This window comes from Sinorhizobium kostiense, assembly GCF_017874595.1.
GTDB classification, from domain to species: domain Bacteria; phylum Pseudomonadota; class Alphaproteobacteria; order Rhizobiales; family Rhizobiaceae; genus Sinorhizobium; species Sinorhizobium kostiense.
The window spans coordinates 1-114,194 of the sequence record NZ_JAGILA010000011.1 but is presented as its reverse complement, the minus strand read 5'-3'; the positions used below and the strand labels follow the sequence as shown (position 1 = coordinate 114,194).

Below are 114,194 nucleotides of genomic sequence, written 5' to 3'. Positions count from 1 at the left end.
CCGCGAGAACCTCGAATTCCCGCTCAAGTCTCGCATCCGGCGTGTCGAACCGGCCGAAATCGAGGAGCGTGTCGCCCGCGCCGCAAAGACGCTCCGCATCGAGCATCTGCTCGACCGGAAGACGGACCGCCTGTCGGGTGGCGAGATGCAGCGCGTTTCCATCGGTCGGGCGATAGTCCGCAAGCCGCGCGTCTTTCTGATGGACGAGCCCCTCTCCGCCCTCGACGCAAAACTTCGAGAGGCGCTCCGCACTGAGCTCAAGAACCTCCAGATGAATCTCGGGGCGACCTTTCTCTTCGTGACCCACGATCAGATCGAGGCCATGTCGATGGGCGACAAGATCGGCGTGCTCAACAACGGCCAGCTCGTTCAGACCGGTACGCCGCAGGAGATCTATCGCAATCCGGTCAACACTTTCGTTGCACGCGCCGTTGGCTCGCCGCCGATGAACCTGATCTCCGGAAGGCTTGCAGGCAGCGAGGCCATCGCGGACGAGGGCTACCGATTGCCTTTTGACGCGGCGCTCGGCACCGCTGTTGACGCACGGCCCCTGACCTTCGGCATCCGCCCCGAAGATCTCTTCCTTGAAAGCGGAGCACCCGGCGAGGCCCGCGTGCACGACGTCGAGAACCATGGCGTCGAGAAGATCGTCACGCTTCGCACAGGCAACCACTTCTTGCAGGCGACGGTGCCGGCTCACACCGACCTTGAGATCGAGGAAACTGTTCGCTTCTCCTGGGATCCGGGAAAGGTCGTGCTCTTCGACGGCGAAAGTGGGATAAGCCTGCGCCACGCCGGTTGACCCGCCATGGGCGACGATCGAAAATCGGCTCCATCCTGTCGTGACTATCACTGTCATTCACGCGGCAATGGAGCGCGTGTCGCATCTGGAACGGGCGAAGTCCCGTGGCCTTACGCCGGAAACCGGCGCCGATAGTGCTCGACGACCTCGGGGTTGCGGAGGCTGACGGGCAACCCGCCTTCCAAGATGCGGATCACCTCGGCCGCAGTGCCCGTTCCCATGCGCCTCATGCTTTCCTCGGTGATACCGGCGAGGTGAGGCGTCACGATCACATTGTCCAACCGAAGGTAAGGATGCTCGAGCGGCAGGGGCTGTGCAGAGAACACATCGAGCGCAGCTCCGCCGATGCGGCCCGTCTCCAGCGCCTCGACCAAGGCTCTGTCATCCACGACGGGGCCGCGCGACACATTGACAAGGATCGCGCCCGGCTTCATGCGCGCAATACGCTCGCGGCTCAAAAGCCCCGTCGTTTCAGCCGTGAGCGGGCAACAGAGAACGACGATATCCGCCGTGGATACCAGATCGTCGACCGAGAGAAACCGCACACCGCCGGGCAGGCTTTCCGGCGAGCGGCTGTTGGCAACGATCTCCAGCCCGAACCCGGATTTCGCGACCCGGAAGACTGCCTTCCCCACATTGCCCATGCCGATGATGCCCATGGTTCGGCCGCCGAGGTCGAGTGATCGGTCCGAATGGGCTCGCCCGGCACTCCAGCCCCTGCTTCTGAGATCGCGGTCCATGGGACGGAACTGGCGCAGCAATGCGAGCGTCACCATGAAGACGTGCTCCGCGACCGTCGGCGCATTGACGCCCGGTACGTTGGCGATAAGCACACCGGCCGCCGTGGCCGCGTCATAGGGAATCATGTCGAGCCCTGCGCCGTGCCGGACTGCCGCGCGCAATGCCGGTGCTTCTTTGAAGAAGGCGGGCGGAATCGGCGCGCGCACGATGACAATCTCCGCACCCTCGCCTTCCCGAAGCAGCGTCTCGGGATCAGGGGCGGACGCGACGCGAAGATCACCCGCCGTCTTCAGCATGGCCTCGGCGTCGCGGTGCAAGGGATGGGTCGAGAAAATGAAACTCATCGGCCTCCTCTTGCCGACCGGGAACTATTCCGCCGCTGTCGCTGGTCCGCCGATGAGGCCCTTCCAGTAGCTTTCCGCGCCCTGAAGATGCGCATTCATCAAAGCCTGGGCGAGATTGCCGTCGCGTGCAAGCAGCGCCTCGTAGATACGGATATGTTCTTCATGCGAGCGGCGGCTGCGGGCGGTGTCCGCAAAGTAGATGGGCAGTCGCTGTTCGCCCATCGTGTAGTAAACGCTGCAGACGCGGTGAAACACGCTGTTCTTCGTCGCCCGAACGATCTCCAGGTGAAAATCCCTGTCCTCGCGCGCGAGGCCCTCGCCTGCGGCGATCTTCGCCTCGGAGGCGGCGAGAATCTCGCGCAGGCGTTCGTAGTTCTCCTCCGTCGCCCGCGCGCAGGCGAGTTCCGCCGCCTTGATCTCGTGAATCTTGCGAAGCTCCACCGTTTCGTAGATCACGATCGGGTCCAGTGGCACGCCGGCACGCGCAAAGAGAGCGATCGCCTCGACGCTCGCCTCCGTCGTCGTCAGATAGATCCCCGACTTCGCCCGGCGCTCCACGATGCGCATGGCTTCGAGGATCGCCAGGGCCTCCCGAAGCTGCCCGCGGCTGACGGCGAAGTGCTCGGCGAGCTCTCGCTCCGATGGCGTTCGCCCGTTGCTGCTCGAAGTCGTAAATAGATGGGCCGCCAGATCGGAAAGCAGATTGTTTTCTTTCATGGTTACAGTCTTTGCGCGTAGGTCTCCAGGACGCGCTCGTTGATCGTAAATCCCAAACCGGGTTTATCAGGAATCTCTATCATACCGTCCCTCACAGACACAGTCTCCTCGACGAGGTCGTGGATCATCGGGTTCGCGCCAACCGAATATTCGACGATGAAGCTTGCCGGAGAGGCCGCGCAGACGTGCAGGCCCGAGAAGAAGCAAGGGGCACCTGCCCACAGATGCGGGGCAAAACGGAGATTGAAGGCACTGGCGATCACACCAATGCGCATCGCCTCCGTGATGCCGCCGCAGAACGCCGGGTCGGGCTGGAAAATATCAGCCGCGCGCAGCATCGCCAGATCGCGGAAGGCGAAACGGGTGGCCTCGCTCTCGCCCGCCGCGATCGGCACCTTTGAAGTGGTGCGCACCTCCGCCATGCCGGCCTTGTCGTCCGCGATCACCGGCTCCTCGAACCAGGCGAGGTCGCAATCCTGGACGAGCTGGACGAAGCGTTTCGCGTCGGCAACCGTATAGGTGCCATGCGCATCGACCATGATATCCACCGAGGGGCCCAGCGCCTTGCGGGCGGCACGCACGCGAGCGGCCGAGACATGCGGCGCGCGGTCCATTGCGCCGACCCTCATCTTGACCGCCTTGAAACCGCCATTGGCGATATAGGATTGCAACTGGCTGCCGATCTTTTCGGCGCTCTCCCAGCCGCCGGATGCATAGGCGGGCAGCCGGTCCGCCTTGCGCCCGCCGAGAAGCTTCCACACCGGCACGCCCAGCGATTTGCCGAGAATGTCCCACAATGCAATGTCGACCGCACTGATCGCGGCAATGGAGAGGCCGCGGCGCGAGAGTTCCGGCATTGCATGACCCGACATCGCCGCCGTTTGGTGACGCACGCCGTTGTAGAGCATCTCCCAGATCGCGGAGATGTCGGCGGCGTCGCGGCCGATGAGCCTCGGGCCCACCTCATGGTTGAGCATGTGCACCAGCGTGCCGTAAGTACCGGCGCTTCCTGCAGCATTCTTGCCCTCACCCCACCCGACGATCCCGTCATCTGTTTCTATGCGCAGGATCGCCGCGTCGAAGGTTGTCAGGCGTCCGAAATCGCTGCGGTGCTGCCGGCTCGCTTCGATCGGTATGCGAACCCACCAGGCTTGGACGGTCTTGATACGCATTTCGCCTCCCCCACCTCGCGGCGCGCCGGCCGCAAGGCATGCTCTGGACCGCCCCTCACTTGATCAGCGGCAGGATGGTCTCGGCGGTGATCCGCATCTGGTCGTCGTAGAACTTCTCGGTCAGCAGACTCGATCCGTGATCCTGGATGAACTTCAGCTGCTCCGGCGGGATATCGACCGGATTGCGTTCGACCATGTCGGGATATTTCGCCGCCGGCGTGCGGTCGACCGGAGCCACGAACTCATTGGTGAGCGCGCCGTCGTATCCGATCTCTTTCAGAGTGGCGACGATCTTCGGCCAGTCGAGATGACCGAGTCCAGCGGCGAAGCGGTTGTTATCGGCAATATGGAAATCGAAAAGCCGGTTTCCGGCGAGCCTGATCGCGTCATAGATGTTCTCCTCCTCGATGTTGAGGTGAAAGGCATCGAGGCAAACGCCGCATTCGGGATCAACGGCTTCGGCTAGCGCAAGCGCTTGGGCGGCACGGTTGAAGAGATAAGTCTCGAACCGGTTGAGCGGCTCGATTGCCAGGCGGACGCCCTTCTTTTGCGCGTGGGCGAAGCATTCCTTCGTCGCATCCACGACCCACTTCCATTCGTCCTCCTCGGTGCCATCCGGAACGACCTTGCCGACCGTCGCCGGTACGAGGGTAACGATCTCGCCCTCGAGTTCGCTCACCATCGTTATGACACTCTTCACATAGTCCACCGACTTTGCGCGCTGACCCTCGTCCCTCGCTGCGAGGTTGCGCTCGCCGAGCGTCAGCGTCACCGCGCCCCAGCAGCGAATGCCGTGTTCCTTGAGCAGCGCCCGGGTGTCGTTGATGTCGTACTGGGCCGGCTCGCCTGAAATCTCGATGCTCTCGTAGCCGTACTTCTTGATGCGCTTCAGCGTGACGGCGAGAGGCTCCGCCCGCATCCAGTTGTGCGTCGAAAGGTGCATAAACGTCCCTCCCAGGCTAACGCTACCCCAAAGCTCGAGGGGTGCGCGGCACTTCCTTCACTACCCTATTCTGGTTTGGCCAGTTCTTCCTTGTCAAGGCTCCAACCAAATTATCGCCTGCGGAGCGAGGGCGCCTGCGCTTCCTCACATTTTTCGGTATTGTCCGCGAACTACGGGGCGAATCTCGGCCGCCCGTTTCGAAATTCACGACCCTGCAGCCTTGACCACATTGCGCCATTTGGTATTACCAGATTGGGAGATGGGGGGCCACGCCGGGGAGGAGAAACGATGAAGATCGGTATGTGCATGTTTCTATGGACGACGAGCGTCGGGCGGAAACATGAAAAGCTGCTCCGGGACATCAAAGCGACCGGCTTTGACGGGGTAGAGATTCCAATCTTCGAGGGCACTCCGGACGACTATCGCCGCCTCGGCGCGATGCTTGATGACATAGGTCTCGAGCGCACCGCCGTGTCTGCCATGAGCAACCCTTCCATGAACCTGATTTCGCCTGATGCGGCGACACGCAAGCGCGGCATCGGCTACATGCAGTGGGCTATCGACTGCGCCGCCGCCTTGGGCGCAGACACGCTGAGCGGGCCGCTGCATTCCGCGCTGGGCCAGTTCTCCGGCACTGGGCCCACCGCCGCGGAACTGAGGCGGTCCATCTCGTCGCAACGCACGATCGGCGATCATGCCGCTGAGCGCGGCGTCACCATTGCGCTCGAGGCCCTGAATCGCTTCGAATGTTATCTCGTTAACACGATGGATGACCTCGCCGCCCATATTGATGCAATCGGGCATCCGAATATCCGCGCAATGTACGACACCTTCCACAGCAATATCGAAGAAGCCGACCCAATTGGAGCCTTCACCCGAAACAAGGACCGCATCGTGCACGTCCACATTTCGGAGAACGACCGCGGCGTGCCCGGCCGGGGGAACATCCCCTGGACCGAGACCTTCAATGCGATCCGCGCAAGCGGCTATGACCGATGGCTGACGATCGAAGCCTTCGGTCGTGCACTGAAGGAGCTAGCGGCCGCAACGAAGGTCTGGCGCGACTTTTCCGAGTCGCCCGAGGCCGTCTATCGCGATGGATACCGTCACATCCGCGACGGATGGCAGCGCGCTTCGTAGTACGAGCAAAGCAGCGTTTGTGAGTGAGGCGAGGTTTTGACGGCGCTCGTGAACATCAGCCAAGGCGCCGTCTCGCTCGTCGAGCCCGTTGGCCACTCGGCAAGACGGCGGTGATAGGAGCAAAACGCGCAGCACTTTGGTCAGTTTGTGCCGTTCCGGCTGAGCGATCCGCATCTCATCATTGCGGAACACAATGCTTCACCGGAGGATCCAAATGACAATCTACAACATTGCTCTTATCGGCTTTGGTGGCGTCAATCGCGCTTTGGCCGAGCTCATTGCGACGAAGAACCCGCTCTGGGAACGAGACCTCGGCTTCCGCCTGAACATCGTTGCCGTCAGCGACCTTTATCTCGGGTCGGTCATTTCGCCGAACGGCCTCGATGCCAAGACGCTCGTTGAAGCGAACTTCGCGCAAGGCGGATTTGGCCAGCTCTCCGGCGGCAGCGCAGAAGCCGACAATGAGACAATCATCAAGACGGCGCCTGCCGACATCATCGTGGAAGCGACGTTTACAAACCCAAAGGACGGCGAGCCCGCTGTGTCGCACTGCCGCTGGGCGCTCCAGTCCGGCAAGCACGTCGTCACCACGAACAAAGGGCCGGTCGCGATCGCTGCCCAGGAACTGAAGGCTCTTGCAAAGGCGAACGGCGCTCGCTTCGAATACGAGGGCTCCGTCATGAGTGGCACCCCTGTCATCCGCATGGCGGAAAAGACGCTCGCTGGCGCAGAGGTAAAGGGTTTCGAAGGTATCTTGAATGGTACTTCGAACTTTGTCCTCGGCCGTATGGAAGCTGGCCTTGACTTCGCCACTGCGGTCAAGGAAGCCCAGATACTCGGCTATGCGGAAGCCGATCCAACCGCCGATGTCGAGGGTTTTGACGTTCGCCTCAAGGTCGTTATCCTGGCAAACGAACTGCTGGGAGCAAGTCTCAGGCCCGAAGAGGTCACGTGCACGGGCATCTCCAGGCTTTCTCCTTCCGATATCCAGACCGCGGCAGCGGCAAACAGCCGCTGGAAGTTGATCGGATCGGCGGTTCGGAATGCGGACGGGACGGTAACAGGCAGTGTTTCTGCGAAGCAGCTTCGTCTCGACCATCCGCTCGCCGGTGTAAACGGCGCGACCAATGCCGTATCGCTTAACACTGAACTACTTGGCTCTGTCACCATCACCGGCCCGGGGGCCGGCCGGGTTGAGACCGCTTATGCGCTGCTGTCCGATATAGTCGCCATCCACAATGCTCACGCGGCCACCGCTACGAAGGAGGCCGCATGATGCAGAGCCTCGCCGTCAGCCCGAAGCCATCCATAGACGAGATCATTATCAGCAATCCCTTTGACGGCAGCTATGTCGGAACAGTCTCTGAGACCAGTGCCGACAGTGTGAACCTGTTGCTCGAGCGCGCCAATCGTGGTGCGCAGATCGCACGGTCGCTGCCCCGTCATAAGCGTTCCGCAATTCTCGAAAAGGCGGCAGAGACCGTTGAAGCCCGCAAGGAGGAATTTGCACGCCTTATCGTGCGGGAAGCGGGGAAGACAATCACCCAGGCCCGCAAAGAAGCTACACGGTGTGTCAACACCCTGAAACTCTCGGCCGACGAAGCCAAGCGGAATGCTGGCGAGGTGATCCCCTTCGATTCCTACGCCGGCTCGGAATCCCGTCAAGGCTGGTATACACGGGAGCCGCTGGGCATCATCACTGCGATCACGCCTTACAATGACCCGCTCAATCTCGTGGCCCACAAGCTCGGCCCCGCGATCGCCGGCGGCAACGCGGTACTCCTGAAGCCCTCGGAGCTTACGCCTCTCTCGGCCATCAAGCTGGTGGAGGTGTTGATCGAAAGCGGTTCGCCCGAGGAAGTCATCACGATAGCTATCGGCGGAGCCGACCTGGGCAAGGCGCTCGTTTCGGCCAAGGACGTTCGGATGATCTCCTTCACGGGTGGTTTTACGACCGGAGAGGCCATCGCGAAGAGTGCCGGCATCAAGAAGCTCGCGATGGACCTCGGCGGAAATGCACCGGTGATCGTCATGGAAAACAGCGATTTTGACGCGGCCGTTGACGGGTGCGTGTCGGGTGCCTACTGGGCGGCGGGCCAGAACTGCATCGGCACGCAGCGGATTCTCGTCCAGCGACCGATCTATGAGCGGTTCAAGACCGAATTCGTGGCTCAGACTGCCGAGCTCAAGACCGGCAATCCGATGGAACCGGATACTGACGTCGGACCGATGATTTCCGAAAAGGCGGTCACCAGAGCTGCTGCCATGGTCGAGCGCGCAATCGCGGCTGGCGCAACGCTCCTTTGCGGGCACAAACCCTCCGGCACTCTCTACCCCCCAACGGTGCTGGAAAACGTGCCAGCAACGTGCGACCTGTGGAATGAGGAGGTCTTTGCACCGGTCGTCATCCTGCAGCCTTTCGATGAACTGGATGAGGCAATCCAACTGGCAAACAGCCCGGAATACAGCCTCCACGCAGGTATCTTCACCAACGATCTGGACGAGGCTCTCGATGCAGCCAACCAAATCGACGCCGGAGGTATCATGATCAATGACTCGTCCGACTATCGGTTCGACGCGATGCCCTTTGGCGGCTTCAAATACGGCAGCATGGGACGCGAAGGCGTTCGGTTTGCCTATGAAGACATGACCCAGCCGAAGGTCGTCTGCATCAATCGGCTGAAGCGGTAGCGGGCGCCGCTTTCTCCATCTCAGTTCATCAGTGCTTGCGGGAGTTAGAGATGTTCAAAGCATCCAGGGTCGATGCTGCGTTCATCAGCCTGACAAGCGCATCGGCCCGAAAATCTTACCCGATTGTCGGAAAGCGCGATGCGCAAATTCAAGGAGTTGGGTGGGAAAATGGCTGTCTTTACCGAGCTTTCTGACGAAGATCGCCAATCGATCACTGCAGCCTATGGTTTTACGTCGCTCTCGTCAGTGATTGGGATCGCTGACGGCGACAGCGAGACGACCTACCTGTTTCGCGCCAAGGAAGGCGAATTCATCGTTACGCTGTTCGAGAACGGAGCCCAGCCTTTAGATCTCGAAAGAGCATTCGAGACCATGGAGGCGCTCCATCGAAAGGGCGTCCCCTGCCCCAAACCGCTGCGCACCGTCGAGGGCCACGCCACGTGCCGGGCCGCGGGTCGATTGGTTGCCGCCGTCAGCTTCGTACCGGGCTCCTCATCCACCATTGCAGGCGCGGCAAAATGCCGAAGCCTGGGTCGTGTGATGGCTCAAATCCACACTGTCTTGGAACGAAGGGAAAAGCGCACAGCAACGGATCTTCCAACTGGGGCAGTTCATGGCGCGTTGACCCAAGAGAACGTCTTTTTTCTTGGAGAGGAAGTAAGCGGGGTCATTAACTTCAGGCTTCGGCACGATGATCTGCTGGTGTCGGAGGTTGCTGATGTGCTTGTCGGTTGGGCTGGCGAAACCAACGGAGAACTGAACAGGGAGCGGACGCGGGCTCTCCTGCAGGGCTATGAAGAAGTTCGAAGCCTGAGCGGCGCGGAAAAGGAAGCATTGCCAGGCTTCATAATGGCTTCGACAGCGAAGCGATTTGCGAGCCAGAAGGAAAGAACCTTACTACCGGAAATCGCCGTGATAGCTTATCGGTCAGTAATGCGCGACATTCTAGGCTAATCGACCGGCTCCTACTCCATGAAATATCTTCTCGATCGAACCGACGAACAGATCCTCGTCGAACTGAAGGCAAACGCCCGGATCTCGCATGCGGAATTGTCGGCGAAGGTGAATCTCTCGCGTAACGCCGTGCGGGTGCGGATTGAACGGCTTGAGCGCGAAGGCTTCATCAAAGGATATACGATCGTCACCGGCGATGGCGGGAGTAGCCAACACTTTACGACCGCGCTGATCTTCGTCTATCGGCACGATCGCATGAGGGGCGGCGACGTTATTCAGGCGCTGCGGAAAATCCCGGAAGTCGTGGCCTGCGACGTCATGACCGGCGACTTCGATCTCCTCGTTAGGGTCGAGTCTCCCGAGGCCGACCGCATCCGCCAGATTTGGCAGCTGATAGCCGAGATGCCCGGCGTACGCGATACCCTGACTGCCTTTGCTCTCTCGTCTGTAATCCGAAAATAGATCGCCAATCGCTGATGCAGCGACCGGACGCCTACATACCGCCCACTCGCCGTTCGCGCCCGCCACGTCAAGCGTCTGCATGCTTTTGTTAACGCCGCTCTTAAGGCGACATTCAGGCGACGTAAATTGTCGCCTTCAGGTGAAATGAGGCATGCTTCTGACGCAGGCCCGCCCCGGCCGCATGGCACTAGCAAGAGGTTCAATGATGATAACCGAACGAGGAACCCAGTTCTATATTGGCGGGGAGTGGCAAGAACACGCGGACGCAGCAAGTCTGCCCGTCGTTGATCCCGCCTCGGAACGGGTTATCGGGCGTATCGCAGCCGGAGACGCAAACCACGTCGATCTTGCGGTTGCGGCAGCGCGCAAAGCCTTCCCCGCCTTCTCTCAATCATCTGTACCCGAGAGGCTTGAGCTCCTCGGCAGGGTGCATTCGCTCCTGAAGGAGAGAGCGGAGCTGTTCGCCGAAGCGCTCGTGATGGAGATGGGGGCGGCGATCAGCTTTGCGCGGGCCTCGCAGGTTCCTTTCGCCGCCGAGCACATTCGTGTCCAGTTGGAGGTGCTTCAGAACTACCCCTTCCTGACGACCAATGGACACACCGCGACCGCCAAGGAGCCAATCGGCGTTTGTGCCCTGATCACCCCATGGAACTGGCCACTCTATCAGATCACCGCCAAGCTTGCCCCAGCGATCGCGGCGGGTTGCACTGTCGTCCTCAAACCCAGTGAGCTGTCCCCCTACAGCGCCTTGCTCTTCGCCGAACTGATGCACGACGCCGGTACGCCGCCAGGCGTGTTCAATCTGGTCAATGGCACTGGAGAGAGTGTCGGCGCAGCTCTCTCCAGCCATCCAGATGTCGACATGATCTCAATCACCGGCTCGACGCGTGCGGGGGTACTCGTCGCGCAGGCGGCTGCCCCGACAGTCAAGCGGGTGGTCCAGGAACTTGGCGGCAAGTCACCCAACATCCTGCTCGATGACGCCGATTTCGCCGAGGCGGTGCCCAAGGGCGTCCTTTCCGGAATGCGCAATGTCGGCCAGTCATGCAGCGCCCCGACACGCATGCTCGTCCCCACCCATCGGCTCGCCGAAGTCGAGGATCTGGCCAGCAAAACCGCGCATGCCATCCGCGTCGGCGATCCACGCGATTCCGAGACCACCATGGGGCCGATTGCCAATCGCGCTCAGTATGAGCGGGTGCAGGCCATGATCCGGGTGGGAATTGACGAAGGCGCGAAGCTCCTGTGCGGCGGACTGGGACGCCCACCAGGTCTCGATCGGGGCTTCTTCACGCAGCCGACAATCTTTTCCGAGGTTAGGCCAGAGATGCGCGTCGCTCGCGAGGAGATCTTCGGGCCGGTTTTGGCGATCATGCCGTACCGGGACGAAGAAGAGGCAATCGCGATCGCCAACGACACCGTTTATGGACTGGGAGCCCATGTCCAGTCCTCGGATCGGGAGCGGGCACGGCGGGTCGCCTCCCGGATCCGCGCCGGGCAGGTTCATATCAACTATCCGGCATGGGACGGGACGGCCGCGTTCGGTGGCTACAAGTGCTCAGGCAATGGGCGCGAATATGGCGTGCACGGGCTCGAGGAATATCTCGAGACGAAGGCCATCCTCGGTTACTGACAAGCTGACCCCGCGCGAGCGGCTTGCCACGGCGGCGGCTTCAGCGCTTGTCGAAGCATCGTCAGGAAGGCGGTAGTCCGGGCGCTTCGCCCGTGACGCGAGCCGAGCATCGCGACGATGTCGGCCGGTGGGAGCTTCCAGTTGGGCAGCACCTGCCGCAACCGTCCGTCAGCGAGATCTTCTGCCACGTTCCACTCCGAACGGATCATGATCCCCTGCCCGGCAAGCGCCCACTCGCGGATGACGGCACCATCGTTGCTCGACATGACCGGATTGACGCGCACCGTCGCAATCTCCTGCCGCGGCCCCTTGAAGCGCCACAGCGTCACGTCCTCATCGTTCTCCCGAACGGCAAGACAGCGATGTTGAGCAAGGTCGGCGGGCGCTGAAATGGGCGGAGCAGAGTCGAGATACCTCGGGCTTGCGCAGAGTATTCGAGGGTTCGGCGCCAATGTCGTAACGACCTGGTCCAGATGCCCCGGCGCCCCGATGTGAACAACGACATCATAGCTTTCAAGGAGCAGAGCCGTCGGATGATCGGACAGCTGCAGGCTAGCGGTCGCGCCGCCGTGCTCTCGTGCGAACGCTTCCACGACCGGGGCTACATAGAGCCGTCCAAACCCGTGTGGTGCGGCGACCCTGAGGTGTCCGCGAACCACACCCCTGCGATCAGCCAGGGCTTCGGCGAGCGAATCGATGGCCTCACTGACGATGATGCTGTGAGAAGCGACCAATGAACCCTCTTCCGTAAGCCGCAGCCGCCGTCCGGACCGGTCGATCAGCCGCACCCCGACTTTCTCCTCCAGCGCACGCAGGCGCTGTGTCACCGCCGGAGGCGTTACGTTCAGCTTTCTCGCGCTTTCCGCGAGAGATTTCGAGCCTGTCAGCACCGAAAAGAAGGCAAGATCGTCGGACGTCAACATTAATCAGCACCTGAAGCGAACATTCACCAGCCATTAATTGTCATCTTCATGGTTTGACTGCAAGGTGAAATCCCGAATTGGAGATCAGATCATGGTCCTAGCGACGATCGACCCCACACCCCGGCTGGCCGCGTCGACCAGCCTTGAGGAGCTGGAAACACCCTGTTTGGTCCTGGACGCCGACCGAATGGACAGGAATGTTCAGCGGCTCAGGAGACGGCTTGACGCCATGGGAGTGACACTCCGGCCGCATTTGAAGACCGCCAAGTCGGTCGAAGTGGCACGGCGGGTGATGAACTCGCCCGAGGGGCCGGCAACCGTCTCTACCCTGAAGGAGGCTGAACAGTTCGCGGCGGCAGGCGTCCGGGACATGATCTATGCAGTCGGCATCGCTCCAGCGAAGCTCGCGCGTGTCGCGGAGCTGCGGGCGAGCGGCGTCGATCTGGTAGTCACTCTGGATACTGTTGAGCAGGCACGAGCGGTGGCCGAGGCGTCTCGGCGGACCGGGACGCGCATCCCGGCCATGATCGAGATCGATTGCGACGGCCATCGCTCCGGTGTGCGCGCCACTGATCAGGCGCAGCTGGTGGAAATCGGGCAGGCGCTGACGGTATATGCCGAGCTGCGTGGCGTCCTCACCCACGCCGGCGACAGCTATAAGGGCGGAGGCGTTGAGGCGCTGCGGCGCTACGCGGAGACGGAACGATTGGCCGTCGTGGAGGCCGCGCGCATTCTGCGGACCGCGGGGCTGCCGTGCCCGGTCGTCAGCGTTGGTTCGACACCGACGGCCCATCACGCGACGGATCTCGCTGGAGTGACGGAAGTCCGCGCCGGCGTGTTCGTCTTCTTCGACCTGGTAATGGCTGGGCTCGGCGTTTGCCATATAGACGACATCTCGCTCAGCGTGCTTGCGACCGTCATCGGACACCAGCGCGAGAAAGGCTGGATCATAACCGATGGCGGATGGATGTCGCTGTCGCGGGACCGTGGCACTGGCAAGCAGGCGGTCGACCAAGGCTATGGTTTGGTATGTGACGTGGATGGCACGCCCTATCAGGACATCATCGTTGCCGACGCGAACCAGGAACATGGGATTATAGCGGTGCGCCCCGGGTCGAATGCACGCCTGCCGGATCTGGCGGTCGGAGACCGGGTGCGGATCCTGCCAAATCACGCCTGTGCGACCGCTGCGCAGCACGAAACCTATCACGTGGTCCGCGGCCGCTCGCACGCTGTCGAGACCCGCTGGACCCGCTTCGGAGGCTGGTGATGCCCAAATCCATAACTGTGAATACCGATCGAGTACCAAGCCCAGCCGGCCACTACTCACAAGCAAAGCTTGTCGGTCAGCACCTCTACATTTCGGGCCAGCTACCGATCCGACCGGGTGGAGAAGCCCTGGCGGACGACAGCTTCGAGACCCAGGCGGCGCAGGCGCTCGATAACTTGCTGGCGATTCTGGAAGCCGCGGGCGGAACCCCCGCCGATCTCGTCAGGGTGACAGCCTACATCGTCGGCGTGGCCAATTGGCCCCGCTTCAACCAGATCTATGCGGCCCGACTAGGGGATTCCCGCCCGGCTCGCACCGTCGTTCCAGTGCCGGAACTCCACTACGGCTATCTCGTCGAAGTCGATGCGATAGCCGTCATTGCCTCCGATGCTCCTGCCACAGGGGCAGGAAACAGTGCCGTATAGATCGGCCGCCAAAGTTCAGGTCAGCCCCCATGTCTCCAATTGTCAAACGCATCCAGAACGATCAAGAGCTTCCCGCCAAGGCGGATGCCGTCGTCATCGGCGGTGGCATCGTCGGCGCAACGGCGGCATTCCTTCTCGCGGAGCGGGGACTGTCCGTCGCCCTGATCGAAAAAGGCCATGTCGGAGCCGAGCAGTCGAGCCGCAACTGGGGTTGGTGCCGGCGGCAGAACCGGGATGAGCGCGAGCTGCCGCTCTCGGGCATCGCTTTGCAAGTTTGGGATGAGTTTGCGGCGAAGATCGGAGAGGACGTCGGTTTCCGCCGATGCGGCCTTCTCTACGCTACCGATGATCCGCGGCAGCTGGCGGAATGGGAAGCATGGCGTGACATGGCTCGCCCGTTCAACGTCAATACCAAGATGCTGAGCGCCAAGGAAGCGGCTGCCGCAATTCCGGCGAAAGGCCGCCGATGGCTGGGCGGAGTGCATTCGATCGACGACGGCAAGGCCGAACCCGCCATCGCCGCGCCGACGATCGCGGATGGCGCTCGCAAATTCGGGGCGACGATCCACCAGGAGTGCGCTGCGCGAGGCCTCGATCTGGTCAATGGCGCGGTGGCTGGGGTGATCACCGAAAAGGGAACCATCCGGACACAAGCCGTCCTCTGCGCCGGCGGTGCCTGGACGTCGATGTTTTGTCGCCAGTACGGCGTTCTGTTTCCGCAGGCGAGCGTGCGCCAGACGGCGCTTCGTACGCGACCCACAAAGGATCTGGGTGAGGCGATCTATACGCCGCAGTGTGCGTTAACCCGCCGGTTGGATGGCAGCTACACGCTTGCGATCAGCGGCAGGGCTACACTGGATATCACCCCACAAGGCCTACGCTACGCCCGCTGGTTCATGCCCATGTTCCTGGCGCGTCTGAAAGCGGTGCAAATCGGCATCGGCGGCTCCTTCTTTCATGGTCCGGAGGCATTCGGTAGCTGGAATGGTGACACAACGTCACCCTTCGAACGGATGCGCGTTCTCGACCCCGCACCGAGCCGCCGCACGATCGCGGCCATTCTTAACCGGGTCACGGAACAATTCCCTGCGATGGCCGGCATCGAGATCGCCGACAGCTGGGGAGCCTATGTGGATTGCACGCCGGACGCGGTACCGGTCATCTCGCCGGCCGACGGTGTGAAGGGCCTTTACCTGGCCGCGGGCGGTTCCGGCCACGGCTTCGGGCTCGGGCCGGGCATCGGCCACCTCGCGGCCGACCTGGTGGCCAATGATACGCCCTGTGTCGACCCCACCCCCTTCCGCCTGTCGCGTTTCGTTGACGGTTCGAAGGTCAAAGTCGGCGCGATTTGATTGTGGAGGTCAGATCAGGAGCAGGCCGTTGGGGAGACGCGCAGAGGGAAGCTGGCGGAATGGATTCCGCCGTTTTCTAAGGACGACGCCGAAATCGCTTTCACCCAAAAATGGAGACCTAGATGTCACTACTGAAAACCATTGACCCGAACCCATCGTTTGAACCGAAGCATAGAACTGCCGAGCCGGATCGCCTGATCGCCGGCAGCCCCGCTTTCAAGACCTGGTTGCAGGACACCGCCAAGGACGGCAGAGTCAATACCGGTGTTTTCGAGGCGACCCCGGGCGAGACGCACTCCATCAAGGGCGAAACGTTTGAGTTCTGCCATCTCGTCCATGGTGTGATCGAATTGACCGAAAAGGGTAAGGAGCCGGTCATTTATCGCGCGGGCGACAGCTTCGTCATGAAGCCCGGTTATGTCGGAGTTTGGAAAACGATCGAGACGGTGCGGAAAATCTTCGTCACGGTCACCTGATCATTCAAACGAGCGATGCCGTTTCGAGGTGCATTTTCCTCCTAATTTCAGGGCGGGAACGGAGCGATACCGTAGGTACGGCGCTTCGATCGGCTCCATCCCGAAATTTGGATGGGCGGTACATCCGCCCATGCTGTTTACCAAACCGGCTCGCGCTTGCATCGGAAGCCTTTCCGATGAAGGGCTCGCGCATCGTTGTCGTCGCGGTACAGCCTGAAACTTGATCAACGAAATGGATCGACCCATGCAAACGGAAACCGTTACTCTCGCGCCTTTCGAGGCTCACCATCTGGATGATGCTCTGGCGCTGTCGCGTGCAGCGGGCTGGCCGCACAGGAGAGAAGACTGGGAGATGATTTGGTCGCTGAGCGAGGGACGCGTTGCCCTCGCTGGTGATCGTGTGGTGGGCACGGCCCTCATGACCCCCCTCGGCGACACCTGCTCAGCCGTCAACATGATTATTGTCGATGAAAGCCAGCGTGGCCGCGGACTGGGAAGACAATTGACCACCGCCGTGATTGAACTCGCCGGGGATCGGGAATGCCGTTTGACGGCAACGAGTGACGGCTTGCCTCTTTACGAGAAGCTGGGCTTCGTTGCGACGCATCAAATCGTCCGCCATCAGGGTTTTGCTGGAGGAGTTGGTGCTCCCGAAAAGGTCAAGTGGATCGGGCCTGACGCCCTTCCGGCGCTCAAAGCGCTTGATCGGGCGGCTTTCGGTGCCGACCGCGGCGCACTCTACGATGCGCTGGCGAAGGAGGGGCCGTTTGCCGTTATCCGGAACGGTGACAATATCGTCGCCTTCGCGGCCACGCGGTTTTTCGGGATCGGCGAAGTCGTCGGGCCGGTCGTGGCAGAAAACGCCGAGCAAGCGAGGGATTTGATTGCCTTTATCCTCTCTGGGAAGGAAGGTCGTTTCGTGCGCATCGACATCCCTGAACAGAGCGGCCTTTCGTCGTTGCTCGAAGGTTGGGGATTGCCTCACCAGGGTGGAGTTGTTGCAATGGCTCGAGGCGCTACCGGCGGACCGCGAACGCCGGGGGTTCGAACTTTCGTCCTGGCCAGCCAGGCCCTTGGCTGACCTGAATATCTCCAGGGCATGCTGCTGGATGCACGAGCTGGGCGAGTAATCCGCCCAGCCATTATCCGAGCATTGCCGACCGTCAGACCTCCTCTGCCAGGTCGCTCCGTCCGCACGTGAAAAAAAAGAGGTAAGCTGCGCCGGACGGTCTTTTTGCAGTGGTTAGGTGACGGTGACGTAGATTTTCCGTACCGTCTCGATCGTTTTCCAGACCCCCACATACCCGGGTTTCATCACGAAGCTGTCGCCTGCGCGATAGATGACCGGTTCCTTACCCTTCTCTGTCAGTTCGACCACTCCCTGCAGGATATGACAGAACTCAAAGGTTTCGCCCTTGATGGAGTGGGTCTCGCCGGGAGTGGCCTCCCAGACGCCGGTATTCACCTTGCCCTCTTTGTCGCTGTCCTGCGCCCAGGTTTTGAAGGCAGGTGAACCCGCGATGAGGCGATCCGGCGCGGGGGTCGCGTGCTTCGGTTCGGACGAAGGGTTCGGGTCGATCGTTTTGAGTAGTGACATCTGGTTCTCTAGTTGTGCCTGTGTGAAAGCAAGATCCGACGAGGTCGTTGAGAATCGCCTTCGACCTCGTAGGAGATTGTCATTACGGTAGCCTACCAGCTGGCGGCGATGTATTTCGTTTCGAGATACTCGAGCATGCCGTGGTGGCTTCCCTCGCGTCCGAGACCGCTCTGCTTCATGCCGCCAAACGGTGCGGCAGCGTCGGAGACGACGCCTCGGTTGATTCCAACCATGCCGCTTTCCAGCCGTCCGGTGACCGCGAGCGCGCGTTTGAGGTCGCTGCTGAACACATAGGAAACAAGCCCGTATTCGGTGTCGTTGGCCATCTGTACGACCTCGTCCTCGGTTTCGAATGCAATGATTGGCGCCACCGGCCCGAAGATTTCTTCGCGAAGGATCTCGGCATCGGGAGAAACGTCTGCCAGTACGGTAGGCGGATAATAGAAACCGTCGCCGTTCAACCGGCTGCCACCCGTCACGATGCGGGCTCCCTTGGCAACGGCGTCATCCACCAGGCGTTCCACCTTGGCGACGGCGGCCTCGGTTATCAGTGGCCCTAGCTGCGTGCTCGGGACCAGCCCTGGCCCGACCTTGAGCGCGGCCATCTCTTCCGCGAACCGCCGCGTGAAGTCCGCGAGAATTCCCTTCTGCACATAAAAGCGGTTCGCGGCGGTGCATGCCTCGCCGCCATTGCGCATCTTGGCTACCATTGCTCCAGCGACAGCCGTCTCCAGGTCGGCATCGTCGAATACAATGAAAGGTGCATTGCCGCCGAGTTCCATCGAGCAGCTGACAACCTGGTCCGCAGCCTCGCGAAGCAACGTCCGGCCGACGCCTGTCGAACCGGTAAATGACAGCTTCCGCACCCGTTTGTCGTGCAGCATGGCGCTAACCACAGGGCCGGCCTTCTTCGTTGTCACGATGTTGACCACTCCGGCCGGAACGCCAGCCTGCCGCATGATTTCGCCGATCGCCAACGCCGTCAGCGGGGTCTCCGCTGCGGGCTTCAGGATGCACGTACAGCCTGCGGCCAATGCGGGAGCGATCTTGCGGGTCGCCATTGCTGCCGGGAAGTTCCAGGGCGTCACCAATACGGCGATACCAATCGGCTCGTGGTTGACGATGATATGATTGGCGCCGGAAGGTGCAGGTCCGAATTCACCCGGCGCCCGTACAGCTTCTTCCGCATACCAGCGGAAAAACTCAGCCGCGTAGGCGACCTCCGACCTGGCGTCCGCAAGTGCCTTGCCGTTCTCGACGGTGATCAGTTGCGCCAGCCATTCCGCCTGTTCGAGCACAAGGTGAAAACACTTCATCAAAACGTCCGAGCGACGCCGCGGCGAGGTTGCTTTCCAAGCCGCGGACGCATTTTCCGCCGCGTCGACCGCGGATATTCCATCGGCGATGTCGCCATCGGAGACGGTGGCGATCACATCTCCGATCGAGGGGTCGACCACTGGAAAGGTACGATCTTCTGTTGCAGAAACCCATTCGCCGCCGATGAACAGTTGCGTAGGAGCATCGCGGACTACGGCAGCCGAGGCGGGGGAGACAAGTGGAGTCGATTTTTGCGCGGGAGTTGGTTTCACGTTCAGCACCTTCGCTACCAATCAGGTTTGACACGCGATCAATATAAGATTGGTTTTGCGATTGGTGTCAACATAGATCAAATTGGTTGCGGCAATAAATTGCGAAGCTCATGAACGTGGCCGCGAATTCTGAGCCTTTGAGGCGGCATGCGGTCGGCGTGCGAACATGGACGTTCACAAAGACACGACCGCCTCAGCACTCGAACATCTTGCCGGTCTTGAGTTCCTCGGCGCGCTGAAAGGCTAACGCGGCAATTGCGGTATCCTGAACACCTGTACCCGTAAGATCAGCTATCGTAATGTCTGCATCGCGACTGCGTCCGACCTTCTCGCCCGCAACGATCCGGCCGAGTTCCGGAAAATCCGCATCGCTCGCAACCAGCCCAGCCTCTATGGCATGATGTAGCTCGCCCAGCCTGCGTGTCTGTTTCAGGCTGTCCGCCACGTAGATGTCTGCGCGCGCAATCGCGATCGGATCGATCTCGTTCTTATGTTCGGCGTCGGAGCCCATGGCTGTCACATGCTGCCCGGGTTCAAGCCAGGAGGCATGAAGAATGGGCCGGTCTGCGGGTGTCGTTGTAACAATGATATGGGAACCCGAGACTGCTCCCTTTGGATCGGCGAATGCAATAACCGGCAAGCTGTGCTCGAGCTTCAACTGTTCGGCGAGCGCCTCCGCCTTGGAGTGATCCCGCGCCCAAATACGGACTTCTTGGATTGGTCTCACCAGAGTGAGCGCCTGGAGCTGCAGTCTCGCCTGAACACCGGCGCCGAAGATGGTTGCGATCGAAGCACCGTCTCGCGACAGATGTTTTGCCGCAACTGCACCAGCGGCCGCTGTCCTGACGTCGGTCAGATAACCATTGTCCAGAAGCAGCGCCTGGATCAGTCCGGTTTTACTTGAGAGCAAAACCATCATCCCGTTTGTACTCGGAAGGCCGAGCTTCGGATTGTCAAAGAAACCGGGGCTGATTTTGATCGCGAAGCCGCTCAGGCCTGGAATATAGGCCGTTTTCACATCGACTTCACCTCTGCTCTCAGGCACATCCAGACGCAAAATGGGCGGCATCTCCACCTGATCGTCGAGGGCCAGCGCGCGAAACGCGCCTTCCGTACATTCAACCGCATCGACGTCGAGCGGAATGATCTGTCTGAGCTCAGGCTCGGTAAGTATTCTAATAATAGGCATCAGTCCACCTCAGTCGCTATAATGAGTCCGTTGATGATTTTTCGATGCAACGTCATGTCGATATTTTGACCCGACAGTATAACTGCCACCGGACTTTTAAGATGCGCCAGCTTGCCGGAAAGCAGCGCCGCGATACCAACTGCGCCAGAGCCTTCGACGATCTCACGCTCATGCTCGTAAGCGTGCCGCACACCGGCAGCTATCTCGCGTTCGTTGACGAGGACGATGTCGTCGAGAAGGGTTTTGCACATCGGGAAAGTCCAAGCGTTATTCAACCCGATTCCACCGCCTAGCGAGTCGGCCAAACTGTGATACTCCTTCACCTGCACCGGGTGGCCAGCGTCGATGCTAGCCTTCATGGCTGCCCCCCGGTCCATGGTGACGCCGATTACCTTAGCCTGGGGTCGCATGGCCTTTACGGCTGCCGCGACACCTGCGGCCAACCCACCTCCAGAAAGAGGAACGAGAACAGTCGCGACCTCGGGCATCTCCTCGGCGATTTCAAGCCCGAGCGTTCCCTGGCCGGCGATGACGTGTGGATGATCAAAAGGCGGAATCATGCTGAGCCCATCCTCTGCAACCAGCCGCTCGACTTCCTCTTGTGCGTCGTCCTGCGAAGAATCCACTATGCGCACCGTTGCGCCCAGCCGTCGGATTTCCGCGACCTTGTTTTCCGGCACCAGACGCGACATGCAGATGGTCGCGCAGGATCCAACTGTCCGGGCAGCATAGGAGAGTGCTCTTCCGTGATTGCCGGTCGAGGCTGCGATGACGCCACGATCGCGTTCCAGTTGGCTGAGTTGAAGAACAGCATTTGTTGCACCCCGGAGCTTAAAGCTACCGGTCATTTGGCGATGCTCGAGCTTCAATCTGACCTGCGCTCCGATGCGCTCGGATAGGGACGTCGATATCGTCAGAGGAGTACGGAGGACGTGACCGGCGATGCGTTCACGTGCCTGCTCGATCAGGTCTTGGCTAATCATTTTATTTATTTCACCTGCTTCAAAAACCGTCACGGTCGCGGGAGTGCTCGCGTGCCGGCTCCCGTCATCGACAGCAACTCGGGCGCCTCGGCGGTCATTGCGCGCCGCCTTCTCACAAAGATGGCGGTCGCGCGTTTCACGAATTTGCGGATGAGTTGCTGGCGAGACAACCGGATGTCGGCGCGCTCAGTCGCGCGCGACCCAAAGTTTGCGTGTGGTCTCGATGACCCGCCAGGTGCCGACGAAGCCGGGATGCATCACAAACGTGTCACCAGCGCTGATCCTGCGGGGCTCGCCTCCATCCTCAGTGAGTTCGGACACGCCGGAAAGAATGACGCAGAATTCAAAGGTCTCGCCCTTGATCGATCGGTAGGCGCCTGGAGTTGCCTCCCATACGCCCGTCCGCATCTTTCCGTCTGCGGTCGCGGCGATGTCCCAGGTAAGAAACTGCGGGAGTCCCTCGACCAGCCGCTCGGGAGGCGGCGCGCCCTTGCGCGGCGTCGGGAGATTGTTCTGGTCGACGAAGGTTAGTCTTGACATAGATCACCTTTCTACTGTGAAGTTTATTTTCCGAAAGACAGTTTTCTTTCGATCAGTTTTAGCGAAGTTAAGCTGATTACGTTCATCATCAGGTAAAACGCCGATGTGATGATGAAGATGTCCATGATGGCGAAGGTTTCGCTCATCAACCGTTTGGCATAGCCGGTGATCTCGAGGACCGTGATCGTCGATGCGAGGCTCGATTCCTTCACGATGATGGCAACTTCGCTGCTATAGGCAGGCAAGGCTTGCCTAACCGCCAGCGGAAACTTGACGTGGCGAAAAGTGGCCCAAACCGACAGGCCGCAAGCCTGCGAAGCCTCGATCAGCCCCCGGGGTAGGGAAAGGAGTGCCGTCCGGAAGATTTCCGCCGTATAGGCACCGGTATTGAGTATGACGGCCAGGATCGCCGCATGCAGGCTGTCGCCGACGATCCACCAGATAACTGGGTTGTTTCGAATGATGCTGAGCTGGCCTAACCCGTAGTAGAGGACGAAGATCTGCACCAGCATGGGCGTGCCGCGAAAGACCGCGCAGTAGATATCCGCGCTCCTGCTCAATATTCGGTTCTTGGACGTGCGGATGACAGCCAATGCAATCCCGAACGGCAGTCCCAGAGCTATGCCGAAGACGCTGATCAGCAAGGTCGTCTTGGCGCCTACCAGAAGGAACGGAACCGCATATGTGACAAGGTCTAGTTCCATCTTATCCCCGACTGAAGCCACGATTGCAGAGGCGCTCTGTGCGACTGAAAAGCGTCTGACTGACTGCCGTCAGCACAAAGAACATCCCGGCAGCGGCGCAGTAGAACAATAGCGGAGAGCGAGTAATGCCAGCGGCAATTGCCGCGGAGCGCATCAGTTCCTGCATACCCACGACCGACACCAGCGAGGTGTCCTTGATGGTCATCTGCCAAACATTGTTGAGACCACCGAGCGCTAATCGTAGAGCAATAGGCAGAGTGACGCGGAAGAAGGTGACGTAGGAAGGCAAGGCGAGGGATTTTGCTGCTTCCAGCAAGCCCACCGGCACGGCCTCTAGCGCGCCGCGGAACACTTCGATGGAATAGGCACATGATATTGCCGCGATAGCAACAACGCCGATGAGGAAGGGATAAGCGTCGTCGGCGCTGTTTTGATATCCGAAAGCGGTTGCCAGCCGCTGAACCCACTCGATCGAGCCGAAGAACAACAGGTAGATGACGAGCAGTCCAGGAACACCGCGCACAAGAATGCTGTAGCTGTCCACCGCCTGCGAGAGTATGGGAAGGCGTCGCCACCTTAAAAGGGCCAGCGGAACAGCCACGATGATCCCGGCGAGCATTCCTAGCAGGCCGACCGCCAGTGTCACTGTGGCGCCGCGGAGAAGGGCCAATCCCCATCCCTGCTCAACGAGAAGAACCCATAAGTCAAAAGACATCGGACATAGCTCCCGTCCTGTCGTCGCGGCTTCGGCCGCGACGACGTGTCGATCCCGGCCTCACTTGCAGGGAATGGTGTAATCATCCTTGAACCAATGAAGGCTGGCATCCTTCACCTTGCCTTCCGAGATCATTTTGCAGAGCGCCGCATCCAGTTTTGCCTTGAGCTCGGCATTGCCCTTGCGCATGCCGACGCCCATGCCGTGACCGAGCGACGCTGGATCGTCCATAGCCATGATCTTGACGTCGACTCGGGTGAACCCCGCTCCTTCCGGAGTAGCCAGGAAGTCCGCCCAGGTCGGGGAGTCGCCGAAGGCGGCGTCGAGGCGGCCTGCAGCGAGGTCAGCCGTCTGCTGCGTCGTTGCGTCGTAGGTTTTCAGATCTGCGCTGGGGACGTGCTTTTGGATGAACCTGGCGTATGTGGTTCCGGTCACCACGCCCAGGCTCTTCCCATCGAGTGCCTTTACGATCTCATCCAGGCTTTTGAGACCCGCAACCGGAGAGCCCTTCGCCACAACGAAATAGAGGGGCGTCGTGGCATACGGGATGGAGTAGTCAATTTTCTTCTGGCGTTCCGCCGTGATGCCCAAACCGGAGATGATGACGTCAAACCGGTCGCTGTCCATAGAAGGCACGAGCGTGCTGAAGGACTGGACAACGAACTTGCACTTCAACTTGAGCTCAGCGCAAATGCCGTTCGCTATGTCGGCATCGAAGCCGGTAACATTACCGTTAGCGTCGGCCATGCTGAACAGCGGCGCGTCTCCTTCAGTGCCGATCCGCAGGACCCCTTCCTCGGCTTGCGATGCCGCAGCTGAGACCAGGAAGAGCCCGGACGCGAGAACTGAGCGAAGCTTAGTGATTGTCGACATTGGAGTTACCCCTCTTTTCGTTTGATAGCGGCCGTCAGGCGGCCAGTGGCATCACGCTGGAAAGGAATCGCGCCACAGCGTCGGACGCTGGATTGCGAAGCAATTCTTCCGGCGTACCGTCCTGCTCAATTTCACCGTTGTGCAGGAAGATCATTCGGTTCGAGACGTCTCGCGCGAACCGCATCTCGTGGGTGACGAGAAGGATGGTGGCTCCCTCACCTGCAAGCCCTCTGATGACCCTCAGAACCTCCCCGACCAGCTCCGGATCAAGTGCGGAGGTGGGTTCGTCGAAAAGCATGATCTTCGGGCTCATCGCGAGCACGCGGGCGATCGCGACACGCTGTTGCTGGCCACCGGAGAGAGTTGATGGGGATAGCGGTCGCGAAAATCGGCCATGCCGACCTTCGATAGTGCCGAGAGCGCGATCTCCTTCGCGTCCCGCCTGTTCTTTCCGAGCACGTGGAGCAACGCCAGGGTCACATTGCCAAGCACAGTCTGGTGCGGCCACAAATTGAAGTTCTGGAACACCATGCCGATACGACGGCGGAAGCTCCTGATGTGGTGAGCATTTTGGATCTCGGTCTTGCCATGATGGTTCACGGCCGCCGAAACCGCGTCACCCATAATCTCGATTTCACCGGAGGTGGGCGTCTCAAGGAAATTCACGCAGCGTAGCGCCGTGCTCTTGCCCGAACCCGACGATCCAACCAGCGAAATGACCTCGCTCTCTGTCATTCGAAAGCTGAAGCCGTTCAAAACCTTGGTCGTTCCAAAGGATTTGCAGAGTTCACGGACCTTCAATACATTCGCGGTCATAACCAATGCCGTGTCCTCAGCCTTTCACCGCACCCTGCGCATAAAGTTCGCGCAGGACTTCATCCACCGCAGCCTTTGCGATGAAGACCATCTCGTCGATCTCCGCTTCGCTCATGGTGAGCGGTGGTGCGAAGCCGAGGATGTCGCCATGCGGCATGGCGCGAGCGATGAGGTTTCGGTTGCGGGCGGCCTGAGAAATGCGTGCACCGACCTTCAGCGCGGGACTGAATGGCACTTTCGAGCCGCGGTCCGGGACAAATTCGACCGCCGCCATCATGCCCACGCCGCGCACTTCGCCAACGATTGGGTTCTGTTCAAATTCCGCATTGAGCCGGCCCAGAAGATACGCGCCCTTCTTCGCCGCCTGTCCCGGAAGGTCGTCACGCTCTACGATATCCAGCACCGCATTTGCCGCTGCTACGCCGATCGGGTGGCCGGAGTAGGTGTAGCCGTGCGAGAAGGCGCCCACTTGAGGCGTCGCCTCCTGCATGACCTCGTAAACCTGTTCGGACACGATCGAGGCCGAAAGCGGCACATATGCCGATGTAAGCCCCTTCGCGACCGTGACGAGGTCAGGCACCATGCCGTACAAATCGGAGCCGAACATTGCGCCCGTGCGACCAAAACCGCAGATCACCTCGTCAGCAATCAACAGGACGTCGTATTTCTTCAGCACCGCCTGGATTCTTGGCCAGTAACCTGAGGGCGGCGGGATAATACCTCCCGTGCCGAGCACCGGTTCAGCGATAAGTGCTGCCACAGTCTCAGGCCCCTCGGCCAGGATAAGTGCTTCAAGCTCATTGGCGCGACGTTCGGAAAACGCCTCTTCCGTCTCGCCCGGTAAGGCGCCGCGATAATGATGGGGCACGCCGGTGCGCAGTATGCCGGCCACCGGCAGATCCATGTGGTCGTGGTAGAAACTGAGCCCCGTCATCGAGCCCGACACTACGGAGCAGCCGTGATAGCCACGTTCTCGCGCAATGATCTTCTTCTTCGCGGGCTTGCCGCGAAGATTGTTGTAATACCAGACGATTTTCGCTTGCGTCTCATTGGCGTCTGACCCGGAAAGGCCAAAGAAGACCTTGGACATGCGCCCGGGCGCCATTTTCACAAGCCGATCAGAAAGCCGGGCGAGTTCTTCCGTGGTATGGGCGGCGTAGGAGTGATAGTAGGCCAGCTTGTACGCCTGACGGGCGATGGCTTCAGCCACCTCCGTTCGGCCATAGCCGACGTTTACGCAATAGAGACCTGCAAAACCATCGATATATTCGCGCCCACTCGCATCCTTGATGCGAACACCCTTGCCGGTTTCCACAATGGTTGGCGCGCTCGCACCTTCTGCGTAGTCCTTCAGATATGTGAACGGATGCAGGACAGATCGCCTATCCATTTCGCCTATTTCAACAACACGTTTCATTGCAACTTCCTCAGGCGGCGCAACCCGCCGAAACACACATATTCAAGTTCGATGAATGTCTTCCGGGACCCGATTGGTTCAATAGCCAAAAGGGATCGGTGCACGCCGTCGCCGCGTTGACTCTGACGTCGGCAGAAAGAGGCGCTTTGCGGGCCTATGGGCTGTACGCGCCCGAGCCATGCCATCTACCCGCGACAAAAGCCCAGGCGTGGAAAAGCGTCGGATTGCTCCTTATTTTCAGCGCATCCCGCGCCGACAGCCCGTTATTCAGCATATTTTCTCTCGGATTGGCGTCTCCAATGAGCGAGAGCTTATGTGCATCCGAGCGATCGATTTTAACGGACTAAGGTGCCCGCTCGCAGGAATCCTGCTTTTGTCGTGCTCAAGCGAAGATAAACTGCATAGGAGTGTGAGGTGGAACTCGACAGGCTAGACGCTCGCCTCCTGAGTGTTTTGCAGACAAACAACCGGCACAACTATGAGGTGCTTGGTGAACTAGTGGGGCTGTCGCCGACGGCCGTGCAGAGACGTGTAAGACGCCTGAGAGAGCAAGGGGTCATCGAGGCGGATGTCTCGATTGTGAAGCCGAAGATGATCGGCCGGCCGATCGCGATGCTGGTGCTTGTGTCTTTGGAGCGGGAACGCGCCGACATAGTGGATCGCTTCAAGCAATCTATTCGCCAAACACCGGAGGTGATGAACGGCTATTACATCACCGGCGAGTCGGACTTTGTCTTGATCGTGACAGCCCAAAGCATGGAGGACTACGAGGTGTTTACGCGAAAGTTCTTCTATGAGAACCCGGATATCAAAGGGTTCAAGACAATGGTGATAATGGACAGAGTGAAGGTCGGGTTTGCATTGCCAATCGACCTTTCTGCCTTCTGAGTTCTGTTTCGTTTAGCGTAAGCAGCTCTGCTAGCTTGGTACTGCGGCTCGCCTTGCGAGGCGCTATCTACGAATGCTTGATAAACCACTCTCCATCAAGGGAGATGCAAGGCCGACCCACGTCTCACTAAATGTCGAACAAATTCGTCAGCGGCATGTGGTACTTCGTGATCGGTGATTTGAGCACGACGAAGCTGAAGTATTTCTCGATTCCGATGTCCATCTCTACCAGCCGCTCCATGAGCGACTGGTATTCTCCTATGCTGCTCGCCACAAACTTGACGAGATAGTCGTAGTCGCCCGAGACGATGTGGCATTCGATGACTTGATCTATATTCTGGATGGCCGACATGAAGCGAGCGATGTCGGCCTGGCGATGGTTCCTCAGGGTTATCTCTGTAAAGACAGTCAGAACCTGGCCAAGCTTTCCCATGTTGATCTGCGCAGAATAGCCACCGATATAGCCTTCTGCCTGCAGCTTCTTCACTCGCACGAGACAAGGGGTGGCGGATAGGTTTACCAGCTCAGCGAGCTCGACATAAGTCATGCGTCCGTTCTTCTGGAGCTCGGAGAGGATCTTGATGTCAATTCTGTCCAGTTTCATATGCGCCCACCCGGGTTGTTGCCACGCCCTTACATGAGCGGCTTTGAGGTCTCGTCATGGACGAGGCCCGGTGACAACAATCCCCTGAGTTAAAAGCGGCAGCCCATCCAAGCCTACATCATTTCCGGTCTTCGGATCGCGGAGCCATCGCTGAACCGGCTCAGCCTGTAGGGCGAGATGTCTGTCATCGGCGTTTCCTTGAGCACTATCTGGCTCACCAGCCGGCCAGCCCCAGGTCCGATCGCGAAACCGTGTCCGCTGAAGCCCGCGGCGATCACGTAGCCGGGGAGTTCCTCTACTCTCGAGATAACCGGCACGAGGTCCGGAGAGGTATCGATGAGCCCGCCCCAGGCGCGCTCGACCCCGATCCCTTTCAGCGCCGGGTACTCTCTTTCAAGGTTCTTGATTGCCAGTTTGACGAGCTCCGCGTCGGGCGCGGGATCCAGGATGCGGCTCTTTTCAAACGGCGAGATCTCGTCGTTCTCCCAGCTGCCGAAGGCATCGGGACCATTCCAGAAGCTGCTGTTGAGGCGGTACTTGAGCTTCTTGCCGATCTTGCTGCGATACATCTCGTAGAATTTGAATGCGTATCGCATTCCTCGCGGCGTGATGTCGAGCGTACCGTGTCCGGGTACGGCAATCGTGTAGGAGCCGTCGATCCGCCGCCGCAACACGAAGTTCGAACCCGATAGGCATCCTGCTTGAACGATTTCGGGCGCCGGCGTCGTCTTGATCGCGGTCCCGGCGATGTTGGCGACCGGAAGTTCGATGCCATAGCGATGGGAAAAGCGGGAAGCCCATGCTCCGCCGGCGCAAACAACCGTGCTTGCCTTGACAATCCCCCGCTCCGTCCAAACCCCAGTTACCCGGCCATTGGTAATGTCGAGGCCGCGAACGGCGCAGTTCTGATGGAGCGACACGCCCTTTTCCTTCGCAGCCTCGGCGATGGCAGGCACGGCGAGGCTGGGCTCAGCCCTCCCGTCGGTCGGAGACCAAACCCCGCCGACCCAGGAGGACGTGCCCCCCGAAGCCCGCTCGTTCACCTCGGAAGAGGTGAGTATCTGGCTGTGAAATCCCTGAAGGCGTGCGGCCCTCCCCCACTTTTCCCACTTGACGACATCCGCCTCGCTCTTGGTGCAGTAGAGTATGCCGGTCCGGCGAAAGCCGAGATCGCGGCCGATCTCGGTGCCCAGTTCTTCCCACCGCCGCAGGCTGTACATTGCAAGGGCAAGTTCATGGAGATCGCGGTTCTGCTGGCGGACCCATCCCCAGTTGCGGCTTGACTGTTCCCCGCCGACGATGCCCTTTTCGAGCAGCGCAACGGAGACGCCCTTCAAGGCGAGCTCGTAGGCAGTGCAAGTGCCGACGATCCCTGCTCCTATCACGACGACATCGACGTGACTCGGAAAAGAGGCGCTGTCACGGACTTTCTGGACCTCGACCGGCATGATCTTTGTATTCCTCTGGAATCGTGCATGAGTTTCTCGAACGGCCCGGCACGAGCGCTGGAGCCCTCAACGGTTAAGTTCTATCGGCGGGCGCGGAAGAGGGCGATGCGGTCCTGCATCCGATAGCCTTGAATAATGGCCGGCATGAACCAGGGATTGCCACGGTATAGGGGGATGAACGCAGGCGAACGGAATTCGAAGGCTGTGCGCGCCTGCTCGCCATGTCCCAGCAGCTTGTGAGCCGCGCGCATTCCGATCCATGGGGCCCAGACTACGCCCGAACCGCAGAAGCCGGTGGCGTAGACTACGCCGTCCTTTTCGAAGATGCGCGGCAGCATGTCGCGGTGCATCGCCACATTGCCAAACCAGGTGTGCGACAGCCGGACGTTCTCCAGTTCCGGGAAAAGGTTCACCAGCCCCCGGCGCAGAAACAGCTTCGGCGCGTCGGGATCGCCGACGCGAGAGCTGTCGCGACCGCCGAGCAGAATGCGTTTGCCGTCGGGTGTCGGGCGATAATAGAAGCCCAGCTGCCTTCCCTCGATCATCATCATCCGCTTCGGCATCAGCCGCGCCACCACTTCCGGCGCGAGCTCCTCGGTGACAATGATCCGGCTGCGAACCGGGACCAGCCGGCGGCGCAAGAAGGGCACCGCGCCATCGGTATAGCCGTTTGTGCAGACGAGCACCTGGCGGGCCTGCATCGTGCCGGTCTCGGTCACGATACGGAACGCAGAACCATCCCTCTCTACCGAGCTCACGCGCGTCCCTGTGTGGACGGTCAGTCCCGCAGCAAGAGCCACCCGCAGGAGTTCAGCGTGGAACTTGGCCGGGTGCAGCCCACCAATATCCATCCGCGCCATGCCGCCGCGATAGAAATCCGTGCCGATGTAGTTGCGCTGTTCGGCGTACGGCACCGCATAGGCCTCGATCCCCAGTCGCTTCGCCAGCACCTCGGCGCCACGGGCCGTCTTCTCGTAATCGTCATATCCGATTACGCCCTTGAACTGGCCAACCAGCTGAAAGTCGCACTCGAGACCTTCGGTCCTGATGAAATCATAAAGGAATTCACGGGCGAGCTTGCCTTCGGCCTCGATCGCGATTGCCTTCTCCTCGCCGAAGCGCCGGGCAATCGTGGCGTAATCCGGCCGAATGCTTCCGCTGGTGATTCCGCCATTGCGCGTCGAGGCCCCCTCGCCCGCATTCATCGCATCGAAGGCTGCGACCGAACGGCCCTCGCGCGCCAGAACAAGGCCGGCCGATAGCCCGGCGTATCCAGCGCCTATGATCGCCACATCGACCTTTTTGGCCAGCGGCTGTCGAGGCAGCGGTTTGACGGGTGCCTCTTCCCACCAATAGGGCGTGTTCTTTTCTGCAATTCTGGACTTTTCCATCGGAATAACTTTACTTTGCGATCGGCCAAGGCCTTCAGAGATTGCTGACAAAGACCGGAGGCGGCGTTCGCCCATAACGTGGTTCAGGGTACGGCAGCTGCGGTTCGCCCATCCACGAGCGGGCATTTTCCTGAACTGTCGCGACCGGACGGACGCCATTTCCTCAGCTGTGATCACCGCGAACATCGAGCGCATCTCTGAGCCCATCGCCGATGAAGTTGAAGCTGGTGACGGCGATGGTGATGGCGGCACCGGGAATGATCGCCAGCCAGGGCGCGGTACCCAGGTATTGCTGCGCGCCGTTCAGCATGTTGCCCCAACTGGGCAGCGGCGGCTGAATCCCATAGCCGAGGAAGCTGATATAGGCCTCCATGAGAATGGCGCGGGCGACGGTGAGCGTGGCCGCGACGATGATCGGGCCGACGGCATTGGGGAGGATCTCGCGGAACATGATATGCGTTCCGCTCAATCCCAGCATGCGACCGGCCTGGACGAATTCGCGCTCGCGGAGGGAGCGGACCTCGGCCTCGACGATCCGGGCAACCTCCATCCAGCTGGTGGCCGCGATGACCACGGTGATCATCATCGGGCTGGGCTTCAGTGCGGCGGCAAGCGCCAGCACCAGGAAGATCGACGGAAAGGACAGGAACCCGTCCACCGTGCGCATCAGCGTCGTGCCGAGCCAGCCGCCGCGATATCCCGCGACCACGCCGACAAGGGTTCCGATCAGCGTCGACAACAGCATGGCGGAAAAACCGACCAGCAGGGAAACCCGCCCCGCCATGAAGAGCCGTGCCGCCAGATCCCGGCCCAGCGGATCGGTGCCGAGATAATGGTGGCCGGTGAACGGCGGAGCAAAGCGGGCACGCAGGTCGATATAGAGCGAGTCATAGGGCAGCAAATACGGGCCCAGGACGCACGCCAGCGTCAGGATGGCGATCATCACCATCCCGATCAGGGCCAGATGGTGGTTCATGAAGCGGTGTGCAGTCCGGCTGTTCCACCAACGCTCCTGGCGTGAATTTGCGACAATGGCGGTCATAATGGTGGCCTCCTGTTGAGCGTCCATGAGGCGTTCAGCTCAGACGGATACGGGGATCGATGATGGCGACGACGATGTCGGCGATCAGGTTGCACAGCACGACGAGTATCGCCGAGAACATGAGCAGCCCCATCACCACCGGATAGTCGCTGTAGCCGAGGCTGTCGAGGAACAGCCGACCCATTCCCGGCCAGGTAAACACCGTTTCGGTGACCAGTGCACCGGTCAGGACGCTGGGAAGCTGCATTCCCGCCAGCGTGATCATCGGCAGGAGCGCGTTGCCGACGACGTGCTTCATCAGGATCCGGCGCTCGCTCAGCCCCTTGGCGCGGGCCGTCTTGACGAATTCCTGGCTGATGACGTCAAGCGTCGCCGTTCGCATGTAGCGGCTCCAGATGGCGACATGCACCAGCGCCAGCACGATGCTCGGCATGATCAGGTGGTGGAGGTAATTCAGGGCCGAACCGTCACCGATCGTGTACATGTTGCCGGCCGGCAGCCAGCCCAGGCGCAGCGAGAACACGTAGATGCCCAGGAGTCCGAACCAGAAGGTCGGGATCGACAATGCCACCATGGCACCGACCGTCGCCAGATAGTCGAACACCGAATAGCGGTGCGTGGCGCCGCGGATGCCGATCCAGGTGCCGATGGCGATCGCAATCACGGTGGAGGACCCCATCAACAACAGCGTCGCAACAAGGTGGCGGCCAATCACGTCCAACACGGGAGCGCCGTCGCGGAAGGAGTGACCCCAGTCCCCCTGTACGAGGCGCCAGGCCCAGTCGAGATATTGCATCCACAGCGGACGGTTGAGCCCCAGCTGCTCCTTCAGGCGATTGAGATCATCCTGGGTCATGCTGGGATCGAGACCGAACTGCGCCAGCGGGCCGCCCGGAATGAGGTTGAGGACGACGAACCCGATGACCGAAACGATCAGGAGCAGGACGAGGCTCTGTGAAAGGCGATTGAGCAGGAAGCCGCGCATTGGCTCTCCTCCTTCATGACAGCGTCAATGAAATGGCCGCCGCCGCAAGCGGCGGCGGCGTATGTCACGCGTAGGTCAGCTCTGCCAACGCCATCCTGCGGCATGCCAGGAGGCCGTGCGGGTGTTGGCATTGGGCTCGAAGCCCTCAAGACCTTCCTTGCGCCCCAACACGTTTGTAGAGGCAAACAGCGGCAGGAACGGCAGGTCCTGACGGACGATCTCCTGCACGCGGTTGTAGATCTCCCGCCGCTCCTCCGGACCGAAGGTGCGGGCACCTTTCTCGAGCAGCGCATCGACTTCCGGGTTGGAGTATTGGGCGGTGTTCGAACCCTTCCCGCCCTTCGCGCCGATGGCGCTGCTGTGGAGGCGGTTGGTGGCGTCCGGGTCCGCCGCAATGAGATAGGTGACACCCGCGATCGCCGAGTCGAACTGCGACTTAAGCCAGAATTCGCCCCACATGACGGCAGCCGGCATATTCGATATCTTCATCTCGACGCCGATCTCCGCAAAGGTTTGCTGCAGGAACTGCTGCACCTGTTCACGCAGATTATTGCCCGACGTCGTCGAATTGTTGAACGACAGCCGCACCCCGTCCTTTGCCCGAATTCCGTCCTCCCCCGGGACCCAGCCCGCCTCGTCGAGGATCTGTCGCGCCCGGTCGAGGTTGAACTGCTGCGCCGGAAGGTTCGGGTTGAAGTAGTAGGACTCCTTCGGCATGAAGCTCTCCGTGAGGGTGCCTACGCCGAAGTAGATAGCATCGATGATCGCTTTCCGATCCATTGCGGCATAAAGTGCCTGGCGCACCGCCGGGTCCTTGAACTGCGGCTTCTCGAGATTGAGAAAGATCGACTCGAGCGATGCCCCCGGCTCCAGCGTCACCACACGCCCCGGCAAGGTCTTGGCTTCCTCGTAGTGGTCCGCGGTTATGTATGCCTGGTCCACAAGGTCGATGTCGCCGCTCTTGAACTGGGTGTAGAGCACCGTCATGTCGGGAATGTATTTGAAGACGAGCCGCTCGACATAGGGGCCGTCGCCGAAATATTCGGAGTTTGCGACGAGCTCGATATGGTCGCCGGCAACGCGCTGCGCCCACTTGAAGGCACCGGTGCCGACGGGGGCCTGGTTGAATGCGGCGGTGTTGGGGTCGGCCTCCTTCGCGAGAATATGCTTGGGCACCATGAAGGTTTCGGCGAGGAACGAGAGATAAGGAGCGAAAGCCTCCTCCATGCGCCAGGTCAGCTCAGTCGGCGAGACCACCGTGATGTCACGCACGAGGGAATGCCCACCCGTGCGCCACGCGCGGAAGTTCGGACTAGTGATCAGCTCGAGAGTGAACTTCACATCCTCGGCGGTGAAGGGCTCGCCGTCGTGCCAGCGGACGTCGTCACGCAGGCGGATGCGCCAGTTCAGGCCATCCTCTGAAATGCCGCCATTTTTCTGCGTCGGCACTTCGGCGGCAAGATTGGGTTGGAGAACACCCTTCGGATCCATGCGGAAAAGGGCGTCGAAGACGGAGAAATGGACAGCGTCGTCGACTTCGATGTGGGCCATCAGCGGATTGAAGACGGTGGGTTCTTGCGAAAGCCCGACGACGACGCGGCCGGTCGGCTTAGCGGTCTCGGCAAAAGCAGGCTTGCCGAGCAGGTTGGGGGCGGCAAAGCAGGCGATGCCGCCCGCTGCCATAAGGCGTAGCGCGTCGCGTCGAGAATAGGTCGATGCGGTTACAGGATCTTTAGCCATGATGTCTCCTCCTCTGGCGATCTTCGCCGTGGCTATCAAATGTTAACGGCAGCCGGCCGTGTGCTCCTCGGCCGCTCCCCCGGGATTGCCGCCACCAGCTCGCGCGTGTAGGCCGATTGCGGGTCCAAAAAGATTTGTGATGGCGGGCCGTGTTCGACGATCCGCCCTTTCTGCATCACCGCGATTTCGTCGCAGATCTGACTGGCGACGCGCAGATCATGGGTGATGAAGATCATCGACACGCCGGTTTCCCGCTGGATCTGGTCGAGCAGCTTGAGGATCTGGGCCTGGATGGACACGTCCAGCGCAGAGACCGCCTCGTCTGCAATCAGCAGCTTGGGCTTGAACATCAAAGCCCGGGCGATGCCGATACGCTGGCGCTGGCCACCGGAAAACTCGTGCGGATAGCGGCCGAAGGCACCGGCGTCGAGGCCGACATGGGACAGCAAGGCTCTCGCCTCCTCACGCGCCTGAGCATAGGGCATGCCGTGCGCGACGGGACCGACGGTCAGGATCTGCCCAATGGTCGAACGCGGGTTCAGCGACGCGAAGGGATCCTGGAAGATCATCTGTATCTTCGGCCGCAGCGGCCGAAACTCGGTCTCGGAAAGCTTCGCTATATCGCGGCCTTCGAACAGAATCCGACCGCCATCGCTGTCCTGCAGCTTGATCAACAGCCGTCCCAGTGATGACTTGCCGGAACCGCTTTCGCCGACGACGCCCAGCGTGCGCCCCGCAGCCAATTCGAACGAAACTTCCTTGACCGCCGGCACGATACGCTGGCTGCCGAACAGGGCACTGCCGCTGCGATAGGTCTTGGATAGCCCTTCGACCTTCAGGATCGTCCCGTCACCCACCTTCTCCTGAGGTACGCGATCCTTGCCCGTCAGGTGCGGGACGGCGGCGATCAGGCGCTGGGTGTAGGGATGGGTGGGGGACTTGAGAACCTGCTCGGCGCTGCCTTGCTCGACAATGCGGCCTTTCTCCATCACCACGACACTGTCGGCGATCTCGGCCACGACACCGAAGTCATGGGTGATGAACATCACACTCATGCCCTTGCGGCGCTGAATGTCCCGGATGAGCTTCAGTATCTGCGCCTGCGTGGTGACATCGAGGGCCGTGGTCGGCTCGTCCGCGATCAAGACCGTGGGTTCGAGTGCCAGGGCCATGGCGATCATCACGCGCTGGCGTTGCCCGCCCGACAGCCGGAACGGATACTGGTAGTACATGAGCTCCGGATCGGGCAGCCCGACTTCGGTCAGCAGTTCAATGGCGCGATTGCGCCGCGACGCCTTGGTGCCCACACCATGCGCCATCAGGACTTCGGTAATCTGTTCGCCGACCGTCATCAGCGGGTTGAGCGCCGAGAGCGGATCCTGGAAAATCATGGACACGATGCGGCCGCGCAGGCCGCGCAGCTCCTTGGGAGACGCGCCGACTATGGTCCTGCCGTCAAGATGAATGGCACCGGACGAGACGGGGATCAGCTTCGGCAAAAGCCCCATGATCGTGTTTGCCGTCACCGACTTGCCTGAGCCGGACTCGCCGATAATGCACAGGATCTGACCCCGCTTGAGATCAAACGAGATGTTCTCGACGGCATGGGTCCGTTCCATGCCTTTCGGCAGGTCGACTGTCAGGCCGCGCACTGAAAGCGCTGCCTCGTCTATGGTAACAGCCTCTATTGCGGCCATCGAGATTCCTCCCTCTTCAACGGCGCCTTTGGTCGCTGCTCTATGGGACTGCCATTTGGCAATCGATCTGCAGGCAGACCCAGCATGCATTCCCTGCACTTCAGCCCCATTCGCTACCAATCGGGGCTTTATCCTCGATCAATATAAGATTGGTTCTTGCAATTGGTGTCAATATAGATCAATTTGGTTGCGGCAAATAATTAGTGAGGACTCATGAGCGTGGTCTTGAAGGACTTCATCGAGGCGGAAGGTCTGGAGCCGGGAGATCGATTGCCGCCTGAGCGCGATCTGGCGCTCAAACTGGGACTGCCGCGCACAGCGCTTCGACGGATGCTTGCTTCTCTGGAGAAGGAGGGCCGGCTCATCAGGCACGTGGGCAGGGGGACATTCATTGCCGGCGCCGGGGTGACCTCGACGGCGCTGCGTCGCCCGCCAGGCAGTACCGGAGACGCGTTGCGCACCTATCCGGCCGAAGTCTTCGAGGCTCGGCTGATCATGGAGCCCAAGATCGCCGCCTTGGCGGCGCTACGGGCGACCAGGCAGGAGATCGATGAAATGCAGAAATCGATCGATCGGGGGAGCACAGCGGAAACCCTGGTGGAATTCGAGAAATGGGACGCCGTCTTTCATCGAATCATCGTCGAAGCCGCTCGCAATGGTCTTGTCGCTTCGCTCTATGAAGGTATTCACACAGTGCGGGCTGGAAACCTCTGGGGGAAAATGAAGGAGCAGTCCCTGACCCCTGAGCGCATGAAGGCCTATATCGCCAAGCATCAAGCCATTCTGGACGCCATCAACGACCGGGACGGCAGAGAGGCCGAGCGTAACATGTACGACCACATTCTCGAGGCCAGAACAAATATACTTGGCCCCGTCCCCTGAGCAGCCGTCGATAAGGGTCGAATGCCGCCTTCCAGAAGGCATTCCGCGACATTACAACGCATGAAAACGGACGCGATCGGCGGCACTGGCAAGGCGGTCGGGTGATAGCTTTCCGCCCTTCACTGCCTCGACGACGCCGTCGCTGAGCTCTTCGAGGTGGGGTCCTCCTGCAACCAGTAGCAAGTCCGCGCCAGCGTTCAGCGATGCAACCGCAGTGTCCAGCAAGGTCCGCTGACGCATCGTAGCTGGTGCGTCAAGGTCGTCGGTAACGATCAGACCATCAAACCCAAAATCGCGACGCAGCATGCTGATGACTGGTTCGGATGTGCACGCCGCACTTTCAGGATCGAACGCGATCACCGGTGCCGGTCCGACCATGATCGCTCTCGTGCCGGCCTTGATCGCCGCACGGAAAGGCTCCGCGCTCTCAAGAATTCTTTCGCGCGAGCTGCCAAGTGACACATCGACCAGTGCTGGATCAGCCTCCAAGTGGTTGTATCCGGGAAAGTGTTTCGTGGTTGCGATGACCCCCGCCCGCTGCACGCCGATGATGTAAGCGGAAATCAAGCGACTGACCTCTTCCCTGTCGCCACCGAGTGTGCGGCCCGCAAGCCACGGATTTTGACCGTCAACAACATCGGCAATCGGAGCAAGATACATCGTCACGCCCAATGCCCTGGCGGCATTGGCATTCTCAAAACACCTGCGCTCCACTTCGCCAAGGGAAAGCGATCTCGTTTCCTCAAGGCTAGGCAGCGGAGGCGCAAGTCCCTCGAGCCGCCGAATACCTGACATCTCCTCATCGACCGCAACAATGAGGCGCGGGTTCGCAAGCTTCAACCTCAAAATCTGCTCGCGAAACAACGACGCGGTTTCCTTCAGCAGGCGTTCCTTGGACATCCTTCTGGCGACATACTCGCTTCGCGATTCTCCAATCAGGATTGAGCAGCCGCCATTGCGTAAAAAGGGTTCCATGATGTCGTGGAAATCCAGCGTGTCGAATGCCGGAAGGAAAACAGCCCGGGCATCGCGCTCAATCGTCATTTCCTGCTCCTTTGGAAGGTGAGCTACATCAAGGCACCAATGACTTCGTGCTGCCGGTGGTGCCGGTGCCGGCATACTTACTTCTCTAAACCGACTGCTTGAGGTGATCCGCAGCCTTCTCGCCGATCATGATGCACACCGCGTTGGGATTTCCGGAGATAAGCGTCGGCATGATCGAAGCATCCGCCACACGAAGCCCGGAGACCCCGCGTACGCGAAGGTGCGGGTCGACGACAGCCATGTCATCCTGGCCCGCCCGGCAGGTCCCGGCTGGGTGCAACGCGGCATGAGCCTCGCGTTGGCAGAAGTCTCGGATCTCCTGGCGGGAAGACAGGGAGGCGGGAACATGCCGACGAGCAAGATAGCGACGGATCGCCGGCTGCTCCATGATCTCCATGGCAAACATTGTGCCGTCCGTCAAAGCGTCCAGGTCTTGCGGCTCGGCGAAATAGTTTGGGGCGATCCGTGGCGGCTCGATCGGATTGGCGGTGTTGAGGCTTATCTGACCTCGCGATCGGGGGCGTATCTGTCCGAGATTGATCGTGCAGCCGTTGCCTCCCGGCACAGCGTCCACCCCTTCCTCGATTCCGGCTCCAACGACCATGAAGTACTGGATATCGGGAACCGGCTCGTCCTTGTTACCCCACCAGAACGCGCCGCCTTCGATCAGATTTGACGATGCCGGCCCTCCCTTGAACAGAAGATAGTTCAAGCCGGCGAGCGCCTTCCAGTGCAGCTTCTTGTATTTGTCGTAGCTGTGGGGCCCTGTCAGCTGGTAGATGAGCGATATCTCGATGTGATCCTGGAGGTTCTGCCCGACGCCGGGCAGATCGGCATTCACCTTGATGCCTTGCTTCTCGAGGTGCCCAGCCGGGCCGATGCCCGACAACATCAAAAGCTTCGGCGAGTTGATCGCTCCGGCAGACAGGACGACCTCCCGCTCGGCGCGCAGGATTCCGGTTCGTCCGCCCTTTACGAATTCGACGCCGGCCGCTCTTCCTTTTTCGATGATTACTCGCGTCACGCGCGCCCCGGTCTCGACCCGCAAGTTGCGTCGCTTTCGTGCCGGCCGGATATAGGCGGCAGCGGCGCTGCTGCGCCGGCCGTTTCTCGCGGTAATCTGATAGAGACCGCACCCCGCCTGGTTGCCGCCGTTGAAGTCCGCATTGTAGGGCAGACCCGCCTGCTGGCAGGCCAGCAGCCATGCCCGCGTCAGCGGATGGATGTAGTCGATATCCGACACCCCCAGCGGGCCGCCAACCGCATGGCTCTCGTTGCAGAAGCGGTTGTTGTCCTCCGCCTTCAGGAAATAGGGCAGAACATCGCTATAGCCCCAACCCGCCGCACCGAGCTCCACCCAATGGTCGTAGTCGGAGGGGACGCCCCGGATGTAAATCATGGCGTTGACGGAGCTCCCTCCCCCGAGAACGCTTGCCTGTACCATGGTTGGGGCTTCGGATCGGTCCTGCTCCGGTCTCGGGATCCAGGGCATGCGCTTCAACAAGGAACCCTGTGCCGTCTTGTAATAGGCGCCAGGGATGTGGATGTAGGGATTGATGTCTCTCGGCCCCTCTTCCAGAAGGACGACCGACCTGTCCGGATCCTCGGACAAGCGAGAGGCGACCACGCAGCCGGTGGAGCCGCCGCCAATGACGATGTAGTCAACCATTCAGCTCCTCCCGCCGCTCGATTTACAACCGTGCCTTGATCGCATGCCCTGCCTTCATCGCCAGCGCCGCGACCGTCAGCGCGGGGTTGACTGCAGCCGATGTCGGCAGCACCGAAGCATCGGTGATGTAGAGGTTGTCCAGGTCATGTGAGCGACAGTCGAGCGACACGACCGAGCTCTTCGGGTCTATGCCCAGCCTTGCCGTTCCGCACTGGTGGGAGGTCGTCTTGCGCCCGAAGGTACGCGTCAGCACGATCGGAAAGCCCGCCTTGCGCATGACGTTGCGGGTTCTCCTGATCAATGTTTCATGGGCGCGCATGTTGGAGCGCACCCAATGCATGACGATCCTGCCGTCCCGCACCATGACGCGGCTCTCGGGATTTGGCAGGTCCTCGCTCGTCAGGAACCATCCGTAGGCATACCGCGCCATCAGCCTTGCCATCCATCCGGGCACCGTTGGCGTCTGCGCCTTGAGGATATTGCCGGTGATATGGCCGAGCAGTTGGACATTGCCGAGCGGGAAACCAGTCTCCGGATCCTTGTTGTAGAAATCGTTGAAGGCCAATGTCTTCTGATAGACGGCGGTGTTCGGCGACCTTGGATCGATCGTCAGCATCGCGGTCGTATTGTGGTTCATGAAGTTGCGTCCGAGTTGATCGGAGCTGTTGCCAAGACCGCGAGGATGCGCACCATTGGCGGATCGCAACAGCAGCGCCGCGGACTGGACCGCGCCGGCAGCGACCGCGAAAATATCGGCGCCGATCCGCTGCTCCACACCGTTCTGCACAAACACGGCGGCCGTCACTTTCGTGCCGAGCGGATCAGTTTCGAGCCGTACCACATTTGCGCCGGTGATGACGCTGACGTTCGGGTGTGTCAGGGCACTGGCTAGCGGCCCCACCTCCGCGTCGATCTTGCCGCGTCCCGTATTCGGGAAGGCATCCCAGCCTGTCTTCGCCCGTCGCAGCCACTCCTCGATGTCGATCGCTAACGGCAGACTTGCCGGGTGGACGCCGGCCTTGCGCAACCTTTGGCGCACCGCGGCAATGGCTGGCTCATCGGGAACAGCCGGGAAGCGGTACGGATGCGATCGGGGCGGTTCGGTCGGATCCTCGCCGGCCGCACCACGGACGCCATAGATTTCCTCCGCCCGCTCATACCAGGGCTCCATGTCGGAATAGCCGAGCGGCCAGCCGGGCGACCTGCCTTCCATGTGCGGCCGGGGCTCGAAGTCCTCGGCCCGGTAACGGTACATCACCGCCCCGAAAAACTTCGAATTGCCCCCGACATAGTAATAGTTGCCGGGCAGGAAGGACTCGCCATCGGTCCCCACCCATTCTTCGGTCGACCTGTAGAAGCCCTTCTGGAATATCGCGACGTCGTCGCGAGCCTCGGGCGTGTCCTTGAGATACTCTCCCCGCTCGAGAATGACGATGCGCTTGCCGGAGTCGGCGAGGCTATAGGCGAGCGAGCTGCCGCCGACCCCTGAGCCAATGATGACGATGTCCGCTACCTGCAGCATGGAATATCCTGTCAATTGATCAGTTCCTCGCTGTCGGGATCGAAGAGCACGACCTTCGATCTGTCGACGGCGAGTGTTGCCGAGGCGCGCGCGTTCACCTGCTTCGGGGGCAGCCGCGCCGTGACCTCCACGCCACCGAGCTGGAACACGGCCAGCGTATCGGCGCCTGTCGGCTCCACCACGTCGACCTCGATGGAGATTGCGCCCTGCGCCTGCCCGTTTCCGACGCTGAACATTTCGGGCCGGATGCCTATGAGGACCTTGCGGCCGGCATATTTGGAGGCAGCCTGGCTGGACAGGTGGATTCCTGGAATGCGCACTGCCTGCCTGTTCGCCATGTCGATCACAGCAGTCGCGCTACCGCCCTCGACTTCGATTTTCCCCGGAATGATGTTCATCGAAGGCGAGCCCACGAACTTTGCAACATAGACGTTCGCCGGCCGGTCGTAGACCGTCTGCGGATCGTCGAGCTGCTGGACGACACCGCCCTTCATCACGGCCACGCGGGTCGCCAGGGTCATCGCTTCGATCTGGTCGTGTGTGACATAGACGATCGTCGTGCCGAGCCGCGCGTGCAGGCGCTTTATCTCCGTGCGCATGTCGACACGGAGCTTCGCGTCGAGGTTCGACAGTGGCTCATCGAACAGGAACAGCTTCGGTTCGCGCACGATGGCGCGTCCCATCGCAACGCGCTGGCGCTGGCCGCCCGACAGTTGCGAGGGCTTGCGATCCAGAAGATGGATGATCTGCAACAGGTCCGCGGCAGCCCGAACGGCCTTGTCGCGCTGAGCTGGCGGTACCCCGCGGATCTTCATGCCGAACTCGATGTTCTGGCGAACCGTCATCGTCGGATAGAGCGCATAGGACTGGAACACCATGGCGATGTCCCGATCCTTCGGCGACAACTCGTTCACGATCTTTCCGGCAATCCGGACCTCGCCCCCCGAGATGTTCTCCAGACCGGCAATCATGTTCAGAAGCGTCGACTTTCCGCATCCGGACGGGCCGAGAAGGACGAGGAAGTCGCCCGTGCCGATCGAGATGCTCACCTCCTTGAGGACCTCGAGATTGCCGTAGGTTTTGCGAACGCGATCGATTTCAAGAGTGGACATGGGATCAGCCTTTCACAGCGCCGGCCGTCAGTCCGCGGACGAAGTAACGCCCTGCGACGATGTAGACCAAAAGAGTGGGGATGGCGGCGATCATGGCCGCGGCCATATCGACGTTGTATTGTTTGCGCCCGGTGGTGACGTTGACGATGTTGTTGAGTGCAACCGTCATCGGGCTGTTGCCACCGGATGTGAACGAAACACCGAACAGGAAGTCGTTCCAGATCTGCGTGAACTGCCAGATACAGGAGACCACGATGATCGGGATCGATGTGGGCAGGATGACACTCCAGAAGATCCTGAAGAAGCCCGCTCCGTCCACCATGGCCGCTTTCGTGAGCTCGTCTGGCAGCGAGACGAAAAAGTTCCGGAAAAACAGCGTCGTAAAGCAGATGCCGTAGGCGACATGGACAAACACGAGGCCCGGAATGCTGCCCGCAAGCCCGAGGAGCCCCAGCGTCCGCGCCATCGGGATCAGGATCGCCTGATAGGGCAGGAAGCATCCGAAGAGCAGCAAGCCGAAGACGAGGTTTGCGCCAGGAAATCGCCACTTCGTCAGAATGTAGCCGTTGATGGCGCCGATGCCGGTCGAAAGGACGACGGCCGGAATGACCATGAGCAGCGAGTTGGCGAAATAGGGCTTCAGACCCGTGCACTCCGTGCCGATGCAGGCTTCGGACCAGGCGGCACGCCAGGCGTCGAGCGTGATCGTTTGCGGCAGTCCGATGAAGGAGCCGCTATAGATTTCATCGAGCGGCTTGAGCGAGGTCACCACCATCACCCAAAGGGGCATCAGGTAGAGAGCCGCCATGGCACAGAGTGGACCATAGATGAGCAGGCGACCGAAACGTATGCGAGTTTTCCGCGGGAGTGCCTCGTCGATCGGTTTGTGCTGCGCGAGGGCGTTAGCCATTGTTGCGCTCCCGAAGTTCGGAATAGAGATAGGGGACGATGATGGCCGCGACGGTCATGAGCATCATGACGGCGCTCGCCGCCCCGACGCCCATCTGGTTCCTGCGGAAAGTCGCGCTGAACATGAAGGTCGACGGAAGTTCCGTGGCCGATCCCGGACCGGCATTCGTCAGCGCCAGCACGAGGTCGAAGCTCTTGATGGCGATATAGCTCAAGAGAACGATGACGCTGAGCATCGCCGGGCGCAGCATCGGGATGATGATCTGCCGGTAAATGAGCGGCAGACCGGCGCCCTCGATCTGCGCAGCCTTGATGACCGAGTTGTCGATGCCTCTGAGGCCGGCCAGGAAGATCGCCATGGCGAACCCCGAGGATTGCCAGACGCCAGCAATAACGACGGTGTAGATCGCCATGTTTGGATCGGTGATCCAGTCGAAGGTGAAGCTCGTCCAGCCGAGTTCGTTAATGACCTTCTGGATGCCCAGACCCGGGTTCATGATCCATTTCCATGCCGTCCCGGTAACGATGAACGACAGTGCCATCGGATACAGATAGACCGCCCTCAGGAATCCCTCCGCCCGTATATTCTGGTCGAGCAGAATCGCCATCAACAGGCCGATCCCGGTCGAAAGGAACAGAAAGAGCGCGGAGAAGATGAACAGGTTCGCGACGGCAGTGTGCCAGCGCGGCGTCGCCCACAGCCGGACATATTGCTCCAGACCCGCGAAATCGTACACCGGCACGAACCTCGAGGAGGTGAAAGAGATCACGCCTGTCCAAAGAATGAACAGGTAGACCGTAACGATGACGACGAGCAAGCTGGGAGCGACGACAATGCGTGGAAGCCAGCCTGCCAATCGTGATGAAAAACTCTTGGCGGCGTTCATGAGCTAGCTCCGATGACCGGGTCCAATGAGGGGGCCGGATGCCGAGGGCACCCGGCCGGTGTGTCAGCGGGCGTTGTCGATGCCTTCGACGAGCATCTTGACCGCGTCATCCGAAGACATGTTGCCGACGAAGAATTGGGCGGCGACATCGCCGAAGACGGAAGCGAATTCCGGCTTGGCGGCGAAGCCGTGCGTCATCGCGCCCAACATGCTGCCCGCCTTGATGGCTTCGGCACGCTCATTGAAGCCGAGTTTCGCGCAGTCATCGAAATCGTCCACGGAGACATCCGTCCGCGCCGGGATGGAACCCTTGATCAGGTTGAAGCCCTTCTGCACCGCGGGATCCATGATCGTTTCAGCGAGAGCCACCTGGGCGTTCTGGACAGTCTCGTCCTTCACGGTGAACATGCCGAAGCTGTCGATGACGTACTGGAATGTCGGGACCTTGGCCGGCGTCGCGAAGCAGTAGAAATCGGCGTTCGGCTTCAGCCCCTTGGCTAGGAATTCGCCCTTCGCCCAGTCCCCCATGAACTGCATCGCGGCCTCGCCGTTGATGACCAAGCCGGTGGCGACGGCCCAATCCCGGCCGACGAAATTGTCATCGACGAGGCCACGGACCTCGCGCAGCGTGTCGAATACCTTGACCATCTCCGCACTGTTCAGCGCCGCCGGATCGAGGTCGATTGCTACCTTCCTGTAGAATTCCGGCCCGTACAGGTCCGACAGCAGCGCATCGAAGATGATGCCGATCTGCCATGGCTCGTCGCCCATGGCGACCGGCGTGATCCCTTTCTCCTTGAGCTTCTTCCCGGCTGCGATCAGGTCCGCCCATGTCTTCGGAACGGCGATGCCGGCCTCGTCGAAGATCTTCTTGTTGGCCCACACCCAGTTCTGCCGGTGCATGTTGATCGGTGCCGCGATGAAGGCGTCTCCCGAGGTTACGAATGTGAGCAACTGCGGGGGAAGCGCCTCACGCCAGCCGCCGTCCTCGGCAAGGTCGTTCAGATCGCGAACGACGCCCTGTTCGGCCCATTGGGGACCTTCCCAGCCGAGAAACTGCATTGCGCCGGGCGGGTCGCCGGAAGTCAGGCGCGACCTCAGCGCCTGCTGCGCGTTTGCGCCGCTCATGCCTCCGACGGCGGAATCCTTCCACTGGAAACCCTTGCTCTCCAGGTCCTTGCGAATGACGTTCAAAGCGTCCACTTCGCTTTGCGAAACCCAGTGGTGGAGAACCTCGATCGTGCCTTCCGCACGCGCGGCCGCCGGCACCAGCATCGTGGCAGCGACGAGACTTGCAAGAAACTTCGACATCAATGTATTCCTCTCTGGTTACGGTTGATCGCAGGCCCTTGGCGGGCTCTTTTGCGAGAATTGCTAGTTGGGATCTGCCGGCATGGCGTATCCGACGTTCTTGCGGCCGTAGCGGCGAACGCGAATATTTGATTGCTCTGCGTGGCCGGCAAATCCTTCCATGAGGCAAAGTCGCGAGCTGTATTGCCCGATCAGAGCGGATGCCTCGTCCGTCTCGATACGTTGATAGGTGCAGGTCTTGAGGAACTTGCCGACCCAGAGACCGCCGGTGTAGCGGGCAGCCTTGTTCGTCGGCAGCGTGTGGTTCGTACCGATGACCTTGTCTCCGAAGGAGACGTTGGTGCGGGCGCCGAGGAAGAGCGCGCCGTAATTCCTCATGTGATCGAGGAAGTAACCGGGATCCCGGGTGAGGATTTGAACGTGCTCGGAGGCAACCCGGTCACCTTCGGCGACCATCTCCTCGACCGTGTCACAAAGAATTATCTCGCCGAAGTCTTCCCATGCCTTTGCCGCTATCGCCGCCGTCGGCAAGATCTTCAGCAGGCGGTCGATCTCGCTCAGGGTATCGCGGGCGAGCTTTTCCGAGTTCGTGATAAGAACCGCGGGCGAATTCACGCCGTGTTCGGCCTGTCCCAGAAGGTCGGTCGCGACCAGTTCACCGTCGACGCTGTCGTCGGCGATCACGAGGGTTTCGGTCGGCCCGGCGAAAAGATCGATGCCCACCTTCCCGAAGAGCAGGCGCTTCGCCTCGGCCACATAGGCGTTGCCGGGACCGGCAAGCATGTCGACGGGTGCGATCGTCTCCGTCCCGTAGGCCATGGCCGCGATCGCCTGGACACCGCCCAGGCAATAGATCTCGTCGGCGCCGGCGAGTGCCTGGGCTGCGACGATCTTCTCGGAGATTTTTCCCTGAAACGGTGGTGCGCAGGTGATGACGCGCTCGCAGCCGGCAACCCGCGCCGTCAGCACCGTCATATGCGCCGAAGCCAGCAGCGGATACCTGCCACCGGGGACATAGCAGCCGACATTCTGGATCGGCACGTTGCGATGACCCAGGATCACGCCGGGAAGTGTCTCGACCTCGAGATCGGTCAGTGTTGCCTTCTGCGCTTCCGCGAACTTTCTGACCTGGTCCTGGGCGAAATCCAGGTCTTCGCGCTCACGCTTGGTCAGCGAGTTGATGGACCGTTCGATCTCTTGCTCCGAAAGGCGATAGGATTGGCGATCGAGCCTGTCGAACTCAATCGACAGTTCGCGTACTGCCCCGTCCCCACCCTTTTTGACCTTTGCGAGAAGCGCTTCGACTGCTTTCGTCACCGCGCTGTCGGTACCGCCTTCTTCTACGGAGGCCTGCGCTGATTTGATGTGCCGTATCATGACAAAGACTCTTCGTTTACGGTCGCCGCAAGCGCCGCACTCTCAAGATTAGGGATGATGAGGTGCGAGGGCGGCGCTTTCGCCCCCTCGCGTCGCTCTGCTTAGAGATGCTGCTCGCGTGCGCGCATCTCGGCGTAAGCAGCCCGTTCCTTCTCGTAGTAGGCCGGCGACGGGAAGTCCCACCAGCCGGTGGCGAACGGACCTGCCGCATCGCGGGATACGATGACTTCGACCAGGGCCGGACCGCCGCATTCAAGCGCCGCCTTCAGGCTGCTTTCGAGATCCTCGCCCTTCTCGACCTTCCAGGCCTCCAGGCCAAAAGCCCGTGCCGAGGCGGCAATGTCGGCCGAATAGGGCTCGCCATTGCCGGCGTGACGATTGAACTCCGATGCAATGTGACGCCCCATGAACTTGCGCTGCCCGCCGCGGATCGACATGTAACCCTGGTTGTTCAGCACCAGGAAGACCACGTTGATGCCGTTCATTGCTGCCGTGCCCATTTCCGGGAGCGACATCATGAAGTCGCCATCACCGACGATCGCAACGACCTGTCGGTCGGGGCAAGCGAGCTTCGCGCCAAGTGCGGCCGGCACCGCCCAGCCCATCGGGGAATAGGAACCGGAGGTCAAATGGGTGCGCGGCTCATAGACCGGGAAACTTTGCTTGACCGACCCCTGCGTGTTGCCCGAGCCGACCACGACGATGCCATTGCGGTCGAGCACCTTGCGAAGCGCCATCAGCGGTCGTTGGGAGGTAAACGGCGTTTCGCGGCTGTTTTCGCGGGGCTCAACCTGAGCGCGCCAGTCGGCCTTTGCCTTTTGGATGTCGGCAAGAAACGTTTCGCGACGTGACAGCATCTTCTTGGAATCGGCATCGGAGATCATGGCCAGCAGCGCTTCGAGAGCGACCTTCGCATCCGAAACGATGCCGACTTCGGTTTCGTAGTTCTTGCCGATCTCACGCGGATCGAGATCGATATGGATGAGCTTTGCCGATGGGATCGAGAACGACACACCCTTGGCGTAGGACGATGCCGACCAGTCGGTGAAGCGGCAGCCGACCGAGACGACGACGTCGGCGGACGCTGTGATCTTGTTGCCGCAGGTCGTGCCGGTCTGGCCGACCGCGCCGATGAACAGCGCGTGATCTTCCGAAATCGCACCCTTGCCGTTCCAGGTGGTCGACACCGCGGCGCCGAGCTTTTCGGCAAGGCGGGTCAGCTCGGCCGAGGCGTCTGCGGTGATCGCGCCGCCACCTGCGACAATGACCGGACGCTCGGCGTTCAGCAGGACCTTGATGGCCGCCTCGATCGCCTTCGGGTCCGGATAGGCCACTCCGATCGGCAGGCGCTTATCGAGCGGGTGAATGGTGACGTCTGCCGCTTCAACCTGCACATCCATCGGCACTTCGACGTGGACGGGACCCGGACGGCCCGTCATCATCGCGCTGAAAGCGCGGTGCATGATGCTCGGCAGGACCTCGACCGAATTCGCTTGCCAAGCGCGCTTCGTCACCTGCTCTGTGATGCGCGGGAAGGCGTTATCCTGCTGGCGCTCCAGTTCCTGCATCGTGCCATGACCATGCATGTAGGTCTGCGGCGAACCGGAAACGTAGAAAAGCGAGGTGGAGTCGCAATAGGCGGTTGCGAGACCGATGATCGTGTTTGCGGCACCCGGACCAACCGAGGTCGAGCAGGCCATCGGGCGTCCCGACGCTCGAAAGTAGCCATCCGCCATGTGCACGGCGCTCTGCTCGTGCATGACCTGGATGAACGGGATCTGCGAACCTTCTTCAAGAAAGGCGTCAAAAAGGGACCAGATGCCGTGGCCCGGAACGCCGGCCACATATTCCACTCCATATTCCCTCAACGCTTTCGCGACGACTTGACCGCCCGTGAGCTTCATCTGATCAACCCTCCTCGGTGTGTTCCTTGTGTCGAGCCTTCGCGCTTGGCTCTCTCGACCATGGAAGAAACAGTCCGCGTTTCGGGTGAAGCTTACAAGTTCGCAGCACACGAATAGCTGACGCAAACCGAAGCAAGATCTGCGGAGGTCTGCATCGCTCTCCCTGCGAGACTCGGTGCCAGCTCCGTGCCGGACGACTATCGGGCCGCTTGAAAACACCGCCTCAAAAAGAGTTCGCGACTAGACGCACTGTGCGCGTATACTTGCGCGGTTAATCAGAGTCCCGCGCAATAGGCATTTCTTTCCTGTCGTGGCTTCCTATGGCGAAAGTAGCTTTTGCAGGAGGAGTTCGCCGTGGAGAACAAAATCAGAGATCTCGCATTCGCCGACGAGTTCATTTACGCGAAACTCATCGAAAACCTCGTTGACTATGAAGTCGAGGACGCAATCGTCGTCAACCTGAGCCCGCGGCCGCTTGTCACCGGCGACGAACATCCGGCGATCGTACCCGCCTGGAAATCCACCTGGCTGCGCGGCGGGCGCATCAAGAGCGCCGACCGTGTCGCGCTGGTAAAGGTAAAGCGTGCGACCAATCTTGGCGGAGCCATGTTCCGGGGCTGGGACTGGTTCGGCAACCGGATCCGCAGTTTCCCGCGAGACACTCCCCTTTTCATCTCGAAGCAGGACGAGGTTGGCTCGGTCACGACAGATCCCCGCGTGTTCACGAATGAGCGCTCGGCCCATGAGGCGCCGCAGCCCTTCACGCTCAAGCTTAATCTCTGGTGGTCGCCCGGCGATACGGACTGCTTCATTCACAATGAACACCCGTTTCTGGAGACACATACCCAGATCCATGGCTCCGGCAGAATGCAGAAATTCAGAGAACGTGACCCGTCGACCTTGTATGAGGACGTGGTGATGCCCGTCGGCTACTCGCATGATCCATTCTGCAGGGTAACCGGAAAGAACGAGTGGACCTATCCCTGGCATCGTTATTACGCCGATACCGATTCCGTCTGGCTGGCGGTGGAATTGCATCCTTGACGAACAGGAGCCCGGCTCTTTCGGTCGTGCCTCACCCCATCTGGATCATGTCGGATCCGTCACCCAGATACTGCAGGGCTTCACGGGGTATGGACGGGTCGTTCCGGTCCATGACGGTCAGCTTGTTCAGGTGTTCACGCTTCAAAAGGCCTGGTCCGCGGTAGTGGAGCGCTACTTTGGTGGAATATGGAGACCTGAACATGTTCGCGGCGATTCCGCTCGCGATGCCGAACATGAAGTTCTTGGAGTTTCGTTTTACTTGAGCGTAAACGCCGAAGGTCATCTCGTTGCGTTGGATTCCCTCGAAATCGGCCGTGAAGACGCGATCCGCGACGGGAAAACAAAAGCCATAGTATTTAAACACGTATTCTGTTTTCTTGGGATCATCGAAGCTCGGGAACCGCTCGACATAATAGTGCTGAAGGAACTCCTTGTTGCGATAGATGCAGAAGGCGGACCTTAGGACGAAACCCCTGTAGATAGAGGAAAACTGATATCTGTCATAAACGCCCAAAATATCGCTATCGAGAGAATTGTTCTCGACGATCATGTTCGACACGAAACGCGAGAACTCCGGTAGCTGGCGAGCGGTGGACATGGCATGGAAGAAGTTCCCGTCGACCAATGTGCGAAACTCGTCCGGATCCGAAAACAAGATTGGAACGCTGAGGCCGAAGTAGTTCGCGATCATCCTCAGATTTGAGGCCGAGGGAACGTGCGCACCAGACAGGTATTTGTTGAACTGCTGCCGGTTGAGGTTGATCTTTCGGCAAACGGCCGCAATCGAACCCTGCCCTTCGCATAGGGTTCTGAGATTCGCCGCCAGGGCCGCGGCATTTCCCCCGAACTGATCCATTCTTCTAAGCATCCGCACTGAAGCAACGAGAAGCACATTCTACTTCCTTTCGCGAAGGACTTCAATAGGATGCGAAATTGCTCCGCGAGCGAGTTGGCCGCACTGTGCCCGAAAGCCGACACGCGAGGCGAACCATGAGATTGCGACAGAACGCCGTAGAAGGGTGGTCCGTCATGGGCACCGGGACGATCGCAACCGAGCACATGGTTGCGGCCATCCGCGCGATGGGGCATTCGCCGCTTTGGGTGGTGAGCAGAGACCAAGCCGATGCCCTCCATTTCGCCAATGACTTGAGCATTCCCCAGGCCACGACGGACATGGAGCGGGTCTGGTCGGACCCGGCAGTCAAGTTCGTCTACATCAGCGCCTCGCTCAAGCGTCGGCAACACTACATTGTTGCAGCCGCTGATGCCGGGAAACACATCCTCTGCGATGGGCCGCTCTCGGAAGACAGTAAAACCGCAAGACTGCTCGTCAGCCACTGCTCGGAGCGCGAAGTCGTGCTCGCAGTCAATCAGACTCCTCGTGCCTCGGCTGTCCATCAGACGATGCGGCGGCTCATTCTCGAAGGGGAGATCGGTGCGATGCAGTCCCTGTCGATTCTGCGCGGCGGCCCGTTCCAGCCTCCTCCAAATCGCAGGGGCGAGATACTTGGGAACGGCAACGTATTCCTTGACATCTCGACCGAGGACATCGATCTCGCGCGCTTCCTGACCGGTCGCGAGCCCATCGAGGCGGTAGCCTTAGCCAGGGAATCGAATGGCGCGCCCTACCATCTCGCCTATACGATCCGCATGGAGGACGGCAGCCTCCTGCAGGCGCATGAAAGCTTTGGCACGGCCGACATGGAGAGCATGGTGGTGGCAGCCGGTACCGATGGCGTGCTGATCGCCAGCGGTACCCTGAGCTCGCGCGGTTCCGGCGTTCTGATGCGCAGGCTCGCGGGCCGCAATGAACTCGTTCCCGTGCGTGATCGCGACCTGCACACGACGACGCTGGAGGATTTCGTGGCGGCGGCGAAGCAACGAGCCTCCCCACTCGCGACAGGCCTGGACAGTCTCGCGGCGCTGGTGGCGACCGAAGCGGTGGCTTCTGCGGCAAGAAGAGGCAGGGCGGTGGCGATCCGGACAGGATCAGAGCAGAAAAGGTGACAATCAATGACCAAACCGAACCAGCTCCTGCTGCACTCGCTTGTGGCAAAACACGCGACTCTCGCGATGGATCTCGACATCGCGGAAGGCGTCGGCTTCGACGGGATTGAAGCTTCGGCGACCAAGCTCAGGGCTTTTCTGGATGTAGGCTTTTCCGAGGCGGAGTTGGCTGGGCTGCTCCAGGGCGTCAACATTCCGGGCATGGGCTTCCTGATCGACATAGAGCGGCAGGGCGAGGCGAGGAAGGAACTCATGCGAGAAGCGGAAGAGCTCTTCCGTCTCGCTTCCGTGGCCGGGGCGAAAGGGGTTCAGGTGCTGACAGGCCCCGTCAATGTGGAAGCCGTGCTGCGTCACCGGCAAGGCAGCCCTGTGGATCTTTACAGCGGATTGCTGGGCCGAACGCTCGAGGAGCAAATTTCCCTGACCGCAAGAAACCTCGCCGAAATCGCCGACCTCGCCCGCAGCCATGGGCTTCTCCTGTACCTCGAGGCGCTTTCCTGGACGCCGCTCAACACGATTGAAAGGCAACTTGAGACCATCGATCGCGCCGAGCGCGACAACGTTCGGATGGTGATCGATTTTTGGCACTGCTACACGTCCGGAGACACTCCCGACGACGTCGCGCGACTCGACAAGGGCATCATCTATGGCATCCACGTGTGCGACTCATTACCTTTTTCCGGTGGCATTCCAAACGAAGTGGTCTTGAGAGATGTCCCGACGGGCGCAGGCGCAATCGACCTGAAGCTCTGGGCTGACGCGGTCAAGGCGACCGGTTACGACGGCTGGTGGAGTTGCGAGCTCTTCTGCCGAAAACAACAGCAGCAAAACAGCTACGACGTGGCGCGTGAACTGCACGCACTGATGTCGATGCTCGTTGCAGGCTGATTCCCGGTCGCAGCGACGGGGATCACTCGGGTCACCATTCGCAACAGACCGTTGGCAGTGCGTCTCATTGCGTCATGTATCTTCAGGATGAGAAAGCGATCCGCGCCCCCGAATGCCCTATCTTGAGTTCGACAAGAGCGGGGGAGGAAAACTTGAAACCTCACAGGATCAATTCGCAGGCCGTCCCGGTTGCGCTATGTCTTCTCTCCTCCCTTGGCCTTTGGTTACTCCCGCTTCTGGGAGGCTTCTCCGCCCAGCTCGCTTCCCTTTACGAGCTTCAGGCCGCCCTCAAGAGAGAGGCAATGGTGTCTCTTTTCGAGGGGAAATAGGAAACTCGATTGCCACCTGCTGTACGTTGCCAAATCGCAAAAGGTGGCAGGCGGCGGCGGGTTCCTCCCCACCGCCGCCAACCTCTTCTGACTGCAGTCTATTACGTAGGATAGGATCACTTCGATGACCGAGCTTCCCCCAGTTTCGTTTCTCCATCGGCTTGCCGACGCGGCTTCCAGGGAAACTCTGCCTCGCTTTCGCACCGAGCTCGACGTCGAGGGGAAGTTCAGGCCCGGCTATCGCTTTGATCCGGTGACTTTGGCCGACCGGGAAGCCGAAAGGGTCCTGCGCGAGTTGATTTCGTCGGAGTACCCGGATCACGCGATCCTCGGCGAAGAGTACGGGGAGACTGGCACCGGACCGTGGAAGTGGGTCATTGATCCGGTCGATGGCACGAGACCCTTCATCTGCGGCATCCCGGTCTGGGGAACGCTGATCGGTCTGACGCTGGAGGGCCGCAGCGTCATGGGCATGATGAGCCAGCCCTTCACCAAAGAACGCTTCTGGGGCGACCAGCAAGGAGCGTGGGCGCAGGACTCGTCAGGTACCCGGCGCATGAGGACCGGGTCCACGACAGATTTGTCGCGAGCAATCCTGCACACGAACTCTCCCGAGCGGTACGGGGATTTCCCGGACGTCCACTTCGAACGCCTTCGCGACCGCGTCCGGATGACGCGTTACGGCGGCGAATGCTATGCCTTCGCCATGCTCGCAGCGGGTCAGATCGATATCTGCCTGGAACTGGAGCTGCAGCCCTACGACATCGTGCCATTGATACCGATGATCGAGCAAGCGGGCGGTGTTGTAACCGGATTGGCAGGCGAGCGCCCGGAAGGCGGCGGCCACATTCTGGCGTCCGCAAATGAGGCTCTGCATGAGCGTGCGCTCAAAGCGTTGACAGCACAAGAATAGCCTTCGTCATACAGGGGGGTGACTGCCGCTGGACCTGGGGTGGTGAACCGGCGGCGATTGGCTCGTTCAGCCAGATACGCCGCGCCGCGCCAGAACTGCTAACAGGGCCCTCTCCACAAATTCCAATCCAGGGATTCCTTCTCTGCCTGCTCTGCCTGCCGGTGTTCTGCATCTTTGGGTGTTCATGGGCAAGGATACCCGGCACATGTCCGTAAAAGCCTAAGTTGCTTGTGCCGACCGGCCGAATTGCGCCTCGTACAGCCTGCGGTAGCGCCCGTCGTTGAGTTGGAGAAGGGTGGCGTGCGTCCCTTCTTCGACAATTTTCCCGGCTTCCACAACGAGCACTCGGTCGGCGTGCATGATGGTCGAAAGGCGATGGGCAATCACCAGTGTGGTGCGGCCCACGGACAGTTCAGTGAGCGACTGTTGGATGGCCCGCTCGGTTTCACCGTCCAGCGCCGAGGTTGCCTCGTCGAGGATGAGGATCGCCGGATTCTTCAGGAAAATGCGGGCAATGGAAAGCCGCTGCTTCTGTCCTCCCGACAACTTGACGCCACGCTCGCCAATGACGGTGTCGAGGCCGAGCGGCAAGGATTCGATGAGCGTGTCGAGGCGGGCCCGACGTGCCGCTTCGACGATCTCCGCCTCGCTTGCGTCGAGTCGACCGTAGGCGATGTTCTCGCGAATCGTTCCGGCAAAGAGAAAGATATCCTGTTGGACAATGCCGATATTGCTGCGTAGCGACGCCAGCGTCATGTCGCGTATGTCGATGCCATCGATGCGAATCGACCCGGCGGAGATTTCATAGAAGCGCGGCAACAGCGAGCAGAGCGTTGTCTTGCCTGCTCCCGACGATCCCACCAGAGCCACCGTGTCGCCGGCTCTGATCGATAGGTTCAATCCATCAAGAAGCACATGCCCGTCCTGATAGCCGAAGCGGACGCCTTCGTAGCTGACTGTGCCTTCCAGCCGCGCGACGGCCCGCGCCCCGCTCCGATCGGCGATGTCCGGACGGGTATCGAGGAACGCGATGTAGCGCTCAAAGCCGGCGAGGCCCTTGGGATAGCTCTCGATGACGGAGTTGATCTTCTCGATGGGCCGGAAGAAAACGCCGACCAGCAAAAGGAAACCCACGAACCCGCCCGCCGAAAGTTCGCCGCGCAGAACGAAATAGCTGCCCGCCAGCATTACGACGACCTGAACGAACCGCATCGATAGATAACTCAGCGAGGAGGACGCGGCCATCAGCTTGTAGGCCTGCAACTTGGTCGCTCGATAGTTGCGGTTCTCTTCCGCAAAGAGCCGACGCTCGTGGTTCTCATTGGCAAAGGCCTGCACAACCCGGATGCCGCCGACATTTTCCTCGATCCGAGCGTTGAAGTCCGCGACGCTGTTGTAAAGCCCGTGCCAGGTGTTTGTCATGCGCCCGCCATAGTAGGTCGTGGCCACCGCGGCAATCGGTACGACCGCGCCCGTGATGATCGCTAGCGCCGGATGCACCCAGAGCATGACGATAAAGGCGCCGACCAACGTCATCACGGCGATGAAAACGTCCTCCGGACCGTGATGTGCAACCTCGCCGATCTCCTCCAAATCCTTGGTCAGACGGGCGACCAGATGACCCGTCTTCAGGTTGTCGAAAAACCCGAAGGAGAGCTTCTGCAAGTGGTCGAATGCCTTGCGGCGCATCTCCGTTTCTATGTTGATGCCCAGCATATGTCCCCAGTAGGTGACAACGACCTGCAAGCCGGCGTTCATGAGAAAGACCAGAAACAGCCCCAGGGTGGCGAGCGATATCAGCCCCCACTCCCCCGTTGGAAGCAACCGATCCACGAAGAGGGTCACTGCCACCGGAAAGGCCAGCTCAAGAAGGCCAGAGACGACGGCACTGCAGAAATCCAGCAGGAACAATTTCCGATGTGGCCGATAATAGGCGGCAAAACGCTTCAACAAGGCGGGCAAGGATGGGTTCCTCGATGGGTCGGAGCGAGAGCATGGAAGCTTGATGCGCGAGATCAGGGGCGGGTTCAACCCTCTTGCAATTAGCGATGAGGGACCGGTATCAACCGGTCCCGGAGTGGCCTTTTAAACTAAACTCCAGAGCTCGACACTACCAGAACTTGCTGAGTTTCAGCGTGAAGGTCCTGCTTTCGCCGTAACCGCAGACCGAGACGCCCTGGCATCCCTTGACGTATTCCCTGTCGAGGAGGTTCGCCACATTCAGGGAAGCCGCCCAATCGTCCTTCTCGTAGCGGATTGCCGCATCGACCAAGGTCGCGGATGGCACCTTCAGCGTGTTCAGCGCATCGGCCCAGGATCCGCCTTGATAGCGCACGCCCGCGCCGAGGCTCAGTCCCTCGAAGGCGCCATCGGGCACCGTGTAGTCCACCCACAGCGAAGCCTGTGTGTCAGGCACGATGACCGGGGTCTTACCTATGAGGGCGGGGTTCAGATCCTCGGTGACTTCCATATCGGTGTAGGAGAACGCGGCGATCACCTTCCAGTCGTTCGCGACGTTGAACTTGCCCTCGAGTTCGAAACCCGTCGAGCGAACTTCGCCGAGCTGAGCATTCACGAAGAAGCCCGGCACCGCCACGGAAACATTCTGCTTGGTGATCTGGTAGAGGGACGCCGTCAGCAAGCCGTCGACGAAGTCCGGCTCGTACTTGACGCCTGCTTCATACTGATAGCCCTCCTCCGGCTCCAGACTGGCCATCTTTGCCGGATTTGTGGGATCGCTCGGATCCGTCGTACGGGTACCGACGAGCGGGTTGAAGAACGTCGCGGCACTGACGTAGGGCGTCACGCCGTTTTCGAACTCGTAAGCAAGGCCGGCGCGACCGCTGAGTGCCGCATCATGAGCCTGGTAGCTTGTACCGATAGCCGCATCGGAGTCCGTGTCGACATAGTCGTAGCGTCCGTTGAGCGTCACCAGCCAGCCGTCGCCGAAGCGGATCTGATCCTGGGTATAGATACCGAGCTGCTGCTGCGTCAGGACTTGATCGAGATAGACGAAGTTCGCGTCCTGCGGCACACCGTAGACGGGGTTCGTGGCGCTGATCGGCGTCGCTCCGCAGCAGGCCTGAACGTGGTCGAGTCGATAGTGCTTGTAATCGAGCCCGGCGAGGAATGCATGGTTCGCGCCGCCCAGTTCGAATTCGTTCTCGGCACGATTGTCGATAGCGAAGGCGTCGACTTTGGACGTCGCCTCGAAACCGATGCGATTGAGCAGATAATCCGGGCCAGTCGGCGCACCACCGACCCAGCCGAAGGTGTAGGGGCCTTGCTCATGTTTGTAGAGGTGGCTGTAGCGGGCGTTCTGCTTCAGGCTCCAGCCATTCTCCAGTTCATGCTCGGCTTCGTAGCCAATCATCTGCTGGACATAGGTGCCTTCGTCGAGGTCCGGTTCTCCATAAAATGCGTCTCGGTCGATCTTACCGAAAGACGCGTCAACCACGGTGCCCTCGTAAGGCAGGAAACCGTTGCCTACGTGAACCTGGTCGAGGCCCTGCAGCAACGCATAGAGAGACAGGCTCGTCGCATCATCCGGAGCGTAAGTAATCTGCGGCAGGATCATGCCGCGCAGATCCTCGGAAAAATCGGTGTAATTGACGCCGCCAGCGATCTTTCCGGTGACGCGGTAGCGGATCGTGCCGTCCTCGTTCAGCTTATCGTTGACGTCGAAGCCGCCGAAGGCATTGCCATCGCTGTTGATGCCGATCTCGGCGTAGTAGTGCTGCTCCTCCACCGGCCGCTTGCTGATCAAGCTGATGATGCCGCCGGGATTGGACCCGCCATAGAGCACCGACGCCGGCCCCTTCAGCACCTCGACGCGCTCCAGCATGAACGGATCGATCTGGAAGCCGCCGAAGCCGAAGCTGAAAAGCGTAAGCGCATCGAGGAAGACGCCCGTTTGCGTCGCGTCGAAGCCGCGAAGATAGAACCAATCCGTATCGGTATCGGTCCCGAACGGCTCCGCGGCAACGCCAGGCGTATAGCGTAGCGCCTCGTCGACCTTGTTTACGACACCGCGATCATCGAGCTCTTCGCGTCCGATGACGGAGACGGACTGCGGAATTTCGGTCACCGGGGTGACCGATTTCGTGCCGGTCGTCGTCGCCCTGGCGACATAACCCTCGACGGGTCCGGTAGCGTCATCTTCGGCGGACTTGCCCTGGACCTCGATTTTTTCGAGGATTGTTGCCGGCGCATCCTGCGCGAACGCCGCACCCGCTGCCACAAGCACGGTGCTTGCGACCCCTGCCAGCCATCCCGTCAACCGTGCCGCCCTGCAACTTACCATAGTCACTCATCGCCCCATGCCGAACGATCGTGCCGGGCCCCCGGATGATGTGCGGCTCTTAAACCTGATAAGGTGAGTGATTATATCAACTATTATGCCGACGCTTGTCGTAATCAACGAAAGTTGAATGATCCTGGGCTATTCACTGCGAACGAAGGCGCATGATCGACAAATTGCTCAGGCCAACCGGCTTCGTTTCCACAGCGCAGGGCTGGTACCCACGACCTTGCGGAATACCCGCGTGAAATGCGCCTGATCCGAAAAGCCGGTCTCAACGGCAACGGCCGTCAGCGGCGCCTCGTTCTCCAACAGCATCTGCTTGGCCCGCTCAATCCTCGAATTGGTCTGCCACTGGTGTGGTGCCATACCGGTCGAAGCCTTGAACGCGTGGCTGAAATGCGATTGCGACAGCCCTGCGAGGGAAGCCAGTTCCTCCAGCCGGATATTGCGGCCGATATTCTCCTCAATGTAATCAACGGTGCGGCGCAACTGCCAGGCGGCGAGTGGGCTGCGCTTGCGCGGATCACTACGGTTTAGCTTCATCAGGTCGATAAACAGGGCCAGCGTCAGCCCGTCGCCATAGAGATCGTGCAGTGGCTGCGGATTGAGGCATTCGGCAGCAATCATCTGCGCCAGTTGAAGAACTCGCTCGTCGTGAAACATCAGCCGCGGGGTGTCGCATCGGTCGGCGTCCAGGCCCTCCATCAGGCGCCGGCTGAGAACATCGAGGTTAAAATGCAGGTCGAGGTGGCGGATATATCGGACGTCGACCACGTCGGCCCAAATCTCCATGCCTGCTGGAATGTAAGAAAGCTTCTGCTCGCGATAATTCTGCACGCTGCCGCGCCCATCCGGGGAAAGCTTGACGTTTAAGCGGCTTCCACCCTGCGCATCGAGAACGATGAACATGCGCGGATCGTCGGACACATAGTAGCCGCCTGCCCGCGCCTCGCATTCTACATCCCAGACATCGGCGATTATCCCGTTCCATTCCCGGCGATGCAATCCGCCGAGGATCTTGAACCCGGAGATCTTGTTCTGCATCCGTGGTTGAAACGTCATTTAATGCGGGCCCAGTGCTCGGGGGATAAGGGCGAGGCTGCCCTCGGCAATTCCTTCTTTCTTTACTCATCTTTAATGTGCGACGGAAGCCCACTCCGATTTGTCTAAGTGCCCATAACGGCTTTTGAGCGATCGTCACGACGACCCGCCGCCTTGAGAGAATCAGAACTGCGGTCGCATCCATCCTGGCTGCAGGTCCCGATACCGATAATGTGAACATTTCATTCGATGGATGCGATCAAGCGAGTTTCGCCATGGATCCATTTTCTTGACCGCTGAGAACTTTGGTATTGTGTTTTCGCTTCCTTTTGCGCTTCCTATCCGCATTGGAGGAGACAAAAGCTGAATGGAGGCAGTGCGAAGCACAACGGATACATCCATCGATCCGGAATTTGGGCCCTGGCTTGCCCAGGCTTCGATCCTGGTCGTCGACGACGAACCTGGCATGCGTAACTTTCTCATCCGGACCCTTGGACCGCGTTGTAAGCGCATCGAGGAAGCCGCTGACGCGGACGAGGCTTCCCGCAAGCTCGACCAGCACCACTACGACGTAGTCATCCTCGACAACATCATGCCGCGCAAGAACGGGGTGGAATGGCTCGCCGAACAGCGCGCGGTCGGCTTCTTCGCCGATACCATTCTGATGACTGCCTATGCCGATCTCGATACGGCGATCCAGGCGCTTCGCGCCGGTGTGGTGGATTTCGTCCCCAAGCCCTTCCGTTCCAACCAGATCCTCAATGCAGTGGCGCGCTGCCTCGATCGGCTTCGCCTCAAGCGCGAGAACTATGTTCTGCGTCACGAGCTGAAGGCCACGTCCGACCATATCCTTCTGCGCGACCGCCTGATCGGTGAATCGGCGGCCATTGCCCGCGTCCGCGAAACGATAGCGAAGGTGGCGCCGCTGCCGACCTCCGTGCTGCTGACCGGACAATCCGGTACCGGCAAGGAAGTGGCCGCGCGCTCGCTGCATGCGCTTTCCGATCGTGCAGCCAAGCCTTTCGTTCCGGTCAATTGCGGCGCCATTCCGCCCGACATGATCGAAAGCGAACTTTTCGGCCACTTGAAGGGCGCGTTCACCGGGGCGGCCCGCGATCGGGAGGGTCTGTTCCTGCATGCCCACGGCGGCACGCTCTTCCTCGACGAGATCGGCGAACTGCCAGCGGCGACCCAGAGCAAACTGCTGCGCGTTCTCGAAGACCGGAAGGTGCGGCCCGTCGGTTCCGAGCGCGAGGTCCCGGTCGATCTGCGCTTCGTTTTTGCCACCAATGCCGAGCTTGAAAAGGCAGTGCAGGCGGGCCGCTTCCGGGCCGATCTCTTCTACCGCATCAACGTCATGCAGATCCATCTGCCGCCACTCAAGGAGCGCGAGGATGATGCCCTCGAACTCGCCGATCTCTTCATGGCAAAACTCGCGCGGCAACTTGGCATGCCGGCGGTCGCGATCGGTCCTCAGACACGCCAGGCGCTCGCCGCCTATGACTGGCCGGGCAATGTGCGCGAGCTGCGAAACCTGGTCGAGCGGACGCTGATCCTCGGCCGCTTCCCGGACGGCTTCGGCTATTCGATCAGCCCGCAGGCCAATTCCGGCGACATGACGCTCGCTGAATTCGAACGCCGGCACATACTCGGCGTCCTTGCGAGTTGCTCGGGCCAGCGCGAGGAGGCGGCGCGGCGTCTCGGCATTTCCCGCAAGACGGTGGACCGCAAACTGGCGAGCTGGGATGACTGAAGCCGCTGGTCCCGGTTCCCCCGCCCGTTCCGTGCGATACCGGCTGCTCGCCATCGCGCTCCTGCCGATGCTGGTCATCCTGCCGCTCTTGCTCGGCGCGACGATCCATCGTTGGAACGCGAAGTTCGATGCCGCCCTGATATCTAAGGTCAATGGCGACTTGACGATCGCCCATCAGTATCTCGCCCGCATCCTCGAGAACACCGGCGAGCACATCACGGCGCTGGGTGGGTCCGTCCGCTTCCGCGATGTCGTGGCCGAAGGCCGGCCGGCCCTTGCGCAATTGCTGGGCGAAAGCAGGAAGCGGCTCGTTCTCGACTTTCTATATGTCGTCGGCCCGGACGGAAGCTTGCTGGCTTCCAGCTCCGAAGATACGGCAGCGCGGCTGCGCACCGACTGGCCAATCGTTCGCGCGGCGATCAACGGCCGGCCTGCGACGGCGATCGACATCTTCGCTCCCGAGGATCTCAAGCAGCTGGCGCCGGACCTTGCAGAACGCGCCCGGCTGGCACTCGTGCGGACGCCGAATGCCGTTCCGACCGACAGGAGCGAGGAAAGCCGCGGCATGGTGGTGCAGAGCGCGAGCCCCGTTTTGCTCGCCGACGGCAGCCCCGCCGTCCTGGTCGGCGGCACCCTGCTCAATCAGAACCTTCTCTTCATCGACACGATCAACGATCTCGTCTACCGCCAGGCCAGCCTCCCGGAGGGCAGCCGAGGCACGGCGACGCTGTTTCTCGATGACGTCCGCATCAGCACCAATGTCCGCCTCTTCGAAGGACGTCGGGCTCTCGGCACGCGTGTTTCTGCCGCCGTCCGCTCCGCCGTTCTTGGTGATGGTAAGACCTGGCTCGACAGCGCCTTCGTCGTCAACGACTGGTACATCTCGGCCTACGAGCCGATCGTCGACAGCTATGGAAAGCGGGTCGGCATGCTCTATGTCGGCTTCCTGGAGGCACCGTTCACGGCCGCGAAATACCAGACGGTCTTTGCCGTTGCTCTCGCATTCCTGGCGATCGCCGCCGCCAGCGTGCCGATCTTCCTTAGGTGGGCCCGGGCGATCTTCCAACCCCTGGAGCGCGTCAATTCCACAATCGGCAAGGTGGAGGCCGGCGATCTCGGCGCCCGTACGGGCCCGGTCGACAGCCACGACGAGATCGGACGCGTTGCGATCCATCTCGATCATCTGCTGGACCAGTTGCAACAGCGCGACAAGGCGCTCAGATCGTGGAATGAGGAACTCAATGCCCGCGTCGACGAGCGGACCCGCGATTTGCAGCTCGCCAATCACAAGCTCGAGGCCACCACGAAGCAGTTGATCATGTCCGAGAAGCTTGCGGCGATCGGCGAGATCACCGCAGGCGTGGCGCATGAGATCAACAACCCGATCGCCGTGATGCAGGGAAATCTCGAAGTGATCCGTTCCGTGGTCGGCGATACGGCCGCGCTGGCAGAAACCGAGTTCCGGCTGCTCGACGAGCAGATTCACCGCATCAGCCAAATCGTCACCAAGCTCCTGCAATTCGCTCGTCCGGAGGAATTCGCCGGCATCCTCGAGCGCCATTCGCCAGGCGAGGTCATCGCCGACTGCCTGCCGCTGGTCCAACACCTGCTCGCCAAGGCATCGATCGAGGTAAAGAACAAGGACAGCGCTTCGCGCCTTGTCCTGATGAACCGGACAGAGCTGCAACAGGTGATCGTGAACCTCATTGTCAACGCCATCCACGCCATGCCGGATGGCGGCGCCCTATCGCTCCTGACCAGCGACAGGAACCGGGAGGGGCGCGCCGGTGTGGAAATCGTCATAGCCGACACCGGCATCGGTATGGCCGAGGAGATTGCCGCAAAGGTCTTCGATCCTTTCTTTACGACCAAGCGCCAGGAAGGGACCGGCCTTGGTCTCTCTATCAGTCAGACCCTGGTCAGCCGGCAGGGCAGAACCATCTCCGTCGACAGCAGTCCCGGAAAGGGCGCCACCTTCATGATCTGGCTTCCCGAAGCAGCCTGACAGGACATTTTGTCCGCGTCGCACGGACATTTTGTCCGCCGCACGGCGCGTACTGACCCCTCTAAGTCTTTGAAATCCCGCGCAGTGCTTCCTGGCACGATGGTTGCGTTGCATTCCGTCGGAGGGAGGGCGCGGCCGTCAACTGCCATAGCGACGGCATGTAACGGCCGTTGGCGGATGAGCGGCGGAGGGGCCGCAAACGTCCATGCCTTTCATCCGGAATTCATCGAGATCCCGATCGGATCGACGCGGAGGAGCTTATGACAACGTCTACAGACACTATGCCGGGTACCTATGCCGGCGGCATACTCGACCGGGAGCGGATCATCGCGCAGCCCGGCTTCAATCGCTGGCTGGTTCCGCCGGCGGCGCTCGCCATCCATCTCTGTATTGGGATGGCCTATGGATTCAGCGTCTTCTGGCTGCCGCTGTCAAAGTCGATCGGCATCAATCAGTCGGTGGCCTGTGCCGACCTCAACCTCGTCACCGCTCTGTTTACCACTACCTGCGACTGGCGGGTTTCCGATCTCGGCTGGATCTACACGCTGTTCTTCGTGCTTCTCGGATCGTCTGCAGCGCTCTGGGGCGGATGGCTCGAACGCGTCGGCCCGCGGAAGGCGGGCTTCGTCTCCGCGCTCTCCTGGTGCGGCGGCATCACCGTGGCAGCGATCGGCGTGAAGACGCACCAATTGTGGCTGATGTGGCTGGGGGCCGGCGTCATCGGCGGGATTGGCCTGGGTCTCGGCTATATCTCTCCGGTCTCGACGCTGATCAAATGGTTTCCCGACCGTCGCGGCATGGCGACCGGCATGGCCATCATGGGCTTCGGCGGCGGTGCCATGATCGGCGCACCGCTCGCCGATATGCTGATGACCTACTTCAAGACGCCCGATTCCGTCGGCGTCTGGCAGACCTTTCTGGTCATGGCCGCGATCTACTTCGTCTTTATGACGGGCGGCGCCTTCGGCTATCGCATCCCGCCGGCAGGTTGGCGCCCGGACGGTTGGTCACCGCCCGTGGTAGCCAAGACGGCGATGATTACTGTTCACCACGTGCACCTGCGCGACGCCCACAAGACCAGACAGTTCTGGCTGATCTGGGCGGTGCTCTGCCTCAATGTTTCGGCTGGCATCGGTGTGATCGGCATGGCGTCACCCATGCTCCAGGAAATTTTCGGGGGTCGGCTGATCGGCCAGCCTGACCTCACCTTCACACAGCTCGACGACACCCAGAAGACCGCGATCGCGGCAATCGCCGCCGGCTTTGCCGGCCTGCTGTCGCTTTTCAATATCGGCGGTCGCTTCTTCTGGGCATCGCTGTCGGACAAGATCGGCCGGAAGAACACCTATTACACGTTCTTTACTCTCGGCATCATTCTGTATGCGCTGGCGCCGACGGCTGCGCATATGGGCAGCCAATTGCTATTCGTCGCGATCATCTGCGTGATCCTGTCCATGTATGGCGGTGGTTTTGCCACGGTACCTGCCTATCTCGCTGATATCTTCGGGACACAGTTCGTGGGGGCCATTCATGGACGGCTGCTGACCGCGTGGGGCACGGCCGGCATTATCGGTCCGGTCGTCGTCAACTACATCCGCGAATTCCAGATCGCCGCGGGCATTCCCCGCGAACAGGTCTATGATTTCACGATGTATATCCTCGCCGCAATGCTGGCGCTCGGATTAACCGCGAATGCGCTAGTTCGCCCGCTATCGGAGAAGTGGTTCATGAAGCCGGAGGAAGTCTCGGCATTGCAGGCGAAATCTGCCACCGCTCAGTCGGGACCGACCGGCTCGTTCGGCATCGGCCGCGGCAGGCTGGACGGCCAGGCTTTGCTGGCCTGGGCGGTCGTTGGTATTCCCCTACTTTGGGGTGTCTGGATGACCTTGCAAAAGACTGCGGCTCTCTTCTGAGTGGTCATCGAGCGACGACCCTCCGAGCCAGCTCTGGGTCGTCGCCGGTGCCGCAGGGCCTAATCACGAACCACACGTCGATGCGATCAGGAGGCACCGCTTCATGGGGACGCCTTGAACGGCCACCTCCTCTTTGCGACAGTCTAGGAAGTAGCAATATCGACCCATCGCGGCCCTCGGGAAAATGACTTTCGAGCCTCGACCGGACTCTAGCCAAGGGCCTCCTGCCACATAACGATTTTGAGGAAGTCCGGACTGTCGGCGCCGCGGGCGAGCAAATATTCCTCGTCAGCTCGGCCCGAAGACAAATTCCACCGATGTCAGCGGCCAGCAGCCGCATGTCCATTCGATCGTCTCGTCGGCGCGGTCGGTGTTGCGAGCATTTATTCGGAACACCGGCGTGCCTGGCGTGAGCTGCAGGATTTCCGCCTCTTCTGGTGACGCAAAGCCGCCGCTGATCCGGGTCTCGGCGCGTCGGAACGTTTCTATGCCATGGGCGCGGAACACGTCGCTCACCGATTGACGCTCGCCATAGGCCTCCTCGAAATCCGGGAAGCGATGTGCCGGAAAATATTTGTCGTTCACATAGATCGGCTGCTCGCCGAGGAGGCGCACGCGGCGCAGGTGGATGATCTCTGAACCGGCTGCGACACCGAGATTGCCTGCGCTCGTCTGATCGGCCTGATCACGGGCGAGCAGCCAGGTGATGGTCGAGATCGAGCGACTATGGGTATCGATATTTTCGCGAAAGGACCGGCCGTCGCGGATCGAAAAGATCGCAGGCGGGCTTCGGACGAAGATGCCGACGCCCTTTCTTGCGGTGAGATGTCCCTCCTTCTGGAGCTGCTGCAACGCGCGTCGGAGCGTGACGCGGGTGACGCCCAGGCGGGCGGCCATGTGGTTCTCGCCCGGAAGCTGTTCGCCCGGCGAGAGTGCGCCGGATTCGATCCGCGCGAGGATATGGTCATAGATCTGCTGCCAGATCGGACTGTCCTGACGCGGCGCGAAGGTCAATCCGTCAAAAGCGGTGAGCTGCGAACCCGGCTGGTCGAGCATGCCTGTCTCCCGTTTCGCTCACGCTGCGGCCACGGGAGCCGCCGCGACATGCAGTGCCCGGGTTGCATAGACCAGACGGCCGCCGCAGAACGTGGCGACGATCTCGGGGTGACCTGCACGGCTGGCGTCGACGAGCAGCAGGTCGGCGCGCTTGCCCGGCTCGATCGTCCCACGGTCGTCGAGCCCGGCCGCCGCCGCCGGATTGGCCGATACCAGCTTCCAGGCGTCGCAGAGGCCTGCCTGGTCGGGTCCCGCGAGCTTGAACGCCGCATGCAGTGGCGAGGGATAGTGGTAGTCCGAGGCGAGGCAGGTGCAGAGGCCGGCTCGGATCGCATCCGTGGCATTGAGGGCGCCGTTGTGACTGCCGCCGCGCACGACATTCGGCGCGCCGAGGATGACCTGCTCGCTATGGCGGCGCGCCTCCGCCGCGGTTTCCAGCGTCAGTGGGAATTCGGAGGAACGGGCGCCGAGGGCACGGAAGCGCCGCCGCTCCTCGGGCGTTGCCTCATCATGGGCAAGCAGCACGTTGCCGTATGCCTTCGCGGTCGTCGCCACCTTTTCGATCGCGGCAGGCACGGCGTCGCGCCGGGTCCAGACGCTGTCGAGCAACGCCTTGTAGGCATCCTGCGATAGACCGGAGCGCTCAGCCATCTGCGGCAGCTTGCGGGCGATCGAGCCCTTGAGCACCGAGCCGGTCGTGTGGTCGTTGAGCGCGATGACCGGCTGAGGGTCCAGGCCGAGCCATTCGAGGACCATCGGCAATTGATCGAGTGCAAAGGTCTCCCAGCGAATATGCAGGCGCGTATCGCAGGAGAGACGGTCGCGGAGAGACTGGATCGCCCGGATCACCTCGGCCGCGGCTTCAACCGAGCGCAGGCCCGGCTCCCAGGAGACGGTGACGCCGTGAAAAGCGGTGGTAATACCGTTTGCGACAAGCTGCCGGTCGGTGTCACGCAGCGCAAGCGCGGCGTCGAAGCGCACACCCGGCCGGGGCATGAGGTGCCGCTCGAAACCGTCGCCATGGATGTCGACGATGCCTGGCAGCGCGACGAGCCCCTCGGCGTCGATTGTGATCGCCGGACGCGATAGGAACGCTGCGAAACGCCCGTCCTCAGTGGCAAGATCTGCCTTCACCGGCCCCCCGGAACGAAGCACCGTCCCGCTTTTGATCAGCACATTCATCTTGTCCTCGTTTTTTCCGAGAGCCGCCCGCGGAAAACTGTCACTAGCTCGTCACGTGACGCCGCTAGGGATAATCGCAGAAATACTTCCTGTCTATACAGCAAGGGGACGAAACATGATCCGCACAGTCATCGCAGCGCTTGCCCTCACCGTTGCTTCGATCGTTCCGGCCTTGGCCGAGACGGTCAAGTTCGCCGTTACCGACATCGAAGGCCTCGAAGCCCTGCAGCAGGAATTCGGTGGCTTCGAAGAAGCGCTCGAAAAGGTCACCGGCCTCGACATCGAGCTCTTCCCGGTCAGCTCGCGGGCGGCGGCCGTCGAAGCGATGAATTCGGGACAGATCGATCTCGTTCTCACCGGACCGGCCGAATACGTCGTAATGAAGGAACTGGCCGAGCCGAAGATCGTCGTTGCCTGGCAGCGGCCGGACTATTTCGCCCAGATAGCGGTGTTGTCCGACGGCTCCATCCGCTCGCTGGAGGACCTCAAGGGCAAGAAGGTTTCATTCGGCTCGGTCGGCTCGACTTCGCAGCACCTTGGCCCGGCCCAGGCACTTACCGATGCCGGTCTCAATTACAATGTCGATTATGAAGCCGTCATCTTGTCGCGCAATGTCGCGGCGGAAGCGCTGATCCGCGGCGACATCGCCGCCATCGGCCTCAACTTTGGCCATCTTGCCTCTGTGCGCAAAGCCTTCCCCGACACAGCCTTTACCGTGCTGGCTCGCGGTCGCGACCTGCCGAACGATATTCTCGTCGCCCGCAAGGACATTGCCGATGACGTGCTCCAAAAGGTGCGGGTCGCATTCGTCGAGCATGGCAAGGAACTGATGGAAGGCGTTCTGAAGGGCGACGATAATCAAAAGTTCAAAGGCGGCTTCTTCCTGACCGACGTCAAGGACAGCGACTATGACTATGTCCGTTCGATGTACCGCACGATCGGCGTCGATACCTTCAAGGACTTCGTCAACTAATCTCGTTGCCAGTTATCAGATCGGCGGCCGGCGCCTCGTCGCCGGCCTTCGGTCGCAGCCAGGAGCCGTCGATGTCCGAAATCATCCGAACCGAGGCGTTGAAGAAGAGCTACGAGAACGGCAAGCCCGTGCTCGATGGCGTTGACATACGGGTCGGGTCCGGCGAGCGGATCGCGCTGATCGGTTCGAACGGCGCCGGCAAGTCGACATTGCTGAAATGTCTAATCGGCCACACGCCCTTCTGCAGTGGCGAAGTCGCCACGCTCGGCGAGACCTTCCGTGCGTCTCCAAGCAAGACCCAGTTGCATCGTATCCGCCAGCGCGTCGGCTTCGTTTTCCAGAATCACGGGCTGGTGCGGCGCCAGTCGGTGCTGACCAATGTCGTGCACGGCAAGCTCGGCTTGGTAGGCGGATGGCGGGCCTGGCATCAGGCAATCGCCCGGCAGGAAATTCGAGAGCAGGCCATGGAGGCCCTGGCCCAGGTCAAGCTGACGGCCAAGGCCAGATCGCGGGCGGACGAACTCTCCGGCGGGCAGGCGCAGCGTGTCGCGATCGCCCGCGCGCTCATCCGCCAGCCCGCCCTGATGATTGCCGATGAGCCGGCGGCCAGCCTCGATCCGACCGCCGGACGTGACGTCATGGAGGTCTTCAGCGACCTCGTCCGTAGGAAGGGCATCACCTTGGTCTTTACCACGCACGACATGGACCACGCTGTCAGTTTTGCCGATCGTGTCATCGCGCTCAAGGGCGGCCGAGTCTGTTTCGACCTGCCGGCAAGCGAGGTCCGCCGCAGCGAGGTTGATGGTGTCTTTCATGCATGATCGATTGCTACCCGGCAGAGTGCATAGCGTCTCGCCGGCGACTTTCGCTGTCCTGGTGGCGGTTGCAGCGCTCTTCATCGTCTCGATCGGTCAGGTCTCCCCCTCTCCGTCGCAACTGGTCGCCGGCTTACCGCGCATGTACGGGCTTCTGGAGCGGATGATGCCGCCGAGCATCGAGCCGGGTTTCCTGACAAGGGTGATGTGGCGGACCGTCGAGACGCTGCAGATCGCCTTCGTCGGCACGGTGTTCGGGGTACTGCTCAGCCTGCCGCTCGCCTGGTTCGCATCGCGCACGCTCACGCCCCTCGGCCCGTTGCGGCATGTCTTCAAGACGTTGATCTCGCTCTTCCGGACAGTGCCGGACATGGTTTGGGCGCTGCTCTTCGTCGCCTCTATCGGGCTTGGTCCCGTGGCCGGCACCATGACCATCATCATTGACACGATCGGTTTCTGCGGTCGATTCTTCGCCGAGGCGATCGAGGATGCCGACAAGCAGCCGCAGGAGGCGCTATTCACATCCGGCGCGAGCCGCTTTTCAGTACTGACTGGCGCCGTCATCCCCGACATCATGCCATCGATGATCAACACGTCGCAATTCGCGTTGGAAAAGGCGTTGCGGTCTTCCGTGGTGCTCGGGCTCGTCGGTGCCGGCGGCATCGGACAGGAACTGAAAGTGGCCTTCGACCTCTTTCAATACAAGAACGCCTCGACCATCATCCTCGTCATCTTCGTGCTGGTCCTGATGATGGAATTCGCGACCGACCGGCTGCGGGCCAAGGCGCAATAGCGAGCATGAAGTCCATGGCCAGGAGGCAGAGCGTGCCAACGCTCCCGATCAGCCTTTGTTGCGGCTCACGAAGACCGTGCTTGCGTCGCTGACGTTCGATACGTGCCAGTATGCCGCCTTGGCGGCCTCTTCGGCATCGGCACGAAGAATCGCTGTAACGATGCTCTGATGTTCCTGATAGGACTTCGCGAGCCGCCCCGGCAGCCGGAATTGGGCGCGGCGGAAGGGCGCAAGTCGAGCCCGGGTCTGAGTCACCATTTCGAAGATGTGGTCATTGTGCGCGCCGCGATAAAGCATTGTGTGGAATTCTAGATTATGCGCGGCATAGTCCTCGTCGGCGCCCGCATGGACAAGGCGGATGGAGTCTCCGTGCATCTTCTCCAGCGCGCGGCGCTCGTCGACGGTCATACGCTCGGCGGAAAGCCGAGCGCAGATCCTCTCAAGTTCGGCCATGGCCTCGAACATCGAGGCGAGGTATTCACCGGTCACGTTCATGACCACTGCGCTGCGATTTGGTTGCCGGTCCACGAGGCCCATGGCGCAGAGCTGCCGCAGCGCTTCACGCACCGGGGTCCGCGAGACGTCGAAGCGTCCGGCGAGCGAGAATTCGTCAAGTTTTTCGCCCGGCCGCATCTCGCCAGTGACGATCATGTCGGCGACCGCCCGCACCATCTCATCGACGGTCGTACCTGCCCGGATGATCTCTCTTCTTCTTGGCTGTTTCACGCACGGATTCGCCATTGGAATTTGCATACAGATGCACGCACGTGGTCCGCAAGTCAAACTGGAAGCTTTAATTCTCTGAAGTGCAACCTCTTTTCCGGATTGCCTGACTTAGATCCCGTGCGGATCGGCGCCCCCGCAAGACACTACCGCCCATTACATTAGCATCGCATAGAAAAATGGCATTCTCTTAAAAAACTGCATACAGTTTGCTCAAGAAGCAACCGGCTCTCATAGGCCCACTCAGCAATATCAAATAGTTGCGCCTTGGCACGCACATTGCATGCACTTTCCTTGCATCGATTTCGAACCGGCCATCGCCACTCGCAAGGAGCATTCCAATGACCAAACTCCTTCATGCCTCCCCCGCAATATCCCGCCGCGTATTTCTGCAATCATCTGCCGCGGGTGCCGCCGTGGCGAGCCTCGCGCCGGGTCTCCTCCTTTCGCCTGCCGCCGCGCAGAGCGCACTGACCGTCGGCTTCATCTATGTCGGCCCAAAGGACGATTACGGCTACAACCAGGCGCATGCTGAGGGAGCGGCGGCGATCAAGGCTCTGCCGGGCGTCACCGTCGTCGAGGAGGAGAACGTCCCCGAGACCGTCGACGTACAGAAGACAATGGAATCGATGATCAACCTCGATGCGGCGGCGCTGCTCTTCCCCACCTCCTTCGGTTATTTCGATCCCCACATGTTGGAGATGGCGAAGAAATATCCCGACCTTGAGTTCCGCCACTGCGGCGGCCTTTGGCAGGAGGGCAAGCATCCGGGTAACACCGGTTCCTATTTCGGCTATATCGGCCAGGGACAATATCTCAACGGCATCGCCGCCGGCTATGCGACCAAGGGCAAGAAGATCGGCTTCGTCGCCGCCAAGCCCATTCCGCAGGTGCTGCAGAACATCAATTCCTTCCTGCTCGGCGCCCGCTCGGTCGACCCGACGATCACCTGCCAGGTGATCTTCACCGGAGAATGGTCGCTCGCAGTCAAAGAGGCGGAGGCCACCAACGCGCTCATCGACCAGGGAGCTGACGTCGTGACCTGCCATGTGGATAGCCCAAAAGTCGTCGTCGAGACGGCCGCCGGCCGCGGCACATTCATCTGCGGCTATCACGCCAATCAGAGTCCGCTCGCTCCCGAGAAGTACCTCACCGGCGCGGAATGGGCATGGGGCAATGTCTACACGGACTTCGTGAAGAAGGCCCGGGCGGGAGAAAAGCTCGGAAACTTCGTGCGCGGCGGACTGAAGGAGGGCTTCGTCAAGATGAGCCCGCTCGGCCCGGCGGTTTCGGAGGAGGCCCGCAGAAAGTTCGAGGCAACCCTTGCGGAAATGATGGGCGGCGGTTTCTCGGTCTTCAAGGGGCCCATCAAGGACAACAAGGGCAATATCGTCGTGTCCGAGGGGCAATCCTTTCCAGAGGACGCGATCGAGCTCGAGAGCATGGCCTATCTGGTTGAGGGCGTCGTCGGCTCAACCGCTTGAGGGCATTGCATCATGACCGTGGAAGCCAACTCCCACACTTTGCCTAGGCTCGACGGGCGGGTCGGCAGTCTCCGTCCCTCCCTCGAATGGCTGGCCCGGCGCGCTGAACCGCTGGCAATTACGCTCTTTGCCATCCTCATCGGACTGGCGCTGTTCTCGATCTTCATCGCGCTGATCGGTAAGTCGCCGATCCAGCTTTTCGAGCTTATCTATGCCGGCGGCTTCGGCACCTGGTTCTCGGTCCAGAATTCGCTAAGCCGTGCCGCGCCGCTGCTGCTGACCGCGCTCTGCGTCGCCCTTCCCGCCAGGCTCGGCCTCGTCGTGATCGGCGCCGAAGGCGCGGTTGTGCTCGGCGGCCTTGCCGCAGCCGCGATCGCCCTGCCCCTCGTCGGCAGCGCGCCCCCCCTTCTCGTCTGGCTCATCATGGCGCTTGCCGCCATGCTCGTTGGAGCCGTCTGGATCGGGCTCTCGGGCTTTCTCCGGCACTATCGCGGCGTCAACGAGACAATCGCCTCGCTTCTGCTCGCCTATATCGCAATTGCCTTGTTGAACCATCTGATCGAGGGACCCCTGCGCGACCCGGCAAGCCTCAACAAACCCTCCACCGCGCCGTTGCCACCGGACTACATGCTCGGCAGCATCCCCGGAATGGATGTCCATTGGGGTCTCGTCATTGGCGTCATCGCCTGCACTCTCTCCTGGGTGCTGATCGAGGCGACGAGCTTCGGTTTCGCCGCGCGCATTGCCGGCGGCAACGTCCGTGCCGCGCAGATCCAGGGGCTGCCGGTGGGCAGGCTTATCGTTGGTTTCACCGCGCTCGCCGGCGCCTTCGGTGGTCTTGCCGGCATGATCGAAGTCGCTGCGGTGCAGGGCAGCGCCAATGCATCGCTTGCCGCAGGTTACGGCTACACCGGCATTCTCGTCGCCTTCCTTGCACGCCACAACCCGCTGGCGATCATTCCGGTCGCCGTGCTGCTTGGCGGGCTCGATGCCTCCGGCGGCCTGATCCAACGCCGCATGGGCCTTCCGGATGCAACCATGCTGGTACTTCAGGGTACGCTTTTCGTCGTCATCCTGTTTTGCGAGACCTTCTACGGCCGCTGCAAGATCTTCAATCCGGACCTCTGGAAAAGGAGCGCATGATGGAAGCCATCGGCATCGGCGTCTGGGGCGTTCCGCTGGCGGTCTTCGCAGGCGCGATCCGCGTCTCCACGCCCTTCATCTTCGTCAGCCTCGGCGAAGCGATCACCGAGCGCTCCGGCCGTATCAACCTGGGCCTCGAAGGCACGCTCGTCTTCGGCGCAATGACGGCCTATGCGGTCGCGGTCGTGACGCTCTCGCCATGGCTCGGCGTTCTGGCGGCAATGGCAGTCGGCGCCTGCTTCGGCATCATCCACGGTTTCATCTGCAAGTTCCCGAAGGTGAACGACATCGCAATCGGCATTGCAATGATGCAGTTCGGCCTCGGCCTCGCCTTCTTTCTCGGCAAGCCCTTCATTCAGCCCGCCGCCCCGAGGCTGCCAGCCATCGCCTTCGGCGCCTGGTCGGATCTGCCGCAGATCCAAGCCGCGCTCAACATCAACGTTCTCTTCCTCGTCGGCGCAGCCCTCGCCCTCGTTTTCTGGTGGGCCTCCCGCAATACCCGCGTCGGCCTCATCCTGCGCGTTGTCGGCGACAGTTCGGACGCCGCCCGGGCGATGGGCTTGAACCCCGATACGGTGCGGCTCTTTGCAACAGCCGCCGGCGGAGCGCTGGCAGCGATCGGCGGCGCCTATCTCTCGCTCTACTATCCGGGCTCCTGGAACGAGGGCATCTCGTCAGGCCAGGGCCTCATGGCCGTTGCGCTCGTCATTTTCGCCCGATGGAACCCGATCGGCTGCTCCCTAGCCGCGCTTCTCTTTGGCGGCGCTGGCGCGCTTGGGCCGGCCCTGCAGTCAGTCGGCGTCACGAAGGGCTACTACCTATTCTATGCCGCCCCCTACGTGCTGACCCTCGTCATCATGATCGCCACATCCTCTCCCACCCGCTCGCTCGCCGGCGCCCCCGGCGCCTTGTCGATCACCAAATAGGAGCGATCCGTCATGACCAGCCTCGGCTCCCTGTCGATCACGAGCCATAAGCGCAGCCATATCGATGCCGATCCCTATCCATGGCCCTATAACGGCGATCTCAGACCCGAGAACACGGCGCTGATCATCATCGACATGCAAACAGATTTCTGCGGTCCCGGCGGATACGTCGACCACATGGGCTATGATCTCTCGCTGGTTCGCGCACCGATCGAACCGATCAAGAAGGTGCTCTCGGCAATGCGCGCCAAGGGTTACCACATCATGCACACGCGCGAGGGCCACCGGCCGGATCTGGCAGACCTTCCCGCAAACAAGCGCTGGCGCTCGCAGCGGATCAAGGCAGGGATCGGCGATGCCGGTCCTTGCGGGCGGATCCTGGTGCGCGGCGAGCCCGGCTGGGAAATCATCGACGAGTTGAAGCCGATCCAAGGGGAAACAATCATCGACAAGCCGGGCAAGGGCTCCTTCTGCGCCACGGATCTCGAACTGATCCTGACCCAGAAGCGCATCGACAACATCGTCCTGACCGGCATTACCACCGATGTCTGCGTGCACACGACCATGAGAGAGGCCAATGACCGCGGCTTCGAATGCCTGCTGCTCGAGGATTGCTGCGGCGCGACCGACTACGGCAACCATCTTGCCGCAATCAAGATGGTGAAGATGCAGGGCGGCGTCTTCGGCTCCGTCTCCAATTCTGCGACGCTCGTGGGTCAGTTGCCATGATTATCGGCGAAATCCGTGCTCCAAAGAGCATTCCCGCCGTCGGCATCGAGACCGTCGAGATGACGATGCGTTTCGGCTCCTTCACCGCGCTCGACCACGTTTCGATCAAGGTGCCGGCTGGCACCTTCCATGCGCTTCTCGGCGAAAACGGCGCTGGCAAGTCGACGCTCGTGAAATGCATCATGGGCTTCTACCACCCGACTTCCGGGCAATTGCAGGTCGACGGCCGCGAAGTGGCGATCGCTTCGCCACGCGATGCGGCCACTCACGGCCTCGGGATGGTCTACCAGCATTTTACGCTGGTCCCGTCGCTGACCGGCGCCGAAAACCTGGTCATCAGCCGCGCGCGCGTACCCACGATCATCAATTGGCCGAAGGAGAAGAAGCGCCTTTCCGCCTTCATGGAGACGATGCCCTTCGCCATACCGCTTGATCGGCCGGTGAGCGCACTCGCCGCCGGCGAGAAGCAGAAGCTCGAGATCATCAAGCAGCTCTATCTCGGGCGCCGGTTCCTGGTGCTCGATGAGCCGACCTCCGTGCTCACACCGGCGGAGGCCGACGACATGCTCGGCCTGGTGCGCGGCATGACCGAGCGCGGCGAGCTGACGGTCCTGATGATTTCCCACAAGTTCCACGAGGTGACGAGGTTCGCCGACGCGGTCTCCGTGCTCCGACGCGGAAGACTTTCAGGCGCCGGCAGGGTATCCGAGCTCTCCACCGCCGATATGGCGGGAATGATGATCGGTGACGTCAAGCTTGCCGAACTGGACACGCGCCTGCCCGTTTCCCCGCACGCCGCTCCGGTGCTCGCGGTCAAGAAGGTCAAGGCACCGGACCGGACCGGCCTGAAGCCGATCGAGATCGATGATCTGGTCGTTCGCTCCGGGGAGATCGTCGGCATCGCGGGCATTTCCGGCAATGGGCAGAAGGAGCTTTCCGAGGTTCTCGCCGGCCAGCGCGGGGCCGAGGGGGCGGTCATCGTCAAGGGGAGGCCCTACGGCGCAACGCGGCTCGAGACGAGGGCAAACAACGTTCGCTTCATCCCGGAAGAGCCGCTCAACAATGCCTGCGCCCAGAACATGACGGTGACGGAGAACCTCGCCTTCCGCACGTTCGACCTTGCAAAGAATGGCAGCGACGCGATTTGGCTCGACGCGCGCGGTATGAAGAAGCGGGCGATGGCGCTGATTTCCGAATTCAAGGTGAAGACCGCCTCGACCGCCTCGCCGATTGCAGCCCTTTCGGGCGGAAACGTGCAACGCGCCGTGCTGGCGCGCGAACTGTCGGGCGAGGTCGACCTCCTGATCGTGTCGAATCCCTGTTTCGGTCTGGACTTTTCAGCGGTCGCGGAAATCCGCGCCCGGATCATGAAGGTACGCAATGCCGGCGCGGCCGTGCTCCTGATGTCGGAGGATCTCGACGAGCTGATGGAAATGTCGGACCGGATCCTCGTCATGTCGGACGGCAAGCTCGTCTACGAGACGCCAATCCGCGAGGCGGACGTTGCCGTCATCGGCGCGCATATGGCGGGGCACCACTGATGGCGGAGATCAAGGCAGACCCTTTCCCGTTCCGGCTCGACCGCGGCGCCGTCGCCCTCATCGTCATCGACATGCAGCGTGACTTCACGGAGGAAGGCGGCTTCGGCGCCAGCCTCGGCAATGACGTGACCTGCGTGGCGAAGATCGTGCCCGACGTCAGGCGGCTGATCGAGGGCTTTCGCGCCGCCGGCCTGCCCGTGATCCATACCATGGAATGTCACCGTCCAGACCTTTCCGATCTGCCGCGCGCCAAGCGCGAACGCGGCAATCCTCGCCTGAGGATCGGCGACGAGGGTCCCATGGGGCGCATCCTGATTGCGGGCGAAGCGGGCACCGCGATTCTGCCGGAACTCGCGCCGGTCGATGGCGAGACGGTCATCGAAAAGCCTGGCAAGGGCGCGTTCCATGCGACACCGCTCGACGACATCCTCAAGGAGCGGCGTATCGCCCAGCTCGTCTTCGCCGGCGTCACGACGGAGGTCTGCGTGCAGACGACCATGCGCGAGGCAAACGACCGCGGCTACGAGTGCCTGCTCGTCGAGGAGGCGACGGCAAGCTATTTCCCCGAGTTCAAGGCCGCAACCCTGGCGATGGTCCGTGCGCAGGGCGCAATCGTCGGATGGACAGCGCATCTCGCCGACGTGCTGAGGGGGATTGCCCATGCCTGAAGCGACCCGCGAGAGCCTGACCCAGGGAAGCTGGCGCGAGCTCGATTTCGAGCCGTTCCGCGACCGCGTGATGATCCATTGGATCAAGCGCTTCGAAAGCGACCAGCCGGGAGTGGCCCTGCTCCGCTACGAGGCCGGCGCTTCCGTGCCACGCCACCGCCATGAGGGCCTGGAGACGATCCTCGTGCTCACCGGCACGCAGTCCGATGAAAGCGGTGACTATGGGGCCGGCACCTACATCGTCAATGCCGCGGGCACGGAACATTCCGTCTGGAGCGATACCGGCTGTGTCGTTCTGATCCAGTGGGATCGGCCCGTGACGATACTTCAAGGAAGGTGAAACGATGACAGACGGACAGGCCTTCGACATTGCGTCTCTTCATGCCGCCTATCGAGCGGGTTGGAGCGTGGCTGAGACGATCGAGACGGTTTTCGCGCGCATCGCGGCCGCGGACGATCCCGGCATCTTTATCAATCTCGCCGATCGCAGCGAACTCCTCGGTGAGGCCGCCGCACTTGGCGCCTTCGATCCTGTCGCCAAGCCGTTGTGGGGCATTCCCTTCGCCGTCAAGGACAATATCGATGTCGCCGGCATGCCGACGACGGCCGCCTGCCCGGACTATGCCTATCTTCCGGAGAAGGACGCCACTGTCGTGAAGCTCCTGAAGGAGGCCGGCGCCCTTGTTGTAGGCAAGACCAATCTCGATCAGTTCGCAACCGGTCTCGTTGGGGTGCGCACGCCCTATCCGGTGCCGCGCAATGCGATCGATCCAAGGCTTGTGCCTGGCGGATCGAGCTCCGGATCGGCGGTCGCAACGGCCCGCGGTATCGTCAGCTTCGCGCTCGGCACCGACACTGCGGGATCCGGCCGCATACCGGCCGGGCTCAACAATATCGTCGGCCTCAAGCCGAGTATCGGGGCCCTGTCGACCACGGGCGTGGTGCCGGCCTGCCGCACGCTCGACTGTGTCTCGATCTTCGCCGTGGCCGTCGCCGACGCCTGTCGGGTCTTCGAAATCGCCGCCCGCCCCGATGCGACCGATCCCTATTCCCGGCACTTTGCGCCGGGGGTCGGTCTCTCCTTGCCACCGGTCCTCAAAGTCGGCGTTCCGGCAACAGCGGATCGGCGCTTCTTCGGCGACTTACTCATGGAGAGCGCCTACGATGATGCGCTTCAGATGCTGCGCTCACTCGGGCATCAGATCGTCGAGCTGCCGTTTGCCGATTTCTATGCCACGGCCGAGCTTCTCTACGAGGGCGCCTGGGTCGCCGAACGCTATGCTGCGGTCAAGGACTTCTTCGATGCGAACGAGCGGAGCTTCCACCCTGTGACGCGAAAGATCTACGGCGGTGCCAAGGCACTATCGGCGGCGGATGCCTTCGAGGGTCTCTATGCATTGCAGGCGCTGAAACAAAAGGTCGCTCCGCTCATCGCCTCCGTCGACATGATTTGCGTTCCGACCGCGCCGACGCATTTCACCCGTGCGGAAGTCGAAGCGGAACCGATCCGCGAAAACGCGCGGCTCGGCACCTACACCAATTTCGTCAACCTCCTGGACATGTGCGGCATGGCAGTGCCAAGCGGTCTCAGATCCGACGGTCGACCTGCGAGCGTCACCTTGCTCGCGCCCGCCGGCAAGGACCACCTGACTGCGCTGCTCGCTGCCGAACTGCATCGGCTAAGCGCCCTGCCACTCGGCGCCACGGGATGGCCGCAGCCGGCGAAATGTCTCCAAGCCGAAACCGACGAGGACCAGCTGATGGAACTCGTTGTCGTGGGCGCGCATCTTTCCGGCATGCCCTTGAACGGTCAGTTGCGAGACCTGGGCGCCAGATTTTCCCGGCGGGCGCTGACGGCCGAATGCTACAGGCTTTATGCACTTTCGGGCACCGAGCCCGCGAAGCCCGGCCTCGTGCGTTGTCAGGAGAGTGAAGGTGCGTCGATTGAGGTTGAGGTCTGGAAGTTGGCGGCAGAGGCATTCGGTCACTTCGTCGCAGCCGTTCCATCACCACTGGCGATCGGTACCGTCCAGCTTGCCGACGGAACGGCCTGCAAGGGCTTTTTAGTCGAACCGGCCGGGCTCGCCGGAGCCGCAGACATCAGCCGCTATGGCGGGTGGCGTGCCTATATCGCCAGCTTGGCCGCCTGAGAGGGCTCCGCGTGTGATAGGGAAGCCGAGCGGTGAGGGAAAGCGGTCTTGAAACGTCGCTTCTGCTCAAGACAACTCTCGGCCGGTCCGCCAAGCCGATCGCCAATCAGGTCTCAGCGCACGGAAGAAGAGGCGACAACGCCGATCAGATGTTGCTGCAATAATTATTGCTCTAATTGACTAAATTATAAGCATACACCGCTCAAATTATGAGCATACATCAGAAAAACTAACCCCTTTACTTTATGCAACATAGAACTATACTGGCAATGTTTCTAGGGTTCCGGTGCCGAACAGGGCATGCCTGGACCGAGAGAAACCTCCGGTGGGGAGACATCCATCGGGTCCACGGCGGGATAAAAGCCCGGGAGGCTCATGCAGCGGTGCCGTTGCTTTGGGAATCCCGCCTGAGATTTCCGAGAGGTGAGCGCAGCGTGAGCCCCAAGTCGCACAAGGGGAACAGACGATGCATCTCGGAAAAGGCAAATTTGGCTTTCGTGCACTCTCGGCCGCGCTCGGCCTCTCTCTCGCGCTTTTCGCGGGCCCGACGAGTGCGGAGCCGAAGAAGGAATTCAATATCGCTTGGACGATTTATGTCGGCTGGATGCCATGGCCCTATGCGGCGGATGCCGGGATCGTGAAGAAATGGGCCGACAAATACGGCATCACTATTAACGTCAAGCAGATCAACGACTACGTCGAGTCGATCAACCAGTACACGGCCGGTGGCTTCGACGGCGTGACGGCGACGAACATGGATGGCCTAACCATTCCTGCCGCAGGCGGCGTCGACACGACTATCCTGATCATCGGCGATTTCTCCAATGGCAATGACGGCATCGTCTCCAAGACGGCGAAGACGCCCGCCGATCTCAAGGGTGAAAGCATCAATCTCGTCGAACTGTCGGTTTCGCACTACCTGCTGGCGCGCGCCCTCGAAACGGCGGGGCTTTCCGAAAAGGACGTGACGATCGTCAATACCTCCGATGCCGACATGGTCGCCGCCTTCAAGTCGCCGGAGACCTCGACCGTGGTCACCTGGAACCCGCTGCTCGCCGAGGTCAAGGCCGAGCCCGGTTCCGCAGCGCTTTTCGATTCGACGCAAATTCCGGGCGAGATCATCGACACGTTGATGGTCAACACCAAGGTACTCAAGGACAATCCCGACTTCGGCAAGGCACTCGCCGGCATCTGGTACGAGACGATGTCGGCCCTGACGGACCCCGGCGAGAAGGGCAAGACGGCACGCGCCGCGATGGGCGCCATGTCCGGCACGGACCTTGCCGGCTTCGAGGCCCAGCTTGCGGCGACCAAGCTGTTCGTGACACCTCAGGAGGCGGTCGCCTTCACCGAGAGCGAGGACCTCATCAGGACCATGGAGCTGGTGCGGACCTTCTCCTTCGACCATGGCCTTCTCGGCGACGGCGCGGCGGACAAGGACGTCGTGGGCATCGCCTTCCCGGGCGGCCAGGTGCTGGGTTCTGCAGACAATGTGAAGCTGCGCTTCGACGCCAGCTATATGAAGCTCGCCGCCGACGGCTCGCTCTGACATTTCGGTCGCGGGTCTGCACCCGCGGCCCCACTACTCTCAGCCTGCGGCTATCTCCGAGATTTAGGATTCGGCTCATGCGACGTGCCATCAATATCGTTCCGGGAACGGGAACGCGGATCCTGCTTGCCCTCCTACCCTTCCTGCTGATCGCCTGCCTTTATGTCGTCGTCTCGGCCGAAAGGCGGGCCGCAAACCCGGGCGACAAGCTGCTGCCACCGATCACCGAAATGGTGACAAGCATGGACCGGCTGGCGACCGAGCCCGACCGGCGATCGGGAGACTTGACCCTCTGGTCGGACACCGCGGCGAGCCTCCAGCGACTGTTCATCGGCCTCGGTGCGGCTGCCGCCATCGGCCTGGTGCTCGGGCTGACGCTCGGGCTGCTTCCGGTGGCAAGCGCCGGGCTGTCGCCGCTCATCGCCGTCATGTCGATGATCCCGCCGATGGCGATCCTGCCGGTGCTGTTCATCGTCTTCGGCCTCGGTGAACTCGCCAAGGTCGTGCTGATCGTAATCGGCATTGCACCGTTCCTCGTTCGTGACCTCGCCATGACAGTCGCCGCCATCCCGAGCGAGCAGATCGTCAAGGCGCAGACGCTCGGCGCCTCCACATGGCAACTGATGTTGCGCGTGGCACTGCCGCAAGCAATGCCACGGCTCATCGAAGCGCTCAGGCTCTCACTCGGCCCGGCCTTCCTCTTCTTGATCTCGGCGGAAGCAATCGCAGCCGAGAGCGGCCTCGGCTATCGCATCTTCCTCGTCCGGCGCTATCTCGCCATGGACGTGATCCTGCCCTACGTCGCCTGGATCACCCTCATCGCCTATCTTCTCGACTGGCTGCTGGCGCGACTCGCTCGGCGCGCCTTTCCCTGGGCCTATGTCCGGGAGACGCGCCGATGAGCGAGATCCGCGCCCACAATGTCTGGATGGAATATGGCGACCAGATCGTGCTCGAAAGCATCTCGGTCGACATCGCCTCCGGCGCTTTCGTTTCCGTCGTCGGCCCCTCGGGCTGCGGCAAATCCACGTTTCTCCGGATGATCCTCGGGCAGGAGCGGCCGACGCGCGGCGTCATCACGGTCGGCGGAGCAGCGCTGCAGGCCGAACCGGGACCGGACCGCGGCGTGGTCTTCCAGCGCTATTCCGTCTTTCCGCATCTCACCGCGCTGCAGAACGTCCTGATCGCTTTCGAAATCGCCGAAAGCCCGTTCACGGCCAAGCTGTTTGGAGCGAAGCGAAAGGCGGCCAGCGAGAAGGCAAATGCGCTGCTTGAAGCGGTGGGACTAAGCGAAAACGCCAAGAAGTATCCGAGCGCCCTTTCGGGCGGCCAGCAGCAGCGGCTGGCGATCGCCCAGGCGCTCGCCAGAGAGCCGAAGGTGCTGCTGCTCGACGAGCCTTTCGGCGCGCTCGACCCCGGCACGCGGGCGCAGATGCACGCGCTGATCAAGCCGCTATGGCGCGAGCGGGGCATGACGGTGATCATGGTTACCCACGATCTCAAGGAGGCCTTCGGTCTCGGGACGCGCCTGCTCGCCTTCGATCGGCCTCGCATCGATCCGCAAGCGCCTGAGCGCTACGGCGCCCGCATCATCTACGACCTCGATTTGAGCCGCGACGGACCCGTCCCGGTACTCGGCTTTTCGCGGCCGATCGAGCCCAGCACCACGTCTCAGGAAACGAAAAGGAGCATGCCCCATGCGTGAACCCCCAAGCCGCGAATCTCGCCGCGCCGGCGCGATCGGGACGCCCGTTCGCGAGCGCCGCCACCACCCGGACTTCAACATGCTCGACAGCCAGGGTTGGAAGGCGCTCGAGGCGGAGGCGAAGCTCTCCGGCAAGGGCTGGGGGCGGGAAAAGCAATGGGCGCTTGAAATGGGCCTGCCGGGATCGGAAAGCCTGACGGACAAGTCGATCCCGACCTTCGCGCGGGGCGAACTGCCGCATTTCGCCGGCATCAACACGTTCCTGAAGGCGCCCTATGTCGAAAACGTCCGCGACGTCGGGAAATACGATGCCGCCGTGCTCGGCATCCCTTTCGACAGCGGCACGACCTATCGTCCGGGCACGCGCTTCGGACCGCAGGGCATCCGACGGATTTCAGCGCTGTATACGCCTTACAACTACGAGATGGGTGTGGACCTGCGCGAGCAGATGACGCTCTGTGACGCCGGCGACGTCTTCACCATTCCGGCTAATCTCGAAAAGAGCTTCGACCAGATCAGCCGCGGCGTCTCCCATGTCTTTTCCTCCGGCGCACTGCCGATAATGCTCGGCGGCGACCACTCGATCGGCTTTCCCTGCGTGCGCGGCATTGCCGAGTGCACGTCGAAACGCATCGGCATCATCCATTTCGATCGCCACATCGATATCCAGGAAAAGGATCTCGACGAACGCATGCACACGACGCCCTGGTTCTGGGCGACCAATCTTCCGAACGTCTCGCCGAAAAATCTGGTTCAGCTCGGTATTGGCGGCTGGCAGGTGCCGCGCGACGGCGTGAAGGTGGCGCGCGAGCGCGGTACCAACGTGCTGACGATCGACGACATCGAAAAGCTCGGACCGGAGAAGACCGCGGAGATTGCGCTCGAGCTCGCCTGGAAGGACGCCGACGCCGTGTATATCTCCTTCGACGTCGACAGTATCGATTGCGGTTTCGTGCCCGGGACCGGCTGGCCGGAGCCGGGGGGCTTCCTGCCGCGCGAGGCGCTGAAGATCCTCGGACTGGTCGCGGCAGAAGGGCTCTGCGGCCTTGAGGTCGTCGAGGTCAGCCCGCCCTACGACACCTCCGACATCACGGCGCTTTTCGGCGTACGGGTGGTGGTGGAGGCACTTGGCTCGCTCGTAGCGCATGGCAAGCTCGGCTCCCACAAGCACCTGATCGACAAGCCGGTGAGCTTCTGAGGAGACGGCCATGCACGGCGGACATCATCACCACCACGGCGCGCATCCGCACCACCATGATCATGATTACGACCATCACCATCACGGCCACCAGAATGCGGGTCCGGGCCACAACCGGCAGCGCGGCACCGTACAATGGCAGGTGCCGCACAAACCCGAAAGCGAGGACCTGCCGCCGCCGCACGAGCGCGATCTCGATCTAGTCGAGACGACTTTCATCGAGAACTTCGCCCGCGCGAGTGATCCGACGAGTTTTCTCAGGCTTGCGAGCATTCCCTTCGTCGGCATCGACGCTTCCGGGAAAACCCTGCATTTGATTCGTGTCGAAACCGCGGATCGTACGGATATCGGCGCGGTCGTGCCGCTACTCGGCGGCAACGGGGTGCGCTACGACGTGCTCCCCGCGCGCATGACCTCGCGCCGCCACGCGCTGGGGTTCCTCTATTACGACGGCAAAGCGGTCGTCCGGCTTTCCTTCGCCGAGGCGCGCAAGCTCGAGGACCGGACCGACGCCTCGCATTTCGACATCGAACCGACCGAATGAATTCCCTCAGAAAGGCAACGCCATGAGTTTCAAGACGCTGACGACGCTCGCAATCATCCCCGCGAGCTTTCCCGGCCAGGCGCTCGCCCATACCGGCGACGATCATGCCCACGGTATTGCAAACGGCTTCCTGCATCCATTTTCCGGCCTCGACCACCCGCTCGCCATGATTGCGGTCGGATTGATCGCAGCACGGCTCGGCGGCTCGGCGCTCTTCAGGCTGCCGCTCGCCTTCGTCTCGGCCATGGTTGCGGGCGCGGCGTATGCCATGATCGGCGTAACGGTCCCGCTCTTCGAAACGGCGATCATCACCTCCGTCCTCCTCTTGGGCGCGGCGTTGATCGCGAACGCGAACATACCGGTTACGCTCGCCATCACCGGCGCGGCCACCTTCGGTTTTTTCCATGGCTTTGCGCACGGGACGGAGAGTCCGGCCGCAGCGCCGCTCGCCCATATGCTCGGTTTCGTCGGTGGCACGGCGATCCTCCACATCACCGGCATCGCCGCCTGCCATGCACTGGCCCGGCACGGCACCGGCACCACCATGCCGGCGCTTCGCATCATCGGCACGGGGATCATGGGTGCCGGTATTGGCTTAGCCTTCATGGCGTGACGCTTCGCGTGAGGAGATGGATATGCCTGGGATTACCAGGATCTTGATTTGCTGGCGACAGCTCGTCTTCGCGGGCATGGCTTTCCGTTTTGCTGGTCTCCACAGCCTGCATCCGGCCTCCCCCGGCCGACGTCCAGCGTCCAGAGCGGGGCTGGAAGAGCGACGGCCGCGTGACGCAAACCTTATGACAGGCAATTGACCAACCCGCCTCATCTGTCAAAACGACGATGGAGGGTGGACCTGCCTGGCAGGACCGCTGCGATCACAAGCGCTCGACCCCCATGCCTTTTGCTCGAGTCCCGATCTCACGGCGGTTCGAGGTCCGCATTCGCCGCGCGCTCGCTCCGATCGTCCCGACGCCGACGTTCCGCATCTCGGCGTGGAGGACGGCGATGTGTCCTTCATCGACCTGTTGATGAACAGTGGCTCTGTGCGAGAAGCCCGCCACCTGCCGTTGATCGGCCCCACCCAGAAGGCCGTCCGGGGATGGCTCATGTTAACGAGGTTCGGCAGGGCACTTCATCCCTTGGCTGTCGCCAGATTGGTGCTGAGCTCGAAAGCGAGTCCCGATACGTCGGTGTATTGCTGCAGCGCGGGCGCACTCTCGCTTACGATCTCCTCCACGAGCCGCTTGCGTTCCTCCTCGGCCATGGCTTTGCCAGCAGCACTCATGCTGACCAGCGCCATTGTGTTCAATCGCAACAAGGGTGCGCCGTCGGAGAAACGGACGGTGCGGGATATCTTCCTTGACTGGACTTCATCGAAACCGGCCTCCCGAAGCAGCGCCTCAAGCGCGGCTGCATCTCCAAGGCTGTATCGCTGATCGGTGATTGCCCCCAGATGGCGCTCGGCAACGCGGCGCAATTCACGAAAGAACGGTATTTCATCATCGGCACGCCAGGTCGCTACCGCCAGCCTGCCACCCCTTGTCAGGGCCTGCCGCATCTGCGCTGCCGCAGCGGACTTTTCAGGAAAGAACTGCATTCCTTGCTGGCAGACGACCACGTCGAACTGCTCTCCGTCACGAAGAGGCAGTGCGATGGCATTGCCCTCGCGCCAGTCGATGCGCGGTGCCAAAGCGCGCGCAACGGCGAGCATATCCGAGTTGATGTCGATGCCGACGATGTATGCGGCGTCGCCGAGGCGCTCCTCTGCGACGCGTGCGACCGTTCCTGTACCACAAGCGATATCGAGGACACGATCGCCCGGTGACAGTTCCAACTCCTCGAGAGTCATTTCGGTCCACGGCCGAAAGAGAGGGTTCACGAGCCACCGCTCATACATCTCCGGGAAGGTTGCCTGGTTCATTGCGTAGGTGGGAAGGGTCATCACTATCCTCCGCTAAGCTGCCAGCCGTCGTTATCGGGGCACAGGGGCGAACGTCCGTTTCTTCCGGATACTGGTCATTCTGGCACCGAAGCTCGCATAGCGACAATCCCACCCAACCGCTAAGTCTAGCGCAATATCCGTCCATCCGCTTCTGTTCGCTATTTGATCTCCCTTGCCGTTGCCTAGCGGGAATCTAAAGCTACGCCCTCATCCCTGCGCGAGATGGGGCTTTGCGTTCGCCGGCCTGCGTCCGCGGGCTGACGGAGACCGCTCTTCCGCCGCGAGCAACTGGCCTGCCATGCGTCTGGCCTGCCGCGCAGGCTCGGCGATGCGGGTCATCTGTGCGACAGCCATCGCGCCCTCGTGCAGCAGGTTGATCTCGGTCGCGATCCGCTTCGGCTCCGCAAACCGCGCCGCATGGGCGAGTTCCTCAAAATAGGCGATTACCAGGCGTTTGTGCATCAAGGCAGCGCGGAACACGGCATGGGCAGCGTCCTTGTGCTCCCCCGCCGCGCTCACGAAGATGCAGCCGCGGAACTGCTTGTCGCGGACCGTAGTCTCGAGGAAATCGAACGTCACCAGAAGGCGCTCGACCGGATCGCTCGCATGCTGCTCGACAAAGGCACGCATGGCATTGCGGTCCCCCTCGTCGCGCCGTTCGAGCGCGGCCAGGATCAGGTCTTCCTTGGTTTCGAAGTGCCGGTACAGCGTCGTCTTGGCCACCCCGGCCTCGGCGATGATCAAGTCGATGCCCGTCGCGTGATAGCCGTGCTGGTTGAACAGCCGGAGTGCGGTGTCAAGCAGGTGATCCCGGATTTCCGAACGGCGCATTATCGTTCTCGCAACAGGTGACAGATCTGTATCTTTTTATAAACGGTAGCGGGAGCCAAATACAAGTGGGCTTTTGAGGCACTCCTTTCAGCGAGCGCCGCTTCGGCTCACCGTTCTCCCGAAGAAGGGAGTTCCCTGGGGAACAAGGCCGGAATCCTTTCGAAGACCGCCCTTGCCTAACGATACAGATCGGTATACTTCTTATTTCATTCGATACAGATCGGTATCGTTTACTCCGCATCAACTGGGCGGATTGCCCACCGCGGACAATCCAAGGAGAAGACAATGCCTCATGTTCCCATCCGCAGCGCCGCGGCTCAATCGCGCGCACAGGCTCGCGCCGTTTCCCTCGATCTGGCCGAGCACCACGGCCGGACCGTCAGCGCGGCTGGCCTCTATATTTCGCTGGTCGTGATCTATGGCTGGTTCGGCGGCATGAAGTTCACAGCTTATGAAGCGGAAGGGCTGACCGGCCTGGTTGGCAACAGTCCGCTGTTGAGCTGGACCTACTCGCTCTTCAGCGTAAGGGCCTTCTCAAGCCTTCTCGGCATACTCGAGCTCAGCATCGGCGCCCTGATCGCGGCACGGCTCGTCAACCCGGTTTACTCGCTGGTCGGCGGCTTGCTCTCGGCCGGGCTGTTCGCGACCACGCTTAGCTTTATGGTGACGACCCCGGGAGTCACCGTGCCGGAGCTCGGCTTTCCGGCGATTTCCGTCGCTGCCGGTCAGTTCCTGCTCAAGGACATCGGCCTGCTCGCCCTCTCGCTCTGGATTGCCGTCGACTCGCTCGCGGCGCTCCGCTCAACCAACGCTTGACCAACGACAAGGGGTGTAGCCCGCCTTCGCCCGCATCCCGAAATTTGAACGAAACCACCATCCCAGATCGGCCTTGCCGGTCGGTTCAACGAAAGGAACGTCCCATGTATTTGACCTATGTTCTGTCTAAGATTCGCGCCCACCAGCGCTATCGCCGGACCCTTCGAGCGTTCACGCAATTGAACGATCACTTGCTCGAGGATGTCGGCATTACCCGCAACGAAATCGAAGTAGTCGCGCGCCGGCAATACGACCAATGAACCCCGAGACTGCGTCCCGGCTGATCCCAGACCGTGACGCAGAAGGAGATCACGTGATGAACACGCATCATGCCAGGGTCCTGATCATCGGGGCCGGACCGGCCGGTTATACCGCCGCCATCTACGCTGCCCGCGCCAATCTGAAACCGATCCTTGTGACCGGGCTGCAGGCGGGCGGCCAGCTCACCATCACCACGGATGTCGAGAACTACCCCGGCTTTGCCGAACCCGTTCAAGGCCCGTGGCTCATGGAGCAGATGCGGCAGCAGGCGGAGAATGTCGGCACCGAGGTAAAGTACGATATCATCACCTCCGTCGATCTCTCCGAGCGCCCGTTCCGTCTCATGGGTGACTCGGGCGACACGTACATCGCCGATGCACTGATCATCGCGACGGGAGCCCAGGCCCGCTGGCTTGGCCTTCCCTCTGAGAAGACATTCAATGGTTTCGGCGTCTCGGCTTGCGCGACCTGTGATGGCTTCTTCTACCGAAACAAGGAAGTGGTCGTTGTCGGGGGCGGTAATACAGCCGTGCAGGAAGCGCTCTACCTGTCGAACCTTGCCTCCAAGGTCACGGTGGTTCATCGCCGCGATCGTTTCCGCGCGGAGTCGATCCTGCAGGACCGTCTCCTGGCGAAGCCGAATGTCGAAGTCGTCTGGAACCACGTCGTCGAGGAGGTCATCGGCGAGCACGAGCCGAGGAAGTCGGTAACCGGCGTTCGGATCCGCAACGTGATGACGGGCGACGTGAAGGAGCTGTTCACGCACGGCCTTTTTGTCGCGATCGGACACGATCCGGCAACCGCGTTGTTTCGCGGCCAGCTCGACATGGATGCGGACGGCTACATCGAGGTTGGCTCCTGGTCGACGAAAACAACTGTCCCCGGGGTGCTGGCCGCCGGCGACGTGATCGACCCCGTATTCCGTCAGGCCATCAGCGCCGCCGGCATGGGATGCATGGCGGCATTGGAAGCCGAGAAATTCCTGGCCGAGCATTCATCCAACCCGGTCGCCCGGGCGATCGAGCCGCGTGAAGCGGAGATGGTTGGAGCGTAAGTGCAGGGGATCACCGACAACGCGCCAGCCCCTTGGCGAAGCGCGGACCCGCCGCAGTTCATCTGCGGAGGTCCGCGCTTTCCCACACCTGCCGGATGCCCTTGCGTTCGCACGGCGCCGGAGTGACAACCGGTGTCCGGCAGCTGTCAATGTCTCCCCTTGCCGAGATTATGGCCGTTCAATTCAAGCCCAAGCGAGACCGATCCATGGAAATCAATCAGGTCAGGTACTTTCTCAATCTGGCTGAAACATTGAACTTCACCGAAGCCGCGCGTCGAAGCGGTGTCTCGCAGCCCAGTCTCACGCGGGCAATCCAGCGCCTCGAGGAAGACTTGGGCAGTCCGCTGATCTATCGCGACGGCAAGGACAGCCGCCTGACCGCGCTCGGCCGCGACGTCCAGGCCGAGTTCATGCGAATTGAGCTCGCGCTTAGAAACGTGCGCGAGCATTCCGAAAGTACGGTGCTCGGCCGGCGCCGTATTCTCGATATCGCTGTCGCCCCGACCATTGGCCCTGCCGCATTTGCCGCGTTCTTTGACGACGCGCTTGGCGAGCTTCCTTCCGTGAAGATCAACATGCATCAGCTATTGGCCGGCGAAGGCGCGAACGAAGTGCTTTCGGGCAAGTATCACGCCTGTATCCTGCCGCGGGCGCCGCGCCCCAATCCCAAGCTCAACGTCGTGCCGCTCTTTCGCGAGCGGTTCCTTCTCGCCTGCGCGGAGAGCCATCCGCTGGCTGGCAAGGACGTCGTCAGCACCGAGGCGATTGCGGCCTATCCCTATATCGACCGGCTGGCCTGCGAGTTCCACACCGAGATCACCGAGCACCTGATGGATCATGATGCGGTCATGCAGCCGCGCTTCAGCGTCGACCGCGAGGACTGGGTCCAGCAAGTCGTCGCCAAGGGCCGTGCGATCTGCATCATGCCCGAGCGGTCCATCGTCGTGCAAGGCATCGTTACCCGTCCGGTGGAAGGGATTTCCCTAGAGCGCGAACTGGTATTTGTGACGGTCTCCGGTTCCGGCACACCGCTCGAGATCCGCAAGATCGCGCAGCTGGCGGCCCGGCACGACTGGTCGTGAGCGGGTGCGCCTTTTGCTCGGCTATGGAATCTATGCACATCCGATATTGGGAATCCTCGTCACCGCTCGCCATATTCAGGCAACAAATCCAGCAAGGGAGACAAGGACAATGACCTATAGGAAAACCGACGAAGCGGTCAGCAAGCTTACGCCCGAACAGTATCGGGTGACCCAGCAGAACGGCACCGAACGCCCCTTCACCGGGGAGTACACTGACAACAAAAGGTCGGGGATCTATGTCGACATCGTTTCAGGCGAACCGCTGTTCGCCTCGGCCGACAAGTTCGATTCCGGCTGCGGCTGGCCGAGCTTCACGAAGCCGATCGTACCGGCAAATATCAACGAACTCAGGGATGATTCGCATGGCATGATCCGCACCGAGGTGCGCTCGAAGCATGGCGACAGCCACCTGGGCCATGTGTTCTCAGACGGCCCTGAGGACCGGGGCGGCTTGCGCTACTGCATCAATTCCGCCGCACTGCGGTTCATTCCGCGCGAGGAAATGGAGACCGCCGGCTACGGCGCGTATATTAACCAGGTAGAGGATATCTGAAATGACCGAGAGAGCTGTTTTGGCTGGTGGTTGCTTCTGGGGCATGCAGGACTTGATCCGCAAGCTCCCCGGGGTCATTGCGACCCGCGTGGGCTACACCGGCGGCGATGTTCCGAATGCGACCTACCGCAATCATGGTACCCACGCCGAAGGCATCGAGATCACCTTCGATCCCGAGACGATCAGTTACAGGCGGATTCTGGAGTTCTTCTTCCAGATCCATGATCCCACCACGAGAGACCGACAGGGCAACGATCTCGGCAGCTCCTACCGATCGGCGATCTACTACGTCGACGACGAGCAGAAGCGAATAGCCGAAGATACCATCGCAGACGTCGACGCCTCCGGTCTCTGGCCGGGCAAGGTGGTGACCGAAGTCGAGCCAACGGGAGACTTCTGGGAGGCGGAGCCGGAGCACCAGGATTATCTGGAGCGCTACCCCAGCGGCTACACCTGCCACTTTATACGCCCCAACTGGGTGCTGCCCCGGAGGTCAGCGGCCGAATAACCGGCCGCTTGTCTTCGGCCGCGGAGATTATTGATGCGTTCCCGCCTGGTCCGATACCTAGAGCCTTTCCGGGTTAAGAGGCGATCGCCTCGGCCGTACCTCCGGGTACGACCTGCGGCAATCGCCTCTGCCCTGACGAAAACCTGCTCCGGCAGAATGTTTCCATTTAACCCGGAAAGGCTCTAGTCCCGGGCAGTACCTGAACGATCGCCGCAATAGACTGCAACGCTGCGCGAGATCGAGGCTGCGCGATTGGCCGGTGGTACGTTGTCTGGTCGAGCGCCTGGGAGACATCATGCGTGCTCCCTGCCGCGGTAGCTGCATATGTAATCAACCTTTTGCTGCATTGCCGCGGCGGCGACGCCGCGGCGTGCGAGCCGCCAGCCACTCTTTTACACGGCCCGCATGGTCCTTGGGTGCCTTCCCCGCTGCGCGTCCTGCGATGCTTTCAAGCGTGTGACTGGCCAGCACGTCCCTTGTCCGCTTCTCAGCCTCGATCATAACCGCGTGAATGGAACAAACCCCGTCCACCGCCCATGAGGGCGAGCGGTCTCCGAAAAGTGCGCACTGAGCACGGATCTGCTTGCATTCGAACAGCGCTTTACGCCCATCGACGGCTTCGATGACATCGAGTGCTGTAATGTCTGCCGCAGGACGCGCGAGCGCAAAGCCACCGCCAATCCCCTCACGGGCGACGACGATGCCCGCTTTCTGGAGTTTGGTGAAAAGCTTCGCAACAAATTCGGCAGGGACCTTTTGCAACTCGGCAAGATCGCGCGCGCTTGCCGGCTGGCCCAACTCCTCCGCATCGATGAGGTAAAGGAGACAGTGAAGAGCGTATTCAACGCCTGCGCTTACATGCGCCATGGAACCACCGCTAAAACAACGACAAATGTAGTCGTAGATACAATTGATGATCCGTTTCTGCAATGCCTCTCCCGTCTCCCTCCTATTGACAATCCGTCTCCAGAATCGGCCGGAATTATCGTTGCGCATTAACTCCGATTATAATAGTCGTAGTTAATGCGGCGCCATGAAGATCGTCGCGAAACCTGTCTCCGGTCCGGAGACAGCTAGCTGAACGGTAATCGTCTGACCGGCTGGACGTCGTCCCGCCAAAAGCGAAGCCTTGTCTAAGAGGAACAGACATGAGCGAACGAATTCTAATCATCGGCGCCGGCTTTGCCGGGATGTGGTCGGCACTTGGTGCCATGCGGCTGCTGGACCAGCAGGGAAAGGCGGACGGTTCTGTCGAGGTTGCGGTAATCGCCCCGCAGCCCGAACTGCACATCCGCCCACGCCTCTACGAGAAAAACGCGTCCACGATGAGGGCACCCTTGTCTGAGATATTCGCCAATGCAGGCGTACGCTTCATCAAAGGCTATGCGACGGCTGTCTCAACGGCAAAGAACTCCGTGACCTATTCGGACGAAAAGGGCCGCGAGACCCCAATAAGCTATAGCAAGCTTGTCCTGGCGACGGGCAGCGTTTTGTTCCGTCCCGACATCCCGGGGCTCGCTCACGCCTTCAATGTCGATCAGCTTGCCGACGCTGCGGTGCTCGAGGAACATATTTCTGAACTACGGCGCCTTCCGGAAAGCCGCTCCCGCAACACGGTGGTCGTCGCCGGCGGCGGTTTCACCGGGATCGAAACGGCCGCAGAGATGCCGCATCGTCTTCGTGCCGCACTCGGAAAAAACGCCGACGTCCGCGTAGTCGTCGTCGAGCGCAACGGTGCGATTGGACCGGATCTCGGACCAGGCCCTCGCCCGGTCATCGAGCAGGCGTTCGCGGAACTCGGGGTGGAGACCCGTCTCGGCGAAGGGATTATCGCCATTGATCCCGAGGGTGTGACGCTGGCGTCCGGCGAGCGGATCGACGCGGCCACTGTGGTCTGGACGGCAGGCGCCCGCGCCAATCCCATAACGAAGCAGGTCGACGCGGAAAAAGATGCTTTCGGACGACTCCATGTCGATCGGAACCTGAAGGTCATCGGTCACTCTAACGTCTATGCGACCGGTGATGTTGCCTACGCCGCGACGGATGATGACGGCAACCGCACCATGATGAGCTGTCAGCACGCCCAGAATCTCGGGCGCTCCGCTGGACACAACGTCGCTGCGGATTTGCTCGGGGTGGATCCGCTACCCTACACCCAGGAGAAGTACGTCACGTGCCTCGATCTGGGTCCATGGGGCGCAGTTTATACCGAAGGATGGGACCGCCAGATAAAGCTTTCCGGTGCCGAAGCAAAAAAGCTGAAAACCAGGATCAACACCGAATGGATCTATCCACCGAGTGCCGAACGGGCTGCGGCTCTTGCGGCCGCAGACCCCTTGCGCATCGTCGTCGCCTGATCGCGCGTGGGCATGAAGATCTGTTGCCGCAGAAAGCCGACGGTCGTTCGATGCAGCCGATGCACCCACCTGCACTTGACTGGCTGCCACAAGCGCGCCCGTCCCGTCCATCCGAAAGGATACGGGCTCGCTTCCCCTCAAAACCTATACAGGAGAAATGCCATCATGAATGCACGGTTCATCATAGGCGCGGCGTGGACCGCCATCGCCATCGCCACCGCCATGCCTGCCGCAGCGCATGGCTCCGGCGAAGTTGTCACGCCACATTTCGAAAAGACCATACCCAATATTCCGGGCAAAACGCTGAAGGCTGTAATCGTCGACTATCCGCCGGGCGGGGCTTCGGTACCGCACGCGCACGCGGACTCGTCCTTCATCTTCGCCTACGTCCTCTCTGGAGAAATCGAGTCGAAGGTGAATGACGGCCCGAGGCAGGTCTATCGCGCCGGCGAGAGCTGGCACGAACCGCCGGCGTCCAAGCATCTCGTCAGCCGCAATGCGAGCAAGACCAAGCCCGCAAGGCTCCTCGCCGTATTCGTCCTCGATAGCGATGAAAAGGCACTGACCACCCCCATCGAGTAAACCGACCTTTTGAGGAACAAACGATGAGCAAGCGTCTCGACTACAATCAAATCGCGCCGGCCGGCGTCAAAGCCCTTGGCGGAGTGTACGGCTACATCCTGCAGAGCGGCCTCCCTTCGGAGCTGGTCGAATTGGTCTATCTTCGTATCTCGCAGATCAACAATTGCGCCTACTGCCTCGACATGCACACGCGCGACCTGCTGAAGAAAGGGCAGAAAATCGAGAAGATCGCGCTTGTGCAGGCGTGGAGGGAAGCCGGAAATCTCTTCGACGAGCGTGAGCGGGCCGCCTTTGCCTGGGCCGAAACGGTGACGCGCGTCGCCGAGACCGGCGTTCCCGATGAAGCCTACGAGGCCGCGCGGGCCGTCTTCGACGAGCGGGAGCTCGTTGACTTGACGATCGCGACCGGCCTGATGAACGCCTATAATCGCATGGCGATCAGTTTCCGAAATACGCCACAGGCTGCGATTGAAAAATAAAGCGGAGGGATGCTTTGTGGACTCGCGGTCGCGCGCGTCCACAAACTCCCCTTCCGTTTGCGTGTCAACGAGGCATCATGAAGTCTCTCGTTGAGATCGCCCCATGTAATGACGGCGATCAGTATGTGGTCAGATCTGCACCGTGAACGCCACGTAGGAGTTGGTATCGGAGACCATCTCAGCCCAATTTCTTGCGATCTCAAGCGTCCCAAAAGATGCTATCCTCGGCCAAAGTTCATGTTCGGGAGTCGTCTCTTGCATTCCGGGCACATGGTCGGCACGGGTTCTACTGGAAGCCTCGTGGGACCTACGTCGCTCCGAGCGGCAAAAGATCAGGTGCGTCAATAATCGTCATGGATCCCATTTGAGGAGAAGATCGATGCGTGACAAGTTGCACCCGCTGCTGGAAGAGGCTCTGGAAGCGCATGGCGGGCGCGACCGCTGGGATAAGTTCAAGGGTATTGCCTCAACCATACTGAGCGGTGGAAAGCTATGGGAGCTGAAAGGCGCCCCTTTGATCCCTGTGCCGCGTCGTGCAACAAGCGAGTTCCACCGGCAGTGGACCCGAGTTACTCCCTTTGGCGAACCGGATTGGACGATGACCTGGACTCCCGAGCATGTGGAGATCACCGCCGGAGATGGCTCGATTATCGCCGAGCGAGACAACGGACGTGAAGCGTTCGATCGCAGCTTCAACGGACAATGGGACCCGCTGAACCTCGCCTACTTCAACGGCTATGCCATGTGGACGTATCATGCGACGCCGTTCGTGTTCGGCGAACCCGGCTATGAAGCTCGCGACGTCGCCCCGGTCGAGAACGAAGGCGAGACGCTTCGCGGCGTCGCTGTCCGGTTTCCTGAAGGCGTACACAGCCACACGCGGGAACAGCGCTTCTACTTCGGCTCGGATGGGCTGCTGCGCCGTCACGATTATACGGTTGATGTGTGGGCGGACACGCCGGCCGCGCACTTTATATCTGATTACGTCGACGTTGACGGGCTGAAGTACCCGACCCGCCGCAGCGTGTTCACGCTCAAGCCGGATGGCACTCTCGACCGCGATTTCAATGCCGTCACAATCGAACTGTCGGATTACGCGCTGTTCTGACGTCGCCGCGGGTACTGTGGCGTCCCGTACAGCGACAACCATCCGGACCGCCAGATGGAACGCGATGAAAGCTGCTGGTCAAAAGGCTGGGTGAGGCCAAGCGCAGTTCAGCAGCGCTATTGACGGGATCATACGCGCCGATGAATGGCGCCCTGACAGAGAAACGGCAGAGCCATCTCATTGGAACGAGTCGCGAACCTCTTCTATCGTGGCCCGCGCCTCACGTGTCACGCGCGCCCTCTTCCCCAAAATGATTGCGTAACGATCGGCGCCGAGTTCGCTCCGCTGCTTCCGCGATACATGCCGTTACAAAAGTCCGGCCGGGCGGACATAGCGTCAATACACATAGGCGCTCAAATGGCGGCACTGGCTCGAAAACGAGCCTCGACCAAGTGCACGAAAGGATGACCATATGAAAACGTCTCGGATCATCGCAGCTGCGCTGCTGATCGTTGGAAGCGGATTGGCGCTGCAAGCGGCCAAGGCGCAGCAAGCGGGAATTCAGCGCACCGATCTCGTGCAGCACGACCTCGGTACGCCTGGCCGCGAGGCGATCCAGGTGCGGGTCGACTTCCAACCCGGCGCAGTCTCCATCAAGCACTCTCATCCGGGCGAAGAGATAGCGTATGTCCTCGAAGGCTCGCTGGAATATCAGCTCGAGGGCAGAGCGCCCGTCACGCTTCATGCCGGCGAAGCTTTGTTCATACCGGCCGGAGTGGCGCACGTGGCGAAGAATGTCGGCGGCGGCAAGGCCTCGGAGCTTGCGACATACATCGTCGAGAAAGGCACCCCGCTTGTGGTTCCGGTCAAGTGAGCGTTTCGACATGGACATTGAGAACCACAGAGAAGGAGTACGAGAATGACGGCACAGGAAACGGCAAACGCGTCCGCTCTGTCCCGTCGGGCTCTGCTCCTGAACGGAGCCGCGGTGGCGGCCGTTGCGGTGTTTCGCCCTGCGACAGCTTTCGCCCAAGCGGAGGCCACGACGCCCTTCGAGGCCGGTGGCATTCGCCCCTTCCGTGTGGATATCCCGGCCGTAGCGCTTTTCGACCTCCGCGAGCGCCTTGCCGCCACACGGTGGCCTGAGCCGGAGACGGTCGATGACCGCTCTCAAGGCGTACAGCTTGCGAAGCTTCAGTCACTCGTCCGCTACTGGGAAACGGCCTACGACTGGCGCAAGGGCGAAGCGAAGCTGAATGCCTTGCCTCAGTTTCTGACGAATGTCGATGGCCTCGATATCCACTTCATCCATGTTCGCTCGCGTCATGCGGATGCCTTGCCGCTCATCATGACCCATGGCTGGCCCGGTTCGGTCTTTGAACTGCTGAAAGTCGTCGGTCCGCTGACCGATCCCACGGCGCATGGAGGGACCGCGGAGGACGCCTTTCACCTGGTGCTACCCTCCGTTCCCGGCTTCGGCTTTTCCGAGAAGCCGAAGGGCACTGGCTGGAACCCGGGCCGCATTGCCCGCGCCTGGGACGTACTCATGAAGCGCCTTGGGTACAGGGAGTACGTGTCACAGGGCGGCGATTGGGGTGCCATCATTTCCGACGCTATGGGCCGCCAGGCTCCTCCGGGTTTGCTCGGCATCCACGTCAACAGGATTGAGCGCCCGACCACCATCCCACCGGAAGTTGCCAGGGCCTTGCGAAGCGGTGATCCTGCGCCGGCGGATCTGACCGCCGAGGAACGGGCGGTGTTTGACCAAGCCAGGGAATTCCTCAGTACAGGCTTCGGCTATGCGGCGATCATGGGTACGCGTCCGCAAACCATCGGTTACGGCCTTGCCGACTCGCCGGTTGGACTGGCGGCGTGGTTCTATGACAAGCTCGCTGATTGGGTGTTCACCCGTGGCGAACCGGAACGCGCGTTGAGCCGCGACGAGATCCTCGACAACATCACGCTTTACTGGCTGACGAACACCGGGACCTCGAGCGGCCGGATTTATTGGGAGAACAGCGCCGGCAACAGCAAGTTGGCCCCTATCGTGATCCCGGCGGCGGTGACGATTTTTCCCGGCGAAGTTTACAGGCCGCCGAAGAGCTGGGCGGAACGGGCCTACACCAAGCTGATTTACTACAACCGGGTGGACAAGGGCGGCCACTTCGCCGCCTGGGAAGAGCCGGAGCTATTCAGCGCCGAACTCCGCGCCGCTTTCCGTCCATTGCGCCGACCCTAGACTTTGCTTCGTGACAGGCGCGCGAACCGGTGAATACTGCTACCACGGCGTTCTCATTTGATATGAAATGCCCGTCGAACGGTGGAGATCGCCATGGAGCACATTGATCACATCTTGGTCGTCGATGACGATCGGGAAATCCGGGAGCTTGTGTCGAGCTACCTGAAGAAGAACGGTCTGCGCGTGACCGCCGTCGCCGACGGACGGCAGATGCGCGCGTTCCTCGAGGCTAATACGGTCGATCTCATTATTCTCGATCTTATGATGCCGGGAGACGATGGCCTCGTACTGAGTCGCGAGCTGCGCGTAGGCAGGCACAAGGCGACACCGATTGTCATGCTCACCGCCCGCTCTGACGAGATGGATCGCATCATCGGTCTCGAAATGGGTGCCGACGACTATCTCGCCAAGCCCTTTTCGGCGCGCGAATTGCTCGCCCGCATCAAGGCGGTCCTGCGGCGCGCGCGCATGCTGCCTCCAAATTTGCAGATATCGGAGGCCGGCCAGGTACTGCGTTTCGGTGATTGGAAGCTCGATACGACGGCAAGGCACCTCATCGATGCCGACGGCACGGCCATTGCGCTAAGCGGCGCCGAATACCGGCTGCTGCGCGTCTTTGTCGACCACCCGCAGCGCGTCCTCAACCGTGATCAGCTGCTCAATCTGACACAGGGACGCGAGGCCGAGCTCTTCGACCGGTCGGTCGATCTCCTAGTCAGCCGGGTTCGCCAGCGGCTCGGCGACGACGCCCGCGAGCCGACCTACATCAAGACGGTCCGCAGCGAAGGCTACGTATTCTCGATGCCGGTCGAAATCGTGGAGCCGCGCTGATGCCGACGGCCGCCCTCAAGGGAATTCGCCTGTGGCCGCGCACACTCAGGGCGCGGCTATTCATAATTCTCCTTGCCGGTCTCGCAAGCGCTCACGCCATGTCGTTTGCGGTGCTGTTTTCGGAGCGCTATATCGCCGCCAGGTCGGTGATGTTCAACACGCTCGAGAACGACGTCGCGACATCGATCGCCATCCTCGACCGCCTCCCTGCGGCCGAACGGTCCGCCTGGCTCAACCAACTTGCTCGCGGCTCCTACCGGTTCGTTCTGGGACCGGGCATCCCCGGCAATCCTGTACTCAAGCCGGACGACGCCGAGGTGGCGTCGAAGATCCAGGGTGCAATAGGTGCAAAATACCCGATCGAGGTCGAATCGATCCCGGGGGTAGGCCGCCATCTTCAGGCGCATCTGCGCTTGAGTGACGGCGAACCGCTGACGATAGACGTCACCCCAAGGGGCGTCATGCCCGTGGCCGACTGGCTGCCTTACGTTCTCCTCGCGCAGCTTTCCCTCCTGGTATTGTGCAGCTGGTTCGCCATGCGCCAGGCCATCCGTCCGCTTGCCAACTTGGCGAGAGCCGCCGACACTCTGGACCCGAACAGGAATACGCCACGCCTCAGCGAGGCGGGGCCGACGGAAGTGGCTTATGCGGCCACGGCCTTCAACGCGATGCGCGATCGCATCGCCCAATATCTTGAGGAGCGCGTGCAGATTCTCGCGGCGATCTCGCATGATCTGCAAACGCCGATCACCCGCATGAAGCTCCGCGCCGAAATGGCCGAGGATTCCGTCGACAAAGACAAGCTCATTCAGGACCTCGGTGAAGTCGAACGCCTCGTCAAGGAAGGGGTCGCCTATGCGCGCAGCGCCCACAGCAAAGAGGAAAAAGTCTCACGCATCGATCTCGCCTCGTTCATCGAGAGTATAGCCTATGACTATCAGGACATCGGCAAGGCGGTTACGCTCGGCGAGCTGGCAGACGGCGCAATCGTTACCCGGCCGCAGGCTTTGAAACGCATTCTCACGAACCTCATCGATAATGCGCTGAAATTCGCCGGCAATGCCGAGGTCGAGGTGCGGCGCCGCGACGCCGCCGTGGTTATCAAAGTGCTCGATCGCGGCCCCGGCATTCCGAAAAGTCAGCTGGACACCGTGCTGAAGCCCTTCTTCCGATTGGAGCAGTCCCGTAGCCGCGACACGGGTGGGACCGGCCTCGGCCTTGCCATCGCCCAACAGTTCGCGACCGCAATCGGCGGAACACTCACTCTGTACAACCGCGAAGGTGGCGGCTTGGCGGCGGAAATCGCCCTCCTCCAATAGCTAGGGCGTGGAACTCGAAAACGATCTTAGCCCATGACCGTATTCGCCATCGCCTCCAAGGCTGATCAATTTGACCGTCTAAAGTCGGGATGCGGACAAAGGTGAATAGCTGCGGATCACGATTTAGGTTTGTCCCACGACAACATTGGCAAAGTGACGCAACCAAATTTTTGTTCGAGATTTGTTGCGCGCTTCATAGTCTCGGATTGCCTGCTCGAGATCGCCGAAAACCGGTGTTTCTTTGTCAGCGCCGATCTCGGTCAGCCGCATCGTGTACCACGCGGTGACCCCGCCCTCCGGGGGATAGGAGAATCTGGGAAAGAACGGTTCAGGCTTCCGATCTGCTTTCCAGAGGTCGGGAAGCGAAGGCTCGAGGACGAGCGCGCGCGCAAGACCGACAATATCAACCGCACCACTTGCCACAGCGTGCTCGGCTTGCGCGCGCGTCTTGAAACCGCCTGTCAGCATGAGGGGCTTGGTCGTTACCGCGCGGGCGCGCTTTGCAAATTCGAGGAAGTAGGGTCCGCGTCCCGTTCCGTCGGAGGCGGATTTTGCTCCGGGGAAGTAGGTCCCCCCACTAATGTCGATCAGGTCTACCGAAGACCGGTCCAGCGCCGCCACCACCTTAAGCGCGTCTTCCTTGTCGAACCCGCCCTCAAGCTGGTCTGAGGAATTGAGTTTCACGGCGATGGGGAAATCCGGTCCGACGGCTGCGCGAGTTGCTTCGATAGCTTCCAAGAGAGGACGCATGCGATTGGCGATTGGCCCTCCGTATCCGTCGCTGCGCTTGTTGAACAGTGGCGAAAGGAACTGGCTAAGCAAGAATCCGTGCGCCGCATGAATTTGCACGCCGCCAAAAGCGGCCTGCTGTGCCAACCAGGCTGTCCTCGCGAACTCCGACGGCAGTTGGCGCATTTCGTCCAATGTCATTTCCACGCAGCGCAGACCCGGCAGATCGAGGGCACTCGGGCCCTTGGGGTTACTCGTCGGCGCGTACGCTAGCGCTCCGGCGTGACCGAGTTGCAGCCAAAGCTTGGTGCCGTTTGCGCCGCCATGTCGCGCAAGTTCCCGGAACCGGTCAAGGTCGGAGGCCTCATTCAGTACCAGATTGCCGGGGTTCTCGGCGTAACCGGCGGTGAGCTGCACCTCACCGATTATGGATACGGCCGACCCACCTGCGGCCCAGCGCTGATAAAGCCTGATCTGTTCGGCAGTCGGATGGCCGGTCCCGTCGCCCAAGGAATCCGACATCGCTGATTTCGCAATCCGATTTTTCAGGGTTAAACCGCAAGGCAGTTGCAGCGGTTCGAACAGATTTCCACAGCGTTGCATTTGAAATTCCACGACCAAAGCTTTCATCTTTATCCGCGAAGTCTCTCGGCACCACCCAACGTCATCCGGCTTTGGCTTCGGGTTTATGATTCGACGGCCCAGCCCCAAGCAGCAGGGCGGCCGAGCCCACCCTGCTGCATTTGCCGCAAACCGATCATGACGGCTGCGGCGCGCCAGTCTGCTCTCGGACCATGTAGTCGGCGTACCAGCTAGGCCAGTCCTCGTCCCGATGGCCGAGCTGCTTCTCGTATTCGCCGTGCGCGGCCTCGGCACGGCGGAACGCGCTCGCAAGATCAGCGACCGAGGCGAATGTCGTGGCGGCCGCATCGATGCGTCCGGGCAGCCGCGCGGTGACCTCTTGGAGGAGCCAGCCATTACCATCCGGATCCCTGAAGGAGGCGTAGGAGCGGTAGCTGCGGCGCTCGGGATCAGGACCGCCCACCCGGACCCGCCCGAACAGGTAGGGCTCGTCGCTGCCCGAGTACACGTCGCCCCCGTGGAATACTTCGCTGATATCGACGCCGCGACTGCGCAACTCCTCGCGAGCTGCCTCGATGTCGGCGACGATAAGATACAGTCCCTGGGCGGAGCCCGGCGCCGCGTCAGTAACATTCTTTCCAAAGATGACCGAGGAGCCGGATCCGGGCGGGGTGAACTGGATCACCCGGTAGTCGTCGCCGTCGGCGAATTCGGCATCGAGCCGCCAGCCGAGGCGACCGTAGAATTCCTTCGCGCGATCGACGTCCGATACGGGGACAACGATGACCTCGAGCTTCATGTCGAGCGGCCGCGCTATCTCGCTCTTGTTAGCAGTAACCATGGCTTTTCTCCTTCTGTTTTTGACAGACGCGCACAGCGCCACCAGTGTTTAACTCGGCATTGGCTCAGGCTTAGGAGCTCCTCGGTGAACACCTGTGGCTGTTCCGAAGCACCGATATGGCTGAATCGCCCGAGTCACTCCTTGGAACTCGTGGTTTCTCGACGATGGCGCCCCCGATCAGAGGCTCTCCGGTCGGGAGCATCCTCTTCACCTCAGACGATGTTGATCGCGACCTCGATATTGCCGCGCGTGGCCTTGGAATAAGGGCAGGTCTGATGCGCCCTATCGACCAGCGCCTGGGCGGTGTCGCGGTCGATGCCGGGCATGCTCACATGGAGGCGTGCCCCGAGGAAATAGCCGCCGGCGCCGTTGCCGAGATCCACTTCGGCATCCACCGCCAGATCGGCGGGGAGTGTTACCTTCCGCTCGCTCGCAGCCTTCCCTATCGCCGCGATGAAGCAGGCCGACCAACCGGCGGCGAAAAGCTGCTCCGGATTGGTCCCCGGCCGCGAACTGCCGGGTGACGAGAGCTTGACGTCCAGGCGTCCATCACTACTGCGGGATGCGCCGTCACGACCACCGGTGGTGTGCGTCTTGCCGGTGTAAAGTACCTTTTCGATCGCAGTCATAGTGTCCTTCCTTGCGACAGAGTTGATGACGCCGAGGGGCGATTGCCTGTCCGACTGTCGAGGCACATATGCCGCTGCGCACGTGTATGGCATGTTTCATGATGCGGCCGAAAAGTAAGCGAATGCTGGCAGAACGCGGAATGGACACACTGCGATACGAAATCGGTGCTAGATCGTTTCCGTGCAGTTGAAAGAGTGAAATGATCTACTCTTTGGAACTACGCGAATTCCGTAAAAAAAACCGCGACGCACTTTTCCTGGAAACGCTGTTGGAAGCGACACGCAAAAGCGCGCAGCAACTGGAGCCCTTCCCGATTGACTGGAAGGGCTCCAAGAAGTGTACAGGGACCTTTGTGGACCTGGAAGACACACGGGCGAAAGTGATCAGAAACGATCGACGTCAACGACGGCCTGGGCAAAGGCCTGCGGTGCTTCCTGCGGCAGGTTATGGCCGATGCCGCCCGCAATCAGCCGATGCTCGTACGTGCCCGGGAACTTCTTGGAATAGGCTGCGGGCTCGGGATGCGGGGCGCCGTTGGCATCGCCCTCCAACGTGATCGTCGGAACGCCGATCAACGGGAATTTGGCAAGCCGTTCTTCCAGAACGTCATATTTCCGCTCGCCGTCGGCGAGGCTGATCCGCCAGCGGTAATTGTGGATCGTGATATCGACATGATCAGGGTTCTCGAAGGCCGCCGCGCTGCGGTTGAATGTGGCATCGTCGAAATTCCATTTCGGTGATGCGATCTGCCAGATGAGCCTGGCGAAATCATTCCGGTATTGCTCGTAGCCGGCGCGGCCGCGTTCCGTGGCGAAGTAGAACTGGTACCACCAGGCAAGCTCGGCCTTCGGCGGCAGGGGCTTCTTGTTGGCTTCACGGCTGCCGATCAGATAGCCGCTCACGGAAACCAGGGCCTTGCAGCGCTCCGGCCAGAGCGCGGCGATGATGTTGGCGGTCCGCGCTCCCCAGTCACAGCCGCCGATGATCGCCTTCTCGATGCCTAGTGCATCCATCAAGGCGATGATGTCGGAGGCAATCGCCGATTGCTGGCCATTGCGCGGCGTGTCGGGCGACAGGAAACGCGTCGTCCCGTAGCCGCGCAGATAGGGGACGATCACCCGGTAGCCGGCCCCCGCCAGCAGCGGCGCCACATCGACATAGGTGTGGATGTCGTAGGGCCAGCCATGCAGAAGAATGACCGCCGGCGCATTGCCCGCACCGAGTTCGGTATAGCCGACATTAAGGACGCCGGCGTGGATCTGCTTGAGCGAGGCGAAGGACGTGTTCGTCCCAGGCGCGGTCGCGGGAATGCGGACCTGGCTCGCTGATTGCGCTTCGGCGATACCTGTCATGCCGAGCTGCGCGGCAGCAACGGCCAGTGCCGCTATCCCGATGAAATGCCGCCTCGGCCGATTGATTTCTTCTGTCATCGATTTTTCCCCGATTGAATGAAGACAGCAGCAGATGTGGGCACCGGCTTATCTCCACTGTGTCCGCCGTCGGTGAAATTGAAAGCCTATGTCGAAATCAGGCGGGCAGACACATTGGGATACAATCTCATGCCGGGCGTCTGCGCGTTCCGAGGTCCGGGGTGAAACCTCCTATCCAAGCAGTTTCATTCGGCAGCTTCTTGGCTGCCTATGCGCTCTCCCGCGCATTCCGCCGGATCGCTTGGGGCGGTTGGCCAAGCGCGCGAAGAAAGGCCCGGCGCATGCGATCGCGATCGGCAAAGCCGGTTTCCTCGGCGATCACGTCCATGGAATGCCGGCCCTGCTCCATCATCAGCCGTGCCGCCTCCACCCGGAGATTCTCCACGGCCTTGGCGGGCGACTGTCCTGTCTCGGCCCGAAACGCACGGCTGAACTGGCGCGCACTCAATCCCGCCGCATCCGCCAGCTCTTCCACCGACAGGACGCTGCGGAGGTTTGCCTTGGCGTAATCGATCGATCGCTGAATCCGATCAGACTTCGGGTCGAGCTCGAGCAGCGCCGAGAACTGCGACTGGCCGCCGGCACGCCGATGATAGACGACAAGCTTTCGCGCGACCGAGCGAGCGACGTCCTGGCCGTGGTCTTTCTCGATCATCGCGAGCGCGAGATCGATGCTGGCGGTCATCCCGGCAGACGTCCAGACGCTGCCGTCGACGATGAAGATGCGGTCCTCTTCGACCTTTACTGCCGGGAAGCGCTCCTGCAACTGGCGCGCAAAAGCCCAGTGCGTCGTCGCCCGGCGCCCATCCAACAGGCCCGACTCCGCAAGCACGAAGGCGCCGGTACATGGCGCTGCCACCCTCCGCGCTGTTTCCAGCGCGTGACGCGCGAACTCGATCAGTCCCGGCGTGATCGGCTCGATAGTCGTCCCGGCGCCGAACATCACGGTGTCATAGTGGGTATCGTCGAAGGATTTCGTGAGGACGCCGAAGCCGGCTGACGACTTGACCTCTCCGCCCCTCTCCGAAAGCAACTCTGTCTCATAGACCGGCTCCCCAAGGGCGACATTCGCCATCTCGAAGGCAGTGACCGCCGCGAAGCCCATGAGCTGGAATTTTGGAAAGACAACAAAGCCGATCCGATGCATGGTGCAATTCCCTGTCTGGAATTGCGGGATATACGATATTTGCGACATGGCATAAACCACTATAACCCGCCGTGACGAGCAGACTCCCAATGCGGCGCTTGCGTCTTCACGGCGTTTCATCCGGAGATACGTTGACCGCGCGGCGCAGTGGCGGCGAACGGCCTATCGCAAAGACCGCAACGGTGCTGAGCATCAACATGATGGCGACGAGAAGAAAGCCATCCGCGAAAGCGTGTGCCCATGCTTGCCGTTGTGCTGCGGAAGCGATTTGCGATGCCGCCCAGGCGCCAACATTGTCGGCCGCCCGGCCCGCGAGAGCTCCGAGACTGGAGACCCGATCTGCCCCGAGGGGGTAGTCGAACGACGTGCTTTCGGCAAGGGCGCCGGAATGGAACTTCTGACGCTCGATGACGAAGTTCGAAATGAAGCCGATGCCGAGCGTCGTTCCGACCAGATTGCTTGCATTGAATACGAGCGATGCCGTCGGGAGGTCCGCAGGCTTAAGGCTCGCCGTGCCGACAACCATGGCCGGGGCCAAGAGCAAGAGCTGGCCCGCCGAATAGATGGCGAGCGCCTGCCAAAACTGTTCACCCTCAGAGAACGCCGTGCCGTTGACCATGAGCATTGTACCGACGGCCAGCAGGGCGACGCCCAGCCCCATTGTCACGCGCAGATCGAACAGATGCAGGAACCACCAGACCAGCGGGAGAACGATCAACTGCGCCGCTGCCGCCCACAGCATCAGTTCGGCGACTTCGAGCGGGCGATAGCCTTGCACGATCCCAAGGAACTGCGGCACCAGATAGGAGCTTACCACCAGGCCGGCACGCAACAGGAAATTGAGTCCTATCGGAATGCCGAACCTCCGTGTGACAAGCAAGCCTGGCGTTACAAACGGCAGCTGGGAAAAGCGGATCGCGAATATGAACCCGGCCCAGGCGGCGACGGATACGAGCGTGCCCCAGACGATGATATCGCTGTCGAACCAGAGCCGGCGCGTGCCTTGATTGAGGACCAGCACCAGGCTCGTCAGTGCAAGCGACAACAGCGTAATGGTCACCCAATCGGCCTTGAGCGCCGGCCAACTGGACGCTTTGTGCGGTACCCATAGACGGGCGGCAAACGCCAGCAGCGCGCCGATAGCCCCCTGTATGAGGAATAGAGCTCTCCAGCCGAAACTGTCCTCGACGAAACCGGAAACCACAGGCCCTGCCGTTCCGGCAAAGAGGAGCGCAAATGCCAGGATGATGACGGCATAGGGCAGTCGCGGGCCGCCGGCGACCATAAAGATTGCCACGAACGCCGCAGGCCCGAACCCGCCCGCTGCGAAGCCCTGCACACTACGCAAAGCAATCATGATGCCGACGTCGGTCGTTATCGCACAGGCGATCGCCGCAGCTGCGAACAAGATTGAACTTACAACCAGATAACGGCCGATGCTCAATGCCCCGATCAACAGGCCCGACGTTACGACCCCGACGCAACTGCCCATGATATAGGCGGTGAGTATCCAGGAGCCCTCGTCTGCGGTGGAGGAAAGACCTCCCTGAATATCGGCGATGTTGGTCGATGCGAACTGCGCTGACAGGTTCACCAGGAATGATCCCGCCAAACCCGTGGCAAGGAACAGCGCATTTCTCACCGTCAAAGCTGGCGTGCTCATTTCAGATCTCCCTTTACCGTCGCGGCAGCGCCGCCTCGACTTTCGAGCCGGCAGGTCAGACGCCTGGAAGGACGTCGGATACACGTGCCGGCCCGTTGCTCTCGGACTGCGCGTTAACTGATCCCGGCCCGGTAGCGGGTTGCAGGCACGCTCAAGGAAAGGTTCGGGATAAGCTTCTGGCGCGCCGCTTCGTAAGCATCCCAATCGGCGGCATCGGGCAGTGAAGGAATGGTGATCCGCTCGCCGAAATCGAAACCGGCAAGCGCGGCGTCCACCATGTCCTCTGCGGGCATGACGATCTCGCTCGGCACGTGCTCCAAGGGCGTGCCGGCTATGCCCCAGAAATCGGTCGCCGTCGCGCCCGGGAGGACTGCCTGTATGCGGATATTTCTGTCGGCAAGTTCCTTATGGAGCGACAGGCTGAAGGCAAGCACGAAAGCCTTGCTGCCGCCGTAGACGCCGTTCAGCACCTCCGGCGCGATACCGACAATCGAAGCGATATTGATGATGGCGCCGCCGCCACGTTCAACGAAACCGGGGACCACTGCATAGGTCAGCCGCGTGAGCGCGTTGACGTTGAGCGTGATCATCTCTTCCATCTTGTCGACATCGGATGCGAGCAGCGGCGAGGTCGCACCGACGCCGGCATTGTTGACCAGCAGGGTTATGCTGGCGTCGTCGTGAAGCACCTTCTCGACACGGCCCAGGTCAGCCTTGTTGCCGAGGTCCGCCGCAATCACCTCGATTGCGCGGCCGGTCTCGTCGGTCAGGCGCTTGGCCAGTTCATCGAGGCGGGCATGGTTGCGGGCGACGAGGATCAGATCATATCCCCTCCCCGCGAGGCGATTGGCATAGATCGCGCCGATGCCGGAGGAAGCGCCGGTGATCAGCGCGGTGCCTTTCGAATGCTGGGTCATGGCAGGCTCCATTGGTTTGAGTTTGGAGCCTCCATAGTAGGGGCAAAGCGCAATGTCTCAAATGTCATATATCCGGCATTTTAGGACATGTTCTCACCAAGGGGTAGCGGGTCCGTATTATCTGGCCAGCCATCAGGGGGCCGTTGCGGTCGGTTTCAGCTTTTACCGGCACCGCACTCGCACCTGCCGGCGACATCGGCCTGGCGAATAACGTCGCGACTGCGGACGGCTTTCGCGGATCGGTGTCCCAGGCGCAAGGCGCGGCAGCGAGCCCGATGATTGCATCACAAAATTGCGCATCAGCCCTCTCCTCTTTTCCGACCATAGTGATTGTTCACGAAGTTCCGGACAGATCGGCTCACGGCCGCATTCTTCACGGTTCGAGTTTCCTATCGGCTCATCCGAAGGTGAAAACAAAGACTTCGACGCCGGGATCGAGGAAGCGAATCTCGAAAGTGCGCTCCCGCACTTCACCCGACTGGCGCACGAGCTGGTAGAGGCGCGTCTCGCTCACCGCTCCGTTGCCGTCGGGGCCGATATCCGAACCGTGATGCAGACCCGGAGCGACGCCGTCGACCATCACCTGAAAACGAACCTTCCTGCCTCTCACGCCTGGGCCGAGGACGAGGTGCAGGTCGCGCGCGCTGAACCTGTAGGTGACCGCTCCTCGAGGGCGATTGAGTGTCGCCTGTTCGGCGCCGACGGTCCAGTTGCCGGCGAGGCCCCACTGATTGAGGCGCGGCTTTCCGACCGTGTAGTCGCGCGCCTCATCGGCTGCTACACCTTCGCGCGACACAAAATTGCCGGCGCGCATGTAGCCGACATAGGCCTCGCCGGACTGGAGGTTGGCGAAATCGGGAGCTGCTTCGGCGCCCTTGACATCGGGCGTCACAAGGCCGCCATCACCCCTGCGGCTGCCTGCAGCTTCCGCCAGTAATTCCTGAAGGACGCGCTCCGACTGCGCGTAATCACCCTCGCCGAAGTGATGATGCCTGATCCGTCCTTCTGCATCGATGAAATAGTGCGCCGGCCAGTAACTGTTCCCGAAGGCGCGCCAGATCGCATAGTCGTTGTCAATCGCGACGGGATAGCTGATCCCGAAATCGCGGACTGCCCGCTTGACGTTGTCGATGCGTTTTTCGAAGGCGAATTCAGGTGCATGCACGCCGATCACCACCAGCCCCTGATTCCGGTACTTCTCTGCCCAGGCTCGAACATAGGGCACCGTTCGGATGCAGTTGATGCAGGAGTACGTCCAGAAATCGACGAGCACGACCTTGCCGCGCAGTTGCTTGACCGTCAGCGGCTCGGAGTTGAGCCACGTTACGGCGCCCTCCAGCGGCGGGAAGGCCCCTTCGACAGGTAGGTTGCTACGATAGGTCTGCTGCTGAACATCCATGGCTGGTGCGGCACGATGGCTCGCCGTCGCTTGGGAGGAGCGGCCGCGGAGCCGGTTCAGGAGCGACTGCTCGAGGCTCGTCGTGCCCGCATAGGACAGGCGCGCAAGCAGCCCCGTGTCGAGGCCGAGCGCAATTGCCATGACGCCCGCCAGCACCGCGATACCGAGGCCTTGGCGAAGACGCTCGCCGAGACCCAGCGACCGCTTCATCGAGGCGAATACCTTGCCGCCGACGAGTACAGCCAGCGCCAGCGAAGTAGCCGCGCCCGCAGCGTAGGCCGCCAGCAGAAGTGTCGTCCCAACGTTCGCCCCATGGAGCGCGGCGCCGGTCAGGACCAGCCCCAGAATTGGGCCGGCGCAGGGCGCCCAAAGAAGCCCGGTTGCGACGCCGAGAAGCAGGGATGCTCCGACGCTCGCCTTCGCGGCCGCCCTTTGGGAGAGGCGGTTGCCAAGCGCGACTGCCGGACGAGTGACCACCGCCGCGATCCGCGGCGAGAGCAGCATTACGCCGAAGACCGCGAGCACAACAATTGCTGCATATCGGCCGGCTTCGTTCGCCTGCACCGCCCAATCCCCACCAATAGCGGCAAGCGTTGCCACACCCGCGAATGTCACCACTTTGCCTAGGAGCATCGGAAGAATGCTTCTCGCGAATGGCTGACCAGCTCGAGAAAACACGAAAGGCAAGACCGGAAGGATGCAGGGGCTGACAATCGTCAGCACGCCGGCAAGATAGGCAATAATGAACAGGATCATCGTCGTCCCTCTGCAGAGGACCGATGCCTCGATCCGACACCGGTCGCGCTTGACACGTGCAGCATGGGACCAGAGGGAAGTATCCCGCCTGTGTCGTCTCCCAAGCGGATCTGTATCAGAATGCAGAGCTGAGCATCGAGCGAGAAACGAGGAAATGGAGGCCGCCGGCTACGGCGCGTATATTTACCAGGTAGAGGAAATCTGAAATGACCGAGAGAGCTGTTTTGGCTGGTGGTTGCTTCTGGGGCATGCAGGACTTGATCCGTAAGCTCCCCGGAGTCGTTTCGACCCGCGTGGGCTACACCGGCGGCTGTGCCGAATGACGGGGCACCTGTTCTGCGCCTGTCGCGTGCGTCAACTCTAAATGGCCCGGTGGATACGCCGGACTGTCATTTCCTTGAATGAAGGAGTGGCCCCATGGCTTTCGATACGCAACGGCTCCAATTTGCCGGCCATTCCGGCGCAACCCTCGCTGCCCGTCTCGACCTCCCCAACGGACCTTTGCGGGCCTACGCATTGTTTGCCCATTGCTTCACCTGTTCCAAGGACTTGGCGGCAGCGCGCCGGATTGCAGCGGAGCTTGCGCGTGAAGGCATCGCTGTCCTGCGTTTTGATTTTACGGGGCTGGGATCGAGCGAAGGCGAATTCGCTTCGACGAATTTCTCCTCCAACGTTGCCGACCTTCTTTCAGCCGCCGACTATTTACGCCACCATTATCAGGCACCATCGTTGCTGATCGGCCACTCGCTCGGCGGCGCGGCGGTCCTGGCCGTCGCCAAGGACATTCCCGAAGTGCGTGCCGTGGCAACGATCGGCGCGCCAGCCGATGTCGGCCACGTGTTGAAGAACTTCGGAACGAGCCTCGAACAGATCGAGAGAAGCGGTGCCGCCGAAGTGGATCTTGCCGGACGCAAGTTCCTTGTCAAAAGGCAATTCGTTGAGGACGCGCGCGCACAGCGCCTCAAGGACGCCGTTGCGCGCCTGAAGAAGCCGCTCCTCATCCTCCACGCACCACTGGACCAGACGGTCGGCATCGAAAACGCTACCGAAATCTTCCTCGCGGCCAAACATCCAAAGAGCTTTGTTTCGCTGGACAACGCCGACCACCTGCTCACGAATTCCGAGGACGCGGCCTTCTCCGGTCGGATCATTTCGGGGTGGCTGACGCGTTATCTCGCCACCGACGCGCCGCAAGGGACTGCGCCGATCGAACACGTGCGAGTGATGGAAACCGGCGAAGGTGCGTTTCAAAACGCGGTCCAGGCCGGCAGCCATCGGCTATTCGCGGACGAACCCGAAAGCGTTGGCGGGCTCGATTCCGGACCATCGCCTTATGACTTCCTATCTATCGCACTTGGCGCCTGCACGTCGATGACGCTGCGTCTATATGCCGATCACAAGAAGCTGACTCTCGGGCGCATCGGGGTCGACGTCTCGCACGCGAAGATCCATGCCAAGGACTGCGAAGAGTGTGCCGAATCGGAACGCAGCAGTGGCGCCCGGATCGATCGTTTCGAGCGCGTCATTTTTGTCGATGGCGAGGTCTCCGATGAGCTTCGCGACAAGATTGCCGAGATTGCCGGCAAGTGCCCGGTGCATCGCACGCTCGAAGCTGTGGCGAAGATAAAAACCGTAGTGAACTCAGAATCCCGAGTGACAGAACGATAGCCTAATCGGTGCCATTCCCGATGGAACTCTGTTGCGCTTTCGCCGATAGTCGCCGCGACGACAACTCGGCAAGGAACGGAGTTTTCATGGTGCTTCCACTTTGATTAAGCCCCACTGTGCTCCTGCTGCAGCTGTTGCTTCTTCAAAACGTTCGAGGCGACAACACCATCACGGCAGCGAGCTCGCGCAACCCTACATGCCACGGCTGCCCGGCCATCCAATCACGCCTTATACCGGTCAAACGCCGTCAACCTTTTGACCGGCGGGTCGGCCTCTTTGCACCGATAAATCTCTGACCTCAGGAAAGCGAGCTCCGCGGCAAGCTGCTCCTCCTCGATTTCAATCCACCAGGATTTCGGACGGCCGTCGCTGCCATCCGACCAGCGGTATCCCCGAGCCTTCAGATGATCTTTCATGTCGAAGGGGCTATGCTCGGCGTAGATGCGCACGCGCGAGCGCTGACTTGTCTTGAGAAGTTCCGCAAAAGCGGTTGCCTCCGTCACTCCATCGGCGCCGCCGGCGAGCACCTCGAGCAGAGCAAAACAGTCGTCGACGGCGCGATGGCCATTGTGGAAGTAGCCACTTTGACCAATCAGGTAGCCGAGTTTGGTGCCCTCGAAACCGCGCGCCGCCCAATCGACTTCCTTGACTGAACAGGCCCATGCCTTGCCGGAAAACACGCTTGAGAATGCCTCGCAGAACGGACGATCGAAGCCGGCATTGTGGGCGACCACCAGGTCGGCCGGTTCGAGCAGCGCTCGAAGCGCCCCGACATCGATCAACTGCCCGGCAACCATCTCGTCGGTGATTCCTGTAAGGCGGGTGATGTCAGCGGGGATTGGGGCAGTCGGCTGCTGCAGGCCGCCGTAAACGCCGGTGACGTCGCCGATATGGCCATTGTCGTCAAAGGTGAACGCGACTGCGCCGATTTCGATGATCTCGTCCTTGCTGTGGTCGAGGCCCGTCGTTTCGGTGTCGACGATCGCTCCGATGCGAGGAAATCCGGGCCGCGGTATATCGACGATCTGACGGCCGACAAGCTTGCGCAGCACGCGATAGCTGCCGCTCTCCTCCAGAAGCCGGGCCATGCGCTCGCCATCGAGTGGCCTCCGCCGCAGCTTCAAGGATTCTCGCAGCGGCACAACGACGTCATCATCTGGCTGAAACGGCGCCGCAAACATATCCAGCTGAGATGCCATTGGCTTTTAGTGTCCCCAGGGTTCGGCGCACCAGCGCGGTGCGGATCATGCGTCAGGATAGAAACCGAGGGAGACTCTGGCAACGAAAGAGGTCGGCAGAACAGGTCACACCAGCCAAAATGCCCAGAATTCTGTCGAAACAAGATACCCAACTCCGGCACACCGCTCGCTCACCACCGCGCTGTCGGGGGTGCGAGCGGCTTCGCTATCACTCAGCTACATCACAGGCGCGAACGCGATCCAATCGATCGACGATGGGTCCGCATGGTTTGGGTTGACCGTATTCGGTAGCAAGGCGACACTTGCAACCCGTAGCCAGGGAGGAGAAAAAATGATGGCCGAGCCCGACCACTGGCGTCACATGGCAAGTGCGCCGAAAAACGGCAGTCGCATCCTGGTCACGATCCGCCCCTCCGAACAAGGGGCGGCAGAAGTTGACCTCGCGTACTGGTCGAATGGCGATCAGTTTGGCGGGGAAGGCTGGCGCGCCGCTGATTCCTCACCCGGCCGCATCATCGAATACGCCGAGCCAGAATTGAAGTGCTGGATGCCGATGCCCTCGGCCAATCTCAATCGCACCTCAATGCCCTCACCCTGGGAAGGCGATGACGACCAAGAGCTCGACGGGTCGGGGATTTAAGAACTCGCGCCGTGCCGCACTCATCGCTCGGACATCAGCCCCGGCAAGCTATGCCGGAACCATCGCCGCAACCGGCACCAACGAAGGCTACGCTTCTCCCCCGGTTGCTCCCACCGCGCCCATTGGCGTATCGAAAACCGCCAAAGCTCTAATCGTCGCGGGATGAAAGTTCAGTCCAGGTCAGCGTCGTGTTAGGACATACTGAGCAAAAAAAGCTCCGGGCGAACCCGGAGCTTTATGATATTACTCGTAAATTCTGGTTGCGGGGGCAGGATTTGAACCTGCGGCCTTCAGGTTATGAGCCTGACGAGCTACCGGGCTGCTCCACCCCGCGTTATTTGTGGCTTGCGGTGTTGTTTGGCTTTTGGCCGCGTGTTTGAGAAGATGTTGTTTTTCTTGCGTTTTGCAGACCTGGCAGCGACCTACTCTCCCGCGT

The 114,194-nt window shown here is 61.1% G+C and carries 105 protein-coding genes, 1 tRNA gene, 2 pseudogenes and 1 riboswitch (1 of these 109 running past the window's edge); of the genes and pseudogenes, 56 read left to right on the top strand and 52 right to left on the bottom strand.

Annotated elements, in window-relative coordinates; translation table 11 throughout:
• Positions 1–802, top strand: partial view of an ABC transporter ATP-binding protein gene (locus tag J2Z31_RS27720; protein ID WP_209606758.1) — the 3' portion only. Its footprint begins 275 nt before the window's first position; the window shows 802 of its 1,077 coding nt (coding positions 276–1,077); its start codon lies off the left edge, out of view; the stop codon is at positions 800–802.
• 110 nt (positions 803–912) lie between these two features.
• Here J2Z31_RS27720 and J2Z31_RS27715 read toward each other — a convergent pair whose 3' ends face one another.
• The 4 genes from J2Z31_RS27715 to J2Z31_RS27700 are packed head-to-tail and all read right to left on the bottom strand — an operon-like array spanning position 913 to position 4,719.
• Positions 913–1,887, bottom strand: a complete 975-nt coding sequence (locus tag J2Z31_RS27715) for a hydroxyacid dehydrogenase (RefSeq protein WP_209606756.1) — start codon at positions 1,885–1,887, stop codon at positions 913–915.
• 24 nt (positions 1,888–1,911) lie between these two features.
• Positions 1,912–2,604: a FadR/GntR family transcriptional regulator gene (locus J2Z31_RS27710; RefSeq protein WP_209606753.1), complete on the bottom strand. Its 693-nt coding sequence runs from the start codon at positions 2,602–2,604 to the stop codon at positions 1,912–1,914.
• 2 nt (positions 2,605–2,606) lie between these two features.
• Complete coding sequence (locus tag J2Z31_RS27705; protein ID WP_209606752.1) at positions 2,607–3,776, bottom strand: mandelate racemase/muconate lactonizing enzyme family protein; 1,170 nt, start codon at positions 3,774–3,776, stop codon at positions 2,607–2,609.
• A 55-nt stretch (positions 3,777–3,831) separates the two neighbouring features.
• Positions 3,832–4,719 (bottom strand): sugar phosphate isomerase/epimerase family protein, encoded by an 888-nt coding sequence (locus tag J2Z31_RS27700; RefSeq protein WP_209606750.1) that lies wholly within the window; start codon positions 4,717–4,719, stop codon positions 3,832–3,834.
• A 288-nt stretch (positions 4,720–5,007) separates the two neighbouring features.
• Between J2Z31_RS27700 and J2Z31_RS27695 the strand changes: the two genes are divergently transcribed.
• The 6 genes from J2Z31_RS27695 to J2Z31_RS27670 all read left to right on the top strand — a co-directional run bounded on the left by J2Z31_RS27695 (position 5,008) and on the right by J2Z31_RS27670 (position 11,599).
• Entirely contained in the window at positions 5,008–5,859 is an 852-nt protein-coding gene (locus tag J2Z31_RS27695; protein WP_209606747.1) for a sugar phosphate isomerase/epimerase family protein, read from the top strand.
• Positions 5,860–6,073: 214 nt separating this feature from the next.
• On the top strand, positions 6,074–7,135 hold the full coding sequence (locus J2Z31_RS27690) for a homoserine dehydrogenase (protein WP_209606745.1): 1,062 nt from the start codon (positions 6,074–6,076) through the stop codon (positions 7,133–7,135).
• Positions 7,135–8,550 carry an aldehyde dehydrogenase family protein gene (locus J2Z31_RS27685; protein WP_209606912.1) on the top strand — a complete coding sequence of 472 codons (1,416 nt, stop codon included), beginning with the start codon at positions 7,135–7,137 and terminating at the stop codon, positions 8,548–8,550. The genes J2Z31_RS27690 and J2Z31_RS27685 overlap by 1 nt, the downstream gene beginning before the upstream one ends.
• 168 nt (positions 8,551–8,718) lie before the next feature.
• Positions 8,719–9,504: a phosphotransferase gene (locus tag J2Z31_RS27680; protein WP_209606910.1), complete on the top strand. Its 786-nt coding sequence runs from the start codon at positions 8,719–8,721 to the stop codon at positions 9,502–9,504.
• Positions 9,505–9,522: 18 nt separating this feature from the next.
• Positions 9,523–9,966 carry an Lrp/AsnC family transcriptional regulator gene (locus tag J2Z31_RS27675; protein WP_209606743.1) on the top strand — a complete coding sequence of 148 codons (444 nt, stop codon included), beginning with the start codon at positions 9,523–9,525 and terminating at the stop codon, positions 9,964–9,966.
• A gap of 205 nt (positions 9,967–10,171) precedes the next feature.
• Positions 10,172–11,599, top strand: coding sequence for an aldehyde dehydrogenase family protein (locus tag J2Z31_RS27670; protein WP_209606741.1), 1,428 nt, complete (start codon positions 10,172–10,174; stop codon positions 11,597–11,599).
• Here J2Z31_RS27670 and J2Z31_RS27665 read toward each other — a convergent pair.
• Complete coding sequence (locus tag J2Z31_RS27665; protein WP_209606739.1) at positions 11,593–12,522, bottom strand: LysR family transcriptional regulator; 930 nt, start codon at positions 12,520–12,522, stop codon at positions 11,593–11,595. The two genes, J2Z31_RS27670 and J2Z31_RS27665, sit on opposite strands and share 7 nt — an antisense overlap.
• Before the next feature lie 91 nt (positions 12,523–12,613).
• On the opposite strand from J2Z31_RS27665, the gene J2Z31_RS27660 reads away from it, so the two are divergent.
• The 5 genes from J2Z31_RS27660 to J2Z31_RS27640 all read left to right on the top strand — a co-directional run bounded on the left by J2Z31_RS27660 (position 12,614) and on the right by J2Z31_RS27640 (position 17,126).
• The gene (locus J2Z31_RS27660) at positions 12,614–13,792 is read left to right on the top strand and encodes a DSD1 family PLP-dependent enzyme (protein WP_209606737.1); all 1,179 of its coding nucleotides are present in this window, start codon (positions 12,614–12,616) and stop codon (positions 13,790–13,792) included.
• Positions 13,792–14,217 carry a RidA family protein gene (locus J2Z31_RS27655; protein ID WP_209606735.1) on the top strand — a complete coding sequence of 142 codons (426 nt, stop codon included), beginning with the start codon at positions 13,792–13,794 and terminating at the stop codon, positions 14,215–14,217. The genes J2Z31_RS27660 and J2Z31_RS27655 overlap by 1 nt, the downstream gene beginning before the upstream one ends.
• A 29-nt stretch (positions 14,218–14,246) precedes the next feature.
• Positions 14,247–15,569 carry an NAD(P)/FAD-dependent oxidoreductase gene (locus J2Z31_RS27650; RefSeq protein ID WP_209606733.1) on the top strand — a complete coding sequence of 441 codons (1,323 nt, stop codon included), beginning with the start codon at positions 14,247–14,249 and terminating at the stop codon, positions 15,567–15,569.
• Between the two features lie 122 nt (positions 15,570–15,691).
• Positions 15,692–16,045 carry a cupin domain-containing protein gene (locus J2Z31_RS27645; protein ID WP_209606731.1) on the top strand — a complete coding sequence of 118 codons (354 nt, stop codon included), beginning with the start codon at positions 15,692–15,694 and terminating at the stop codon, positions 16,043–16,045.
• Positions 16,046–16,289: 244 nt separating this feature from the next.
• A complete protein-coding gene (locus tag J2Z31_RS27640; protein WP_209606729.1) occupies positions 16,290–17,126 on the top strand; it encodes a GNAT family N-acetyltransferase in 837 nt (278 codons plus the stop codon).
• 162 nt (positions 17,127–17,288) lie between these two features.
• Here the strand turns inward: J2Z31_RS27640 and J2Z31_RS27635 are convergent, their stop codons facing one another.
• From J2Z31_RS27635 to J2Z31_RS27590, 11 genes are all read right to left on the bottom strand, one after another.
• On the bottom strand, positions 17,289–17,642 hold the full coding sequence (locus tag J2Z31_RS27635) for a cupin domain-containing protein (RefSeq protein ID WP_209606727.1): 354 nt from the start codon (positions 17,640–17,642) through the stop codon (positions 17,289–17,291).
• Positions 17,643–17,734: 92 nt separating this feature from the next.
• Positions 17,735–19,231 (bottom strand): NAD-dependent succinate-semialdehyde dehydrogenase, encoded by a 1,497-nt coding sequence (locus J2Z31_RS27630; protein WP_209606725.1) that lies wholly within the window; start codon positions 19,229–19,231, stop codon positions 17,735–17,737.
• 193 nt (positions 19,232–19,424) lie between these two features.
• Positions 19,425–20,420 (bottom strand): ectoine utilization protein EutC, encoded by a 996-nt coding sequence (gene eutC / locus J2Z31_RS27625; RefSeq protein WP_209606723.1) that lies wholly within the window; start codon positions 20,418–20,420, stop codon positions 19,425–19,427.
• Positions 20,420–21,403 carry a hydroxyectoine utilization dehydratase EutB gene (eutB, locus tag J2Z31_RS27620; protein ID WP_209606908.1) on the bottom strand — a complete coding sequence of 328 codons (984 nt, stop codon included), beginning with the start codon at positions 21,401–21,403 and terminating at the stop codon, positions 20,420–20,422. The genes eutC and eutB overlap by 1 nt, the downstream gene beginning before the upstream one ends.
• Positions 21,404–21,589: 186 nt before the next feature.
• The gene (locus J2Z31_RS27615) at positions 21,590–21,943 is read right to left on the bottom strand and encodes a cupin domain-containing protein (protein ID WP_209606721.1); all 354 of its coding nucleotides are present in this window, start codon (positions 21,941–21,943) and stop codon (positions 21,590–21,592) included.
• Positions 21,944–21,966: 23 nt separating this feature from the next.
• A complete protein-coding gene (locus tag J2Z31_RS27610) occupies positions 21,967–22,647 on the bottom strand; it encodes an ABC transporter permease (protein ID WP_209606719.1) in 681 nt (226 codons plus the stop codon).
• 1 nt (position 22,648) lies between these two features.
• Entirely contained in the window at positions 22,649–23,362 is a 714-nt protein-coding gene (locus tag J2Z31_RS27605; RefSeq protein ID WP_209606716.1) for an ABC transporter permease subunit, read from the bottom strand.
• A 60-nt stretch (positions 23,363–23,422) separates the two neighbouring features.
• Positions 23,423–24,235 (bottom strand): transporter substrate-binding domain-containing protein, encoded by an 813-nt coding sequence (locus J2Z31_RS27600; RefSeq protein ID WP_209606713.1) that lies wholly within the window; start codon positions 24,233–24,235, stop codon positions 23,423–23,425.
• Between the two features lie 34 nt (positions 24,236–24,269).
• The gene (locus J2Z31_RS30105; protein ID WP_408022071.1) at positions 24,270–24,644 is read right to left on the bottom strand and encodes an ATP-binding cassette domain-containing protein; all 375 of its coding nucleotides are present in this window, start codon (positions 24,642–24,644) and stop codon (positions 24,270–24,272) included.
• On the bottom strand, positions 24,545–25,051 hold the full coding sequence (locus J2Z31_RS30100) for an ATP-binding cassette domain-containing protein (RefSeq protein WP_408022069.1): 507 nt from the start codon (positions 25,049–25,051) through the stop codon (positions 24,545–24,547). The genes J2Z31_RS30105 and J2Z31_RS30100 overlap by 100 nt, the downstream gene beginning before the upstream one ends.
• 16 nt (positions 25,052–25,067) lie before the next feature.
• Positions 25,068–26,468: an aspartate aminotransferase family protein gene (locus J2Z31_RS27590; RefSeq protein ID WP_209606711.1), complete on the bottom strand. Its 1,401-nt coding sequence runs from the start codon at positions 26,466–26,468 to the stop codon at positions 25,068–25,070.
• 414 nt (positions 26,469–26,882) lie between these two features.
• On the opposite strand from J2Z31_RS27590, the gene J2Z31_RS27585 reads away from it, so the two are divergent.
• Positions 26,883–27,356, top strand: coding sequence for an Lrp/AsnC family transcriptional regulator (locus J2Z31_RS27585; RefSeq protein ID WP_018238794.1), 474 nt, complete (start codon positions 26,883–26,885; stop codon positions 27,354–27,356).
• A 127-nt stretch (positions 27,357–27,483) separates the two neighbouring features.
• Here the strand turns inward: J2Z31_RS27585 and J2Z31_RS27580 are convergent, their stop codons facing one another.
• From J2Z31_RS27580 to J2Z31_RS27550, 7 genes are all read right to left on the bottom strand, one after another.
• Complete coding sequence (locus J2Z31_RS27580; protein ID WP_209606709.1) at positions 27,484–27,960, bottom strand: Lrp/AsnC family transcriptional regulator; 477 nt, start codon at positions 27,958–27,960, stop codon at positions 27,484–27,486.
• A 113-nt stretch (positions 27,961–28,073) separates the two neighbouring features.
• Positions 28,074–29,408 (bottom strand): NAD(P)/FAD-dependent oxidoreductase, encoded by a 1,335-nt coding sequence (locus J2Z31_RS27575; RefSeq protein WP_209606707.1) that lies wholly within the window; start codon positions 29,406–29,408, stop codon positions 28,074–28,076.
• An 80-nt stretch (positions 29,409–29,488) separates the two neighbouring features.
• A complete protein-coding gene (locus J2Z31_RS27570; RefSeq protein ID WP_209606705.1) occupies positions 29,489–30,799 on the bottom strand; it encodes an NAD(P)/FAD-dependent oxidoreductase in 1,311 nt (436 codons plus the stop codon).
• A gap of 163 nt (positions 30,800–30,962) precedes the next feature.
• Entirely contained in the window at positions 30,963–31,841 is an 879-nt protein-coding gene (locus J2Z31_RS27565) for an ABC transporter permease (RefSeq protein WP_209606703.1), read from the bottom strand.
• Positions 31,842–31,875: 34 nt separating this feature from the next.
• Positions 31,876–32,826 carry an ABC transporter permease gene (locus tag J2Z31_RS27560; protein ID WP_209606699.1) on the bottom strand — a complete coding sequence of 317 codons (951 nt, stop codon included), beginning with the start codon at positions 32,824–32,826 and terminating at the stop codon, positions 31,876–31,878.
• Positions 32,827–32,901: 75 nt separating this feature from the next.
• Positions 32,902–34,566 (bottom strand): peptide ABC transporter substrate-binding protein, encoded by a 1,665-nt coding sequence (locus J2Z31_RS27555; protein ID WP_209606698.1) that lies wholly within the window; start codon positions 34,564–34,566, stop codon positions 32,902–32,904.
• A 35-nt stretch (positions 34,567–34,601) separates the two neighbouring features.
• Positions 34,602–36,263: an ABC transporter ATP-binding protein gene (locus J2Z31_RS27550; RefSeq protein WP_209606696.1), complete on the bottom strand. Its 1,662-nt coding sequence runs from the start codon at positions 36,261–36,263 to the stop codon at positions 34,602–34,604.
• Between the two features lie 213 nt (positions 36,264–36,476).
• Here J2Z31_RS27550 and J2Z31_RS27545 point away from each other — a divergent pair, with 213 nt between their 5' ends.
• Positions 36,477–37,145 carry a FadR/GntR family transcriptional regulator gene (locus J2Z31_RS27545; protein WP_209606694.1) on the top strand — a complete coding sequence of 223 codons (669 nt, stop codon included), beginning with the start codon at positions 36,477–36,479 and terminating at the stop codon, positions 37,143–37,145.
• 51 nt (positions 37,146–37,196) lie between these two features.
• Here J2Z31_RS27545 and J2Z31_RS27540 read toward each other — a convergent pair whose 3' ends face one another.
• From J2Z31_RS27540 to J2Z31_RS27500, 9 genes are all read right to left on the bottom strand, one after another.
• Complete coding sequence (locus tag J2Z31_RS27540) at positions 37,197–38,189, bottom strand: glycoside hydrolase family 3 N-terminal domain-containing protein (RefSeq protein WP_209606692.1); 993 nt, start codon at positions 38,187–38,189, stop codon at positions 37,197–37,199.
• Positions 38,190–38,274: 85 nt separating this feature from the next.
• The gene (locus J2Z31_RS27535; RefSeq protein ID WP_209606688.1) at positions 38,275–39,858 is read right to left on the bottom strand and encodes a GMC family oxidoreductase; all 1,584 of its coding nucleotides are present in this window, start codon (positions 39,856–39,858) and stop codon (positions 38,275–38,277) included.
• A 22-nt stretch (positions 39,859–39,880) separates the two neighbouring features.
• Entirely contained in the window at positions 39,881–41,380 is a 1,500-nt protein-coding gene (locus J2Z31_RS27530; RefSeq protein ID WP_209606686.1) for a GMC family oxidoreductase, read from the bottom strand.
• An 11-nt stretch (positions 41,381–41,391) separates the two neighbouring features.
• Positions 41,392–42,492, bottom strand: coding sequence for an ABC transporter ATP-binding protein (locus J2Z31_RS27525; RefSeq protein ID WP_209606684.1), 1,101 nt, complete (start codon positions 42,490–42,492; stop codon positions 41,392–41,394).
• Between the two features lie 4 nt (positions 42,493–42,496).
• Complete coding sequence (locus J2Z31_RS27520; RefSeq protein WP_209606682.1) at positions 42,497–43,402, bottom strand: carbohydrate ABC transporter permease; 906 nt, start codon at positions 43,400–43,402, stop codon at positions 42,497–42,499.
• Positions 43,395–44,288, bottom strand: coding sequence for a carbohydrate ABC transporter permease (locus J2Z31_RS27515; protein WP_209606680.1), 894 nt, complete (start codon positions 44,286–44,288; stop codon positions 43,395–43,397). Before J2Z31_RS27515 ends, J2Z31_RS27520 begins: the two co-directional genes overlap by 8 nt.
• A 63-nt stretch (positions 44,289–44,351) precedes the next feature.
• Complete coding sequence (locus tag J2Z31_RS27510; RefSeq protein WP_209606678.1) at positions 44,352–45,599, bottom strand: ABC transporter substrate-binding protein; 1,248 nt, start codon at positions 45,597–45,599, stop codon at positions 44,352–44,354.
• A gap of 63 nt (positions 45,600–45,662) precedes the next feature.
• The gene (hisD, locus tag J2Z31_RS27505; RefSeq protein WP_209606676.1) at positions 45,663–46,976 is read right to left on the bottom strand and encodes a histidinol dehydrogenase; all 1,314 of its coding nucleotides are present in this window, start codon (positions 46,974–46,976) and stop codon (positions 45,663–45,665) included.
• 101 nt (positions 46,977–47,077) lie between these two features.
• A complete protein-coding gene (locus tag J2Z31_RS27500) occupies positions 47,078–48,880 on the bottom strand; it encodes a thiamine pyrophosphate-binding protein (RefSeq protein ID WP_209606673.1) in 1,803 nt (600 codons plus the stop codon).
• Positions 48,881–49,234: 354 nt separating this feature from the next.
• On the opposite strand from J2Z31_RS27500, the gene J2Z31_RS27495 reads away from it, so the two are divergent.
• The gene (locus tag J2Z31_RS27495) at positions 49,235–49,924 is read left to right on the top strand and encodes a hypothetical protein (protein WP_209606671.1); all 690 of its coding nucleotides are present in this window, start codon (positions 49,235–49,237) and stop codon (positions 49,922–49,924) included.
• Positions 49,925–49,955: 31 nt separating this feature from the next.
• Here J2Z31_RS27495 and J2Z31_RS27490 read toward each other — a convergent pair whose 3' ends face one another.
• Positions 49,956–50,780, bottom strand: coding sequence for a helix-turn-helix domain-containing protein (locus J2Z31_RS27490; protein WP_209606669.1), 825 nt, complete (start codon positions 50,778–50,780; stop codon positions 49,956–49,958).
• Between the two features lie 134 nt (positions 50,781–50,914).
• On the opposite strand from J2Z31_RS27490, the gene J2Z31_RS27485 reads away from it, so the two are divergent.
• From J2Z31_RS27485 to hisN, 3 genes are all read left to right on the top strand, one after another.
• On the top strand, positions 50,915–51,931 hold the full coding sequence (locus tag J2Z31_RS27485; RefSeq protein WP_209606667.1) for a Gfo/Idh/MocA family protein: 1,017 nt from the start codon (positions 50,915–50,917) through the stop codon (positions 51,929–51,931).
• A gap of 6 nt (positions 51,932–51,937) precedes the next feature.
• On the top strand, positions 51,938–52,819 hold the full coding sequence (locus tag J2Z31_RS27480; RefSeq protein ID WP_209606665.1) for a sugar phosphate isomerase/epimerase family protein: 882 nt from the start codon (positions 51,938–51,940) through the stop codon (positions 52,817–52,819).
• A 453-nt stretch (positions 52,820–53,272) separates the two neighbouring features.
• Positions 53,273–54,061 carry a histidinol-phosphatase gene (gene hisN / locus J2Z31_RS27475; RefSeq protein ID WP_209606663.1) on the top strand — a complete coding sequence of 263 codons (789 nt, stop codon included), beginning with the start codon at positions 53,273–53,275 and terminating at the stop codon, positions 54,059–54,061.
• 219 nt (positions 54,062–54,280) lie between these two features.
• Here the strand turns inward: hisN and J2Z31_RS27470 are convergent, their stop codons facing one another.
• From J2Z31_RS27470 to J2Z31_RS27460, 3 genes are all read right to left on the bottom strand, one after another.
• Entirely contained in the window at positions 54,281–56,023 is a 1,743-nt protein-coding gene (locus tag J2Z31_RS27470) for an ABC transporter ATP-binding protein (protein WP_209606661.1), read from the bottom strand.
• 148 nt (positions 56,024–56,171) lie between these two features.
• Positions 56,172–58,364, bottom strand: coding sequence for a TonB-dependent siderophore receptor (locus J2Z31_RS27465; RefSeq protein ID WP_209606906.1), 2,193 nt, complete (start codon positions 58,362–58,364; stop codon positions 56,172–56,174).
• 177 nt (positions 58,365–58,541) lie between these two features.
• Complete coding sequence (locus J2Z31_RS27460) at positions 58,542–59,426, bottom strand: AraC family transcriptional regulator (protein WP_209606659.1); 885 nt, start codon at positions 59,424–59,426, stop codon at positions 58,542–58,544.
• A gap of 346 nt (positions 59,427–59,772) precedes the next feature.
• Here J2Z31_RS27460 and J2Z31_RS27455 point away from each other — a divergent pair, with 346 nt between their 5' ends.
• The 3 genes from J2Z31_RS27455 to J2Z31_RS27445 all read left to right on the top strand — a co-directional run bounded on the left by J2Z31_RS27455 (position 59,773) and on the right by J2Z31_RS27445 (position 65,076).
• Positions 59,773–61,158, top strand: a complete 1,386-nt coding sequence (locus tag J2Z31_RS27455; RefSeq protein WP_209606657.1) for a sigma-54-dependent transcriptional regulator — start codon at positions 59,773–59,775, stop codon at positions 61,156–61,158.
• Complete coding sequence (locus J2Z31_RS27450; RefSeq protein ID WP_209606654.1) at positions 61,151–63,163, top strand: sensor histidine kinase; 2,013 nt, start codon at positions 61,151–61,153, stop codon at positions 63,161–63,163. Before J2Z31_RS27455 ends, J2Z31_RS27450 begins: the two co-directional genes overlap by 8 nt.
• Before the next feature lie 260 nt (positions 63,164–63,423).
• A complete protein-coding gene (locus J2Z31_RS27445; RefSeq protein ID WP_209606652.1) occupies positions 63,424–65,076 on the top strand; it encodes an OFA family MFS transporter in 1,653 nt (550 codons plus the stop codon).
• A 288-nt stretch (positions 65,077–65,364) separates the two neighbouring features.
• Here the strand turns inward: J2Z31_RS27445 and J2Z31_RS27440 are convergent, their stop codons facing one another.
• Both J2Z31_RS27440 and J2Z31_RS27435 read right to left on the bottom strand, forming a co-directional pair.
• Entirely contained in the window at positions 65,365–66,132 is a 768-nt protein-coding gene (locus J2Z31_RS27440; RefSeq protein WP_209606649.1) for a GntR family transcriptional regulator, read from the bottom strand.
• 18 nt (positions 66,133–66,150) lie between these two features.
• A complete protein-coding gene (locus J2Z31_RS27435; RefSeq protein WP_209606647.1) occupies positions 66,151–67,314 on the bottom strand; it encodes an alpha-D-ribose 1-methylphosphonate 5-triphosphate diphosphatase in 1,164 nt (387 codons plus the stop codon).
• Between the two features lie 115 nt (positions 67,315–67,429).
• Between J2Z31_RS27435 and J2Z31_RS27430 the strand changes: the two genes are divergently transcribed.
• The 3 genes from J2Z31_RS27430 to phnE all read left to right on the top strand — a co-directional run bounded on the left by J2Z31_RS27430 (position 67,430) and on the right by phnE (position 69,895).
• A complete protein-coding gene (locus J2Z31_RS27430; RefSeq protein WP_209606645.1) occupies positions 67,430–68,287 on the top strand; it encodes a PhnD/SsuA/transferrin family substrate-binding protein in 858 nt (285 codons plus the stop codon).
• 71 nt (positions 68,288–68,358) lie between these two features.
• Complete coding sequence (locus tag J2Z31_RS27425) at positions 68,359–69,108, top strand: phosphonate ABC transporter ATP-binding protein (RefSeq protein WP_209606644.1); 750 nt, start codon at positions 68,359–68,361, stop codon at positions 69,106–69,108.
• Positions 69,101–69,895, top strand: coding sequence for a phosphonate ABC transporter, permease protein PhnE (gene phnE / locus J2Z31_RS27420; RefSeq protein ID WP_234939720.1), 795 nt, complete (start codon positions 69,101–69,103; stop codon positions 69,893–69,895). The genes J2Z31_RS27425 and phnE overlap by 8 nt, the downstream gene beginning before the upstream one ends.
• A gap of 48 nt (positions 69,896–69,943) precedes the next feature.
• On the opposite strand, the gene J2Z31_RS27415 is transcribed toward phnE, so the two are convergent.
• The gene (locus J2Z31_RS27415) at positions 69,944–70,621 is read right to left on the bottom strand and encodes a GntR family transcriptional regulator (RefSeq protein ID WP_209606640.1); all 678 of its coding nucleotides are present in this window, start codon (positions 70,619–70,621) and stop codon (positions 69,944–69,946) included.
• Positions 70,622–70,959: 338 nt separating this feature from the next.
• On the opposite strand from J2Z31_RS27415, the gene J2Z31_RS27410 reads away from it, so the two are divergent.
• The 14 genes from J2Z31_RS27410 to J2Z31_RS27345 all read left to right on the top strand — a co-directional run bounded on the left by J2Z31_RS27410 (position 70,960) and on the right by J2Z31_RS27345 (position 84,868).
• A complete protein-coding gene (locus tag J2Z31_RS27410; RefSeq protein ID WP_209606639.1) occupies positions 70,960–72,102 on the top strand; it encodes a BMP family ABC transporter substrate-binding protein in 1,143 nt (380 codons plus the stop codon).
• Positions 72,103–72,114: 12 nt separating this feature from the next.
• Positions 72,115–73,245, top strand: coding sequence for an ABC transporter permease (locus J2Z31_RS27405; RefSeq protein ID WP_209606636.1), 1,131 nt, complete (start codon positions 72,115–72,117; stop codon positions 73,243–73,245).
• The gene (locus J2Z31_RS27400; RefSeq protein WP_209606904.1) at positions 73,245–74,171 is read left to right on the top strand and encodes an ABC transporter permease; all 927 of its coding nucleotides are present in this window, start codon (positions 73,245–73,247) and stop codon (positions 74,169–74,171) included. Before J2Z31_RS27405 ends, J2Z31_RS27400 begins: the two co-directional genes overlap by 1 nt.
• 12 nt (positions 74,172–74,183) lie before the next feature.
• Positions 74,184–74,900 (top strand): biuret amidohydrolase, encoded by a 717-nt coding sequence (gene biuH / locus J2Z31_RS27395; RefSeq protein WP_209606634.1) that lies wholly within the window; start codon positions 74,184–74,186, stop codon positions 74,898–74,900.
• Complete coding sequence (locus J2Z31_RS27390; protein ID WP_209606632.1) at positions 74,897–76,441, top strand: ABC transporter ATP-binding protein; 1,545 nt, start codon at positions 74,897–74,899, stop codon at positions 76,439–76,441. Before biuH ends, J2Z31_RS27390 begins: the two co-directional genes overlap by 4 nt.
• On the top strand, positions 76,441–77,109 hold the full coding sequence (locus J2Z31_RS27385; protein ID WP_209606630.1) for a cysteine hydrolase family protein: 669 nt from the start codon (positions 76,441–76,443) through the stop codon (positions 77,107–77,109). Before J2Z31_RS27390 ends, J2Z31_RS27385 begins: the two co-directional genes overlap by 1 nt.
• On the top strand, positions 77,102–77,449 hold the full coding sequence (locus J2Z31_RS27380) for a cupin domain-containing protein (protein WP_209606627.1): 348 nt from the start codon (positions 77,102–77,104) through the stop codon (positions 77,447–77,449). The genes J2Z31_RS27385 and J2Z31_RS27380 overlap by 8 nt, the downstream gene beginning before the upstream one ends.
• A 4-nt stretch (positions 77,450–77,453) precedes the next feature.
• A complete protein-coding gene (gene atzF / locus J2Z31_RS27375) occupies positions 77,454–79,259 on the top strand; it encodes an allophanate hydrolase (protein ID WP_209606625.1) in 1,806 nt (601 codons plus the stop codon).
• Between the two features lie 264 nt (positions 79,260–79,523).
• Positions 79,524–79,632, top strand: a riboswitch (guanidine-I (ykkC/yxkD leader).
• Positions 79,633–79,725: 93 nt separating this feature from the next.
• Positions 79,726–80,808, top strand: a complete 1,083-nt coding sequence (locus J2Z31_RS27370; protein WP_209606623.1) for a putative urea ABC transporter substrate-binding protein — start codon at positions 79,726–79,728, stop codon at positions 80,806–80,808.
• A gap of 77 nt (positions 80,809–80,885) precedes the next feature.
• Entirely contained in the window at positions 80,886–81,710 is an 825-nt protein-coding gene (locus J2Z31_RS27365) for an ABC transporter permease (RefSeq protein WP_209606621.1), read from the top strand.
• Positions 81,707–82,513: an ABC transporter ATP-binding protein gene (locus tag J2Z31_RS27360; RefSeq protein ID WP_209606619.1), complete on the top strand. Its 807-nt coding sequence runs from the start codon at positions 81,707–81,709 to the stop codon at positions 82,511–82,513. Before J2Z31_RS27365 ends, J2Z31_RS27360 begins: the two co-directional genes overlap by 4 nt.
• Positions 82,506–83,711 carry an agmatinase family protein gene (locus J2Z31_RS27355; RefSeq protein WP_209606617.1) on the top strand — a complete coding sequence of 402 codons (1,206 nt, stop codon included), beginning with the start codon at positions 82,506–82,508 and terminating at the stop codon, positions 83,709–83,711. Before J2Z31_RS27360 ends, J2Z31_RS27355 begins: the two co-directional genes overlap by 8 nt.
• Positions 83,712–83,721: 10 nt before the next feature.
• Positions 83,722–84,255: a hypothetical protein gene (locus J2Z31_RS27350; RefSeq protein WP_209606615.1), complete on the top strand. Its 534-nt coding sequence runs from the start codon at positions 83,722–83,724 to the stop codon at positions 84,253–84,255.
• 22 nt (positions 84,256–84,277) lie between these two features.
• Entirely contained in the window at positions 84,278–84,868 is a 591-nt protein-coding gene (locus J2Z31_RS27345; protein WP_209606612.1) for a HupE/UreJ family protein, read from the top strand.
• Between the two features lie 519 nt (positions 84,869–85,387).
• Here the strand turns inward: J2Z31_RS27345 and J2Z31_RS27340 are convergent.
• Both J2Z31_RS27340 and J2Z31_RS27335 read right to left on the bottom strand, forming a co-directional pair.
• Positions 85,388–86,197 carry a class I SAM-dependent methyltransferase gene (locus tag J2Z31_RS27340; RefSeq protein ID WP_209606609.1) on the bottom strand — a complete coding sequence of 270 codons (810 nt, stop codon included), beginning with the start codon at positions 86,195–86,197 and terminating at the stop codon, positions 85,388–85,390.
• 207 nt (positions 86,198–86,404) lie between these two features.
• Positions 86,405–87,028, bottom strand: coding sequence for a TetR/AcrR family transcriptional regulator (locus tag J2Z31_RS27335; RefSeq protein WP_209606607.1), 624 nt, complete (start codon positions 87,026–87,028; stop codon positions 86,405–86,407).
• Between the two features lie 285 nt (positions 87,029–87,313).
• On the opposite strand from J2Z31_RS27335, the gene J2Z31_RS27330 reads away from it, so the two are divergent.
• The 6 genes from J2Z31_RS27330 (at position 87,314) to msrA (ending at position 91,302) form a co-directional block, all read left to right on the top strand.
• Positions 87,314–87,844 (top strand): YkgB family protein, encoded by a 531-nt coding sequence (locus J2Z31_RS27330; RefSeq protein ID WP_209606605.1) that lies wholly within the window; start codon positions 87,314–87,316, stop codon positions 87,842–87,844.
• Positions 87,845–87,948: 104 nt separating this feature from the next.
• The gene (locus J2Z31_RS27325; RefSeq protein WP_151613261.1) at positions 87,949–88,104 is read left to right on the top strand and encodes a DUF1127 domain-containing protein; all 156 of its coding nucleotides are present in this window, start codon (positions 87,949–87,951) and stop codon (positions 88,102–88,104) included.
• Between the two features lie 56 nt (positions 88,105–88,160).
• A complete protein-coding gene (gene trxB / locus J2Z31_RS27320) occupies positions 88,161–89,159 on the top strand; it encodes a thioredoxin-disulfide reductase (protein WP_209606603.1) in 999 nt (332 codons plus the stop codon).
• A gap of 206 nt (positions 89,160–89,365) precedes the next feature.
• Positions 89,366–90,241, top strand: coding sequence for a LysR family transcriptional regulator (locus J2Z31_RS27315; protein WP_209606601.1), 876 nt, complete (start codon positions 89,366–89,368; stop codon positions 90,239–90,241).
• 109 nt (positions 90,242–90,350) lie between these two features.
• Positions 90,351–90,794, top strand: coding sequence for a peptide-methionine (R)-S-oxide reductase MsrB (msrB, locus tag J2Z31_RS27310; protein WP_209606599.1), 444 nt, complete (start codon positions 90,351–90,353; stop codon positions 90,792–90,794).
• 1 nt (position 90,795) lies between these two features.
• The gene (gene msrA / locus J2Z31_RS27305) at positions 90,796–91,302 is read left to right on the top strand and encodes a peptide-methionine (S)-S-oxide reductase MsrA (RefSeq protein ID WP_209606597.1); all 507 of its coding nucleotides are present in this window, start codon (positions 90,796–90,798) and stop codon (positions 91,300–91,302) included.
• Positions 91,303–91,632: 330 nt separating this feature from the next.
• On the opposite strand, the gene J2Z31_RS27300 is transcribed toward msrA, so the two are convergent.
• Positions 91,633–92,232, bottom strand: coding sequence for an RrF2 family transcriptional regulator (locus J2Z31_RS27300; protein WP_234939718.1), 600 nt, complete (start codon positions 92,230–92,232; stop codon positions 91,633–91,635).
• A gap of 218 nt (positions 92,233–92,450) precedes the next feature.
• On the opposite strand from J2Z31_RS27300, the gene J2Z31_RS27295 reads away from it, so the two are divergent.
• The 8 genes from J2Z31_RS27295 to J2Z31_RS27260 all read left to right on the top strand — a co-directional run bounded on the left by J2Z31_RS27295 (position 92,451) and on the right by J2Z31_RS27260 (position 100,157).
• Positions 92,451–93,659 (top strand): NAD(P)/FAD-dependent oxidoreductase, encoded by a 1,209-nt coding sequence (locus J2Z31_RS27295; RefSeq protein WP_209606595.1) that lies wholly within the window; start codon positions 92,451–92,453, stop codon positions 93,657–93,659.
• Positions 93,660–93,824: 165 nt separating this feature from the next.
• Positions 93,825–94,241, top strand: coding sequence for a cupin domain-containing protein (locus J2Z31_RS27290; protein WP_209606593.1), 417 nt, complete (start codon positions 93,825–93,827; stop codon positions 94,239–94,241).
• Positions 94,242–94,264: 23 nt separating this feature from the next.
• Positions 94,265–94,720 (top strand): carboxymuconolactone decarboxylase family protein, encoded by a 456-nt coding sequence (locus J2Z31_RS27285; RefSeq protein WP_209606592.1) that lies wholly within the window; start codon positions 94,265–94,267, stop codon positions 94,718–94,720.
• Between the two features lie 379 nt (positions 94,721–95,099).
• Entirely contained in the window at positions 95,100–95,828 is a 729-nt protein-coding gene (locus tag J2Z31_RS27280) for a hypothetical protein (RefSeq protein WP_209606590.1), read from the top strand.
• 412 nt (positions 95,829–96,240) lie between these two features.
• Positions 96,241–96,642, top strand: a complete 402-nt coding sequence (locus tag J2Z31_RS27275) for a cupin domain-containing protein (protein WP_209606587.1) — start codon at positions 96,241–96,243, stop codon at positions 96,640–96,642.
• Between the two features lie 45 nt (positions 96,643–96,687).
• A complete protein-coding gene (locus tag J2Z31_RS27270; RefSeq protein WP_209606586.1) occupies positions 96,688–98,007 on the top strand; it encodes an epoxide hydrolase family protein in 1,320 nt (439 codons plus the stop codon).
• Between the two features lie 93 nt (positions 98,008–98,100).
• Complete coding sequence (locus tag J2Z31_RS27265) at positions 98,101–98,838, top strand: response regulator (protein ID WP_209606583.1); 738 nt, start codon at positions 98,101–98,103, stop codon at positions 98,836–98,838.
• Complete coding sequence (locus J2Z31_RS27260; RefSeq protein WP_209606582.1) at positions 98,838–100,157, top strand: ATP-binding protein; 1,320 nt, start codon at positions 98,838–98,840, stop codon at positions 100,155–100,157. The genes J2Z31_RS27265 and J2Z31_RS27260 overlap by 1 nt, the downstream gene beginning before the upstream one ends.
• Positions 100,158–100,280: 123 nt before the next feature.
• Here J2Z31_RS27260 and J2Z31_RS27255 read toward each other — a convergent pair whose 3' ends face one another.
• The 8 genes from J2Z31_RS27255 to J2Z31_RS27220 form a co-directional block, all read right to left on the bottom strand.
• Positions 100,281–101,516, bottom strand: a complete 1,236-nt coding sequence (locus J2Z31_RS27255) for an NADH:flavin oxidoreductase/NADH oxidase family protein (protein ID WP_234939717.1) — start codon at positions 101,514–101,516, stop codon at positions 100,281–100,283.
• Positions 101,517–101,643: 127 nt separating this feature from the next.
• On the bottom strand, positions 101,644–102,309 hold the full coding sequence (locus tag J2Z31_RS27250; RefSeq protein WP_209606580.1) for a VOC family protein: 666 nt from the start codon (positions 102,307–102,309) through the stop codon (positions 101,644–101,646).
• A 212-nt stretch (positions 102,310–102,521) separates the two neighbouring features.
• Positions 102,522–102,938, bottom strand: a complete 417-nt coding sequence (locus tag J2Z31_RS27245) for an organic hydroperoxide resistance protein (RefSeq protein WP_209606578.1) — start codon at positions 102,936–102,938, stop codon at positions 102,522–102,524.
• 384 nt (positions 102,939–103,322) lie between these two features.
• Positions 103,323–104,369, bottom strand: a complete 1,047-nt coding sequence (locus tag J2Z31_RS27240) for an alpha/beta fold hydrolase (protein WP_209606576.1) — start codon at positions 104,367–104,369, stop codon at positions 103,323–103,325.
• 208 nt (positions 104,370–104,577) lie between these two features.
• On the bottom strand, positions 104,578–105,516 hold the full coding sequence (locus tag J2Z31_RS27235; RefSeq protein WP_209606574.1) for a GlxA family transcriptional regulator: 939 nt from the start codon (positions 105,514–105,516) through the stop codon (positions 104,578–104,580).
• Between the two features lie 106 nt (positions 105,517–105,622).
• Positions 105,623–107,179 (bottom strand): MFS transporter, encoded by a 1,557-nt coding sequence (locus J2Z31_RS27230; protein ID WP_209606571.1) that lies wholly within the window; start codon positions 107,177–107,179, stop codon positions 105,623–105,625.
• 113 nt (positions 107,180–107,292) lie between these two features.
• Positions 107,293–108,096: an SDR family NAD(P)-dependent oxidoreductase gene (locus J2Z31_RS27225; RefSeq protein WP_209606569.1), complete on the bottom strand. Its 804-nt coding sequence runs from the start codon at positions 108,094–108,096 to the stop codon at positions 107,293–107,295.
• 397 nt (positions 108,097–108,493) lie between these two features.
• Positions 108,494–110,251, bottom strand: a complete 1,758-nt coding sequence (locus tag J2Z31_RS27220) for a cytochrome c biogenesis protein DipZ (RefSeq protein ID WP_209606567.1) — start codon at positions 110,249–110,251, stop codon at positions 108,494–108,496.
• A gap of 206 nt (positions 110,252–110,457) precedes the next feature.
• On the opposite strand from J2Z31_RS27220, the pseudogene J2Z31_RS27215 reads away from it, so the two are divergent.
• Positions 110,458–110,562: pseudogene (locus J2Z31_RS27215) on the top strand (peptide-methionine (S)-S-oxide reductase); the annotation flags it as partial.
• A gap of 106 nt (positions 110,563–110,668) precedes the next feature.
• Positions 110,669–111,919 carry a bifunctional alpha/beta hydrolase/OsmC family protein gene (locus tag J2Z31_RS27210; protein WP_209606565.1) on the top strand — a complete coding sequence of 417 codons (1,251 nt, stop codon included), beginning with the start codon at positions 110,669–110,671 and terminating at the stop codon, positions 111,917–111,919.
• Positions 111,920–112,140: 221 nt separating this feature from the next.
• On the opposite strand, the gene J2Z31_RS27205 is transcribed toward J2Z31_RS27210, so the two are convergent.
• Positions 112,141–113,118 carry a 3'-5' exonuclease gene (locus tag J2Z31_RS27205; RefSeq protein WP_209606563.1) on the bottom strand — a complete coding sequence of 326 codons (978 nt, stop codon included), beginning with the start codon at positions 113,116–113,118 and terminating at the stop codon, positions 112,141–112,143.
• A 334-nt stretch (positions 113,119–113,452) separates the two neighbouring features.
• On the opposite strand from J2Z31_RS27205, the gene J2Z31_RS27200 reads away from it, so the two are divergent.
• Both J2Z31_RS27200 and J2Z31_RS27195 read left to right on the top strand, forming a co-directional pair.
• Positions 113,453–113,758, top strand: coding sequence for a hypothetical protein (locus J2Z31_RS27200; RefSeq protein ID WP_209606561.1), 306 nt, complete (start codon positions 113,453–113,455; stop codon positions 113,756–113,758).
• Positions 113,759–113,772: 14 nt separating this feature from the next.
• Positions 113,773–113,924 (top strand): annotated as a pseudogene (locus tag J2Z31_RS27195) (IS3 family transposase); the annotation flags it as partial.
• Positions 113,925–114,015: 91 nt separating this feature from the next.
• Here the strand turns inward: J2Z31_RS27195 and J2Z31_RS27190 are convergent.
• Positions 114,016–114,092, bottom strand: a tRNA-Met gene (locus J2Z31_RS27190).
• Positions 114,093–114,194 lie beyond the last annotated feature (102 nt).

Bases quoted from the DNA above. Each gene is read 5' to 3' on its own strand.
- J2Z31_RS27425 (WP_209606644.1), top strand. From the start codon at position 68,359: ATGTCCGAAATCATCCGAACCGAGGCGTTGAAGAAGAGCTACGAGAAC.
- J2Z31_RS27225 (WP_209606569.1), bottom strand. From the start codon at position 108,096: ATGACCCAGCATTCGAAAGGCACCGCGCTGATCACCGGCGCTTCCTCC.
- J2Z31_RS27295 (WP_209606595.1), top strand. From the start codon at position 92,451: ATGAGCGAACGAATTCTAATCATCGGCGCCGGCTTTGCCGGGATGTGG.
- J2Z31_RS27580 (WP_209606709.1), bottom strand. From the start codon at position 27,960: ATGAAACTGGACAGAATTGACATCAAGATCCTCTCCGAGCTCCAGAAG.
- J2Z31_RS27490 (WP_209606669.1), bottom strand. From the start codon at position 50,780: ATGGATCAGTTCGGGGGAAATGCCGCGGCCCTGGCGGCGAATCTCAGA.
- J2Z31_RS27205 (WP_209606563.1), bottom strand. From the start codon at position 113,118: ATGGCATCTCAGCTGGATATGTTTGCGGCGCCGTTTCAGCCAGATGAT.
- J2Z31_RS27340 (WP_209606609.1), bottom strand. From the start codon at position 86,197: ATGACCCTTCCCACCTACGCAATGAACCAGGCAACCTTCCCGGAGATG.
- J2Z31_RS27355 (WP_209606617.1), top strand. From the start codon at position 82,506: ATGCGTGAACCCCCAAGCCGCGAATCTCGCCGCGCCGGCGCGATCGGG.
- J2Z31_RS27220 (WP_209606567.1), bottom strand. From the start codon at position 110,251: ATGATCCTGTTCATTATTGCCTATCTTGCCGGCGTGCTGACGATTGTC.
- J2Z31_RS27650 (WP_209606733.1), top strand. From the start codon at position 14,247: ATGTCTCCAATTGTCAAACGCATCCAGAACGATCAAGAGCTTCCCGCC.
- J2Z31_RS27545 (WP_209606694.1), top strand. From the start codon at position 36,477: ATGAGCGTGGTCTTGAAGGACTTCATCGAGGCGGAAGGTCTGGAGCCG.
- J2Z31_RS27685 (WP_209606912.1), top strand. From the start codon at position 7,135: ATGCAGAGCCTCGCCGTCAGCCCGAAGCCATCCATAGACGAGATCATT.
- J2Z31_RS27400 (WP_209606904.1), top strand. From the start codon at position 73,245: ATGGAAGCCATCGGCATCGGCGTCTGGGGCGTTCCGCTGGCGGTCTTC.
- J2Z31_RS27465 (WP_209606906.1), bottom strand. From the start codon at position 58,364: ATGGTAAGTTGCAGGGCGGCACGGTTGACGGGATGGCTGGCAGGGGTC.
- J2Z31_RS27560 (WP_209606699.1), bottom strand. From the start codon at position 32,826: ATGCGCGGCTTCCTGCTCAATCGCCTTTCACAGAGCCTCGTCCTGCTC.
- J2Z31_RS27540 (WP_209606692.1), bottom strand. From the start codon at position 38,189: ATGACGATTGAGCGCGATGCCCGGGCTGTTTTCCTTCCGGCATTCGAC.
- J2Z31_RS27645 (WP_209606731.1), top strand. From the start codon at position 15,692: ATGTCACTACTGAAAACCATTGACCCGAACCCATCGTTTGAACCGAAG.
- J2Z31_RS27615 (WP_209606721.1), bottom strand. From the start codon at position 21,943: ATGTCAAGACTAACCTTCGTCGACCAGAACAATCTCCCGACGCCGCGC.
- J2Z31_RS27255 (WP_234939717.1), bottom strand. From the start codon at position 101,516: ATGAAAGCTTTGGTCGTGGAATTTCAAATGCAACGCTGTGGAAATCTG.
- J2Z31_RS27250 (WP_209606580.1), bottom strand. From the start codon at position 102,309: ATGGTTACTGCTAACAAGAGCGAGATAGCGCGGCCGCTCGACATGAAG.
- hisN (WP_209606663.1), top strand. From the start codon at position 53,273: ATGACCGAGCTTCCCCCAGTTTCGTTTCTCCATCGGCTTGCCGACGCG.
- J2Z31_RS27610 (WP_209606719.1), bottom strand. From the start codon at position 22,647: ATGGAACTAGACCTTGTCACATATGCGGTTCCGTTCCTTCTGGTAGGC.
- J2Z31_RS27530 (WP_209606686.1), bottom strand. From the start codon at position 41,380: ATGCTGCAGGTAGCGGACATCGTCATCATTGGCTCAGGGGTCGGCGGC.
- J2Z31_RS27390 (WP_209606632.1), top strand. From the start codon at position 74,897: ATGATTATCGGCGAAATCCGTGCTCCAAAGAGCATTCCCGCCGTCGGC.
- J2Z31_RS27350 (WP_209606615.1), top strand. From the start codon at position 83,722: ATGCACGGCGGACATCATCACCACCACGGCGCGCATCCGCACCACCAT.
- msrB (WP_209606599.1), top strand. From the start codon at position 90,351: ATGACCTATAGGAAAACCGACGAAGCGGTCAGCAAGCTTACGCCCGAA.
- J2Z31_RS27635 (WP_209606727.1), bottom strand. From the start codon at position 17,642: ATGTCACTACTCAAAACGATCGACCCGAACCCTTCGTCCGAACCGAAG.
- J2Z31_RS27430 (WP_209606645.1), top strand. From the start codon at position 67,430: ATGATCCGCACAGTCATCGCAGCGCTTGCCCTCACCGTTGCTTCGATC.
- J2Z31_RS27715 (WP_209606756.1), bottom strand. From the start codon at position 1,887: ATGAGTTTCATTTTCTCGACCCATCCCTTGCACCGCGACGCCGAGGCC.
- J2Z31_RS27565 (WP_209606703.1), bottom strand. From the start codon at position 31,841: ATGACCGCCATTGTCGCAAATTCACGCCAGGAGCGTTGGTGGAACAGC.
- J2Z31_RS27230 (WP_209606571.1), bottom strand. From the start codon at position 107,179: ATGAGCACGCCAGCTTTGACGGTGAGAAATGCGCTGTTCCTTGCCACG.
- J2Z31_RS27410 (WP_209606639.1), top strand. From the start codon at position 70,960: ATGACCAAACTCCTTCATGCCTCCCCCGCAATATCCCGCCGCGTATTT.
- hisD (WP_209606676.1), bottom strand. From the start codon at position 46,976: ATGATACGGCACATCAAATCAGCGCAGGCCTCCGTAGAAGAAGGCGGT.
- msrA (WP_209606597.1), top strand. From the start codon at position 90,796: ATGACCGAGAGAGCTGTTTTGGCTGGTGGTTGCTTCTGGGGCATGCAG.
- J2Z31_RS27380 (WP_209606627.1), top strand. From the start codon at position 77,102: ATGCCTGAAGCGACCCGCGAGAGCCTGACCCAGGGAAGCTGGCGCGAG.
- J2Z31_RS27515 (WP_209606680.1), bottom strand. From the start codon at position 44,288: ATGAACGCCGCCAAGAGTTTTTCATCACGATTGGCAGGCTGGCTTCCA.
- J2Z31_RS27435 (WP_209606647.1), bottom strand. From the start codon at position 67,314: ATGAATGTGCTGATCAAAAGCGGGACGGTGCTTCGTTCCGGGGGGCCG.
- J2Z31_RS27590 (WP_209606711.1), bottom strand. From the start codon at position 26,468: ATGAAACGTGTTGTTGAAATAGGCGAAATGGATAGGCGATCTGTCCTG.
- J2Z31_RS27520 (WP_209606682.1), bottom strand. From the start codon at position 43,402: ATGGCTAACGCCCTCGCGCAGCACAAACCGATCGACGAGGCACTCCCG.
- J2Z31_RS27315 (WP_209606601.1), top strand. From the start codon at position 89,366: ATGGAAATCAATCAGGTCAGGTACTTTCTCAATCTGGCTGAAACATTG.
- J2Z31_RS27655 (WP_209606735.1), top strand. From the start codon at position 13,792: ATGCCCAAATCCATAACTGTGAATACCGATCGAGTACCAAGCCCAGCC.
- J2Z31_RS27290 (WP_209606593.1), top strand. From the start codon at position 93,825: ATGAATGCACGGTTCATCATAGGCGCGGCGTGGACCGCCATCGCCATC.
- J2Z31_RS27325 (WP_151613261.1), top strand. From the start codon at position 87,949: ATGTATTTGACCTATGTTCTGTCTAAGATTCGCGCCCACCAGCGCTAT.
- J2Z31_RS27385 (WP_209606630.1), top strand. From the start codon at position 76,441: ATGGCGGAGATCAAGGCAGACCCTTTCCCGTTCCGGCTCGACCGCGGC.
- atzF (WP_209606625.1), top strand. From the start codon at position 77,454: ATGACAGACGGACAGGCCTTCGACATTGCGTCTCTTCATGCCGCCTAT.
- J2Z31_RS27710 (WP_209606753.1), bottom strand. From the start codon at position 2,604: ATGAAAGAAAACAATCTGCTTTCCGATCTGGCGGCCCATCTATTTACG.
- J2Z31_RS27480 (WP_209606665.1), top strand. From the start codon at position 51,938: ATGACCAAACCGAACCAGCTCCTGCTGCACTCGCTTGTGGCAAAACAC.
- J2Z31_RS27555 (WP_209606698.1), bottom strand. From the start codon at position 34,566: ATGGCTAAAGATCCTGTAACCGCATCGACCTATTCTCGACGCGACGCG.
- J2Z31_RS27695 (WP_209606747.1), top strand. From the start codon at position 5,008: ATGAAGATCGGTATGTGCATGTTTCTATGGACGACGAGCGTCGGGCGG.
- J2Z31_RS27440 (WP_209606649.1), bottom strand. From the start codon at position 66,132: ATGCTCGACCAGCCGGGTTCGCAGCTCACCGCTTTTGACGGATTGACC.
- J2Z31_RS27605 (WP_209606716.1), bottom strand. From the start codon at position 23,362: ATGTCTTTTGACTTATGGGTTCTTCTCGTTGAGCAGGGATGGGGATTG.
- J2Z31_RS27640 (WP_209606729.1), top strand. From the start codon at position 16,290: ATGCAAACGGAAACCGTTACTCTCGCGCCTTTCGAGGCTCACCATCTG.
- J2Z31_RS30100 (WP_408022069.1), bottom strand. From the start codon at position 25,051: ATGACCGCGAATGTATTGAAGGTCCGTGAACTCTGCAAATCCTTTGGA.
- J2Z31_RS27455 (WP_209606657.1), top strand. From the start codon at position 59,773: ATGGAGGCAGTGCGAAGCACAACGGATACATCCATCGATCCGGAATTT.
- J2Z31_RS27370 (WP_209606623.1), top strand. From the start codon at position 79,726: ATGCATCTCGGAAAAGGCAAATTTGGCTTTCGTGCACTCTCGGCCGCG.
- J2Z31_RS27285 (WP_209606592.1), top strand. From the start codon at position 94,265: ATGAGCAAGCGTCTCGACTACAATCAAATCGCGCCGGCCGGCGTCAAA.
- J2Z31_RS27575 (WP_209606707.1), bottom strand. From the start codon at position 29,408: ATGCCGGTCGAGGTCCAGAAAGTCCGTGACAGCGCCTCTTTTCCGAGT.
- biuH (WP_209606634.1), top strand. From the start codon at position 74,184: ATGACCAGCCTCGGCTCCCTGTCGATCACGAGCCATAAGCGCAGCCAT.
- J2Z31_RS27330 (WP_209606605.1), top strand. From the start codon at position 87,314: ATGCCTCATGTTCCCATCCGCAGCGCCGCGGCTCAATCGCGCGCACAG.
- J2Z31_RS27260 (WP_209606582.1), top strand. From the start codon at position 98,838: ATGCCGACGGCCGCCCTCAAGGGAATTCGCCTGTGGCCGCGCACACTC.
- J2Z31_RS27460 (WP_209606659.1), bottom strand. From the start codon at position 59,426: ATGACGTTTCAACCACGGATGCAGAACAAGATCTCCGGGTTCAAGATC.
- J2Z31_RS27705 (WP_209606752.1), bottom strand. From the start codon at position 3,776: ATGCGTATCAAGACCGTCCAAGCCTGGTGGGTTCGCATACCGATCGAA.
- J2Z31_RS27485 (WP_209606667.1), top strand. From the start codon at position 50,915: ATGAGATTGCGACAGAACGCCGTAGAAGGGTGGTCCGTCATGGGCACC.
- J2Z31_RS27570 (WP_209606705.1), bottom strand. From the start codon at position 30,799: ATGGAAAAGTCCAGAATTGCAGAAAAGAACACGCCCTATTGGTGGGAA.
- J2Z31_RS27280 (WP_209606590.1), top strand. From the start codon at position 95,100: ATGCGTGACAAGTTGCACCCGCTGCTGGAAGAGGCTCTGGAAGCGCAT.
- J2Z31_RS27450 (WP_209606654.1), top strand. From the start codon at position 61,151: ATGACTGAAGCCGCTGGTCCCGGTTCCCCCGCCCGTTCCGTGCGATAC.
- J2Z31_RS27360 (WP_209606619.1), top strand. From the start codon at position 81,707: ATGAGCGAGATCCGCGCCCACAATGTCTGGATGGAATATGGCGACCAG.
- J2Z31_RS27600 (WP_209606713.1), bottom strand. From the start codon at position 24,235: ATGTCGACAATCACTAAGCTTCGCTCAGTTCTCGCGTCCGGGCTCTTC.
- J2Z31_RS27680 (WP_209606910.1), top strand. From the start codon at position 8,719: ATGGCTGTCTTTACCGAGCTTTCTGACGAAGATCGCCAATCGATCACT.
- trxB (WP_209606603.1), top strand. From the start codon at position 88,161: ATGAACACGCATCATGCCAGGGTCCTGATCATCGGGGCCGGACCGGCC.
- J2Z31_RS27270 (WP_209606586.1), top strand. From the start codon at position 96,688: ATGACGGCACAGGAAACGGCAAACGCGTCCGCTCTGTCCCGTCGGGCT.
- J2Z31_RS27510 (WP_209606678.1), bottom strand. From the start codon at position 45,599: ATGTCGAAGTTTCTTGCAAGTCTCGTCGCTGCCACGATGCTGGTGCCG.
- J2Z31_RS27445 (WP_209606652.1), top strand. From the start codon at position 63,424: ATGACAACGTCTACAGACACTATGCCGGGTACCTATGCCGGCGGCATA.
- eutB (WP_209606908.1), bottom strand. From the start codon at position 21,403: ATGATTAGCCAAGACCTGATCGAGCAGGCACGTGAACGCATCGCCGGT.
- J2Z31_RS27245 (WP_209606578.1), bottom strand. From the start codon at position 102,938: ATGACTGCGATCGAAAAGGTACTTTACACCGGCAAGACGCACACCACC.
- J2Z31_RS27665 (WP_209606739.1), bottom strand. From the start codon at position 12,522: ATGTTGACGTCCGACGATCTTGCCTTCTTTTCGGTGCTGACAGGCTCG.
- J2Z31_RS27275 (WP_209606587.1), top strand. From the start codon at position 96,241: ATGAAAACGTCTCGGATCATCGCAGCTGCGCTGCTGATCGTTGGAAGC.
- J2Z31_RS27690 (WP_209606745.1), top strand. From the start codon at position 6,074: ATGACAATCTACAACATTGCTCTTATCGGCTTTGGTGGCGTCAATCGC.
- J2Z31_RS27700 (WP_209606750.1), bottom strand. From the start codon at position 4,719: ATGCACCTTTCGACGCACAACTGGATGCGGGCGGAGCCTCTCGCCGTC.
- eutC (WP_209606723.1), bottom strand. From the start codon at position 20,420: ATGCCTATTATTAGAATACTTACCGAGCCTGAGCTCAGACAGATCATT.
- J2Z31_RS27660 (WP_209606737.1), top strand. From the start codon at position 12,614: ATGGTCCTAGCGACGATCGACCCCACACCCCGGCTGGCCGCGTCGACC.
- J2Z31_RS27240 (WP_209606576.1), bottom strand. From the start codon at position 104,369: ATGACAGAAGAAATCAATCGGCCGAGGCGGCATTTCATCGGGATAGCG.
- J2Z31_RS27200 (WP_209606561.1), top strand. From the start codon at position 113,453: ATGGCCGAGCCCGACCACTGGCGTCACATGGCAAGTGCGCCGAAAAAC.
- J2Z31_RS27265 (WP_209606583.1), top strand. From the start codon at position 98,101: ATGGAGCACATTGATCACATCTTGGTCGTCGATGACGATCGGGAAATC.
- J2Z31_RS27365 (WP_209606621.1), top strand. From the start codon at position 80,886: ATGCGACGTGCCATCAATATCGTTCCGGGAACGGGAACGCGGATCCTG.
- J2Z31_RS27675 (WP_209606743.1), top strand. From the start codon at position 9,523: ATGAAATATCTTCTCGATCGAACCGACGAACAGATCCTCGTCGAACTG.
- J2Z31_RS27500 (WP_209606673.1), bottom strand. From the start codon at position 48,880: ATGAAGCTCACGGGCGGTCAAGTCGTCGCGAAAGCGTTGAGGGAATAT.
- phnE (WP_234939720.1), top strand. From the start codon at position 69,101: ATGCATGATCGATTGCTACCCGGCAGAGTGCATAGCGTCTCGCCGGCG.
- J2Z31_RS27405 (WP_209606636.1), top strand. From the start codon at position 72,115: ATGACCGTGGAAGCCAACTCCCACACTTTGCCTAGGCTCGACGGGCGG.
- J2Z31_RS27535 (WP_209606688.1), bottom strand. From the start codon at position 39,858: ATGGTTGACTACATCGTCATTGGCGGCGGCTCCACCGGCTGCGTGGTC.
- J2Z31_RS27345 (WP_209606612.1), top strand. From the start codon at position 84,278: ATGAGTTTCAAGACGCTGACGACGCTCGCAATCATCCCCGCGAGCTTT.
- J2Z31_RS27210 (WP_209606565.1), top strand. From the start codon at position 110,669: ATGGCTTTCGATACGCAACGGCTCCAATTTGCCGGCCATTCCGGCGCA.
- J2Z31_RS27235 (WP_209606574.1), bottom strand. From the start codon at position 105,516: ATGCATCGGATCGGCTTTGTTGTCTTTCCAAAATTCCAGCTCATGGGC.
- J2Z31_RS27670 (WP_209606741.1), top strand. From the start codon at position 10,172: ATGATAACCGAACGAGGAACCCAGTTCTATATTGGCGGGGAGTGGCAA.
- J2Z31_RS27335 (WP_209606607.1), bottom strand. From the start codon at position 87,028: ATGCGCCGTTCGGAAATCCGGGATCACCTGCTTGACACCGCACTCCGG.
- J2Z31_RS27525 (WP_209606684.1), bottom strand. From the start codon at position 42,492: ATGTCCACTCTTGAAATCGATCGCGTTCGCAAAACCTACGGCAATCTC.
- J2Z31_RS27550 (WP_209606696.1), bottom strand. From the start codon at position 36,263: ATGGCCGCAATAGAGGCTGTTACCATAGACGAGGCAGCGCTTTCAGTG.